General features: G+C 68.1%; 106 protein-coding genes (2 of these 106 cut by a window edge). 69 read left to right on the top strand and 37 right to left on the bottom strand.

The features are described from left to right. The 7 genes from bioF to aceK form a co-directional block, all read right to left on the bottom strand. On the bottom strand, nt 1-296 hold the 5' portion of the coding sequence (gene bioF / locus DIE11_RS19550; RefSeq protein ID WP_124626427.1) for an 8-amino-7-oxononanoate synthase. The gene continues 937 nt to the left of window position 1, outside the view; the window shows 296 of its 1,233 coding nt (coding positions 1-296); its start codon is at nt 294-296; the stop codon falls past the left edge of the window. A gap of 23 nt (nt 297-319) precedes the next feature. Next, the gene (gene bioA, locus DIE11_RS19545) at nt 320-1,666 is read right to left on the bottom strand and encodes an adenosylmethionine--8-amino-7-oxononanoate transaminase (RefSeq protein WP_124626424.1); all 1,347 of its coding nucleotides are present in this window, start codon (nt 1,664-1,666) and stop codon (nt 320-322) included. 549 nt (nt 1,667-2,215) lie between these two features. Beyond that, entirely contained in the window at nt 2,216-3,469 is a 1,254-nt protein-coding gene (locus DIE11_RS19540) for a dienelactone hydrolase family protein (protein ID WP_124626423.1), read from the bottom strand. Between the two features lie 107 nt (nt 3,470-3,576). Further along, on the bottom strand, nt 3,577-4,014 hold the full coding sequence (locus DIE11_RS19535) for a YchJ family protein (RefSeq protein WP_059691402.1): 438 nt from the start codon (nt 4,012-4,014) through the stop codon (nt 3,577-3,579). A 39-nt stretch (nt 4,015-4,053) separates the two neighbouring features. Then, nucleotides 4,054-4,731: an SDR family oxidoreductase gene (locus DIE11_RS19530; protein ID WP_059600010.1), complete on the bottom strand. Its 678-nt coding sequence runs from the start codon at nt 4,729-4,731 to the stop codon at nt 4,054-4,056. Between the two features lie 134 nt (nt 4,732-4,865). Beyond that, on the bottom strand, nt 4,866-5,633 hold the full coding sequence (can, locus tag DIE11_RS19525; protein WP_124626421.1) for a carbonate dehydratase: 768 nt from the start codon (nt 5,631-5,633) through the stop codon (nt 4,866-4,868). Nucleotides 5,634-5,700: 67 nt separating this feature from the next. After that, entirely contained in the window at nt 5,701-7,530 is a 1,830-nt protein-coding gene (aceK, locus tag DIE11_RS19520) for a bifunctional isocitrate dehydrogenase kinase/phosphatase (protein ID WP_059600011.1), read from the bottom strand. 326 nt (nt 7,531-7,856) lie between these two features. On the opposite strand from aceK, the gene DIE11_RS19510 reads away from it, so the two are divergent. Next, nucleotides 7,857-8,936: an MBL fold metallo-hydrolase gene (locus tag DIE11_RS19510; RefSeq protein WP_124626419.1), complete on the top strand. Its 1,080-nt coding sequence runs from the start codon at nt 7,857-7,859 to the stop codon at nt 8,934-8,936. A gap of 16 nt (nt 8,937-8,952) precedes the next feature. Here the strand turns inward: DIE11_RS19510 and DIE11_RS19505 are convergent, their stop codons facing one another. From DIE11_RS19505 to argS, 6 genes are all read right to left on the bottom strand, one after another. Beyond that, nucleotides 8,953-10,593 carry an ABC-F family ATP-binding cassette domain-containing protein gene (locus tag DIE11_RS19505; RefSeq protein ID WP_124626417.1) on the bottom strand — a complete coding sequence of 547 codons (1,641 nt, stop codon included), beginning with the start codon at nt 10,591-10,593 and terminating at the stop codon, nt 8,953-8,955. Nucleotides 10,594-10,783: 190 nt separating this feature from the next. Further along, nucleotides 10,784-12,379, bottom strand: coding sequence for an ABC transporter substrate-binding protein (locus DIE11_RS19500; RefSeq protein ID WP_124626415.1), 1,596 nt, complete (start codon nt 12,377-12,379; stop codon nt 10,784-10,786). Between the two features lie 568 nt (nt 12,380-12,947). Further along, entirely contained in the window at nt 12,948-13,721 is a 774-nt protein-coding gene (locus DIE11_RS19490) for an SDR family oxidoreductase (RefSeq protein WP_044846187.1), read from the bottom strand. 19 nt (nt 13,722-13,740) lie between these two features. Then, complete coding sequence (locus DIE11_RS19485) at nt 13,741-14,382, bottom strand: thiol:disulfide interchange protein DsbA/DsbL (RefSeq protein ID WP_059523964.1); 642 nt, start codon at nt 14,380-14,382, stop codon at nt 13,741-13,743. 69 nt (nt 14,383-14,451) lie between these two features. Next, nucleotides 14,452-15,351: an SPOR domain-containing protein gene (locus tag DIE11_RS19480; protein ID WP_124626413.1), complete on the bottom strand. Its 900-nt coding sequence runs from the start codon at nt 15,349-15,351 to the stop codon at nt 14,452-14,454. A gap of 89 nt (nt 15,352-15,440) precedes the next feature. Continuing rightward, nucleotides 15,441-17,222, bottom strand: coding sequence for an arginine--tRNA ligase (gene argS, locus DIE11_RS19475; protein ID WP_124626411.1), 1,782 nt, complete (start codon nt 17,220-17,222; stop codon nt 15,441-15,443). A 201-nt stretch (nt 17,223-17,423) separates the two neighbouring features. On the opposite strand from argS, the gene DIE11_RS19470 reads away from it, so the two are divergent. Further along, nucleotides 17,424-17,747 carry a DUF1840 domain-containing protein gene (locus DIE11_RS19470; RefSeq protein ID WP_044846191.1) on the top strand — a complete coding sequence of 108 codons (324 nt, stop codon included), beginning with the start codon at nt 17,424-17,426 and terminating at the stop codon, nt 17,745-17,747. 117 nt (nt 17,748-17,864) lie between these two features. Here the strand turns inward: DIE11_RS19470 and metH are convergent, their stop codons facing one another. From metH to DIE11_RS19440, 5 genes are all read right to left on the bottom strand, one after another. Next, a complete protein-coding gene (metH, locus tag DIE11_RS19465) occupies nt 17,865-20,582 on the bottom strand; it encodes a methionine synthase (RefSeq protein ID WP_185633788.1) in 2,718 nt (905 codons plus the stop codon). A 46-nt stretch (nt 20,583-20,628) separates the two neighbouring features. Continuing rightward, the gene (locus DIE11_RS19460) at nt 20,629-21,696 is read right to left on the bottom strand and encodes a homocysteine S-methyltransferase family protein (protein ID WP_059600019.1); all 1,068 of its coding nucleotides are present in this window, start codon (nt 21,694-21,696) and stop codon (nt 20,629-20,631) included. 177 nt (nt 21,697-21,873) lie between these two features. Next, complete coding sequence (locus tag DIE11_RS19455) at nt 21,874-22,131, bottom strand: DUF3567 domain-containing protein (RefSeq protein WP_006477667.1); 258 nt, start codon at nt 22,129-22,131, stop codon at nt 21,874-21,876. Between the two features lie 245 nt (nt 22,132-22,376). Beyond that, nucleotides 22,377-23,681: a DUF3108 domain-containing protein gene (locus DIE11_RS19445; protein WP_124626409.1), complete on the bottom strand. Its 1,305-nt coding sequence runs from the start codon at nt 23,679-23,681 to the stop codon at nt 22,377-22,379. 117 nt (nt 23,682-23,798) lie between these two features. Beyond that, nucleotides 23,799-24,680: an IclR family transcriptional regulator gene (locus DIE11_RS19440; RefSeq protein WP_185633787.1), complete on the bottom strand. Its 882-nt coding sequence runs from the start codon at nt 24,678-24,680 to the stop codon at nt 23,799-23,801. Between the two features lie 126 nt (nt 24,681-24,806). Between DIE11_RS19440 and DIE11_RS19435 the strand changes: the two genes are divergently transcribed. From DIE11_RS19435 to rfaE2, 6 genes are all read left to right on the top strand, one after another. Further along, the gene (locus DIE11_RS19435) at nt 24,807-25,799 is read left to right on the top strand and encodes a fumarylacetoacetate hydrolase family protein (RefSeq protein ID WP_059681568.1); all 993 of its coding nucleotides are present in this window, start codon (nt 24,807-24,809) and stop codon (nt 25,797-25,799) included. A 118-nt stretch (nt 25,800-25,917) separates the two neighbouring features. Then, the gene (locus tag DIE11_RS19430) at nt 25,918-26,745 is read left to right on the top strand and encodes an enoyl-CoA hydratase/isomerase family protein (protein ID WP_059600022.1); all 828 of its coding nucleotides are present in this window, start codon (nt 25,918-25,920) and stop codon (nt 26,743-26,745) included. Between the two features lie 79 nt (nt 26,746-26,824). Further along, entirely contained in the window at nt 26,825-27,589 is a 765-nt protein-coding gene (locus DIE11_RS19425; RefSeq protein WP_059600023.1) for a PhaM family polyhydroxyalkanoate granule multifunctional regulatory protein, read from the top strand. 24 nt (nt 27,590-27,613) lie between these two features. Then, nucleotides 27,614-28,840 carry a patatin-like phospholipase family protein gene (locus tag DIE11_RS19420; RefSeq protein ID WP_124626406.1) on the top strand — a complete coding sequence of 409 codons (1,227 nt, stop codon included), beginning with the start codon at nt 27,614-27,616 and terminating at the stop codon, nt 28,838-28,840. A 485-nt stretch (nt 28,841-29,325) separates the two neighbouring features. Next, nucleotides 29,326-30,204 carry a ferritin gene (locus DIE11_RS19410; protein ID WP_059451551.1) on the top strand — a complete coding sequence of 293 codons (879 nt, stop codon included), beginning with the start codon at nt 29,326-29,328 and terminating at the stop codon, nt 30,202-30,204. A 162-nt stretch (nt 30,205-30,366) separates the two neighbouring features. After that, nucleotides 30,367-30,852 carry a D-glycero-beta-D-manno-heptose 1-phosphate adenylyltransferase gene (rfaE2, locus tag DIE11_RS19405; RefSeq protein WP_059600025.1) on the top strand — a complete coding sequence of 162 codons (486 nt, stop codon included), beginning with the start codon at nt 30,367-30,369 and terminating at the stop codon, nt 30,850-30,852. 16 nt (nt 30,853-30,868) lie between these two features. Here the strand turns inward: rfaE2 and DIE11_RS19400 are convergent, their stop codons facing one another. From DIE11_RS19400 to DIE11_RS19380, 5 genes are all read right to left on the bottom strand, one after another. Beyond that, the gene (locus DIE11_RS19400) at nt 30,869-31,111 is read right to left on the bottom strand and encodes a hypothetical protein (protein ID WP_059600026.1); all 243 of its coding nucleotides are present in this window, start codon (nt 31,109-31,111) and stop codon (nt 30,869-30,871) included. Nucleotides 31,112-31,340: 229 nt separating this feature from the next. After that, entirely contained in the window at nt 31,341-32,129 is a 789-nt protein-coding gene (locus tag DIE11_RS19395) for a type III pantothenate kinase (RefSeq protein WP_124626405.1), read from the bottom strand. Continuing rightward, nucleotides 32,126-33,046 (bottom strand): biotin--[acetyl-CoA-carboxylase] ligase, encoded by a 921-nt coding sequence (locus DIE11_RS19390; protein WP_124626403.1) that lies wholly within the window; start codon nt 33,044-33,046, stop codon nt 32,126-32,128. Before DIE11_RS19390 ends, DIE11_RS19395 begins: the two co-directional genes overlap by 4 nt. 103 nt (nt 33,047-33,149) lie before the next feature. Beyond that, on the bottom strand, nt 33,150-33,995 hold the full coding sequence (locus DIE11_RS19385; RefSeq protein WP_124626401.1) for a tetratricopeptide repeat protein: 846 nt from the start codon (nt 33,993-33,995) through the stop codon (nt 33,150-33,152). A 14-nt stretch (nt 33,996-34,009) separates the two neighbouring features. Further along, nucleotides 34,010-36,073, bottom strand: a complete 2,064-nt coding sequence (locus tag DIE11_RS19380; protein WP_124626399.1) for a bifunctional 2',3'-cyclic-nucleotide 2'-phosphodiesterase/3'-nucleotidase — start codon at nt 36,071-36,073, stop codon at nt 34,010-34,012. 319 nt (nt 36,074-36,392) lie between these two features. On the opposite strand from DIE11_RS19380, the gene DIE11_RS19375 reads away from it, so the two are divergent. The 10 genes from DIE11_RS19375 (at nt 36,393) to DIE11_RS19330 (ending at nt 45,528) form a co-directional block, all read left to right on the top strand. Then, nucleotides 36,393-37,517, top strand: coding sequence for an ABC transporter permease (locus tag DIE11_RS19375; protein ID WP_124626397.1), 1,125 nt, complete (start codon nt 36,393-36,395; stop codon nt 37,515-37,517). Next, nucleotides 37,514-38,458, top strand: coding sequence for an ABC transporter ATP-binding protein (locus DIE11_RS19370; protein WP_124626395.1), 945 nt, complete (start codon nt 37,514-37,516; stop codon nt 38,456-38,458). Before DIE11_RS19375 ends, DIE11_RS19370 begins: the two co-directional genes overlap by 4 nt. Nucleotides 38,459-38,485: 27 nt before the next feature. Beyond that, nucleotides 38,486-39,421, top strand: coding sequence for an MlaD family protein (locus tag DIE11_RS19365; protein WP_124626394.1), 936 nt, complete (start codon nt 38,486-38,488; stop codon nt 39,419-39,421). A gap of 95 nt (nt 39,422-39,516) precedes the next feature. Continuing rightward, nucleotides 39,517-40,140, top strand: a complete 624-nt coding sequence (locus DIE11_RS19360) for an ABC-type transport auxiliary lipoprotein family protein (RefSeq protein WP_059681695.1) — start codon at nt 39,517-39,519, stop codon at nt 40,138-40,140. A gap of 19 nt (nt 40,141-40,159) precedes the next feature. After that, complete coding sequence (locus tag DIE11_RS19355) at nt 40,160-41,311, top strand: VanZ family protein (protein ID WP_124626392.1); 1,152 nt, start codon at nt 40,160-40,162, stop codon at nt 41,309-41,311. 159 nt (nt 41,312-41,470) lie between these two features. Further along, a complete protein-coding gene (locus DIE11_RS19350) occupies nt 41,471-41,788 on the top strand; it encodes a ferredoxin (RefSeq protein WP_011694422.1) in 318 nt (105 codons plus the stop codon). Between the two features lie 13 nt (nt 41,789-41,801). Then, a complete protein-coding gene (locus DIE11_RS19345) occupies nt 41,802-42,446 on the top strand; it encodes an alpha/beta hydrolase (protein ID WP_059524004.1) in 645 nt (214 codons plus the stop codon). Between the two features lie 482 nt (nt 42,447-42,928). After that, nucleotides 42,929-44,245: a D-alanyl-D-alanine carboxypeptidase family protein gene (locus tag DIE11_RS19340; protein ID WP_124626390.1), complete on the top strand. Its 1,317-nt coding sequence runs from the start codon at nt 42,929-42,931 to the stop codon at nt 44,243-44,245. A gap of 48 nt (nt 44,246-44,293) precedes the next feature. Then, nucleotides 44,294-45,220 (top strand): D-amino acid aminotransferase, encoded by a 927-nt coding sequence (locus DIE11_RS19335; protein WP_124626387.1) that lies wholly within the window; start codon nt 44,294-44,296, stop codon nt 45,218-45,220. After that, nucleotides 45,220-45,528, top strand: coding sequence for a YbeD family protein (locus DIE11_RS19330; RefSeq protein ID WP_057928637.1), 309 nt, complete (start codon nt 45,220-45,222; stop codon nt 45,526-45,528). The genes DIE11_RS19335 and DIE11_RS19330 overlap by 1 nt, the downstream gene beginning before the upstream one ends. On the opposite strand, the gene DIE11_RS19325 is transcribed toward DIE11_RS19330, so the two are convergent. Then, on the bottom strand, nt 45,512-46,501 hold the full coding sequence (locus tag DIE11_RS19325) for a transcriptional regulator GcvA (RefSeq protein WP_059600038.1): 990 nt from the start codon (nt 46,499-46,501) through the stop codon (nt 45,512-45,514). The genes DIE11_RS19330 and DIE11_RS19325 overlap by 17 nt on opposite strands. Nucleotides 46,502-46,603: 102 nt before the next feature. Between DIE11_RS19325 and DIE11_RS19320 the strand changes: the two genes are divergently transcribed. The 6 genes from DIE11_RS19320 (at nt 46,604) to DIE11_RS19295 (ending at nt 51,824) form a co-directional block, all read left to right on the top strand. After that, nucleotides 46,604-46,930: a DUF2917 domain-containing protein gene (locus DIE11_RS19320; protein WP_124626386.1), complete on the top strand. Its 327-nt coding sequence runs from the start codon at nt 46,604-46,606 to the stop codon at nt 46,928-46,930. Between the two features lie 83 nt (nt 46,931-47,013). After that, nucleotides 47,014-47,769, top strand: a complete 756-nt coding sequence (lipB, locus tag DIE11_RS19315) for a lipoyl(octanoyl) transferase LipB (RefSeq protein WP_057928547.1) — start codon at nt 47,014-47,016, stop codon at nt 47,767-47,769. After that, entirely contained in the window at nt 47,762-48,754 is a 993-nt protein-coding gene (lipA, locus tag DIE11_RS19310; protein ID WP_059600040.1) for a lipoyl synthase, read from the top strand. Before lipB ends, lipA begins: the two co-directional genes overlap by 8 nt. A gap of 254 nt (nt 48,755-49,008) precedes the next feature. Then, nucleotides 49,009-50,025: a taurine ABC transporter substrate-binding protein gene (tauA, locus tag DIE11_RS19305; RefSeq protein WP_124626384.1), complete on the top strand. Its 1,017-nt coding sequence runs from the start codon at nt 49,009-49,011 to the stop codon at nt 50,023-50,025. A gap of 48 nt (nt 50,026-50,073) precedes the next feature. Next, complete coding sequence (locus tag DIE11_RS19300) at nt 50,074-50,871, top strand: taurine ABC transporter ATP-binding protein (RefSeq protein WP_124626382.1); 798 nt, start codon at nt 50,074-50,076, stop codon at nt 50,869-50,871. Next, entirely contained in the window at nt 50,871-51,824 is a 954-nt protein-coding gene (locus DIE11_RS19295; RefSeq protein ID WP_124626474.1) for an ABC transporter permease subunit, read from the top strand. Before DIE11_RS19300 ends, DIE11_RS19295 begins: the two co-directional genes overlap by 1 nt. A gap of 43 nt (nt 51,825-51,867) precedes the next feature. On the opposite strand, the gene ggt is transcribed toward DIE11_RS19295, so the two are convergent. Next, complete coding sequence (gene ggt / locus DIE11_RS19290; RefSeq protein ID WP_124626380.1) at nt 51,868-53,760, bottom strand: gamma-glutamyltransferase; 1,893 nt, start codon at nt 53,758-53,760, stop codon at nt 51,868-51,870. Nucleotides 53,761-53,830: 70 nt separating this feature from the next. Next, nucleotides 53,831-54,793 (bottom strand): LysR family transcriptional regulator, encoded by a 963-nt coding sequence (locus DIE11_RS19285; protein ID WP_124626378.1) that lies wholly within the window; start codon nt 54,791-54,793, stop codon nt 53,831-53,833. 240 nt (nt 54,794-55,033) lie between these two features. On the opposite strand from DIE11_RS19285, the gene DIE11_RS19280 reads away from it, so the two are divergent. The 9 genes from DIE11_RS19280 to DIE11_RS19240 all read left to right on the top strand — a co-directional run bounded on the left by DIE11_RS19280 (nt 55,034) and on the right by DIE11_RS19240 (nt 68,015). Beyond that, nucleotides 55,034-57,169 carry a 3-hydroxyacyl-CoA dehydrogenase NAD-binding domain-containing protein gene (locus DIE11_RS19280; protein ID WP_124626376.1) on the top strand — a complete coding sequence of 712 codons (2,136 nt, stop codon included), beginning with the start codon at nt 55,034-55,036 and terminating at the stop codon, nt 57,167-57,169. Nucleotides 57,170-57,198: 29 nt separating this feature from the next. Then, entirely contained in the window at nt 57,199-58,395 is a 1,197-nt protein-coding gene (locus DIE11_RS19275) for an acyl-CoA dehydrogenase family protein (protein ID WP_124626374.1), read from the top strand. Nucleotides 58,396-58,409: 14 nt separating this feature from the next. Continuing rightward, nucleotides 58,410-59,555, top strand: a complete 1,146-nt coding sequence (locus DIE11_RS19270; RefSeq protein WP_124626372.1) for an acyl-CoA dehydrogenase family protein — start codon at nt 58,410-58,412, stop codon at nt 59,553-59,555. 30 nt (nt 59,556-59,585) lie between these two features. Continuing rightward, nucleotides 59,586-60,791, top strand: coding sequence for a CaiB/BaiF CoA-transferase family protein (locus tag DIE11_RS19265; RefSeq protein ID WP_124626370.1), 1,206 nt, complete (start codon nt 59,586-59,588; stop codon nt 60,789-60,791). Between the two features lie 102 nt (nt 60,792-60,893). After that, complete coding sequence (locus DIE11_RS19260) at nt 60,894-61,199, top strand: DUF485 domain-containing protein (protein WP_059599844.1); 306 nt, start codon at nt 60,894-60,896, stop codon at nt 61,197-61,199. 11 nt (nt 61,200-61,210) lie between these two features. Next, nucleotides 61,211-62,902 (top strand): cation acetate symporter, encoded by a 1,692-nt coding sequence (locus DIE11_RS19255; protein WP_124626368.1) that lies wholly within the window; start codon nt 61,211-61,213, stop codon nt 62,900-62,902. 353 nt (nt 62,903-63,255) lie between these two features. Continuing rightward, a complete protein-coding gene (locus DIE11_RS19250; protein ID WP_124626366.1) occupies nt 63,256-64,545 on the top strand; it encodes a dicarboxylate/amino acid:cation symporter in 1,290 nt (429 codons plus the stop codon). Between the two features lie 4 nt (nt 64,546-64,549). Further along, a complete protein-coding gene (locus tag DIE11_RS19245; protein WP_124626364.1) occupies nt 64,550-66,568 on the top strand; it encodes an ATP-binding protein in 2,019 nt (672 codons plus the stop codon). 91 nt (nt 66,569-66,659) lie between these two features. Continuing rightward, nucleotides 66,660-68,015: a sigma-54 dependent transcriptional regulator gene (locus DIE11_RS19240; RefSeq protein ID WP_059599848.1), complete on the top strand. Its 1,356-nt coding sequence runs from the start codon at nt 66,660-66,662 to the stop codon at nt 68,013-68,015. A gap of 97 nt (nt 68,016-68,112) precedes the next feature. Here the strand turns inward: DIE11_RS19240 and DIE11_RS19235 are convergent, their stop codons facing one another. After that, nucleotides 68,113-68,649 (bottom strand): peroxiredoxin, encoded by a 537-nt coding sequence (locus DIE11_RS19235; protein WP_059599849.1) that lies wholly within the window; start codon nt 68,647-68,649, stop codon nt 68,113-68,115. Nucleotides 68,650-68,811: 162 nt separating this feature from the next. Between DIE11_RS19235 and DIE11_RS19230 the strand changes: the two genes are divergently transcribed. Then, nucleotides 68,812-69,384, top strand: a complete 573-nt coding sequence (locus tag DIE11_RS19230; RefSeq protein WP_124626362.1) for a hypothetical protein — start codon at nt 68,812-68,814, stop codon at nt 69,382-69,384. Nucleotides 69,385-69,717: 333 nt separating this feature from the next. On the opposite strand, the gene DIE11_RS19220 is transcribed toward DIE11_RS19230, so the two are convergent. Beyond that, nucleotides 69,718-71,352 (bottom strand): YifB family Mg chelatase-like AAA ATPase, encoded by a 1,635-nt coding sequence (locus DIE11_RS19220; RefSeq protein ID WP_124626358.1) that lies wholly within the window; start codon nt 71,350-71,352, stop codon nt 69,718-69,720. 240 nt (nt 71,353-71,592) lie between these two features. Next, nucleotides 71,593-71,844: an accessory factor UbiK family protein gene (locus DIE11_RS19215; protein ID WP_059526259.1), complete on the bottom strand. Its 252-nt coding sequence runs from the start codon at nt 71,842-71,844 to the stop codon at nt 71,593-71,595. A gap of 355 nt (nt 71,845-72,199) precedes the next feature. Between DIE11_RS19215 and DIE11_RS19210 the strand changes: the two genes are divergently transcribed. From DIE11_RS19210 to ptsP, 7 genes are all read left to right on the top strand, one after another. Beyond that, the gene (locus DIE11_RS19210; protein ID WP_006398175.1) at nt 72,200-72,538 is read left to right on the top strand and encodes a P-II family nitrogen regulator; all 339 of its coding nucleotides are present in this window, start codon (nt 72,200-72,202) and stop codon (nt 72,536-72,538) included. Nucleotides 72,539-72,571: 33 nt separating this feature from the next. After that, complete coding sequence (locus tag DIE11_RS19205; RefSeq protein ID WP_124626356.1) at nt 72,572-74,083, top strand: ammonium transporter; 1,512 nt, start codon at nt 72,572-72,574, stop codon at nt 74,081-74,083. Between the two features lie 243 nt (nt 74,084-74,326). Then, nucleotides 74,327-75,616, top strand: a complete 1,290-nt coding sequence (gshA, locus tag DIE11_RS19200) for a glutamate--cysteine ligase (protein WP_124626354.1) — start codon at nt 74,327-74,329, stop codon at nt 75,614-75,616. Nucleotides 75,617-75,641: 25 nt separating this feature from the next. Next, nucleotides 75,642-76,598, top strand: coding sequence for a glutathione synthase (gshB, locus tag DIE11_RS19195; protein ID WP_059599855.1), 957 nt, complete (start codon nt 75,642-75,644; stop codon nt 76,596-76,598). 232 nt (nt 76,599-76,830) lie between these two features. After that, complete coding sequence (locus DIE11_RS19190; RefSeq protein ID WP_059526247.1) at nt 76,831-77,301, top strand: PTS sugar transporter subunit IIA; 471 nt, start codon at nt 76,831-76,833, stop codon at nt 77,299-77,301. A gap of 74 nt (nt 77,302-77,375) precedes the next feature. Continuing rightward, the gene (locus DIE11_RS19185) at nt 77,376-77,645 is read left to right on the top strand and encodes an HPr family phosphocarrier protein (RefSeq protein ID WP_059599857.1); all 270 of its coding nucleotides are present in this window, start codon (nt 77,376-77,378) and stop codon (nt 77,643-77,645) included. A gap of 201 nt (nt 77,646-77,846) precedes the next feature. After that, on the top strand, nt 77,847-79,619 hold the full coding sequence (gene ptsP, locus DIE11_RS19180) for a phosphoenolpyruvate--protein phosphotransferase (protein WP_124626352.1): 1,773 nt from the start codon (nt 77,847-77,849) through the stop codon (nt 79,617-79,619). 83 nt (nt 79,620-79,702) lie between these two features. Here the strand turns inward: ptsP and DIE11_RS19175 are convergent, their stop codons facing one another. The 3 genes from DIE11_RS19175 to gpmA all read right to left on the bottom strand — a co-directional run bounded on the left by DIE11_RS19175 (nt 79,703) and on the right by gpmA (nt 83,106). After that, nucleotides 79,703-80,455, bottom strand: a complete 753-nt coding sequence (locus DIE11_RS19175; RefSeq protein ID WP_124626350.1) for a HesA/MoeB/ThiF family protein — start codon at nt 80,453-80,455, stop codon at nt 79,703-79,705. 112 nt (nt 80,456-80,567) lie between these two features. Beyond that, complete coding sequence (locus DIE11_RS19170; RefSeq protein ID WP_124626348.1) at nt 80,568-82,109, bottom strand: S41 family peptidase; 1,542 nt, start codon at nt 82,107-82,109, stop codon at nt 80,568-80,570. Nucleotides 82,110-82,359: 250 nt separating this feature from the next. Next, entirely contained in the window at nt 82,360-83,106 is a 747-nt protein-coding gene (gene gpmA, locus DIE11_RS19165) for a 2,3-diphosphoglycerate-dependent phosphoglycerate mutase (protein WP_059599860.1), read from the bottom strand. Nucleotides 83,107-83,241: 135 nt separating this feature from the next. Between gpmA and DIE11_RS19160 the strand changes: the two genes are divergently transcribed. The 5 genes from DIE11_RS19160 (at nt 83,242) to DIE11_RS19140 (ending at nt 86,166) form a co-directional block, all read left to right on the top strand. Further along, complete coding sequence (locus DIE11_RS19160; RefSeq protein ID WP_059599861.1) at nt 83,242-83,664, top strand: rhodanese-like domain-containing protein; 423 nt, start codon at nt 83,242-83,244, stop codon at nt 83,662-83,664. After that, nucleotides 83,661-83,921, top strand: a complete 261-nt coding sequence (gene grxC, locus DIE11_RS19155; RefSeq protein ID WP_012364773.1) for a glutaredoxin 3 — start codon at nt 83,661-83,663, stop codon at nt 83,919-83,921. Before DIE11_RS19160 ends, grxC begins: the two co-directional genes overlap by 4 nt. A gap of 107 nt (nt 83,922-84,028) precedes the next feature. Further along, complete coding sequence (gene secB, locus DIE11_RS19150) at nt 84,029-84,511, top strand: protein-export chaperone SecB (protein WP_014895954.1); 483 nt, start codon at nt 84,029-84,031, stop codon at nt 84,509-84,511. A gap of 26 nt (nt 84,512-84,537) precedes the next feature. Next, nucleotides 84,538-85,536 carry an NAD(P)H-dependent glycerol-3-phosphate dehydrogenase gene (locus DIE11_RS19145; RefSeq protein ID WP_059526231.1) on the top strand — a complete coding sequence of 333 codons (999 nt, stop codon included), beginning with the start codon at nt 84,538-84,540 and terminating at the stop codon, nt 85,534-85,536. 105 nt (nt 85,537-85,641) lie between these two features. Beyond that, nucleotides 85,642-86,166, top strand: coding sequence for an O-acetyl-ADP-ribose deacetylase (locus tag DIE11_RS19140; RefSeq protein ID WP_124626346.1), 525 nt, complete (start codon nt 85,642-85,644; stop codon nt 86,164-86,166). A gap of 40 nt (nt 86,167-86,206) precedes the next feature. On the opposite strand, the gene trmL is transcribed toward DIE11_RS19140, so the two are convergent. Next, nucleotides 86,207-86,677: a tRNA (uridine(34)/cytosine(34)/5-carboxymethylaminomethyluridine(34)-2'-O)-methyltransferase TrmL gene (gene trmL, locus DIE11_RS19135; protein ID WP_059599864.1), complete on the bottom strand. Its 471-nt coding sequence runs from the start codon at nt 86,675-86,677 to the stop codon at nt 86,207-86,209. Between the two features lie 107 nt (nt 86,678-86,784). After that, nucleotides 86,785-87,597 carry a ComF family protein gene (locus DIE11_RS19130; protein ID WP_124626344.1) on the bottom strand — a complete coding sequence of 271 codons (813 nt, stop codon included), beginning with the start codon at nt 87,595-87,597 and terminating at the stop codon, nt 86,785-86,787. Nucleotides 87,598-87,681: 84 nt separating this feature from the next. On the opposite strand from DIE11_RS19130, the gene DIE11_RS19125 reads away from it, so the two are divergent. The 8 genes from DIE11_RS19125 to DIE11_RS19095 all read left to right on the top strand — a co-directional run bounded on the left by DIE11_RS19125 (nt 87,682) and on the right by DIE11_RS19095 (nt 94,739). Beyond that, the gene (locus DIE11_RS19125; protein WP_124626343.1) at nt 87,682-88,647 is read left to right on the top strand and encodes a methyltransferase domain-containing protein; all 966 of its coding nucleotides are present in this window, start codon (nt 87,682-87,684) and stop codon (nt 88,645-88,647) included. 195 nt (nt 88,648-88,842) lie between these two features. Continuing rightward, on the top strand, nt 88,843-89,367 hold the full coding sequence (locus tag DIE11_RS19120; protein WP_059599867.1) for a DUF2244 domain-containing protein: 525 nt from the start codon (nt 88,843-88,845) through the stop codon (nt 89,365-89,367). Nucleotides 89,368-89,424: 57 nt separating this feature from the next. Next, nucleotides 89,425-91,008 (top strand): cytochrome c oxidase subunit II, encoded by a 1,584-nt coding sequence (gene coxB, locus DIE11_RS19115; protein WP_124626341.1) that lies wholly within the window; start codon nt 89,425-89,427, stop codon nt 91,006-91,008. Nucleotides 91,009-91,051: 43 nt separating this feature from the next. Next, on the top strand, nt 91,052-92,659 hold the full coding sequence (gene ctaD / locus DIE11_RS19110; RefSeq protein WP_059599869.1) for a cytochrome c oxidase subunit I: 1,608 nt from the start codon (nt 91,052-91,054) through the stop codon (nt 92,657-92,659). A gap of 80 nt (nt 92,660-92,739) precedes the next feature. Then, nucleotides 92,740-92,880: a cytochrome oxidase small assembly protein gene (locus tag DIE11_RS36410; RefSeq protein WP_006760728.1), complete on the top strand. Its 141-nt coding sequence runs from the start codon at nt 92,740-92,742 to the stop codon at nt 92,878-92,880. A gap of 35 nt (nt 92,881-92,915) precedes the next feature. After that, entirely contained in the window at nt 92,916-93,524 is a 609-nt protein-coding gene (locus tag DIE11_RS19105) for a cytochrome c oxidase assembly protein (protein WP_124626339.1), read from the top strand. 16 nt (nt 93,525-93,540) lie between these two features. Beyond that, nucleotides 93,541-93,741, top strand: a complete 201-nt coding sequence (locus DIE11_RS19100) for a DUF2970 domain-containing protein (protein ID WP_059599870.1) — start codon at nt 93,541-93,543, stop codon at nt 93,739-93,741. Nucleotides 93,742-93,881: 140 nt separating this feature from the next. After that, nucleotides 93,882-94,739 carry a cytochrome c oxidase subunit 3 gene (locus DIE11_RS19095; RefSeq protein WP_059464449.1) on the top strand — a complete coding sequence of 286 codons (858 nt, stop codon included), beginning with the start codon at nt 93,882-93,884 and terminating at the stop codon, nt 94,737-94,739. A gap of 195 nt (nt 94,740-94,934) precedes the next feature. On the opposite strand, the gene DIE11_RS19090 is transcribed toward DIE11_RS19095, so the two are convergent. Further along, nucleotides 94,935-95,144, bottom strand: a complete 210-nt coding sequence (locus DIE11_RS19090) for a twin transmembrane helix small protein (RefSeq protein WP_059599872.1) — start codon at nt 95,142-95,144, stop codon at nt 94,935-94,937. Nucleotides 95,145-95,228: 84 nt separating this feature from the next. Here DIE11_RS19090 and DIE11_RS19085 point away from each other — a divergent pair, with 84 nt between their 5' ends. From DIE11_RS19085 to DIE11_RS19065, 5 genes are read left to right on the top strand one after another with little or no spacing between them, the layout of a single operon-like run. Then, the gene (locus DIE11_RS19085) at nt 95,229-95,939 is read left to right on the top strand and encodes an SURF1 family protein (protein ID WP_059599899.1); all 711 of its coding nucleotides are present in this window, start codon (nt 95,229-95,231) and stop codon (nt 95,937-95,939) included. 60 nt (nt 95,940-95,999) lie between these two features. Next, nucleotides 96,000-96,626, top strand: a complete 627-nt coding sequence (locus DIE11_RS19080) for a cytochrome C oxidase subunit I (protein WP_124626337.1) — start codon at nt 96,000-96,002, stop codon at nt 96,624-96,626. A 25-nt stretch (nt 96,627-96,651) separates the two neighbouring features. Beyond that, entirely contained in the window at nt 96,652-97,764 is a 1,113-nt protein-coding gene (locus DIE11_RS19075) for a heme A synthase (RefSeq protein WP_124626335.1), read from the top strand. Nucleotides 97,765-97,772: 8 nt separating this feature from the next. Then, nucleotides 97,773-98,675: a heme o synthase gene (gene cyoE / locus DIE11_RS19070; protein WP_006477738.1), complete on the top strand. Its 903-nt coding sequence runs from the start codon at nt 97,773-97,775 to the stop codon at nt 98,673-98,675. 18 nt (nt 98,676-98,693) lie between these two features. After that, nucleotides 98,694-99,311 carry an SCO family protein gene (locus DIE11_RS19065; protein ID WP_124626333.1) on the top strand — a complete coding sequence of 206 codons (618 nt, stop codon included), beginning with the start codon at nt 98,694-98,696 and terminating at the stop codon, nt 99,309-99,311. 149 nt (nt 99,312-99,460) lie between these two features. On the opposite strand, the gene DIE11_RS19060 is transcribed toward DIE11_RS19065, so the two are convergent. After that, nucleotides 99,461-99,751 carry a YciI family protein gene (locus tag DIE11_RS19060; protein ID WP_044848209.1) on the bottom strand — a complete coding sequence of 97 codons (291 nt, stop codon included), beginning with the start codon at nt 99,749-99,751 and terminating at the stop codon, nt 99,461-99,463. Between the two features lie 200 nt (nt 99,752-99,951). On the opposite strand from DIE11_RS19060, the gene DIE11_RS19055 reads away from it, so the two are divergent. Together DIE11_RS19055 and DIE11_RS19050 are read left to right on the top strand one after the other, a co-directional pair. After that, on the top strand, nt 99,952-101,520 hold the full coding sequence (locus tag DIE11_RS19055; protein WP_124626332.1) for a methyl-accepting chemotaxis protein: 1,569 nt from the start codon (nt 99,952-99,954) through the stop codon (nt 101,518-101,520). Nucleotides 101,521-101,716: 196 nt separating this feature from the next. After that, entirely contained in the window at nt 101,717-102,532 is an 816-nt protein-coding gene (locus DIE11_RS19050; RefSeq protein WP_059599877.1) for a MetQ/NlpA family ABC transporter substrate-binding protein, read from the top strand. Nucleotides 102,533-102,641: 109 nt separating this feature from the next. On the opposite strand, the gene DIE11_RS19045 is transcribed toward DIE11_RS19050, so the two are convergent. Then, nucleotides 102,642-102,950 carry a VF_A0006 family four-cysteine protein gene (locus DIE11_RS19045; protein ID WP_059599878.1) on the bottom strand — a complete coding sequence of 103 codons (309 nt, stop codon included), beginning with the start codon at nt 102,948-102,950 and terminating at the stop codon, nt 102,642-102,644. Between the two features lie 347 nt (nt 102,951-103,297). Between DIE11_RS19045 and DIE11_RS19040 the strand changes: the two genes are divergently transcribed. From DIE11_RS19040 to nagA, 8 genes are all read left to right on the top strand, one after another. Then, nucleotides 103,298-104,263, top strand: coding sequence for an ABC transporter substrate-binding protein (locus DIE11_RS19040; RefSeq protein ID WP_059464458.1), 966 nt, complete (start codon nt 103,298-103,300; stop codon nt 104,261-104,263). A 139-nt stretch (nt 104,264-104,402) separates the two neighbouring features. Beyond that, nucleotides 104,403-105,299 (top strand): ABC transporter permease, encoded by an 897-nt coding sequence (locus DIE11_RS19035; protein WP_059599879.1) that lies wholly within the window; start codon nt 104,403-104,405, stop codon nt 105,297-105,299. A 1-nt stretch (nt 105,300) separates the two neighbouring features. Next, the gene (locus DIE11_RS19030) at nt 105,301-106,095 is read left to right on the top strand and encodes an ABC transporter ATP-binding protein (protein WP_059599880.1); all 795 of its coding nucleotides are present in this window, start codon (nt 105,301-105,303) and stop codon (nt 106,093-106,095) included. 295 nt (nt 106,096-106,390) lie between these two features. Further along, entirely contained in the window at nt 106,391-107,098 is a 708-nt protein-coding gene (gene imuA, locus DIE11_RS19025) for a translesion DNA synthesis-associated protein ImuA (protein ID WP_124626330.1), read from the top strand. Beyond that, entirely contained in the window at nt 107,031-108,518 is a 1,488-nt protein-coding gene (locus DIE11_RS19020) for a DNA polymerase Y family protein (protein ID WP_124626328.1), read from the top strand. Before imuA ends, DIE11_RS19020 begins: the two co-directional genes overlap by 68 nt. 6 nt (nt 108,519-108,524) lie before the next feature. After that, nucleotides 108,525-111,743, top strand: coding sequence for an error-prone DNA polymerase (locus DIE11_RS19015; RefSeq protein ID WP_124626326.1), 3,219 nt, complete (start codon nt 108,525-108,527; stop codon nt 111,741-111,743). A 320-nt stretch (nt 111,744-112,063) separates the two neighbouring features. Next, nucleotides 112,064-112,798, top strand: a complete 735-nt coding sequence (locus tag DIE11_RS19010; protein WP_059599884.1) for a GntR family transcriptional regulator — start codon at nt 112,064-112,066, stop codon at nt 112,796-112,798. A 107-nt stretch (nt 112,799-112,905) separates the two neighbouring features. Further along, nucleotides 112,906-113,095, top strand: the beginning of a protein-coding gene (gene nagA / locus DIE11_RS19005) for an N-acetylglucosamine-6-phosphate deacetylase (protein ID WP_059691447.1). Its footprint extends 914 nt past the window's final position; only the first 190 of its 1,104 coding nucleotides appear in the window; it begins with the start codon at nt 112,906-112,908; its stop codon lies beyond the right edge, outside the window.

The following is a 113,095-nucleotide window of genomic DNA, read 5'->3' as shown; positions in this document are numbered from 1 at the left end:
CCGCCCGCGAAGCCGGCGAGTTCGTCCTCGAGCGTCGCGTGCGCGCGCGAATGGCCGCCGAGCAGATGCGAGCCGCCGCTGCCGGAGCCGTAGCGCTGCGCGCCTTCGGCGAACGCGGCGACGAGCGCGGGATGCGCGGCGAGGCCGAGGTAATCGTTGCTCGCGAAGCCGACGATGTCGCGGCCGTCGACGCGCATGTGCGCGTCGCACGCGGTGTCGGCGGTGCGGCGCACGCGTCGCAGGCCCTGCGCATCGAGTTCGGCGAGGCCGCGCTGCAGCGTGTCGAGCAGGGGCATGGTCGTTTCCCGTGAGGATTGCTTCATCGCGCCACCTCCGCGAGCGTCACGTCGAGCGTGTCGCGCGTGCGTTGCGCGAGCCACGCGATGTCGTCGTCGCTCATCACGTACGGCGGCATCAGGTACACGGTCGTGCCGATCGGGCGCAGCAGCAGCTCGCGTTCCAGCGCGCGTTCGAAGAAGCGCCGCGAGAAGCCGCGTGCCGCGTCGCCGTCGAGCGCGACGTCGAAGGCGAACAGCGTGCCGCGCTCGCGCAGGTGACGCACCTGCGGGTGCGCGTCGAGCGGCGCGAGCGCCGCGCGCATCGCGGCCGACTTGCGCGCGTTGCTCGCGAGCACGTCGTCGCGCGCGAACAGGTCGAGCGTCGCGACCGCCGCGCGGCACGCGAGCGGGTTGCCGGTGTACGAATGCGAATGCAGGAAGCCGCGCGTCGTGTCGTCGTCGTAGAAGGCCGCGAACACGTCGTCGCGCGTCAGCACGAGCGACAGCGGCAGGTACCCGCCGCTGATGCCCTTCGACAGGCACAGGAAATCGGGCCACACGCCTGCCTGCTCGCATGCGAAGAAGGTGCCGGTGCGGCCGCAGCCGACCGCGATCTCGTCGGCGATCAGGTGCACGCCGAATTCGTCGCACAGCGCACGCAGCCCGCGCACGTACGACGGATCGTGCATAGCCATGCCGGCCGCGCATTGCACGAGCGGCTCGACGATCAACGCGGCGATCCGGTCGGCGCGTTCGGTGAACAGGCGCCGCACGTCGTCGAGCGCGCGGCCCGCGACGTCGGCGGCCGTCTCGCCCGGCTGCGCGCCGCGAGCGTCGGGCGACGCGACCACGTGCGCGTGGCGGATCAGCGGGTCGTACGCATCCTTGAACAGCGCGACGTCGGTCACGCCGAGCGCGCCGATGGTCTCGCCGTGATAGCTGTTTGCAACGCACACGAATTCGCGCTTGTCCGCGCGGCCGCGGTTGCGCCACGCATGGAAGCTCATCTTCAGCGCGATCTCGACCGCCGACGCGCCGTCCGACGCGAAGAACGCATGGCCGAGCGTGCGCGCGGTGAGCGCATGCAGCCGCTCGGCGAGCTCGATCGCCGGCTCGTGCGTGCAGCCGGCGAGCATCGCGTGCTCGAGCGTGTCGAGCTGGTCCTTCAGCGCCGCGTTGATGTCCGGGTTCGCATGGCCGAACAGGTTCACCCACCACGAGCTGATCGCGTCGAAGTAGCGGCGCCCGTCGCGGTCGTACAGCCACAGGCCCGCGCCGCGCGCGACGGGAATGAGCGGCATGCGCTCGTGGTGCTTCATCTGGGTGCAGGGATGCCAGACCGCGCGCAGGCTGCGCGCGACCCAGTCGTCGGTGGCTGGCGTACTCAAGGCAACTCCGGGGGTAAAACGGCGGCGGGCATCGAACGGGATGCCGCGCGGCGACAGACGGAAAACGCGGTGAGATTAGCGTGTTCCGCCGCACGTTGCACTACCGGTTACAAACACCGCAAAGCCTTGCCGGACGGGAGTTCGGCGCAGATACGGGGTGCTCGGGACGGTACGCGCCAGATGCCCAGAAATGACCGCAGATGACGACGTTCGAGTGACACCCCCCGACAGAAAAAATCGCGGCGCAGGCGGTTGCCGACGGGCGAAAAATCGGGGCGCGAATAAAAAGGGGCGGAAGCGCGATGCGATGTGCGTGGTCGTAGGCGAATGGCGTGCGGACTCGGGCGCGACCGCGGTTCAGGAAAGGCCGGAAAGCGACCCCGGAGGGCGTGGCGGGCGGGGCGCTCTTCGGCGGCTCATGCGGCCACGTGAACGGGCGTGGGAACGGGCGTGCGAACGCCGCCACGGGCCGCGCGAGCGTTCACGAAACGGAGAAGGGAGAAGGGCAGACGCAGGCCGCGCCCGCCCCGGAGCGCCGCGGCTCGCGCGTCAGCGCGAAGCGAGTGCGCGCGAGTTGGCGTTGCCGTCGTCGGCCGTCTGCGTCGCGTTCGCGTTCCACACGACGCGGTCGTTGACCGCATACAGCCGGCATGCGCCCGCACCCTGCTTCGAGCAGTTGTCGAGCGCGAGCGCCATCGGATCGTCGCCGCCTTCGGCCCACGACCACGCGCCTTCTGCGGACACCGCGAAGGCACGGCTCGGATGCTGGTTCAGGAAGCGGCGATAGCCTTCGCGGCCGGCCTCGTCGAGGAACGGCACCGCGTCGATCGCATCGATCGACGCATAGCCGGTCGCCTTCGGTTCGTGCGGGTTGGCGACCGCGTAGCGCACCGAGGTCGGCAGGTTCAGTTCCGCGAGGAACGCATTGACGGCCGGCCACCACACGGGCACGCCGTCGCGATCGACGATCAGCCGGTGCGCGTCGTCCTTGTAGCGGCCGAAATCGATGAACTGCGCCTGCGTGCCGTGCGACACGTACGCGTCGTGCATCCGCGCGACGAGCGCGGGGGTCCACACCGAATCGTTGTCGCCGTACAGCCACAGCGAACGTACGGCCGTATGCGCGCCGTACTGGTCGAACGCATCGACGAGATTGCGCTGCCAGCCGTCGCAAAGATCCTGGCGCAGCCCGCCGGAGAAGTTGATGATGCCCCGCACGCCGGGCGCCGCTTCGGTGCCGTACGCGACCGACACGAGGCCGCCGTGCGACGTGCCCGCGACGACGATGCGCGACGCATCGATGTACGACTGACGCGACATGTAGCGGACCGTCGCGTCGACGTCGGCGGCCTGCGTGAGCCCGTTCTTGCCGACGTTGCAGCCTTCCTGCTGGTACGAGCCGCCCGACCCGGCGAAGCCCTGGCGGTTCGGCGCGATCACCGCATAGCCGCGGCGCACGAATTCGCGCGCGAACGCGAGCGGCCGGCTGCGCGGCTGCTGATGGAGGTCACCGGTGTTCTTGCCGTGGTTGAAGACGACGAGCGGGAAGGGGCCGGGGCCGTTCGGCTTGAACAGCGTGGCCTCGAGCATCACGGAACCCGAGGCATCGGCCGGAATGCTGACGATTTGTTCGTTGAGGTTCGCGGCGACTTGCGGGAGGCCCGAATCGCCGTAATCGAAGCGCTCGGCGTGGGCGAGCGAGCCGCTTGCCGTGGCCGCGCCGACGTTCGGCAGCGCACCGGCCTGAGCGGCCGACAGCGCACAGGCCGCCATCCATCCCACCAATACCTTGCTGAACGCCATTCGTAAGCCCTGCCATGCAACATGACCAATCTGAGGGCCATCCTAGCCCGACAAATTCAGGTTGTGCAATGCGGGAATTACCCGGCGTCTGACACAGCAACTATTTGTCAGCGTTCACTTACTTCACCGTCGACATAGCGCCAGAACCCGTGCTCGTCGCGGGTGAACCGGCTCGTCTCGTGGAGCCGGTAAGCACGCCCGCCGACCTTGTAGCGGGCCACGAATTCGACCTCCGCGTGCCGTTCGTCGAGCGGCGCATGGCGCTTGATCGCGAGGCCGAGCCAGCGCGGCGCGTCGGGCGCATCCGGGTCCGCATCGAGATCGGCCGGGCAGGTGCGCGCGTCCCAGGTCGCGCGCAGGTAGTCGGTCGCGCCGAGCACGTACGCGCTGTACCGCGAGCGCATCAACTCGAGCGCGGTCGGCGCGGCTTCGCCGCCGTCGATGAAGCGGCCGCAGCAGGCCGCATAGCGCGGCGCCGGGGCTTTGCCGGCAGGCGCGGGGGACGCGCCGCCGCACGGGCACGCGTCAGGTCGGTTCAAAATCATGCGAATCGTGAATTAACGACGCCGGGTTGTGATGTCGGCTCACCAGCTGAGCTCGACGCCGTCGTACTGGAAGAAACGGCCGTTGGACCGCGACACGTCCGCGCCGGCTTCCGCGATCACGCGGCGCATGCCGGTCACGCTGGTTTCCGGATCGATCGCGGCCTGCGCGCCGCCCATGTCGGTGCGCACCCAGCCGGGATGGAGCGAAATGCATGCGGCGTGGCGCGTCTGCAGCGACGCGATGCGCAGCACGTCGTTCAACGCGGCCTTGCTCGCGCGGTACAGCCAGCCGGTCGTGCCGGTCGCCTCGGCGATGCTGCCCATCCGGCTCGAGACGACGGCGAGCACGCCGCGCGCGTCCTCGACGAGCGGCAGCAGGATCGGCAGCAACTGCATCGGCCCGCGCACGTTCGTATGCATCACCGCGTCGAAATCCTCGGCGCCGATCGTTTCGACGCCTTCGGTGCGCGGCCCGTATACGCCCGACACGAGCACCGCGGCGTCGAGCCGTTCGCCGTCGAGCTTCCAGCCGAGCGCCGCGATCTGTTCGGGCCGCGCGATGTCGAGCGCGTGCGCGTGCGCGCCGAGTTCGCGCAGCGCGGCGAGCGACGCGTCGTCGCGCGCGGTCGCAATCACGTTCCAGCCGTCGCGCCGGTATTGCCGGACGAATTCGCGTCCGAGGCCGCGCGATGCGCCGACGATCAATACGGTTTTCATGTTCGCCGCTCCTTCTCAGTGCACCGCCGTCGCGGCAGTGTCGGTGTCAGATCAGTGCGATGCCCGTCGCGGCCAGGCGCGTGATGCGTCTTCGGCCGGGTGCCGCGCGGCGCGTGCGCGCCGCGCGGCGGACGTTACTTCGCGTCGCCGCAGGGCTTCAGCGTGTCGGCGACCGCCTGCGCGACGTCGTCGAGCCGCGCGGCATCCGCCGCGACCATGTCGTTGTCGGGCGCGTGCTGGCCACGCGCGGTCAGCGCCGCGACGCAGCGCTTGTAGGTCGCATCGAGCGCGTCGAAGTTCGACACGGACATCCCGAGGTTGCGCATCCGCCCGTCGTGCACGCCATACACGAGCCCGTGCACGGTGAGCGACTGGCCGCGCGCCCACGCGTCGTTGACGATCGTCGTGCGGCACACGTTGACGACCTGCTCGATCGAGTTCAGCTCGATCAGGCGGCGATAGCGCGCCTCGCCGACCGGCCATTCGTCGAGCAGCGCCGCGTGGCGCTCGCGCACGTCCTGCACGTGATGCAGCCAGTTGTCGGCGAGGCCGACGCGGCGGTTGTGGAGCGCCGCGTTTACGCCCGAGCAGCCGTAGTGGCCGACGACCATGATGTGCTTTACGCGCAGGATGTCGACCGCGAACTGGATGACCGACAGGCAGTTCAGGTCGCTATGGACGACGACGTTCGCGATGTTGCGGTGCACGAACACTTCGCCCGGCGGCAGGCCGATGATCTGGTTCGCGGGCACGCGCGAATCCGAGCAGCCGATCCACAGATATTCCGGCGCCTGCTGGTCGGCGAGACGCGCGAAGAAGTCGGGATCTTCGGCGAGCTGGCGCTTGACCCAGGCATCGTTGTTGTCGAACAGATGTGAAAGCGGATTGTCTTGGGTATTCATCGGTGTGGATTCCGTTGGCGGAAAGCGGGTCGATAACGGGTTCGATTCGATCGGATCCGGTCGCGCGTCAGGCGGCGCGCTGCGCGTCGCCTGCATCGTCACCGGCGTCATCGGCGCCCGGCGTCGCGTCGAAGCGCGCGGGGTAGCGCACGCTGAAGCGCAGCGACGCGTCGTACGGGAAAAAATCGGGCAACTCGCCCTGCAGCAGCTTGTCCTTGCTGGACTGCCACAGCGCAGGGTCGAAAAAGTCCGCGTGATGCTTCATGAAGACCGTCCGCACGCGCGGGTCGCCGAGCAGGAACGGTCCGTAGGTTTCCGGAAAGATGTCGTGCGGGCCGACGGTATACCACGGCTCGCCGGACAGTTCGTCTTCCTCGTTGCGCGGCGGCGGCACGCGCCGCACGTTGCAGTCGGTCAGGTACTCGATCTCGTCGTAGTCGTAGAACACGACGCGGCCGTGGCGCGTGACGCCGAAGTTCTTGTACAGCATGTCGCCCGGGAAGATGTTGGCCTTCATCAGCTCTTTCACCGCGTTGCCGTATTCCTTCACGCCGTGTTCGATGTCCGCGTCGGTGCCGTTCTGCAGGTACAGGTTGAGCGGCGTCATCCGGCGCTCGATGTACAGGTGCTTGATCACGAGATTGTCGTCCTCGTATTCGAGCAGCGACGGCACTTCCTTCTCCAGCTCGCGCACGAGCGCATGGTCGAGCCGCGACAGCGGCAGCGCGACGCTCGAATACTCGAGCGTGTCGGCCATCCGCCCGAGACGGTCGTGGCGCTTCACGAGCTGGTACTTCTCCATGATCTGCGCGCGCGTCGTTTCCTTCGGCGGCGGGAAGTGATCCTTGATGATCTTGAACACGTACGGGAACGACGGCAGCGTGAACACGAGCATCACGAGGCCCTTGATGCCGGGCGCGATGATGAAGCGGTCGCTCGAATGCGACAGATGGTGCAGCAGGTCGCGGTAGAACAGGTTCTTGCCCTGCTTCTGCAAGCCGACCGACGTGTAGATCTCGGCCTTCGGCTTGCCCGGCATGATCGTGCAGAGGAAGTCCACGTACGCGGACGGCACGCCCATGTCGACGAGGAAATACGAATGCGAGAAGCTGAAGATGATCTGCAGCTGCTCGCGGCGCAGCAGCACGGTGTCGAGCGCGAGCAGGCCCGGGCGCACGTGGCGGATCGGCACCGCGAACGGCAGCACGCGATCGGCGTTGATGATGCGGCCGACGATGTACGCGCTCTTGTTGCGGAAGAAGAGCGACGACAGCACGTGGATCTGGAAATTCGGCGCGGCGTCGAACTCGCCGAATTCGTCGGTGATCGACTGCATCACGCAGCCGATGTCGCGCGTGAGATCCTCGAACGGCGGCTCGAGCTGGAAGTTCGTGACGATGCGCTCGAGCGTGGCCGCGAGCCCGTCGGTGCCCGGGTAGTACGCGCGATAGGTCGGCTTCGCGGCCGGCTCGTCGTTCTCGAGGTATTCGGTCGAGATCGCGGGCCGCACGAAGATGAAATCGTTGCTGAAATACGAGCGGTGCAGGATCTTGCAGCACACCGAATTGAAGAACGTCTCCGCGCACTCGGGCTGGCGGTGCGACGTGAGCAGGCCGATGTAGTGCAGCTTGATCTGCTGCCACACCTCGTCGTCGATGTTCTCCGCGTCGTATTCGTCCTCCAGCACCTCGACGCATTCCTGCACGCGATCGTCGTACGACGTGATCCGCTCGCGCGCCAGCCGCTGCAGGCCGTGCCAGTCGGTGCGCTCGTATAGCGTCTTCGCCTCGACGGCGGCTTCCCGGAAGATCCGGTAGTGGCGGTCGAAGTATTCGAGCATCGTCTGTGCGACGTCGAAACCGATCTGCGACGACAGCAGTTTGGGGAAGTGATTCATCGCGTGCAGGCTCGTTCGAGAGGGACTGTAAGCACTCGCCATTTTAGCGCCCAAGTCGGCGTTTCATTGACTTTCGGGGCCGGCGCCCAAGCGCCGTCAATGCGCGGGTTGTGCGCCGTTACATGCCGTTCGGTGCATCTTCGCGTAAAGATACGGGTACGGAATTGATTCTGGCACGAACTTTTTTTGCCCGTCCGGCGCCGGCGCGGGCGCGCGTTTCGCGCGAGGGCGATAGAATCGACGCGATCCCCGCGCGGCCTGCAGCCCGCGCGCGCCTGCCCCGCATTCGCACTTGCCTGCCCTGATAACGACGAGACGCCCCACCGATGAACGCACTGGAACACCAACTCGACTATCCCTTCGCCGACACGCTGCCCGCCGCGGGCGACACGTTCGAGGTCGCGCCCGGCGTGCGCTGGCTGCGCATGCCGCTGCCGTTTTCGCTGGATCACATCAACCTCTGGCTGCTGCGCGACGAGATCGACGGACAGGCCGGCTGGACGATCGTCGACTGCGGGATCTCGTCGGACGCGATCCGTACGCACTGGGAACAGATTTTCGACACGCATCTCGACGGGCTGCCGGTGCTGCGCGTGCTCGTCACGCATTGCCATCCCGATCACTTCGGCCTCGCGAACTGGCTCTGCGAAGGCGGCGACAAGGGCCGCTGGAACGTGCGGCTGTGGATGACGCTCGGCGAATACATGTTCGGCTGCCTGATGGCGGCCGGCAACGGTTCGAACGCTGGCGGCGCGGCCGCGGCCGATCATTTCGCGCGCCACGGCCTGACCGACCCGGTCGCGCTCGAGAAGCTGCGCAGCCGCCGCAGCTACTACTCGGACCTCGTGCCGGCCGTGCCGCCGCGCTACCGGCGCCTGCGCGAAGGCGACGCGGTGAAGATCGGCGCGCGCACGTGGCGCGTCGTCACCGGCTACGGTCATTCGCCTGAACATTGCGCGCTCCACAGTGAAGCGGACGGCGTGCTGATTTCCGGCGACATGGTGCTGCCGCGCATCTCGACCAACGTGTCCGTGTTCGATCTCGAACCGGAAGCGAACCCGCTCGCGCTGTACCTGGAATCGCTCGGCCGCTACGAGACGATGGCGCCCGACACGCTCGTGCTGCCGTCGCACGGCAAGCCGTTTCGCGGCGTGCGCACGCGCATCGCGCAACTGCGCGCGCACCACGACGCGCGGCTCGACGAAGTGCGCGTCGCCTGCGCGGAGACGCCGGCGAGCGCGGCCGACATCGTGCCGATCATGTTCCGCCGCCGCGAGCTCGACATCCACCAGATGACGTTCGCGCTCGGCGAGGCGCTCGCCCACCTGAACCTGCTGTGGCTCGCGGGCGAACTCGTGCGCGAGCAGGGTGACGACGGCGTGCTGCGTTTCCGTACCGCGCGCTGAGCGCGCATCGTCACCGTCACGCGACGGGTTCGTAACGCCACCCGTCGCGCTGCCATTGCATCGTGTGCGTCGGTGCGAGCGCCGCGAGAAACGCGGCGTCGTGCGACGCGACCACGATCGCGCCGGGGAAGCCGGCCAGCGCGGCTTCGATCGCGCGCACCGATTCCAGATCGAGGTGATTGGTCGGCTCGTCGAGCAGCAACAGCTGCGCGGGCGTGCCGCGCCACAGCGCGCATGCGAGCGCGGCCTTCAGCCGTTCGCCGCCGCTCAGGCGGTGCACCGGCTGCGTCGCGCGCGTGGCATCGAGCTGCAGCAGCGCGAGCCGGCTGCGCAGTTCGCCTTCGGTGAGCGGTGTATCGAGGAATCCCAACTGCTCGACGATCGAGCGTTCAGGATCGAGCAGCGCGAGCCGCTGGTCCAGATACGCAGCGCTCACGTGCGTCGTGCACGTACCGGCGCGCGGAGCGAGTTCGCCGGCGAGCATGCGCAGCAGCGTCGATTTTCCGCAGCCGTTCGGGCCCGTCAGCGCGATGCGCACGGGGCCGCTGGCCGACCAGGTGATCGCGTCCGTGCGGCCCGCGGTGCGCCACGGCAATTGCGCGCGCTCGAACGCGAACAGATGGCGGCGCGCGCTCACCTCGGTGCCCGGCAGCGATACGAGCACCGGCGCGTCGGCTTCGACGCGCGCGGCTGCTTCCTGCACGCGCGCATCGAGCGTCGCCTTGAATTCGCTCTGGTGACGGCGGACCGTCCCCATGATGCTGCGTGCCGCTCCCTTGCGGCTCTGTTTTGCCATCGACGACAGGTTGGCCGTCTTCGCATCGCGCAGTGAGCCGGCCGCATGACGCTGGATCGTGTCGTGTTCCTGTTCGAGCCGACGCCGCGCGCGTCCGCGCTCGGTGCGCGCATGCTCGAGCGCGGCCTGCGTGGCATCGTGCTCCGCGTCGCGCTGCGCGCGGTACAGCGCGTAGTTGCCGCCATACGTGCGCACGCCGTGCGGCGTCAGTTCGACGATGCGCTGCACGTGCGCGAGCAACGCGCGGTCATGGCTGACGACGACGACTCCGCCGCGCCAGCCGTCGAGCGCCGCGCGCAGCCACGCACGGCCCGGCGCATCGAGGTGGTTGGTCGGTTCGTCGAGCACCAGCAGCCCGGCTTCCGACAGCAGGGCGCCGATCAGCGCGACGCGCGCGAGCTGGCCACCGCTCAGCGCGTGCGCCGGTGTGTCGGCGCGCACGTCGTGCAGGCCGGCTGCGTCGAGCGCCGCGCGCAGCCGCTCGGCGAGGTCCCAGCGATCGCCGATCAGGTCGAAGTCGTGCGCGTGCGTGCGGCCGTCCGCGAGGCGCGCCAGGGCTGCGAGCGGCGCATCCAGCGCGGCGATTTGCGCGACGGTCCGCGTGCCGGCCGGCGCGTCGTCGTGCTGCTGCGCGACGTAGACGACCGGCGTCTGCCGGTCGATCGTGCCCGCGCTCGGCGCGCGCCGGCCCGCGATCAGTTGCGCGAGCAGGCTCTTGCCGGCGCCGTTGCGGCCGACGATGCCCGTCGGCGTGCGATCGATGGACAGGTCGAGCGAGTCGAACAGCGTGACGCCGTCGTCGAAGCGGAAGGAAACGTGATGAAGCGCGACGAGCGCGCCGGTCGGCGTGGCAGCAGCCATAAGCACCTCCGAAAATGCGTGAAACCCTTCGCGCGGCGTGCGTGGCACGGCGGCGAAAACATTTTTGGGAAGGCTTAGTTGTTCACTTCGGCTGGCGTCCGGTATGAGGAATGAGCGCGCAGTGTAGCAAGCGCGGCGCGCGCGCCGCAAGCGACGGGCGAGCATGCCGTCGCTTGCGTGCCACGGGCGGTTACTGCACCGTGACCGCAGCGAAGTTCTGGCGGCCGAACGGGCTGACGCGATAGCCGCTCACGTTCGCGCGCGTGAGCGCGGCCGCGGTCGGGTAGCCGAGCGGAATCCACAGCGCCTGGTCGTGGATGATCTTCTGCGCGGATTCGTACAGCTTCGCGCGCTTGGCCTGATCGGCGGTCGACTTGCCGTCGGCGATCAGCTTGTCGAGCTGCGCGTCGCAAAAGCGTGCGAAGTTGATGCCCGACTTCACCGCGTTGCAACTGAACAGCGGCGACAGGTAGTTGTCCGGATCGCCGTTGTCGCCGGCCCAGCCCATGAACAGCATGTCATGCTGGCCGAGCTTCGCCTGCTTGATCAGCTCGCCCCATTCGATCACCTTGACTTCGGCCTTCACACCGATCTTCGCGAGGTCGGCCTGCAGCAGTTCCGCGCCGGCCTTCGGGTTCGGGTTCAGCACGCTGCCCGTCGGGCGCGTCCAGATCGTCGTCGAAAAGCCGTTCGGGAAACCGGCCTGCGCGAGCAGCTGCTTCGCCTTCGCGGGATCGTACGCATACGGCGCGATGTCCTTCGCGTAGCTCCACGTGTTCGGCGGATACGGGTTGTTCGCGGCCGTCGCGGTGTTGTCGAACACCACCTTCAGATAGGTCGCGCGATCGAACGCGAGGTTCAGCGCCTCGCGCACCTTGTCGTTGTCGAGCGGCTTCTTCTGCGTGTTCAGCGCGACGAACGCGGTCATGAACGCGGGCGTCTGCACGACCTTCAGCGCGCTTTCGCCCTTCGCCGCGAGCACGTCCTGCGGCTTCGGCGACAGCGCGATCTGGCATTCGCCGGCCTTCACCTTCTGCATGCGCACCGACGCGTCGGGCGTGATCGCGTAGATCAGCCGGTCGACCTTCGGCTTCGTGCCCCAGTAGGCCGGGTTCACGTCGTAGCGGATCAGCGCATCCTTCGTGTAGCTCTTGAGCACGAACGGGCCGGTGCCGACCGGCTTCGCATTCAGGTCGGCCTGCTTGCCGGCCTTCAGCAGCTGGTCCGCGTATTCGGCCGAGTAGATCGACGCGAAGCCCATCGTCAGGATCGGCACGAACGTCGCATTCGGCTCGTTCAGCACGAACTTCACCGTGCTGTCGTCGACCTTCGTGACCGACTTCACGAGTTTCACGAGGCCCATCGACTGCGCGTGCGGGAAGCCGCTCGCGCCGGCCACCTTGTGCCACGGATTCGTATCGTCGAGCATCCGCGAGAACGTGAACACGACGTCGTCCGCATTGAGCGTGCGGCCCGGCTTGAAGTAGTCGGTGGTCTGGAACGCGACGTTGGGGCGCAGGTGGAACGTGTACGTCAGGCCGTCGGCGCTCGCTTCCCATTTGTCGGCGAGCGCGGGTACGACCTTCTTCGCGGCTTCGTCGTACGACACGAGCGTGTTGAAGATCACGTCGGCCGATGCGTTGGTCGTGACGAGCGAGTTGTACTGCACGACGTCGAAGCCGTCCGGGCTCGACTCCGTGCAGACGGTGAGCGGCTTGGCGGCGGCGAGGCCGGGGGCGGTGAGGGCGGCGGCGAGCGTGGCCGCGGCGAACAGCTTGACCTGCATAGGATCTCCCACGTGACTTGTGATTTTTTGCCGGGTGTCGGAATGCGGGCGCGGCCCGGAAGCGGGCAGGGCCGGCGCGGCTGGCGGATAGCATACCGTCAAAGCGTGCCGCGCGTGAAAAAAGGCGCCGGAACGCGGTGAGTTGAGCGAAAAACGGCTGCGTTGGCGACGGAATGCGTGTTGGGGCGGCGCAGCGGCGGGGGAGGCAAGGCAGGTGCGGCGGCGAACGGCGGGCGGGCGAGACTGTTGTGGGGAGGCCGCGAATCGAAGCGGGTCGGCGCGAATCTGTTGGAGCGACGGAGGCGAGGGAAGCGGAGGAAGCGGAGGAAGCGGAGGAAGCGGAGGAAGCGGAGGAAGCGGAGGGGGCGGAAGAAGCGGAAGAAGCGGAAGAAGCGGAAGAAGCGGAAGAAGCGGAAGAAGCGGAGGAAGCTCGGTACCGGCGTGCGACGCGTGGTACGGCCGACAGGAGGAAGCGGCGCGCGCTGCGTTGGCACCGAACCGTGGCGCTGCGCCGGTCCGGCATGAACGGCGCGCCAGACGCGCCGGACGCCCGATGCCCCCGATGCGCTCAGTGCGCGCCGGCCTTCGGCTTGCGCGGCGCCTTTTCGAACAGACGGTCGTAGAGCCAGCGCGGCAGCACGTGCAGCACCTTCGCGACGACGCCCATCTGCCATGGAATCACGCGGAACGCGTGCTGCCGAGCGATCGCGCGTGCGGCGCGGGCCGCGAAGCGGTCGGCGTCCATCAGGAACGGCATCCGGTACGGGTTGTGCGCGGTCATCGGCGTGCGGATGTAGCCGGGCGCGATCGTCACGACGCCGACGCCGGCCGGGCGCAGCTCGACGCGCAGCGCCTCGAGATACTTGATCGCGGCCGATTTGGACGCGCTGTACGCGCCGGAACCGGGCAGGCCGCGCACGCCGGCGACGCTCGCGACGCCCACCAGCGTGCCGTGGCGCGCGGCCGTCATCGGGCCGACGAACGGCTCGAACGTCGCGACCATCCCGTAGTAATTGATGTCCATGACGTTGCGGAACGTGGCGAGATCGCCTTGTCCGGTGACGGCGCCCTGGCTGATGCCCGCGTTCGCGATCACGACGTCGGGGCAGCCGTGCGCGGCGATGAACGACGCGGCGGCCGTGGCGAGCGCATCGGCGTCGCGCACGTCGGCGGAATAGACGGAGACGGACAGCTTGGGAAAGCGTCGCGCGAACGCATCGAGGGCATCGGTGCGGCGCGCGACGAGTGCGAGCGTGGCGCCCTGGCGGGCGTATTCCTCGGCCATCGCGAGGCCGAGGCCGCTCGACGCGCCGGTGATGAAGACCTTCAGCGGAGTAGTCATGCCGGCGCGCGGGCGGGGATCAGAGTTTCTTGTCCTGAACCTGCTTCACGAGGTAATCGAGCACCTGCGCGGTGCCCGGGATGCTGTTCGTGTAAGCCGGGCCCGTCTTGTACTTGCCCTGGACGATGACCGTCGGCACGCCGTCGATCGCGTAGTTCTTCAGCAGCTCGGCCGACTGCTTCACCTGGCCCTGCACGCTGAACGAGTTGTACGCGTCCATGAACTGCTTCTTGTCGACGCCTTGCGTCGCCAGGAAGTCGGCTTGCGCCTGCGGCGTGAGCAGGTAGTTCTTCTGCTTGTGGATCGCGTTGAAGATCGCCGGCGTGACCTTCTCCGAGATGCCGAGCGCCGACACCGCGTAGAACAGCTTCGAGTGCGGGACGAAATCGTCGCGGAAGGCGACCGGCACGCGCTTGAAGTCGATGTTGTTGCCCTGCTTCTTCACCCAGGCCTCGATCGTCGGCTCGAATTCGTAGCAGTGCGGGCAGCCGTACCAGAAGAACTCGATGACCTCGACCTTGCCGGCCGGCGCGGACACCGGCTGCGGCGACTTCATCACCTCGAAGTCCTTGCCGGACACCGGTGCGGCAGGCGTTGCCTGGGCGAAGCCTGCAGCGGCGAGGCCCAGGGACAGAAGGAGCGTGCTAAGCAGTTTTTTCATGTTGTAGACGTCGAATCAGTTGCTCGGGTTACGAAACGTAACGGGTTCTGCGTGGGCGCGGCCGGTTGCTTACTGCTTCGTGAAACGGATCACCGCCGTGTCGACACCTGCATCGGACAGGCGCTGACGGGCCGAGTTCATATCCTCGAATTTCGAGAACGGGCCGACGCGCACGCGGAAATAGGTCACGCCGCTGACATCGCGCTTCGACACCTTCGACTCGAAGCCCTGGAAGCCCAGGCGCGCGCGCTGCTGCTCGGCGTCGCCTTCCGTCTTGTACGCGCCGACCTGCAGGAAGTAGCCGGTGTTCGCGTCGTTCGCGGTCGGCGGCTTCGCTGGCGCGGCGGCCGTGGCCGACGAGGTCGGCTTCGGCGTGTTCGCGGCCAGTTGCTGTTGCTGCTGCTTTTGCGCGGCGGCTTGCTGCGCCTGCTTCTGCGCGGCGAAGCGCGCGAGATCGTCCTCGCCGCCTTGCTGCTGTTGTGGGTGTTGCTGCGCCTGCTGCGTCTTCTTCGGCGGCGGCGTGTTGTCGGCCGGCTTCGGCGCGACGGCGACGCCGTTGCCCGAAGACGCATTGTTCGACGCGGTGGTGTTGCTCGAGCCGGTCGTGCCGTTCGTGTCGCCCGACGGCGGCACTTCGACGATCTGCGGCTCGGGCAGCAGGCCGCCCTGGGTCTGGTTCGCGGCCTGGCCGGGTGCGGTATTGGGCGGCGCGGACTGCGCGGCCTGCGGCACCGGCTGGCCGGGCGTCTTGCCCTGCAGCGCGCGGTTCGGGTCGAACTGCTGCGGCTGGCTCGCGCCGTTGTCGGCGGGCGGCGGCGCGACCTTCGACACGAACGGCGACGGCGAACGCGTGATGTAGAGCGCCACCACCACCGCGATCGCGAGGCCGACGATCAGGCCCAGCACGATTCCAAGAAATGTCCCTCCGGCTTGTTTCGATTGCTTCGAAGTTCGGCGTGGTTGTGCCATTGCTTGAGTCACCTGCAAAAAGAATCGTGAAAAGGTCGCGGCGGGCGCTGCCGCGGCCATTCGCTGCCCGGTTCGGGCCGCTTGCATCGTTACATCTTGGCGGGCGCAGACACGCCGAGTACCGCCAGACCATTCTCGAGCACCTGCCGGGTCGCGGCGAGGAGCGCGGCGCGCGCGTTGCGCGGCGCTTCGTCGTCGACCAGCACGCGCTCCGCATTGTAGAACGAGTGGAATTCACCAGCGAGATCGCGCAGGTAGAACGCGACCGCGTGCGGCGCCAGTTCGTTCGCCGCGTGCGTGAGCATGTCCGGATACTCGGCGAGCTTCTGCATCAGCGACACGGCCTGCGGGCTCGTGAGCTGCGACAGGTCGGCGCCCGGCAGCTGCGCCGCCTCGACGCTGTAGCGCGACTTCAGTTCGTTGAGCACCGAGCAGATCCGCGCATGCGCGTACTGGACGTAATAGACCGGGTTCTCGTCGTTCTGTTTCAGCGCGAGGTCGATGTCGAACACGAATTCGGTGTCGGCCTTGCGGGAGATCAGGAAGAAACGGACCGCGTCGCGACCGCGCGTGATGGTCGCCTCGTCGATCAGGTCGGGTGCCGCTTCCTGGCCCGGCGCTGCGCCGCCTGACCATTCGATCAGGTCACGGACCGTCACGTAGCTGCCCGCGCGCTTCGACAGCTTCACTTCCTGGCCGTCGCGCATCACGGTGACCATCTTGTGCAGCACGTAGTCGGGGTAGCCCTTCGGGATGCCGACATGCAGGCCTTGCAGGCCCGCGCGCACGCGCGCGATCGTGCCGTGGTGGTCGGAGCCCTGGATGTTGATCACCTTCGTGAAGCCGCGCTCCCATTTCGTCACGTGGTACGCGACGTCCGGCACGAAGTACGTGTACGTGCCGTCCGACTTGCGCATCACGCGGTCCTTGTCGTCGCCTTCGTCGGTCGTGCGCAGCCACAGCGCGCCGTCCTGCTCGTAGGTCATGCCGGCCTTGACCAGCGCGTCGACCGTCTTCTCGACCCGGCCTTCGCTGTACAGCGACGACTCGAGGTAGTACTGGTCGAATTTCACGCCGAACGCCTGCAGGTCCATGTCCTGCTCGTGACGCAGGTACGCGACCGCGAACTTGCGGATCGCGTCGAGATCGTCGATGTCGCCGGCGCCGGTGACCGGCTCGCCGTCCTTCGCGGCCACCGTCTCGCGGTTCAGGTAGTCGCGTGCGATGTCGGCGATGTATTCGCCGTTGTACGCGGCTTCCGGCCAGCCCGCGTCGCCCGGCTTCAGGCCGCGCGCGCGCGCCTGCGTCGAGATCGCGAGGTTGCCGATCTGCACGCCGGCGTCGTTGTAGTAGAACTCGCGGTGCACCGCGTAGCCCTGGCTCGCGATCACGTTCGCGAGCACGTCGCCGAGCGCTGCCTGGCGGCCGTGGCCGACGTGCAGCGGGCCGGTCGGGTTGGCCGACACGAACTCGAGCAGCACCTGCTTGCCCTTTTCGCGATCCGACGTGCCGAACGCGCGGCCCTGGTCGAACACGGCGGCGATCACCGCCTGTTTCGCGGCGGCCGTCAGGCGCAGGTTGATGAAGCCGGGGCCGGCGATTTCGGCTGCGTCGACGAGCCCTTGCGCGGCCGGCTGGGCCGTGAGGGCGGCGACGATCTTCTCGGCGAGCTGGCGCGGGTTCGTGCCGAGCGGCTTGGCGAGCTGCATGGCGACGTTGCACGCGACGTCGCCGTGCGCGGCGACCTTCGGGCGCTCCAGCGTGATGGCCGGGGTGACGAATGCCGCGTCGGCGCCTTTCAGCGCGTGTGCGACCTGCGTGACGCTATCCGCGAGCAGGGCTTCGAGGGTCTGTTTGTGTGCTGGCAGCATGCTGGTAGAAGGCTTCGTTGGTGGCGGCCGGAAACGCCGGCCGGCCGGCGCGCTTTTTAAGCGCGCGTTTCAGGGATCGCAGAATTTTAACAGGTGCTAATATGCCGCTCAGGCGCCCCGCGTCCGCGAGGCCGGACGCCGGTCTGCCGGCGTCCCCCCAACTGCGCCGCGCAGGCACAACAAGATGAAAAGGGAATTGTCATGATTACGTTCAAGAGCAAGGCGGCACAGGATCTCGACGTGCTGAAGGATTTCGCCGTGTACGTGCTGGGCCTCGTCGGCAAGCAGCTGGGCGAACGCGGTGTCATTACGCACGACGAACTGGACCACGCGATTGCGAAGCTGGAAGGCGCGGTCGCGCAGGCGAAGCAGGAGCGCGCCGAGCACGCCGGCCATTTCCACGAGGACGAAGACGACCACGCGCACCACGAAGTGCCGCCGAGCCTGGCGCAGCGCGTGGCACCGTTCCTCACGATGCTGCGCGAAGCGAAGGCCGGCCAGGCCGACGTGCACTGGGGCTTCTGAGCCTCGTTGCCCGGCGACGCCGGCCGCAAGATGGGTCCGGCAAGAAAAAGCCCGCTCGATGCGGGCTTTTTATTTGTCTGATCAAAATGCGGCGAGGCCGCCCCGGTCGCGCATCGATCAGAGCTGCGGCGCGAGCGCCCGGCGCGCATCGTCGAGCGACAGCGCCATGCGTCGCGCGTAGTCCTCGAGCTGATCCTGACCGATTTTCCCGACCGAGAAATACGTGCTGTCGGGGTGCGCGAGGTAGAAACCCGACACGCTGGCCGCCGGCAGCATCGCCAGCGAATCGGTCACGCTCATGCCGATCTCGTTCGCCTGCAGCGCGTCGAACATGTCGCGCTTCACGAGGTGGTCGGGGCAGGCCGGGTAGCCGGGCGCCGGGCGGATGCCCGCGTACTTTTCGGCGATCAGCGCATCGTTGTCGAGCGTCTCGCCGCTCGCGTAGCCCCACAGCTCGCGGCGCACGCGCGCGTGCATCGCTTCGGCGAACGCTTCCGCGAAGCGGTCCGCGAGCGCCTTCAGCATGATCGCGCTGTAGTCGTCGTGGTCGGCTTCGAACTGCTTTTCCTTCACGTCGACACCGAGCCCGGCCGTCACCGCGAACATCCCGATGTAGTCGGCGACACCCGATTCCTTCGGCGCGATGAAGTCGGCGAGCGAGCGGTTCGGGCGCATCACGCCGTCGACCACCGGACGCACGCTCTGCTGGCGCAGGTTGCGCCACGTCATCAGCACTTCCGAGCGCGAGTCGTCGGTGTAGATCTCGATGTCGTCGTCGTTGACCGTGTTCGCGGGCAGCAGCGAGATCACGCCGTTCGCGGTCAGCCAGCGGCCCTGGATCAGGCGCGCGAGCATCGACTTCGCGTCGGAGAACACGCGCCGCGCCGATTCGCCGACGATCTCGTCGTTCAGGATCGCCGGGTACGGGCCCGCGAGATCCCAGGTCTGGAAGAACGGGCCCCAGTCGATGTAGTTCGCGAGCTCGTTCAGGTCGTAGTTCTTGAACACGCGCCGGCCGATGAATTTCGGCTTCACGGGCCGGTAGCCTGCCCAGTCGACCTTCGTCTTGTTCGCGCGCGCCTCGGCGAGCGTGACCATCGGCTGCGCCTTGCGGTTCGCGTGCTGGTCGCGGATCCGTTCGTAATCGGATTTCAGCTCGTCGAGGTACTTCGCCGCGCCTTCGTCCGACAGCAGATTCGACGCGACCGACACCGAGCGCGAGGCGTCCGGCACGTAGACGACCGGGCCTTCGTAGTGTGGCGCGATCTTCACGGCCGTGTGCACGCGCGAGGTCGTCGCGCCGCCGATCAGGAGCGGAATCTTCTTCACGCGGAAGTAGTCGTCGCGCTGCATTTCGGACGCGACGTACGCCATTTCCTCGAGGCTCGGCGTGATGAGGCCCGACAGCCCGATGATGTCCGCGCCCTCGACCTTCGCCTTCGCGAGGATCTCGTTGCACGGGACCATCACGCCCATGTTGACCACTTCGAAGTTGTTGCACTGGAGCACGACCGACACGATGTTCTTGCCGATGTCGTGCACATCGCCCTTCACGGTCGCGATGACGATCTTGCCCTTCGCGCGCACGTCGCCGCCCGCTTCCGCGAGCAGGCGCTTTTCTTCCTCGATGAACGGGATCAGGTGCGCGACGGCCTGCTTCATCACGCGCGCCGACTTCACGACCTGCGGCAGGAACATCTTGCCCTGGCCGAACAGGTCGCCGACGATGTTCATCCCGTCCATCAGCGGGCCTTCGATCACGTTGATCGGGCGACCGCCCGCCGCGTCGATCTTCGCGCGCACTTCCTCGGTATCCTCGACGATGAAGGTCGTGATGCCGTGCACGAGTGCATGCGAGAGCCGTTTCTCGACCGGCTGGTTGCGCCACTCGAGGTTCTCTTCCTTCTTCGCGCCGCCGGCCTTGAACTTGTCGGCGATCTCGAGCAGGCGGTCGGTGGAATCCGCGCGGCGGTTCAGGATCACGTCCTCGACGCGTTCGCGCAGCTCCGGGTCGAGATCGGCGTACACGCCGAGCTGGCCCGCGTTCACGATGCCCATGTCCATGCCCGCCTGGATCGCGTGGTACAGGAACACGGTGTGGATCGCCTCGCGCACCGGGTCGTTGCCGCGGAACGAGAACGACACGTTCGACACGCCGCCGCTCACCTTCGCGTACGGCAGGTTCTGCTTGATCCAGCGGGTCGCCTCGATGAAGTCGACCGCGTAGTTGTTGTGCTCCTCGATGCCGGTCGCGACCGCGAAGATGTTCGGGTCGAAGATGATGTCTTCCGGCGGGAAGCCGACTTCGTTCACGAGGAAGTCGTACGAGCGCTTGCAGATCTCGGTCTTGCGCTCGTACGTATCGGCCTGGCCCTTCTCGTCGAACGCCATCACGACCGCGGCCGCACCGTAGCGGCGGATCAGGTTCGCGTGGTGACGGAACGCTTCCTCGCCTTCCTTCAGCGAGATCGAGTTCACGATCGCCTTGCCCTGCACGCACTTGAGGCCCGCTTCGATGACTTCCCACTTCGACGAGTCGATCATGATCGGCACGCGCGCGATGTCCGGCTCGGATGCGATCAGGTTCAGGAAGCGCACCATCGCCGCCTTCGAATCGAGCATCGCCTCGTCCATGTTGATGTCGATCACCTGCGCGCCGTTCTCGACCTGCTGGCGCGCGACGGCGAGCGCCTCGTCGAACTGGCCGTTGAGGATCATCCGCGCGAATGCCTTCGAGCCGGTGACGTTGGTGCGTTCACCGACGTTGATGAAGAGTGTCCCGGACGTGACGTTGAACGGCTCGAGGCCGGCAAGGCGCATCATGTGATCGGTCATGGCGGTGCGAATTCGTGTGATGTAGGGCGGGCGTTGGGGCGGTCGGTCAGGCGGCGTCGCTGTACTGGCTCGGCCAGCGGCGCGGTTTCACGTCGGCGAGCGCCTTCGCGATCTCGGCGATGTGCTCGGGCGTCGTGCCGCAGCAGCCGCCCGCGAGGTTCACGAGCCCGGCCTGCGCGAATTCCTTCAGGAGGCCCGACGTCACGTCCGGCGTTTCGTCGAAGCCGGTGTCGCTCATCGGGTTCGGCAGGCCCGCGTTCGGGTAGCACGACACGTAGGTGTCGCACAGCTTCGCGAGCTCGGCGATGTACGGGCGCATCAGCGCCGCGCCGAGCGCGCAGTTCAGGCCGAACGTGAGCGGCTTTGCGTGACGCAGCGAATTCCAGAATGCCTCGACCGTCTGGCCCGACAGGATGCGGCCCGACGCGTCGGTCACGGTGCCCGAGATCATGATCGGCAGGCGCTCGCCGGTGTTCTCGAACAGTTCGTCGAGCGCGAAGAGCGCGGCCTTTGCGTTCAGCGTGTCGAAGATCGTCTCGACGAGGAACAGGTCGACGCCGCCGTCGAGCAGCGCCTTCGCCTGCTGGTAATACGCGTCGCGCAGCTCGTCGAACGTGACGTTGCGCGCGCCCGGGTCGTTGACGTCCGGCGAGATGCTCGCCGTCTTCGGCGTCGGCCCGATCGCGCCGGCAACGAAGCGCGGCTTGTCGGGCGTGGCGTAGCGGGCGGCGGATTCGCGCGCGAGCCGCGCCGATTCGACATTCATCTCGACGACGAGGTCTTCCATCCCGTAGTCGGCCTGCGCGACCGTCGTCGCGCCGAACGTGTTGGTTTCGACGATGTCCGCGCCGGCCGCGAAATACTGGTCGTGGATCTCGCTGATGATCTGCGGCTGCGTGAGCGACAGCAGTTCGTTGTTGCCCTTGATGTCGCGCGGGAAATCCTTGAAACGCTCGCCGCGATACGCGGCCTCGTCGAGCTTGTAGCGCTGGATCATCGTGCCCATTGCGCCGTCGAGGATCAGGATGCGCGATTTCAGCAGCGCGGGCAGGTCGGCGCCGCGCGTGTAGGGCGCGTCGAGCGGGGCGGAAGCGGCGAGAGGGGTCGCGGACATGGCGGAAGAGCGGCGAAGACGGGAAAACCGTCATTGTAGCCGGTGCGCCAGGGCGCCGCCCGGCCCGCACCAAACGAAAACCCCCGCCCGGCGAACCGGACGGGGGCTTGGATCGGAGTGCTCGCGGCGCCGCCCGAAAGCGGCGAATGGCCCGGCGATGCGCCGGGCCGCGGGTCGTCAGTGCAGGACGACGGGCATCATCATCAGACTGTCGAACTGTCCGAGGAATTCGTCCACTTCGTCGAGCGACGGTTCATCCTCGATCAGTTGCTTCACGTGTGCGCGGAATCGCTCGGCGAGCTCGCCGTCGATGAAGATCTCGCGCTGCGCGTTCTTGTCGACGATTTCGTATCCGCCGGCATTCATCAGATGGTGGCCGGCCTGCGGCGCAAATTCGACGACGCAGTAGTTGGGGCTGTTGTAGATCATTTGCATGGCGGCACTCCTCTTCGCAGTGGCATCTGGCCTTGTTGTCCCGTAGGTGGGGCAGACCTTGCCGGTTTCAAGGGGCTTGCGCTGCACACCCCGTTCTCCCGTTTGCGTGGGGTGTATCGGGTTAGAAGCCGATATCTATCAAACGTTTCTTATTGTGATCCGGAATACCGAAATAGTTGTTAAAGAGTGTCATCGGCCATTTTGGCGAGAGCTTTAATCGGTCGAAATTGCCGATTGGTCGATCGTTACGGCGCGGGCTGCGACGCTGCCGGCGGCGCAGCCGCTGGCGCGGGCGCCTGCTCCGCGGGCGGCGCTGCGGGCTGTGCCGGCTCCATGGCCGGTGCGGCGGAGGCCGGCACGCTGGCGGGCGCGTTCGTTGCGTCTTCGTTCGGTGCGCCTCGCGTCGCGCCATCGGCGGGCGCACCGGGCGGGGCGAGCCGGCCGTGCCACAGCAGCTCGATCTGCGAGCCGTTCGGCTCCGATTGTACGAGCCGCGCGGGCAGCCAGTCGAGCGACGGCGCGAGCCACATGTCGATGCGGCGTGTGTCGCCGTCGCGGCGCGGCAGCCGCATGAAGTGGCGTGCGCGGACGATGCCGGCCTGCGTCTGCACGTCCTCGTCGCCGATCACCGTGATCGGCCAGGTCTCGCCGTTGTTGTTGTCGATCACGAAGAACTGCTGCGTGACGCCCGGCTGGTAGGCGGACGGATTGCCGCGCACGAGCCCCGACAGCTGCATCAGCATGCTGAAGCGATCCTGCACGCCGTCTGGCAGCGGCGCGTTGTTCGGCGTGCGCGTGAAGACCACCTGGCGGATTTCGCGGTTGAAGATCGCGATGTCCTCGGGCCGCTTGCCGCGTTTCTCGACATAGCGGTCGGGCGCGACGCCGAATGCGTCGATGCGGCCTTCGCTGCGGTAGGTGAACGGGCCGACGAACGGCACGGGCATGGACACCGACAGGTCGTAGGTGCGGCCGTCGGTGCGCCAGTGGATCGTGCCGATCATGTTCTGCATCCCGTTGTAGAACGTGTCGTACTGCAGGTCGCCGGGCGGCGGCGCCGCGAACTTCACGCCGCTCGTCGCGGGGCCCGGCGTCGCGGCACTGCCGGCATCGCCGGCCGATGCCGGCTGCGTGCCGGATGCGCCTGCCGCGCCGCTCGCGGCTGAGGCGGCTGAGGCGGCTGAGGCGGCGGCCGGCGGCTCGCCTTGCTCGGCCGTCTGCGTCGACGTGAGGACCGGCTCGGGCGACGGCGCGGGCTTCGGTGCAGATTTCGGTGCAGATTTCGGTGCGGCGGGGGCCGGCTTCGCCTGCGCTGGCTCGGCCGGTCGTTCTGCCGGCTTCGGCGCGGGCTGGCGCTCGATCGGCCGCGGCTTGAGCAGCTCGATCTGCACCGGTATCTCGGCGGGCGCGGGCGGCGTGAACGCGTCGCGGCTGCGCGCCAGCCACAACGCCGCGAGCGCGTGCAGCACCAGCACGACGACGAGCGCGACGCCCACGCGCAGCCAGTGGCGGGGCAGGGCGTGACGAGGACGGGTGTCGGCAGGCGGCATCGGCGAAACAGAACAGGGTTGGGGCGGTCGCGGCGCGCATCGCGCGTCACAGCCATCGGACCGCCGGGTGCGCCGCGCGTTCGCGGGACATCGCGCGGGTGTCACACGCCCCGCGTGTCAGGCGTCGCGCGCGTCCGGACTATAGCCGAGTTCGTAAGACAGTTTCTGCGCGCATGCACGCAGCGCGGTGTCCATCTCGCCGCCCCACGCGATGTCGAACATGCCTTCCTGGCCGAGCGCGACGATCGCGAGCGCGAGTTCGCCGACCGCGTCGAACACCGGCATGCAGAATGCATGGATCGTTGGCAGCAGCATCCCTTCGACGCGCGCTGCCTGATGCGCGCGCACGTCGGCGAGCACCGCCTCGACCTCGTCGAGCGTGCGCGGGCCACCGTGATGCGGCGAGCGGCGCGTGTCGGCGAGCTCGCGTTCGAGCATCGCCGCGGTCTTGCTGCGCGGCAAGTACGCGGCGAACAGCAGGCCCGTCGCGGAGCCGAGCAGCGGCATCACGTCGCCGAGCTTCAGCGACGCCTTCGCGGGATGGCTCGATTCCATCCAGTGCACGATCGTCGGCCCCTGGTTGCCCCACACCGCGATGCCGACCGTCTGGTCGACGCGGTCGCGCAACTCGGTCAGCGCGATCCGCGCGAGCTTCACACCGTCGACGCGCGCGAGCCGCGCGAGCCCCATCTGCAGCGCGAAGCCGCCGAGTTCGTAGCGGCCCGACACGGGATCCTGCGACACGACGCCGAGCCGCGAGAAGCTGACCAGATAGCGGTGTGCCTTCGCCGGGCTCATGCCCGCGCGCTGCGCGAGATCGCGCAGCATCATCGCGCGCGGCTCGCTCGTCAGCACGTCGAGCAGGCGGAAGCCGACCTCGATCGACTGGATGCCGGAGCGGACCTTCTCGCCGCCTTCACCATGCTCGCCGGAGCCGGAGCCGGTGTCGTCGGTGTCGGAATCGGCGAGATCGTCGTCGGGAAGCGGGCTGGCGGGCATGGGCAACGGGGCGCGACAAGGCGGCAAGGGTCGGGACGAAAACGGCGTGCACGATGGTGGCGCGCCGCGCGGATTCACCATCGTAAAATAGATTCCCTCCATCGTCACTACAACGGCAGATACCCCATGAAACTTGCATCGCTGAAGGACGGCACGCGCGACGGCCAGCTGATCGTCGTGTCGCGCGACCTGCACACCGCGGCGATCGCCGATGCGATCGCGCCGACGCTGCAGCGCGTCCTCGACGACTGGGCGTTCTACGCGCCGCAGCTGCGCGACCTGTACGACGCGCTGAACCACGGCCGCGCGCGCAACGCGTTCGCGTTCGACCCGGCGAACTGCATGGCGCCGCTGCCGCGCGCGTTCCAGTGGGCCGACGGCTCCGCGTACGTGAACCACGTCGAGCTCGTGCGCCGCGCGCGCGGCGCCGAGATGCCGCCGGAGTTCTGGACCGATCCGCTGATGTACCAGGGCGGCAGCGACGATTTCCTCGGCGCGCGCGACGACATCGTGTGCCCGTCCGAGGCGTGGGGCATCGACTTCGAGGCCGAGGTCGCGGTGATCACCGGCGACGTGCCGATGAGCGCATCGCCCGACGACGCCCTGAAGGCCGTGCGGCTGGTCACGCTCGTGAACGACGTGTCGCTGCGCAACCTGATTCCGGCCGAACTCGCGAAGGGCTTCGGTTTCTTCCAGAGCAAGCCGGCCACCGCATTCGCACCGGTCGCTGTGACGCCCGACGAACTCGGCGACGAATGGCGCGAAGGCCGCGTGCACCGGCCGATGATCGTTCACTGGAACGGCAGGAAGGTCGGCCAGCCCGACGCGGGCACCGACATGGTGTTCCACTTCGGCCAGCTGATCGCGCATGCGGCGAAGACGCGCAACCTGCGTGCCGGCTCGATCGTCGGCTCGGGCACGGTGTCGAACAAGGACGCGAAGCGCGGCTACTGCTGCATCGCCGAGAAGCGCTGCCTCGAGACGATCGAGCACGGCGCGCCGCAGACCGAATTCATGCGCTACGGCGACACCGTGCGCATCGAAATGTTCGACGCGGCCGGCAAGTCGATCTTCGGTGCGATCGAGCAGGCGGTCGCCCCGCCCGACGGCGCGGCCTGACGTCCGCGCGAAACCCGGTCCCGGCCCGCGCGCCGGGTTTCGCCTGATGTTTGCCCGCGCGGGCTTGGCTACACTCGATTCAGGCGTTTCAAGCATTTCACGAACCCGGGAGCTGCGCATGGCCGATCTCGCCGCATACGGCGGTTACGAAGCATTGAAGGTGACGCGCCGCGATCATGGCGTGCTCGACATCGTGATGAGCGGCGAGGGCGCCAACCGCAGCGGCCTCGCGACCGCGAACGAGCGCATGCATCGCGAGCTCGCCGACATCTGGCGCGACGTCGACCGCGATCCCGACACGCGCGTCGCGGTGATCCGCGGCGAGGGCAAGGGTTTTTCGGCGGGCGGCGATCTCGCGCTCGTCGAGGCGATGGCGAACGACTTCGACGTGCGCGCCCGCGTGTGGCGCGAGGCGCGCGACCTCGTCTACAACGTGATCAACTGCAGCAAGCCGATCGTGTCCGCGATGCACGGCCCTGCCGTCGGCGCGGGGCTCGTCGCCGGGCTGCTCGCCGACATCTCGATCGCCGCGAAGGATGCGCGCATCATCGACGGCCATACGCGGCTCGGCGTCGCGGCCGGCGATCACGCGGCGATCGTGTGGCCGCTGTTGTGCGGGATGGCGAAGGCGAAGTATTACCTGCTGCTGTGCGAACCGGTGAGCGGCGAGGAGGCCGAGCGGATCGGCCTCGTGTCGCTCGCGGTCGAGCCGGCTGACCTGCTGCCGAAGGCGTACGAGGTCGCGGAGCGGCTCGCGCACGGATCCCAGTCGGCGATCCGCTGGACCAAGTACGCGCTGAACAACTGGCTGCGCAGCGCCGGGCCGACCTTCGATACGTCGCTCGCGCTCGAATTCATGGGCTTCTCGGGGCCCGACGTTCAGGAGGGCATCCGCTCGCTGCGCGAGCGGCGCCCGCCAGACTTCCCCGGCGACGCACCGTTCTGACGCGCGTTATGATCGGACCAAGGGCGGCCGCACGACTCGTGCCGACCGCTTCGCCCACCCAGCCAACCAGGATGCCCGTATGACGACCGATGCCCCCGGCTCCAATCCTTTTGCCGGCTTTGCCGGTTTCAAGCCTGCCGACATGCTCGACCGGATGTGGGACATGATGCGGATGTCGCCGTTCGGCGGGATGGCGTCGTTTCCCGGCGCCGCGTCGGGGCTGCCGCCGTCGCTGTCGAGCATGTCCGACATGATGGCGCCGCTCACGAGCGTCGAGGAGCTCGACAAGCGAATCACCGATCTGCGCGCGGTCGAGCAGTGGCTCAAGCTCAATCTCGGCATGCTGCAGTCCGCGATCCAGGCGCTCGAGGTGCAGCGCGCGACGCTCGCGACGCTGCGTGCGTTCGGCGCGTTCGCGCAAAGCTCGATGTCGGCGGCCGAGGAAGCGGCGGTCGCGGCCGCGCAAGCGGCGTCCGCGCCGCGCGCCGATGCGCCGCAAGCGCCGGATGCCGCTGGCGCGGCTGACGCACCGCCGGCAGGCGACGCCGCGCAGCAGGCGTTCGATCCGGCCGGCTGGTGGAACCTGCTGCAGGCGCAGTTCAACCAGCTCGCGAGCCTCGCGATGACGCAGCCGGGCGCGCAGCCCGCGGAGCCGGGCGCCGCGCCGTCCGGGCAGACCGCATCGACGGCGCGGGCGGAGCAGCCCGCACCGGCCGCGGCTGCGGCCGCCGCCGCCGCGCCGCGCAAGCCGGCCGCGAAGCGTGCGAAGCCGGCAGGATCGGCCGCGGCGCGCGCGGCGGCCGCCTCGTCGCCCGAAACGCGTCCGCCGAAGCGCTCGACGTGACGCGAACCGGATAGCAGGTCGATCATGCGGCTCGCGCTCGTGCTGATGGGGGGCGGTGCACGTGCCGCCTACCAGGTCGGCGTGCTGAAGGCGCTGGCCGAGATCGCGCGCGAGGCCGATCCGAATCGGCACACGGTGCCGTTCACGGTTGTCTGCGGCTCGTCGGCCGGCGCGATCAATGCGACGTCGATCGCGAGCCACGCGGACGACTTTTCGCACGGCGTGCGGCGTCTGCTCGAATTCTGGGAGCCGCTGCGCGCGGACTACGTCTATCGCACCGACTGGCTCGGTATCGCGGCGGCGGGCGCACGCTGGCTCGCGACGATGTCATTCGGCTGGGCGGCGCGCCGCTCGCCGCGCGGGCTGCTCGATAACGCTCCGCTCGCGCACCTGCTGCAGCGCGAGCTGAGCTTTCACCGGATCGAGCAGATGCTCGAGAGCAGGCTGCTGCACGCGCTCTCGGTGACGGCGCTCAGCTATTCGAGCGGCCGGCACCTGACGTTCTACCAGGCCGCCGAGCCGATCCAGGCATGGCGGCGCGCGCAGCGCACCGCGCGGCTCGTCGATCTGTCGGCATCGCACCTGCTCGCGTCGTCGGCCATTCCGTTCGTGTTTCCGGCCGTGCCGCTCGTGCTCGACGGCCAGATCGAATATTTCGGTGACGGCTCGATCCGGCAGGTCGCGCCGCTGTCGCCGGCGATCCACTTCGGCGCGCACCGGATCGTCGTCGTCGGCGCGGCCGATCCGCGGCCGGAGATTCCGGCCGCGAACGGCTCGGGACGGGTGCGCGGCTACCCGACGCTCGCGCAGATCGGCCAGCAGGTGCTCGCGAGCGTGTTTCTCGACTCGATCGGCTCGGACATCGAGCGGATCGAGCACATCAACCGGATGATCGAGCACCTGCCGCACCAGGTCGAAGTGGACAGCGGCTGGCGGCACGTCGACGTGCTCGCGATCGCGCCGTCCGAGCGCATCGAGCTGATCGCCGCGAAACACCTGAAGCAGATGCCGGCGACGATGCGCGGGCTGCTCGGCGCGATCGGCGGCAGCCAGCCGGCCGGCGCGTCGTTCGCGAGCTACCTGCTGTTCGAGGAAGCCTTCACGCGCGAGCTGATCGAGCTCGGCTATCGCGACGGGCGCGCGCAGCGCGACACGCTGGCGAACTGGATCGCGGGGGCCGACGGCGGCAGCGCGCCGGCATCCGGCATGCCGCCGGAGAGCGGCCGCGCGATCGGCGAAATACGGGTCTGACGCGAGCAGAGCGGGGCCGAAACGGATGAAACTTACATATCGGTTGCGTTTTCGCGACGGCCGCCCGCGACCGATCGCCGCACCGCAGGTGGCGGCGCGCGACCGGTTCCGCGTCTCGGAACCGTCATGCGCGCGTGCTATCATGGCCGCCGCCGTATACACCATATCGAGCAGCCCGCCGGTCCGGCGGTCGCACGGGAGCCCGTCCGGGAACCGCGTGGCGCCGGGCGGGCTCGCCACCGAGCCGGCCTGCGCCGGCCCCCACATCAGGCACGCGCGGCCGGTTCCGTTCGAGCGGAGCGGGGTCGCGGCGTGCTTCAAGGCGGCGACGCGGCCGCCCGGCTGCCGGAGGCGGAAACTGCGTCCCGGGGGCTGGATACACGCGTAAAATTACAGTCTTGGCTGCGAAAGGCGCGCTTGCGCGCCGACGCGGCAACAGTCACGTTTAGAGAAGTCGCATTGCGCAGAACAGGGGTGGGACCATCATGAACACCATGCTTTATCCGGAACTTTACAGGTCGCTCGAAGCTGTCCGCTGGGACATGGAGAAGGACATTCCGTGGGACAAGTTCGACGCTTCGCTGCTCACCGACGAGCAGGCGAAGACGATCAAGATGAACGCGATCACCGAATGGTCGGCGCTGCCCGCGACGGAAATGTTCCTGCGCGACAACCAGCACGACAGCGACTTTTCCGCGTTCATGAGCGTGTGGTTCTTCGAGGAGCAGAAGCATTCGCTCGTGCTGATGGAATACCTGCGCCGCTTCCGGCCGGAAATGGTGCCGACCGAAGAGGAATTGCACGCGGTGCGCTTCGAGTTCGATCCGGCGCCGCCGCTCGAGACGCTGATGCTGCATTTCTGCGGCGAGATCCGCCTGAACCACTGGTATCGCTGCGCGGCAGACTGGCACACCGAGCCGGTCATCAAGCACATCTACGAAACGATTTCGCGCGATGAAGCGCGCCATGGCGGCGCCTACCTGCGCTACATGAAGAAGGCGCTGAACAATTGCGGCGACGTCGCGCGCGCGGCGTTCGCGAAGATCGGCGTGCTGATGGCGTCGGCGCGTCGCACCGAGAAGCCGCTGCACCCGACCAACCTGCACGTGAACCAGGCGCTGTTCCCGCGCGACACCGTGCAGTCGCGCCTGCCCGATCCGGAATGGCTCGAGCGTTGGCTCGACGAGCAAATCCGCTTCGACGGCGAATGGGAAAAGAAGGTCGTCGAACGGATCCTGCACAACCTGTCGATCCTGTTCGAGCGCACGTTCGCGACCGCCCAGGAGCTGAACCGCTACCGCAAGGAAGTCACCGGCCGCCTGCAGTCCGAAAGTGGCCCGTCGTCGGCCGCGCAACCGGCTTGAGGCCGCGCGGCATCGCAGCCGGCGTGAAGCGCCGCCGGTCGCGATCGCCGCAGTGTAGTCCCGCATGAAGCCCGCCCGGCCATCCGGCGGGCTTTTTATCTGGCGCCGCCGTGTTCCGTCGCGACGTGCACCGCGCGCCGCTCTCGCCAACCGAAATTCATCATGTCCGCTACCTTCGAACGCAAGCTGATCACCCGCGACGCCCTGGTTGCCCTGCGCGCTTCGCTGCCTTCGCCCGTCGTGTTCACGAACGGCGTGTTCGACATCCTGCACCGTGGCCACGTCACGTATCTCGCCGATGCGAAGGCGCTCGGCGCATGCCTGATCGTCGGCGTGAACAGCGATGCGTCGGTGCGCATGCTCGGCAAGGGCGACGACCGTCCGATCAATCGCGAGGAAGACCGGATGGCGTTGCTCGCGGCGCTGGAAAGCGTCGACTGGGTCGTGAAATTCGAGGAAAAGACGCCGGTGTCGCTGATCGAGGCCGTCCGTCCGGACATTCTCGTGAAGGGCGGCGACTACGACATGGACGCGCTGCCGGAATCGGCCATCGTGCGCAGCTGGGGCGGGCGTGCGCTCGCGATTCCGTTCGAGCACGACCGCTCGACCACCGCGCTGCTGAAGAAGGTGCGCGCGCAGCAGTCCTGATGCGGGTGCCGCGCCGTCAGGGCGCGGAAGCCGCGAGCGGCTCGGCCGTCACGGCCGGCGGGCCGATCGGACCGCCGATCACGGGCTGATCGCTCGCCTGCGCGAGCGGCATCGCATGCAACGCATCGGGCCGAACTTGCCGGGACAGCACGCCCGGTTCGCGCGGGCCTGCCGCCGGCAGCGGCCCGAACACGCCGCGCACGGCGACGAACGCAAGCAGGTTCGCGAGAATGAGAACAGCGATCAGCCAGCGCAGCATCGTCGACACTCCTCGTCGTTGTTCAGTCGTTCAACCGTTCGGTCGGGCCGGCCGCACGGCACGCGCAGTGATTGCCGCCGGCGATCGCACGCGTCGGCCGGGCCGCATGCATGTGCGGCCGGCTGTCTGCATGGGCGCCCGCACCGGCGCCCGCTTTCCATCCTCACCGTGACGAAGCCCGCAGTCGGGCCTGCATCAACGCGGCCGGCGCGATGCCGACCGGTTTCCGTCAATTCTGCGCCGCCGCTTCCGCGGCGATCAACGCAAGCCCCGACAGGATCAGCGCGTCGTGCCGCGTATGCGGCAGCGTCAGCGCGCGCGCGACATCGTCCGCCGCGCCGCCTGCCAGCACGAGCCGCACGGGTGCCTGCCACGCAGCGGCGAGATCGCGCCATGCGCGCTCGATCAGCCCCGCCTGCGCATACAGGCAGCCCGCCGATAGCGAGCGCGGCGTATCGACCTGGAACGGCTCGGCCTGCGCGCCCGCGAGCAGCCCGCTCGCGATGTCGGTGGTCAGCGTCGGCAACTGCGCGGTGTGCGTGCCGAGCGCGCGCATCATCAGGGCCCAGCCCGGCGCGATCAGCCCGCCGGTGAAACGGCCGTCCGCGCGCAGCGCTTCGAGCGTCGTCGCCGTGCCGAACGTCGCGATCAGCAGATGCTCGCCCGGAAACGCCGCCCGTGCACCGATCAGGCCGGCCCAGCGATCGCTGCCAAGCTGCTCGGGCGTCGTATAGCCGTTCGTCACGCCGCATTGCGCAGGCCGCGAGCGGATCGTCGTGCGCGCCAGGCCCGGCCAGCGGGCGTCGAGCAGCGCGTCGAGCCGCGCGGCCACGTCGGCGCCCGCGACGTTCGAGATCCATGCGCCATGCGGACGCGGCAGGGCCGACCAGTCGGGATCGGCACCGCCGTCGCGCGTATGGCCGAATGCGCCGGTCTCGACGAGCGTGCGTTGCGCGTCGGCGAGCGCCCACTTGATCCGGCTGTTGCCGGCGTCGATCAGCAGATGCGGTTCGTTCATTGCGCTTCGCGCAGCGATATGTCGCCGGCCGCGATCGCCTTGATGCCGTCGGGCGTGTCGAGCAGCAGCTGGCCGGTCGCGTCGATGCCCGTCGCGATGCCGCGCACGCGTTCGACGCCCTGTTCGAGCAGCACGACTTCGCGTCCCGCGTACGCGTGCAGCGCGTGCCAGCGCGGCAAGAACGGCGCGAGCCCGTCGGTGCCGAACTGCGCGAGTGCGGGCGTGAGCGCGTTCAGCGCCGCGGCGAGCGTATCGGTGAGGTTCGCCGATGCGCATGCGGCCGACAACGCGGCCGGCGGCAGCCCGCTCGCGAGCGCCGCTTCGCGCGCACGCAGCGCATCGACCTGCGCGGCGACGGCCTCCGCGCCGCGCACGTTGATACCGAAGCCGATCACGACGGCGGTCGCGTCGGCGGTGGTCCAGACGGTTTCGATCAGGATCCCGGCAAGCTTGCCGACGATGCGCGACGTGCCGTCGTCGGTGGTCGTCAGCAGCAGGTCGTTCGGCCACTTGAGCGCGACGCGCGAGTGGGCGTCGAGCGGCAGCGTGGCGAGCCCTTCCGCGAGCGCGACGCCGATCGCGATGCTGAGGCCGCCGAGCGCATCGACGGGGCGCGGCACGATGCAGCCGACCGAGCACAGCAGTGCGTTGCCGGGCTGCGCGAACCAGGGACGGCCTTGCCGGCCGCGGCCCGCCGTCTGCTCGAACGCGACGCGCACGAGCGGCGCGGGCAGCGCGTTCGCGGTGCGCGGCAGCGCCTTGAGGCGCGTCGCGACGTCGGCGTTGGTCGAGCCGGTGGCGGCGACGATGTCGAGCGGCCACGCGCGCGGCGCGGCGTCCAGGTGCGCCTCGAGCCGGTTGCGCGCGATGTGCGCGTCGCCGGAATCGGGCGTGTCGGAGGAGGTGGGGGCGTTCATGGCGCCTATTGTAGCGACAGGGGGCAGTGCGTGACGGGCGGCGCGCCAGGTCGTGCCCGTCGCGCCGCCGCCGCGCGTTCGTGCCCGCGCCGCCGACGCAACGTTACGGCGCGACGACCGGATGCTTCAACGCATGCGCGGTCTCGATCCACTGCGCGTGGAACGCGTCCGCGTCGGGTCGCAGCCCCAGCTCGCCGTTGCGATACGCCATCGCGAGCGTCTGCACGGCTTCCGGCAGCTCGTGCTCGGCCGCACGGCGATACAGCGCGAGCGCGCGCGCCTCGTCGCGCGGCACGCCGCTGCCTTCGCGGTACGCGTTCGCAAGCATGAAATCCGCAGCCGGGATGTCCGCGCGCGACGCGATCTCGAACCAGTGCGCGGCCTGCACCGGATCGGCTGCGACGCCATAGCCGCTGCGATAGATCAGCCCGAGGTAATACGCGGCGGCCGGATCGCCTTGGCCGGCCGCTTCGCCGAGCAGCGTGCGGGCGCGTGCGTAGTCCTTCGGGATGTCGCCGCTGCCGAGCAGCAGCGCCTTGCCGAGTGCCAGCTGCGCACGCCGCGCGGCCGGCGTGTCGGCTTTCGTGTCCGCCTGCGCGGCGGTTTCGAGCCAGCCGCGTCCCTCGTCGCGCAGCCCCGGCTCGCGCGCATCGACGAGCGCGATGCCGAGCGCCGCCTGCGCGTCGCCCGAGCCGCGCCGCGCGAGGGTGCGCAACTGCGCGAGCGCGTGCGGCTCGACGGCCTGCGCGACCATCGCCTGCCATTCGTCGAGCTGCGCGGCGCTCGGCGCGGGGCCGGCGGCGCGCCAGCCGGTCGCAGCGACCACGGCCGCAACGGTGATGGCCGCCGCCGCGAGCAACGCGGCCGGCGGGAGTTTCGCGCGCAGCAGGCGCCGCGCGGCGGTGGTGAAGCCGGCTTCGGCAGGCCGCATCGTCCGGATCGGTTGCATCGCGGGTCTCGTGGTCATTGCGTGAGGTCGATCTCGTAGATGGCGAGGTTCTTGCCCGAGCCGTCGTCGGCCGCGACCTGCGTAAGGCCGGTCAGGCCGGCTGCCGCCGCGTCGCCGAGCCGGTTCGGCGCGGACGTGAACTGCACGTGCGCGACCGAGCTCGCCAGCTTCGTGAAGCGCCAGCTGCGCTGCGCGCCGTCCGCCGCGCGCGTGATCGCGCCGCGCTTCTTGATGAACGCGATCAGCACGTCGCGGTTCGCGTCGGGCGATGCGAAGATCGTCTTGCTGCCGTCGAGGCCCGGGAAGTTGCCGCCACCGCTCGCGCGGTAGTTGTTGGTCGCGACGATGAACTGCGCGTTCGGGTCGATCGGCGCGCCCTTGTACGTCAGGTTCCTGATCCGGCTGCCGACCGGCTGCGTGACGTCGATCTCGTAAGCGAGATCCGCGGACGTGAACATGTCGAAGTTGTAGCCGGGGAAGCTGCTGACGAGCGGCTGCACCGTCGCCTTGGTCGGATCGATCGTGTTGAAGCGCTTCGCGGCCGTCTCGAGCCAGTTCTTCACGTCGCTGCCGCTCACCTTCACCGCGTACACGGTGTTCGGATACAGATACAGGTCGGCCGCGTTGTTGATCGCAAGTGCGCCGGGCGCGACGTCGGTGTAGTCGCTGCCGCCGCCGAAGCCGCTCTTGAACGGCGCGCTGACCGACAGCACCGGCAGCGATGCGTATTGCGGCAGGTTCGCCTGCACGTAGGTCTTCACGTAATCGGCCTGCGCCTCGTTGACGATCTGGATCGCGCCCGGATCGCCGACGTCCGCGAAGTACGAGTTCATCCGGTAGTCGGTCGAGCCGATCGGCGTCTTCACGTAGTCGATCGTCGCCTGGTGTTCGGCGGCGATCGCGGCGGACACCGACGGATCGGCGGCGACGTAGCTCTTGTCCGCGTTCTGGATCGGCCGCGCCTCGACGGTCGTCTGCGACTTGTCGACGCTCCACGTCTTGCCGTCGAACGTCAGGCCGAGCTTGATCACGCCGAGATGCTTGCCCCAGTAGTTGGCCATCACGGTCGGCACGCCGTTGACGGTGCCCTTCGCCTTGTCGACGCCCGGCAGGTTGAACTGCGCCACGGTGCTGTTCGCGTCCGGGAACACCTGGTGCGAGTGGCCGATCAGCATCGCGTCGATGCCGGGCACCTTCGACAGCCACCAGCTGCCGTTCTCCATGGTCGGCGAATACGCGGTGTTGTCGAGGCCGCCGTGCGAGATCGCGACGACGAGATCGGCGCCCTTCGCGCGCATCTCCGGGATGTACTTCTCGGCCGCTTCCTTCAGGCCGGTCGTGTAGACCTTGCCGTCGAGCCAGCGCTTGTCCCAGCTCATGATCGCGGGCGGCGTGAAGCCGATGATGCCGATCTTCACCGGCGCGCTGACCGTCTTGCCGTCGGGCGCGACGGCCGTCACCGTGCGGGTCAGGATCGTGTACGGCGTGAACAGCGGCGCGTTGGTCTTCGCGCTGATCACGTTCGCGAGCACCTGCGGGAAGTTCGGGCCCGCGCACTTCTTCTGCTGCGCGGGGGCCGGCAGCCCGTCGACGTCGAACGTGTTGCCGGTCACCTGCGACAGGTACGGCAGCCCGTAGTTGAACTCGTGGTTGCCGATCCCGCCGCCGTCGAACTTCGCCGCGTTCATCACCTTGTAGATCGCGAGCGTCTGGTCGCAGCCGATCGGGTTCACGAGCGCCTGGTAGTCCGACAGCGCGGTGCCCTGGATCGTGTCGCCGTTGTCGAGCAGCAGCGTGTTCGGGTACTGCGCGCGCGCCTGCGCGATCAGCGTCGACACGCGCTCGAAGCCGAGCGACTTGTCGGCGGCGAGCTTGAAATAGTCGTACGACAGCACGTTGGTGTGCAGGTCGGTCGTTTCGAGCAGCGCGAGCGTGGCCGTCGTGCCGGCGGGCGCCTGCGTCTGCGACGACGGCGGGGCGGTGACGTCGTCGCCGCCGCAACCGGCGAGGGCGAAGGCGAGGCTGGCGAGCGCGGCGGCGGCGGTCACGCGGCGGCGGGAAAGCGGGGGGAGACGCATCGATTGTCCTGTTCTGTGTTCTGTTCTATGAATCGCGAGGAGCGCAGCGAAATGGCGGCGCGGGCGCCGACGGCCTGACGTGCGGCGCGTGAGAGTATCGAAAGGAAACGTGACGGAAGAATGAAAGGTCGCGTGCCCGGCACGCCGTTCCGGCGGCGAACCCCGTGCCGTGGCGGGGCGGGCATCCGCAAAGAGGCGCCTCTCGCCCGGCATTTCCGCCGGACGCCGCCGGCTGCGCGCCCCGACGGAAATCCTCACGTCGCGGCGCCGGACGGTTCGCTACAATGGCCGCTGTCATCCTTTTGCAAACAACCCGCCCTTGGACTTCGAGACACCTCCCGGCCTGTTGGTCGACGCCGGCGGCCAGGGCCAGACGGTGCGCCTGACCGGCCAGTGGACCGCGCTCGCGCTCGCACGCAATCGCGGCGAGGTCGCGCGCCGCATCGCGGGCATCGCGTCCGGACGCGTGAACGAATGGGATCTGTCCGGCATCGAGCGGCTCGACCACGTCGGCGGCCAGGCGCTGTGGCGCGTATGGGGCCGCAAGCTGCCGGCGGGCGTCGAGCTGACCGACACGCAGCGCACGATCTTCGAGCGGATCGAACGTCTCGACAGCCAGCGCGAGGCACCCGAGCGCGTCGTGCGCTTCGATCCCGTCACGCGCCTCGGCCAGGCGATCTTCGCGTTCGGCGAACACCTGCAGGGCGGCATCGCGATGTTCGGCCTCGTGATCCTCGACGCGCTGTCGGTGCTGCGCCGTCCGCAGACGATGCCGTGGAAGGAAACCTCGGCGAACATCTACAGCGCCGGCGCGCAGGCGCTGCCGATCACCGCGCTGGTCGCATTCCTGATCGGCATCGTGCTCAGCTATCTGTCCGCGCAGCAGCTGCAGATGTTCGGCGCGAACCGCTACATCGTGAACATCCTCGGGCTGTCGGTGATTCGCGAACTCGGGCCCGTGCTTTCGGCGATCCTCGTCGCGGGCCGCTCGGGCTCGGCGATCACCGCGCAGATCGGCGTGATGCGCGTGACCGAGGAGCTCGACGCGATGCGCGTGATGGGCATTCCGCACGGGCTGCGGCTGATCCTGCCGCGCGTGCTCGCGCTCGGCGTCGCGATGCCGCTGCTCGTGATGTGGACCAACATCGTCGCGCTGACGGGCGGCGCGCTTGCCGCGAAGTTCGTGCTCGGGATCGACGTCAACTATTTCGTGCGCTCGCTGCCGGGCGTCGTGCCGATCGCGAACCTGTACATCGGCCTCGGCAAGGGCGTCGTGTTCGGCATGCTGATCGCGCTGGTCGCATGTCATTTCGGTTTCCGGATCAAGGCGAACTCGCAAAGCCTCGGCGAAGGCACGACGACGTCGGTCGTGTCGTCGATCACGGTCGTGATCCTCGCCGACGCGGTGTTCGCGATCCTGTTCCAGAACGTGGGGCTCGGATGAACGCGTCGAATGAATCGCCGGCCGGTGCCGCGCCGGCCGATGGCGCCAGCGCACATGCCACGGCAGTCGGCGCGGGCACGGTCGGCATGCCGCCGGCGGCGGCCGCGCATGGCGGCGACTTCGTGATCGAGGTGCGCAACCTGACCAAGCGCTACGGGCGCAACATCATTCACCAGAAGCTCGATTTCGACGTGCGGCGCGGCGAGATCGTCGCGATCGTCGGCGGCTCGGGCTCGGGCAAGACGACGCTCGTGCGGCAGATCCTCGGCCTCGAGCGGCCGACGTCGGGCACGATCAAGGTGTTCGGCGAAGACACGTCGAAGATCGACGACGCGACCGCGCGGCTGATGCGCACGCGTTCGGGGATGCTGTTCCAGCAGGGCGCGCTGTTTTCGTCGATGACGGTGTTCGACAACGTCGCGCAGCCGCTGCGCGAGCTCGGCCGCGTGCCGTCGGACCTGCTGCACGACATCGTGATGCTGAAGCTCGAGATGGTCGGGCTGCCGTGCAAGCACGCGTCGAAGATGCCGGCCGCGCTGTCGGGCGGGATGGTGAAGCGGGTCGGCATCGCGCGCGCGATCGCGCTCGAGCCCGAGCTGCTGTTCCTCGACGAGCCGACCGCTGGCCTCGACCCGCAGGCGTCCGACGAATTCGTCGAGCTGATCGCGACGCTGCATCGCACGCTCGGGCTGACCGTCGTGATGGTGACGCACGATCTCGACACGATGGTCGCGCTGTCGACGCGCGTCGCGGTACTGGCCGATCGCAAGGTGCTGGTCGCGGCGCCGGTCGAGGAGGCCGCGAACGTCGACCATCCGTTCATCCACGAATATTTCCTGGGGCTGCGCGGGCGCCGCGCACTGCAGGCGCTGCCGCCCGAGCGGCGCGCGAAGCTGCCGAAGGCGGCCCTCGAGCCGGCGCTGTCGAGCGTCGAATTGTAGGAAAGGCAAGAAGCAAGGAACCCGCGAATGGAAAACAAATCACATGCGTTCTGGGCCGGCCTGTTCACGATCGCGCTGACGCTGGCGATCGCGGGCACCGTGTTCTGGTTCAACGTCGACCGGACCGTGCGCGTGCCGTACGACCTGCTCGCGCGCACCAACGTGACGGGCCTGTTCCCGGACGCGGCCGTGCGCTTTCGCGGCCTCGACGTCGGCAAGGTGCAGTCGATCGGCTTCGACCGCACGCACCCGGGCCAGATCCGGATCCGGATTCTCGTCGACCACGATGCGCCGATCACGCAGTCGACCTACGGCAGCCTCGGCTTCCAGGGCGTGACGGGCATCGCGTTCGTGCAGCTCGAGGATACGGGCCGCGACCTGGCGCCGCTGCCGTCGTCGCCGAAGGCGATCGCGCAGATCCCGATGCGGCCGAGCCTGTTCGACCAGATCCAGGAGCGCGGTGACGTGCTGCTGCGGCAGCTCGAACTGGCCGCGAAAAGCGCGAACGCGCTGATGTCGCCCGAGATGCGCGAGCAGTTGCGCGCGACGGCCGAAAGCCTGCAGCACGCGGCCGATGGCGCGACGACGCTGTCGAAGCAGCTCGCGCCGGCGGTGGCCGCGCTGCCGGAAACGATGCACCAGGTCGATCGCGCGATGGCGTCGGCGAACACGCTGCTGCAGCCGAACGGGCCGCTCGTGTCGAACCTGAACAAGGCCGGCTCGGCTGCCGAGCAGGTCGGCGTCGCGCTGAACGACCTGAACGCGCGGGTCCAGTACGACACGCTGCCGCGTTTCAACGCGCTGGCCGGCAGCGTCGGCGATGCGTCGCGGCAATTGAAGGACGTCGCCGGTGAACTCGGCCGCAATCCGAGCAGTCTGTTGTTCGGTTCGCCCGGCTCCGCGCCCGGCCCCGGCGAGGCGGGCTTCGTCTGGCCGGGGGCAGGGAGCGCGGCCGGGAAATGAAGCCGATCGTCAGCCCATCGACGTTGATCGGCCGGCCCGGCGCGAGACCGGACCACGACGCCATCGAAACCGGAAACATCATGCAGGAACATGCCATGCCACGAATCCCTGATCGCGGGCTGCGTCCCGCCGCGACCGCGCTCGCGATGCTGACGCTCGTGTTCGCCGCCGGCTGCGCCGGCAACAGTGCCGCGCTGTCGAACGTCCGCTACGACCTCGGGCCGGCCGCATCGGCCGTCACGGCCGGCACGGGCCCCGCGCTGAAGGTGCTCGACGTCGCCGCGCCCGACGCGCTCGACACGGACAAGTTCGTCTACCGGCTCGCGTATGCGGATGCGCAGCGCATGGCCGTCTATCGCGACAGCCGCTGGATCGCGCCGCCCGCGCAACTGCTCACGCAGCGGCTGCGCGGCGCGTTGTCGTCGCGCGGCGCGGTGCTCGAGGGTTCCGACGGCGTGCGCGCGCCGACGCTCAAGGTCGACCTGAACGAATTCGAGCAGGTGTTCGACGGGGAGTCGAAGAGCCACGGCGCGGTCACCGCGCGCGCGACGCTGGTGCAGGGCGGCAAGGTGCTCGGCCAGCGCACGTTCGTCGCGCGTGCGCCGTCGAGCACGCCCGATGCGGCTGGCGGCGCGCGGGCGCTCGCGGCCGCGAGCGACGAGCTCGTGTCGCAGATCGCCGCGTGGGTCGGCGTGCAGGCGTACGCGGGCAACCCGTGACGCCGCACGCGCAGCCGCGATGAGCGCGCCGGGCACGTCGCGCGCGTCGTCGCTGGCGCGGCAGGCGTTCGCCGCGTATGCGGCGCTCATCGTCTATGCATCGCTGTATCCGTTCGGCGGCTGGGTATCGCTCGGCATCGGGCCGTTCGATTATTTGTTCGCTCCGATGCAGCGTTATGTGACCGCGTTCGACGTGGTCACCAACGTGCTCGGCTACATGCCGTTCGGCGCACTCGGCGTGCTCGCGCTGCATCCGCGCTGGCGCGGCGTGGCCGCGACGCTGATCGTGGGCGGCCTCGGCGTGCTGCTGTCGGGATCGATGGAGGCGGTGCAGACCTACCTGCCGACGCGCGTCGCGTCGAATCTCGACCTCGCGGCCAATGCACTCGGCGCGCTGCTCGGCGCGGCGCTCGCGGCACCGGCCACCGGCGCGCTGCTCGACCGCGGCGCGTTGCGCCGGCTGCGCTTCGCGTGGTTCGAGACCGACGGCGCGACGCCGCTGCTGCTCGCCGCGCTGTGGCCGTTCGCGATCCTGTTTCCGTCGCCGTTCCTGTTCGGCATCGGCGACTGGCCGGCCGCGCTGTGGGAGCGCGCCGACGGCTCGATGCAGGACGCGCTGCTCGCATGGCTGCCGGCCGCGTGGCGCGTGAGCGAATGGCCCGAGCGCGTCGACGGCTGGCTGTCCGACTCCGCGTGGGAAGCCGCGCTCGGCGGGTTGATGCTGTTCGCCGCGCTGGCGATCGCGTCGCTCGCGATGCGTGCCGGCGCGCCGCGCGTGCGGCTCCTGATCGCGTTCGTCGGCGCGACGCTCGCGCTGAAGGCGGCCGCGACCTTCATGCAGTCGAGCACCGGCCTCGTCGTCGTGTGGGCGACGCCCGGCGCGCGGCTCGGCATCGAGCTCGGCTTCGCGGCGGCGCTGCTCGCGTTGCGCGTGCCGGCCGCGTGGCGCGCGCTGCTCGCGGCGCTCGCGCTGCTGGCCGGTGTGGTGCTCGTCAACCTGCTGCCCGTCAACCCGTTCTTCGATTTCACGCTGTCGGGCTGGCGGCAGGGCCGCTACGTGCACTTCAACAGCATCGCGCGCTGGCTTGCGTGGATCTGGCCCTACGCGGCGCTGATCTGGCTCGGTCAGCGGGTCGAGCATGCGTGGCTGCCGGCCGCGCGGCGGCGCTGACGCCGCAGGAGCGGCAACGGGGCCGCGCGGCCGCGCCTCGCGGCGATCGCGGGCAGCCACGCGCGCCGGTCGCTATAATCGACCGCACATCCGTTGCCGCGCGCAACGGCAATCGCCCTTCTTTCCGCCCGGCACCGCACCGGGCCGCTCGTCACCATCATGGATTCCTACTACCAGCACCACGTCTTCTTCTGCCTGAACCAGCGCGAACCGGGCGCCGAGCGTCCGAGCTGCGCGCAATGCGATGCGCAGACCATGCAGGAGTACGCGAAAAAGCGCGTGAAGGAACTCGGCCTCGCGGGGCCCGGCAAGGTGCGCATCAACAAGGCCGGCTGCCTCGACCGCTGCGAGGAAGGGCCGGTGATGGTCGTGTATCCGGAAGGCACGTGGTACACGTACGTCGATCAGGCCGACATCGACGAGATCGTCGAATCGCACCTGCGCGACGGCAAGGTCGTCGACCGCCTGAAGATCTGAGCGGGCCGGCCGAATGAACGTTCATACGCAGAAGTCGCTGATCCCCGGCCCGGTCGGGCAGATCGAAATCGCGGTCGACCTGCCCGACGCCGTGCGCGAAGGCGGCGCCGCGCCGCGCGGCATCGCGCTCGTCGCGCATCCGCATCCGCTGTTCGGCGGCACGATGGACAACAAGGTCGCGCAAACGCTCGCGCGCACGCTGGTCCAGCTCGACTACGTGGTGTACCGGTCGAATTTCCGCGGCGTCGGCGCGACCGAGGGCGTGCACGACAACGGCATCGGCGAGGCCGACGACCTGCTCGCCGTGCTCGCGCACATGCGCGCGCAGCCGGCCTATGCGGACCTGCCGCTCGTGCTCGCGGGCTTCTCGTTCGGCACTTTCGTGCTGTCGCACGTCGCGAAGCGGTTGCGCGACGCGGGCGAGACGATCGAGCGGATGGTGTTCGTCGGCACGGCCGCGAGCCGCTGGCAGGTCGCCGACGTGCCGGAGAACACGCTCGTGATCCACGGCGAAACCGATGACACGGTGCCGATCGGATCGGTCTACGACTGGGCGCGGCCGCAGGAACTGCCGGTCGTCGTGATCCCCGGCGCCGAGCATTTCCTGCATCGCAAGCTGCACGTGCTGAAGCGCATCATCGTCGACGCGTGGCGTTGATCCGCTGAACCCGGCGTGCGGCGCCGCCGCCGCACGACCGCGATGCCGCCGCGCGCGACATCGCGCCGCGCCGTGTCACGACACGATCGCACATGCCCGCTCCAGCGCGGCGCAACCTGGCTTGCACGGCGCCTGCGCACGCCTTTCGCGTGGCTTCGCGCACGATTCTCGGCAGCGAAGCCGCGCTATCCTCCCGAAGCCTCGGTGTGGCCACCTGAGCCCTGGTTCGCGAAAACGCCGTTCGCGGCCACGTATAATGGCCGCATTTCGCGTCGCCCGCGGCCCGGCCGGGCCCATGCGGCGCTCGTTTCGCCGCCTGTCCGCCCGCTCGCGACGGCCGCGAACCGAACGCGTCCGCATGAGTCCAACCGGCGCGTTTCGTGCCGTCCGACGCAGTCGGACGAACGCCGGAACGCTCGCCGCCTTGCCGTTCAACCCTGCGCGTTTCGCACCGCACTTTCTGCCATCAGCCTGAATCGATCATGCGTCTGTCTCCCCAAGGCCTCAAGTCCCTCGCTTCTTCCATCGCCTTCGGCACCGCCGCGCGCAACGTCGCGCTGGGCGTGATGCTGCCCGTCGCACTCGCGTCGACGATCGTCGTCGCCGAGGCGAAGCCGGCCGCCAAGGCAAAGGCCGCGCATGCCGCGCCGGCCGCCGCCACCGAGCAGTTCACCGGCGCGCCCGCGACGTTCATGCCGGGTGCGGTGCCGCCGCCGGGCGTGAACGCGCGCTCGTGGGTGCTCGTCGATGCGACGAGCAACACCGTGCTCGCATCGGGCAACGCCGACGAACGCGTCGAGCCCGCGTCGCTGACGAAGCTGATGACGGCCTACCTGGTGTTCGAGGCGCTCGACAAGAAGAAGATCTCGATGGAGCAGATCGTCACGCCGAGCGAAGCGGTGCGCCGCGTCGGCCGCGACGAGTCGCGCATGTTCATCGAGGCGAACAAGCCCGTGTCGGTGCACGATCTCGTATACGGGATGATCATCCAGTCGGGCAACGACGCCGCGATCGCGCTGGCCGAACTGGTCGGCGGCAGCGAAGGGCAGTTCGTCACGATGATGAACGACGAGGCGGCGCGCCTCGGCATGAAGGGCACGCACTTCGCCGACGTGAACGGCATGCCCGACCCGAACCACTACACGACGGCCGGCGACCTCGCGAAGCTGTCCGCGCACCTGATCCGCGATTTTCCGCAGTACTACAGCATCTTCTCGGAGAAGGAATTCAAGTACAACAACATCCGCCAGGGCAACCGCAACCGCCTGCTGTGGCTGGATCCGACGGTCGACGGCCTGAAGACGGGCCATACGCAAGCGGCCGGCTATTGCCTGATCGCGTCGGCCAAGCGCGCGATCCCGGGTGTCGACAGCCAGCGCCGTCTCGTGTCGGTGATGATGGGCGAGCAGAAGGAAGGCGAGCGCACGCAGGACAGCATGAAGATGCTGAACTACGGCTATAGCGCGTTCGACGCGGTGCGCCTGTTCAAGGGCGGCCAGGCGATGTCGACGCCGCGCATCTACAAGGGCAAGGAAAACACCGTGCAGGTCGGCGTGAAGGGCGACCAGTGGGTGACCGTGCCGCGCGGCCTGGGTGACAAGGTCAAGCCGGAAGTCGAGGTCAACGCGCCGCTGATCGCGCCGCTCGCGGAAGGCCAGCAGGTCGGTACCGTGAAGATCGTCGCCGACGGCAAGACGCTGTCGGAGTTCCCGGTCGTCGCGCTGCAGGCGGTGCCGGAAGCGGGTATCTTCGGTCGTATCTGGGACTCGATCCTGCTGATGTTCAGCAAGAAGAAGTAAGCACGACGGGCCTTTGTTTTCACGACTTCATCCCCATCTGTCATAGCCATGAGCCAAGCCGAATTCGAACCGATCGTCTACCTCAGCGTGTCGTCGCAGGAGGAGCTGATGCCGCTGTCGCAAGCCCGGGTGCCGGTGCTCGACCGCGGGTTCATCTTCGGCGATGGCGTGTATGAAGTCGTCCCCGTTTATGCGCACGACGGCGCGCACGTGCCGTTCCGGATCGAACAGCATCTGGAGCGGCTCGCGCGCAGCCTGAAGAAGATCGGCATCGACGATCCGCATGACGCGGCCGGCTGGCGCGCGTTGATCGAGCGCGTGGTCGCCGCGAACGCGGAAGGCCTCGGCGACGGCCATGCGCTCGTCTACCTGCAGGTGACGCGCGGTGTCGCGAAGCGCGGCCATGCGTTCCCGGCGAACGCGGTGCCGACGGTGTTCGTCATGACGAGCCCGCTGCGGCTGCCGTCGGAAGAGGAACGCGCGCGGGGCGTGCGCTGCGTGACGGCGGAGGATCGCCGTTGGCTGCATTGCGACATCAAGTCGATTTCTCTGCTCGGCAACGTGCTGATGGCGCAGCATGCGGCCGAACGCGACGCGTTCGAGACGATCCAGCTGCGCGACGACAACGTGACCGAAGGTTCGTCGTCGAACGTATGGATCGTGAAGAACGGCGAGCTGATGGCGCCGCCGCGCAGCAACAGGATCCTTGAAGGGATCCGCTACGCGCTGGTCGAGCAGCTGGCCGAGGAGTGCGGCATTCGGTTCGTCGCGCGCGAGATCAGCGAGGTCGAGTTGCGTTCGGCGGACGAGATCATGATCACGTCGGCCACGAAGGAAATTTTGCCCGTCACGTCGCTCGACGATCTGCCCGTGCAGGGCGGCAAACCGGGCCCCGTGTTCGCGGCGTTGTACGACGCATACCAGCGTGCGAAGGCACGCGAGTTTGAACAGTTTGACCTAACCCGGAGAAAATGATGAGCGAACCGACCAAAACCATCGAGGTCACCGGCGCGATCGATACCCGGAAGGAGTCGCTGCTGGAGTTTCCGTGCGATTTCCCGATCAAGATCATGGGCAAGGCGCACCCGGAATTCAAGGACACGATCTTCAAGGTCGTGGCCGTCCACGACAACGAGATCGACGTCGAGAAAATCGAGGAGCGTGCATCGAGCGGCGGCAACTACACCGGCCTCACGATCACCGTGCGCGCGACCAGCCAGCAACAGCTCGACGACATCTACCGCGCACTGACCGGCCATCCGATGGTCAAGGTCGTGCTCTGAGCGCCGCTTTCCACCCGCCTTCCTGCGCGCACTCGGCGGGGGTTTTCCCCGCCGCGCGCCGCGCGTCCAGCTCGTCGCACAGCAGCTTGTATTCGGCGACTTCCTGAAGCAGCCAGGTCCTGAACGCCTGCACGCGCGGCGTGTTCAGGAGCGGCGGCGGACACACGAAAAAATAGTGCCACGGGCTCTGCCCGTCGATGTCGAACAGGCGCACGAGGCGCCCGTCCAGCAGGTCGTGCACCGCGAGCGAGCGGCGCACCAGCGCGATGCCCTGGCCGTCGATCGCGGCCAGCAACAGGTTCGACGAATCCTGGTACAGAATCCCCCGTTTCGGCTCGGTCAGCGTATCGAGCCCGGCCGCGTCGAACCACGGCCGCCACAGCTCGTCGTCCGAGCGCAGCAGCTTGTAGTGCACGAGATCGGCGGGCGTCTGCGGCAGCTTGCCGCCGTTCAGCGTCGGCGAGCACGCCGGAAAGAACACCTCCTCGAACAGCGGCTCGACATGCAGCCCCGGATAGCTGCCCGAGCCGAACCGGATCGCGAGGTCGACGTCGTCGCGCGCGAAATCGGTGAGCGAGTTGGTCGACTGCAGTTCGACGTCGATTTCCGGATGCCGCTCGATGAACGTGCCGATGCGCGGCGTGATGAAGCGTGCGGCGAACGACGACAGCATCGACACCACCAGCCGTCGGCTGCGGTCGCTTGCGCGCACCTCGCGCGTCGCATCGGCGATCACCATCAGCGCGCTACGGACCTGCTGCGCGTAGCGCATGCCGGCGTCGGTCAGGCACAGCCGCTTGCCGTTGCGCGTGAACAGCTGCACGCCGAGCTCCTCCTCGAGCGCGCGAACCTGGTGACTGACCGCGCCGTGCGTGACATACAGCTCGTCGGCGGCGCGGGAGAAATTCTCGTGGCGGGCGGCGGCTTCGAACGCGCGAATCGCGTTCAGCGCAGGCAGCTGGCGGAGGTCCATTTGCTAATTTTCCTCACATCGACGTGAAAATTGGTCGTTTGGTCGAGTGCCTTCAAATGACTACGATTGTAGCCATCGAAGCATTTATTGGCGGAGTCGATCATGCAAGAAATTTCTTCAAGCATCACCTTCGAAATTCCCGCGGGCGAAACCGTGCCGATGAAGGTGCAGCGCAGCACCCGCCTGACGGTGCAGTGCGGGCCGGTATGGGCGACGCGCAGCAATGACGTCGAAGACTACTTCCTGGTCGACGGCGAGACGCTCCGGCTGCATCGCGGCGAGCGGCTGTGGCTCAGTGCGGAAGGCCGGCAGGGCGCGCATGTCGCGTTCTCGGTGTCGCGGCCGGCAGGGGAAGTCGCGCGCGGCGCGCTCGCGCGGCTGCGCAATCGCGTGAATGCGCTGCTCCACGACGGCTGGCGCACCGTCTGACGGGACTTTCCTCCGACGGATACTCGCGATCCGTCCCCTTCCAGAGCCGGCGAGACGCATGGGTTTTCGGTAAACTACCGGCCATGTCCGTCTCGCCGGTTGCCATCGTGTCCACGCCTGTCGCTGTTTCCGAATCGCCCGCCGGGTCTCCGGTTCAGCCCGTCGCGCCGGTCACCGTGCGCTGGCGGGGCAGCGAGGCCTACGAGACGAGCTTCGACGCGATGCGCGCGTTCACCGACACGCGCACGGCCGACACCGGCGACGAAATCTGGGTCGTCGAGCATCCGCCCGTCTACACGCTCGGCCAGGCCGGCGACCCGGCCCACCTGCTGGTGGCCGACAGCGGCGTGCCGCTCGTGAAGGTCGACCGCGGCGGGCAAATCACCTACCACGGCCCCGGCCAGATCGTCGTCTACCTGCTGCTGGACCTGCGCCGGCGCAAGCTGATGGTGCGCACGCTCGTGACGAAGATCGAGGAGGCCGTGATCGAAACCCTCGCGGCGTATAATCTCGCTTCGGTCCGCAAGGCGGGCGCGCCGGGAATCTACGTGGCATCCGGCGTGCACGAGGGCGCGAAGATCGCGGCCCTCGGCCTGAAGATCCGCAACGGCTGCAGCTATCACGGCCTGAGCCTGAACGTGAAGATGGATCTGCGCCCGTTTCTCGCGATCAACCCGTGCGGCTATGCCGGACTGGAAACCGTCGACATGGCGAGCCTCGAGGTTGCCGCCGACTGGAACGACGTCGCCCACACGCTGGTGGGGCGTCTGATCGCCAACCTCGACGGCGAATCCGCGGCCGCCGACAAGCCGCAGGCACTGGAACATTCGAATGACTGACGTTACCGCTTCCCCCGCACCGGCCGATTCGGCCGCGACCCCTGCCTACGATCCGACCGCCAAGCAGAAGGCGCAGGCGAAGACGGCGCGCATCCCGATCAAGGTCATTCCGATCGAGAAGCTGAAGAAGCCGGAATGGATCCGCGTGAAGGCGGCCACCGGCAGTTCGCGCTTCAACGAGATCAAGACGATCCTGCGCGAGCACAACCTGCACACCGTGTGCGAGGAAGCGAGCTGCCCGAACATCGGCGAATGCTTCGGCAAGGGCACCGCGACGTTCATGATCATGGGCGACAAGTGCACGCGCCGCTGCCCGTTCTGCGACGTCGGCCACGGCCGTCCCGATCCGCTCGACGCGGATGAACCGAAGAACCTGGCCCGCACGATCGCCGCGCTGAAGCTCAAATACGTGGTGATCACGAGCGTCGACCGCGACGACCTGCGCGACGGCGGCGCCGCCCACTTCGTCGAGTGCATCCGCGAAACGCGCGCGCAGTCGCCGGAAACGCGCATCGAGATCCTGACGCCGGACTTCCGCGGCCGTCTCGACCGCGCGATCTCGATCCTGAACGCGGCACCGCCCGACGTGATGAACCACAACCTCGAGACGGTGCCGCGCCTGTACAAGGAAGCGCGCCCGGGTTCGGACTACGCGCACTCGCTGAAGCTCCTGAAGGACTTCAAGGCGCAGCATCCGGACGTCGCGACGAAGTCGGGCCTGATGGTCGGCCTCGGCGAGACCGAAGAGGAAATCCTGCAGGTGATGCGCGATCTGCGCGCGCACGACGTCGACATGCTGACGATCGGCCAGTACCTGCAGCCGTCCGAGCACCACCTGCCGGTGCGTGCGTATGTGCATCCCGACACGTTCAAGATGTACGAGGAAGAGGCGTACAAGATGGGCTTCACGCACGCGGCCGTCGGCGCGATGGTGCGGTCGAGCTATCACGCCGATCTGCAGGCGCACGGGGCAGGGGTGGTCTGAGCGCCATTGGCCTGTTCCGCAGAAGTCATGCAGTCGAAAAAAGCCCGCAGCGATGCGGGCTTTTTCGTTGGTGCGGCTGCCGCCCGCGCGTTCGCACGACAATCGCCACCCGACCGGATGCCCGATCCGGTCGAACGTGGAAAGCAAAGCTGAAACGGCATCGATAGCTTCGCAGGATAAGTTCGCTCCCGCCGCGCGCAAAGCTCGTAAAGTCGGCTCTCCCGCAGCAATGCCCGCATTCGAAGGAGAGCCGCATGTCCCGTTTCAGCTTCATCCGCCGCGCCGCCGTCGCGCTGACCGCCTTTGCCGCGCTGGGCGCGGCGCACGCCGAATCGCGCGAAGTCGTGATCGCGTACCAGGACATGGTCGTGCCGTGGCGCTACGCGCAGGCAAGCGGTGAAGTCGAAAAGGCGACCGGCTACAAGGTCACGTTCCGCAAGCTCGACAGCGGCGCCGACGTGATCCGCGCGCTCGCGTCGGGCTCCGTGCAGCTCGGCGAGGCCGGGTCGAGCCCGATCGCAGCCGGCCTGTCGCAGGGGCTCGATATCTCGCTGTTCTGGGTGCTCGACAACATCAACGACGCCGAGGCGCTCGTCGCGCGCAACGGCTCGGGCGTCACGCGCATCGCGGCGCTGAAGGGCAAGAAGATCGGCGTGCCGTTCGTGTCGACGTCGCATTTCCATACGCTCGTCGCGCTGCAGGCCGCCGGCGTGAATCCGAACGACGTGAAGATCGTCAACCTGCGTCCGCCCGAAGTCGCGGCCGCGTGGGCGCGCGGCGACATCGACGCGACCTATATCTGGGATCCCGTGCTCGCGAAGGTCAAGCAGTCGGGCACCGTGCTGACGACGTCCGGTCAGGTTGCGAAAGAAAGTGGCAAGGCGACGTTCGACGGCTTCGTCGTGAGCCGCAAGTTCGCGCGCGAGAACCCCGAGTTCGTCACGCGCTTCGTGAAGGTGCTCGCGTCCGCCGACGCCGATTACCGCGCGCACGCGGCCGCGTGGAAGGCCGGTTCGCCGCAGGTCGCGGCGGTCGCGAAGGTGTCGGGCGCGAACGTGCAGGACGTGCCCGCGAGCCTCGCGCTCTACGCGTTCCCGACGCCGGCCGAGCAGGCGTCGCCGACCTGGCTCGGCGGCGGTGCGCAGTCGGGCGCCGCGAAGTCGCTCGCGGCTACCGCCACCTTCCTCAAATCGCAAGGCACGATCCAGACGGTGCTCGCCGACTACTCGGTCGGCGTCGATCCGCAGTTCGTGCAGAAGGCCGCGCGCTGAGCGCGGCGCATCAGGCGACTCAGGCCACTCATCGCGGAGCCCTCGATCATGAGCACGCTGGAAGTCCGTCAAGTATCGGTCGCCTATCCGGGCGAACGCGGTCGGACGACGACGCAGGCGCTCGCGCGCGTCGACCTGCGCATCGATTCCGGTGAATTCGTCGTCGCGCTCGGCGCGTCGGGGTGCGGGAAGACGACGCTGCTGAACTGCATGGCCGGCTTCGTCGTGCCGACGACGGGCGACGTGCGCGTCGACGGCGTACCGGTCGCGGGCCCCGGCGCCGATCGCGGCGTCGTATTCCAGAAATACGCGTTGCTGCCATGGCTCGACGTGCTCGACAACGTCGCGCTCGGGCTGCGCTTCGCACGCGTGTCGAAGGCCGAACGCCAAGCGCGTGCGACGGAGATGCTCGCGCTCGTCGGCCTCGAGCGCCATGCGCATGCGCGCGTGTACGAACTGTCGGGCGGGATGCAGCAGCGCGTCGGCATCGCGCGTGCGCTCGCGAGCGATCCGCGCGTGCTGCTGATGGACGAGCCGATGGGCGCGCTCGACGCGATGACGCGCGGCACGATGCAGGCGCTCGTCCTCGACGTATGGGCGCGCACGGGCAAGACGGTGTTCTTCATCACGCACGACGTCGAGGAGGCGCTGTTCCTCGCGACGCGTCTCGTCGTGATGACGCCCGGCCCCGGCCGCATCGCGGAAACCTTCGAGCTGCCGTTCGCGCGGCGCTACGTCGAATCGCGCGATGCGCGCGCGGTGAAGTCGTCGCCGGAATTCATCGCATGGCGCGAGCGGCTGATCGCGTATCTGCATCGCGACGAGGCGGTCGGGGAGACCGCGTGATGCACGAGTTCGCGCGGCAGGGCGCGTCCGTCGGGCGCGGCCGGATCAGTACTTTGCACAGGCAGGACGACATGAGCACGCAGGATTCCTGGGTGGCCGATCGAGCGGCCGGGAGGTTCGAGCAGGACGAGCGCACGACGCGGCGCAAGGCGGCGCGGCCGTCGCGCCGCTACCGGTTGCCGGGCCAGGGAAAAACCGCAGGGCTCAGCGCGGCGACGGTCGCGGCGCTGGCCGTGCTGTGGTGGGTCGCGACGCATTGGCAGTGGTTGCCGCCGCTGTTCCTGCCCGCGCCGGAAGCGGTGTGGGCGGCATTCGTCGACGCGTGGCACGGCCGCATCCAGGGCGGCCTGCCGCTGTCCGAGCATCTGCTGTGGAGTGCCGCGCGCGTGTTCGGGGCGTTCCTGCTCGCCACCGTGGCCGGCGTGCCGGCCGGCGTCCTGATGGGCGTGAGCCGCGTTGCGCGCGGCGTGCTCGATCCGCTGCTGGAGTTCTACCGGCCGCTGCCGCCGCTCGCGTACCTGCCGCTCGTCGTGATCTGGTTCGGCATCGACGAGACGGCGAAGCTGGTCGTGATCTTCCTCGCGTGCTTCGCGCCGATCGCGATGGCCGCCCGTGCGGGCGTGCGTGCGGCGACGGTCGAGCAGATCAACGCCGCATATTCGCTCGGCGGCAGCTTCGCGCAGGTCGTGCGCCACGTCGTGCTGCCGGCCGCGCTGCCGGAAATCCTCACCGGCCTGCGGATCGCCATCGGGTTCGGCTGGACGACGCTCGTCGCAGCCGAGATGGTCGCCGCGACGGCCGGACTCGGGCAGATGGTGCTCAATGCGTCGAGCTTCCTGCGCACGGATATCGTCGTGATGGGCATCCTGATCATCGGCGCGATCGCGTGGCTGTTCGATCTCGCGATGCGATGGGTCGAGCGGCGGATCGTGCCGTGGAAAGGGCGCGGATGACACGCAGCAGGCGGCGCATGTGCGCCGCCTCTGCCGGCTGCCTTCAATCCCCCATCGCGATCCCTTCGCGCCGCGGGTCGGCGCCGCCGAACCACACCGTCTGCCCCTGCACGTTCAGCCGCTGGATCCCCTGCAGTCCCGAATTCATCTCGACGACCTGCACGTCGTGCCCGCGCCCCTTCAGCCCGTCGACGAGCGCGTCCGACACGCGGCCGCGCTCGAGCTGCGTCGGCCCGTTCATCGACCCGACGTTCGGCAGCGCGATCGCCTGCTGCATCGTCATCCCCCAGTCCATCACGCCGATCAGCGTCTTCGCGACGTGGTTGATGATCGCGGGGCCGCCGGCCGAACCGACGATCATGGTCACCTGCTTCGTCTTCTTGTCGAACACGAGTTCCGGCGACATCGACGAGCGCGGCCGCTTGCCCGGCTGCACGCGGTTCGCGACGGGCCGGCCGTTCTCGCTCGCCACGAACGAGAAATCGGTGAGCTGGTTGTTCAGCATGAAACCGCGCACCATCAGCCGCGAGCCGAATGCGTCCTCGACGCTGGTCGTCATCGACAGCGCCTGGCCGTAGCGGTCGACGATGGCGATGTCGGACGTCGACGGCATGTCGGGGCTGCGGTCGTCGGCCAGCGCGAGCGTCGCGCCCTGCGGCGTGCCGGCCTGCGCGATGCCCATGCTCGTGTCGCCGATCAGGCGCGCGCGCTGCGCGAGATAGGTCTTGTCGGTGAGGCTTGCCCAGTTGCCGCCCGGCAGCGGCACGAAATCGGGATCGGCGACATAGCGCGCGCGGTCCGCATACGCGAGGCGTCCGGCCTCGCTGAACAGATGCGCGGCAAACGGCGTCGGCTCGTAGCCCAGCTCGGTCCGCACCGGCTTCTGCGCGCCGATCTGCTGCCAGTCGGGCATCGCCTCGAGGATGCCCAGCATCTGCGCGACCGCGAGGCCGCCCGACGACGGCGGCGGCATCCCGCACACCACCGAGCGCCGGTAGTCGGCGCACAGCGGCGCGCGCACCTTCGCCTTGTAGTGCGCGAGATCCTGCAGCGACAGCAGGCCCGGGTTGGTCGGGTGCTTGCGCACCTTCGCGACGATGTCGCGCGCGATCGCGCCGGAGTAGAACGCGTTCGCGCCGCGCTCGGCGATCTGGCGCAGCACGGTCGCGAGCGCGGGGTTCTTCAGCACCGTGCCGGCCGTCTTCGGCGTGCCGTCCTTGTTGTAGAAGTACGCACGCGCGGCCGGGTCGTTCTTCAGGTACCGGTCGTTCGCGATCAGCATCGCCAGGCGCGGGCTGATCGTGAAGCCGTGCTCGGCGAGCCGGATCGCGGGCTGGAACAGCCGGCGCCACGGCAGCTTGCCGTGCGCACGGTGCGCGGTGTCGAGCATGCGCAGCACGCCCGGAGTGCCGACCGAGCGACCGCCGACGACGCCTTCGTAGAAACCCATCGGCTGGCCGGTCGGCCCGTAGAACAGGCGGTCGGTCGCGGCGGCCGGCGCGGTTTCGCGGCCGTCGTACGCCTGCGTCGCACGGCCGTCGAAGTACAGCATGAACGCGCCGCCGCCGATCCCCGACGATTGCGGCTCGACGAGCGCGAGCACCATCTGCGTCGCGATCGCGGCGTCGATCGCGGTGCCGCCGGCCTTCAGCATCTCGTAGCCGGCCTGCGTCGCGAGCGGGTTCGCGGCCGCGATCATGAAGTGCTGCGAGGTCCAGCCCGGCTTGTCGGTCCAGCCGGACGACTGTTCCGGCGCGTGCACGCCGGGCAGCGGCACCGCGGCGCCCGACGCGGCGGCGACCGGGACGACGGCGCCCGACGGCGCGGACGGGGACGTGCAGCCGGCGCTGAACGTGACGAGCGCGGCGAGCGTGACGTGCGCGAGCGCGGCAACGGGCGTCCAGGGACGCGAATGCGGACGAATCCGGTCGAACATTGAACCCTCGGCAACAGTGAATTCGAAGGAGGCGGCGTGTGCGCGGCACGCGCTCCGCACGGGCGGCGCGCTATTGTCGCCGCGCGGCCGGCGGGTTGTCACCCGACAGGAAACCCTGACGCATCCCGTCCGGCCCGCCCCGGCCGGTCTTTCCGGCCTGTTCGAGGATGAACTCTATGAACGTCGCGGTCGCGCGCGTGTGGTGCCGGTTCGGCATGTAGAGCATGTACATGTGCGTGCCGAAGATGCTGAGCCGGTACGCGTCGAGCGACGTGACGACGATGCCGCGCCGCATGTCGTCCTGCATCACGTAGTCGGGCACGATGCCGACGCCGATCCCGGCGAGGATCGCCTGGCGCAGGAACAGGAAGTTCTCCGAAATCAGTGTGGGTTCGAGCAGCACCTCGTGGCGCTCGTCGCCGAGATACGCGGCGATCCGCAGCTGCCGCCCCAGCACCGTCGCGGTGACGACCGGCGCGGCGGCCAGCGCCTCGAGGCTCGCGGGCATCCCGTGCGCGGCCGCGAACGCGGGCGACGCGCACGCGACGTAGCGCACCGCGCCCATGTCGCGCGCGACGAGGTTCTGAGGCGGCTCGGACATCACGCGGATCGCGATGTCGACTTCGTCGCGCATCAGGTCCTCCACGCGATTCTCGAACACCACGTCGAGCACGATGCCCGGATGCAGGCGCTTGAACGCGAGCAACCACTCCGACATCACCATCTGCCCGTAGCCGCTCGGCACCGACAGCCGCACGCGGCCCTGCAGGTCCTGGCCGAGCGTCGTCACCGATTCCTGCGCGGCGAGCAGTTCGTTGCGGATGCGCCGGCCGTGCTCGTACAGCTTCAGCCCGATCTCGGTCGGCTCGATGCGGCGCGTCGTGCGACGCACGAGCTGCTGGCCGATCGAGCGTTCGAGCTGGTTCAGCCGGTAGCTGACGTTCGCGCGGCTCATCTTGAGCCGCTGCGCGGCCTTGCTCAGATTGCCCGCGTCGAGGATCTCGACGAGCAGCGTCAGCGCGTTCAGGTCCATGCCCGGTGTCTCCCGATCCGGCCCGTTTAACGGTCCGAAAACATTCAATGTCAAGTCAGACTTGACAGCTTGTAAAGGCGCGCGGGAATTGTCAATAAATCTCGATCAATCGAGAATCGAGTCATGCCCGGCAAACACGCCGGATCGTTTGCCGCCGCGCGGCACCCGGCTCGGGAGCCGGCACCGCTCGCCGGCCCGACGACCGGTTCCGCCCGCGCGGCGCACCGCACTGGAGACACGATGAATTCACCCGCTTCCACCGAACCATCCCGAGCCGGCACCGTCACGCGCGAACGGCGCGACAAGGTGCTCGTCGTCACGATCGACCATCCGCCCGTCAACGCGCTGTCCGCCGACGTGCGGCGCGGTCTCGCCGACGCGCTCGACGCCGCGCAGGCCGACGACGCGATCCGTGCGGTGCTGATCGTCGGCGCCGGCCGCAACTTCATCGCGGGCGCCGACATCCGCGAGTTCGGCAAGCCGCCGGTGCCGCCGTCGCTGCCGGACGTGTGCGAGCGGATCGAGTCGAGCGCGAAGCCGGTCGTGGTGGCGCTGCACGGCGCGACGCTCGGCGGCGGCCTCGAGGTCGCGCTCGCCGCGCATTACCGGCTGGCGGTGCCCGGCGCGAAGCTCGGCCTTCCCGAAGTCACGCTCGGCCTGCTGCCCGGCGCGGGCGGCACGCAGCGCACGCCGCGCCTGATCGGCGCGAAGGCCGCGCTCGACCTGATGCTGACGGGGCGTCACGCAAGCGCCGACGAAGCGCTCGCGCTCGGCCTCGTCGATCGCGTCGCGCACAGCGACGACACGCTCGCCGAAGGTCTCGCCTATGCGCAGGAGCTCGTGTCGCTCGGCGCGCCGGCGCGGCGCACGCGCGATGCGCAGGGGCTTGCCGATCGCGCGGCCGCGCAGGCCGCGATCGACGCGGCGCGCGCCGACCTGCCGAAGAAGTCGCGCGGCCTGTTCTCGCCGGCGAAGATCGTCGATGCGGTCGAGGCCGCGCTCACGCTGTCGTTCGACGCGGGGATGAAGCTCGAACGCGGCCTGTTCCTGCAATGCGTCGACAGCCCGCAGCGCGCGGGCCTCGTGCATGCATTCTTCGCGGAACGCGAGGCGGCCAAGGCACCCGAGGCGCGCCGCGCGAGCGCGCGTGCGGTCGAGCGGATCGGCGTGGTCGGTGGCGGCACGATGGGCGCGGGCATCGCGGTCGCGGCGCTCGATGCCGGGCTGCCCGTGACGATGATCGAGCGCGACGAAGCGTCGCTCGCGCGCGGCCGCGCGCATGTCGAGAAGGTGTACGACGGCCTCGTCGCGAAGGGGCGGATGACGCCGGCCGCGCACGCGGCGCGGCTCGCGCGCTTCAAGGGCAGCACGTCGTATGACGCGCTCGCGCAGGCCGACGTGGTCATCGAAGCCGTGTTCGAGGACATGGACGTGAAGAAGGCGGTGTTCGCGGAACTTTCGCGCGTGTGCAAGCCGGGCGCGGTGCTCGCGACCAACACGTCGTATCTCGACATCGACGAGCTGGCCGCCAGCATCGACCGCCCGTCCGACGTGATCGGCCTGCATTTCTTCTCGCCGGCCAACGTGATGAAGCTGCTCGAGATCGTCGTGCCGGCGCGCGTGAGTGCGGATGTCGTCGCGACCGCGTTCGCACTGGCCAAACAGCTGAAGAAGACGCCGGTGCGCGCCGGCGTGTGCGACGGCTTCATCGGCAACCGGATCCTCGCGGTCTATCGCACGGCGGCCGATTATCTGATGGAAGATGGCGCGTCGCCGTATCAGATCGATCGCGCGGTGCGTGAATTCGGCTTCCCGATGGGGCCGTTCCAGGTCGTCGACCTCGCGGGCGGCGACATCGGCTGGGCGACCCGCAAGCGCCGCGCGGCGACGCGCGACCCGCGCGCGCGCTACGTGGAGATTTCCGACCGGCTGTGCGAGTGCGGCTGGTTCGGGCAGAAGACCGCGCGCGGCTACTACCTGTATCCGGACGGCGCGCGCGTCGGCACGCCGGACCCGGAAGTCGAGGCGATCGTCGCCGACGAGCGCGCGAAGAAGGGCATCGCGCCGCGCACGTTCACCGACGACGAGATCATGCGCCGCTACCTCGCCGCGATGATCAACGAAGGTGCGAACGTCGTGCACGAGAAGATCGCGCTGCGCCCGCTCGACGTCGACGCCGTGTTCCTGTACGGCTACGGCTTCCCGCGCTATCGCGGCGGCCCGATGCACTACGCGGACACGGTCGGCCTCGCGAACGTGCTCGCCGACATCCGCGCGTTCGCGAAGGAGGATCCGCTGTTCTGGAAGCCTTCGCCGTTGATCGTCGAGCTGGTCGAGCGCGGCGCGGATTTCGCGAGCCTGAACCGTATCGACTGAACGCCCACCGCATTCGCAACGGACTCACGATGGACCTCAATTTCACTCCCGAAGAGGAAGCGTTCCGCACCGAAGTGCAGCGCTTTCTCGCCGCCGAACTGCCCGCGCGCACCGCGCGCAAGGTGAAGGGCGGCCTGCATCTGACGCGCGACGACATGCGCGAATGGCACGCAATCCTGAATGCCCGCGGCTGGCTCGCGAGCCACTGGCCGCGCGAGTACGGCGGCCCCGGCTGGAGCGTCGCGCAGAAATTTCTGTTCGACAACGAATGCGCGCTCGCCGGCGCGCCTCGCATCGTCCCGTTCGGCGTCAACATGCTCGGGCCCGTGCTGATCAAGTACGGCGACGAAGCGCAGAAGCGCCACTGGCTGCCGCGCATTCTCGACGGCACCGACTGGTGGTGCCAGGGCTATTCGGAGCCGGGCGCCGGTTCCGATCTCGCGTCGGTGAAGACGAGCGCGGTGCGCGACGGCAACCACTACGTCGTGAACGGCCAGAAGACGTGGACCACGCTCGGCCACTACGCGAACATGATCTTCTGCCTCGTGCGCACCGCGACCGACGTGCGCAAGCAGGAGGGCATCAGCTTCCTGCTGATCGACATGAACACGCCGGGTGTCGAAGTGCGCCCGATCATCACGCTCGACGGCGAGCACGAGGTGAACGAAGTGTTCTTCACCGACGTGCGCGTGCCTGTGGAGAACCTCGTCGGCGAAGAGAACCGCGGCTGGACCTACGCGAAATACCTGCTCACGTACGAGCGCACCAACATCGCCGGAATCGGCTTCTCGACGGCCGCGCTCGACCGCCTGCGCGCGGTCGCCGCGAAGGTCACGAAGAACGGCCGGCCGCTCGCGGACGATCCGTTCTTCGCGGCGCGCGTCGCGCGCGTCGAGATCGAGCTCGAGAACATGCGCACGACCAACCTGCGCGTGCTGGCCGCGGTCGCGGGCGGCGGCGTGCCGGGCGCGGAAAGCTCGATGCTGAAGATCCGCGGCACGCAGATCCGCCAGGAGATCACGTCGCTGATGCGCCGCGCGATGGGGCCATACGCGCAGCCGTTCGTCGAGGAGGCGCTCGACGCCGATCACGACGGCGAGCCGGTCGGCCCGGACGGCGCCGCGAGCGCCGCGCAGCAGTACTTCAACAACCGCAAGCTGTCGATCTTCGGCGGCTCGAACGAGATCCAGAAGAACATCATCGCGAAGATGATGCTCGGGCTGTAACGAGGGACGCGACGATGGATTTCCAGCACACAGAAGACCGCCGGATGCTGGCGGACACGTTGAACCGCTTCATCGCCGAACAGTATGCGTTCCCGGTGCGCGACCGCATCGCGCAGTCGACCGACGGATTCGATCGCGCGATGTGGCAGCGCTTCGCCGAACTCGGCGCGGTCGGCGCGCTGTTTCCCGAAGCCGACGGCGGCTTTGGCGGCGCGGGCTTCGACATCGCCGTGGTGTTCGAATGCCTCGGGCGCGGGCTCGTCGTCGAGCCGTTCCTCGGCGCGCTGCTCGCGGGCCGCGCGTTGTCGCTCGCCGGCGGCCACGCGCATCGTGAACGGCTTGCCGCGCTGATCGACGGCCGCGCGAGCGCCGCGTTCGCGCACGACGAGCCGGGCTCGCACTACGAACTGACGACCGTGCGCACGCGCGCCGATCGTGCCGGCGACGGCTGGGTGCTGACGGGCGCGAAGGGCGTCGTCGACCAGGCCGCGCAGGCGGCGTTCTTCGTCGTCAGCGCGCGCGTGTCGGGACGCGACGACGACGCGGCGGGCATCGGCCTGTTCGTCGTGCCGGCCGACGCGCCGGGCGTGTCGCTGCGCGACTACCGGAAGATCGACGGCGGCCGCGCGGCCGAAGTGCGCTTCGAGCGTGTCGCGCTGCCGGCCGATGCCGCGCTCGGCGCGCCGGATGCGCTCGACGGCGAAACGGGCGCGGCACTACTCGAACGCGTGCTCGGCTACGGGCTGCTCGCGCTGTCGGCGGAGGCGCTCGGCGCGATGGACGTCGCGAAGGACGCGACGCTCGACTACCTGCGCACGCGCAAGCAGTTCGGGCTGCCGATCGGCAGCTTCCAGGCGCTGCAGCACCGGATGGCCGATCTGCTGCTCGAAGTCGAGCAGGCGCGCTCGGCGGTGATCAATGCGGCCGCGCAGCTGGATGCGCCGCGCGTGGTGCGCGAGCGCGCGCTCGCGGCGGCGAAATACAGCATCGGCCGGATCGGCACGCTGGTCGCCGAGGAAAGCATTCAGCTGCACGGCGGGATCGGGATGACGTGGGAGCTGCCGCTGTCGCATTACGCGAAGCGGCTCGTGATGATCGATCACCAGCTCGGCGACGAGGATCACCATCTCGCGCGCTACATCGCGCTGTCGAAACAGTAAAGGCATACGACGCGAATGGAGGAGACAAGGATGACGAACGACCCGCGCGCATTGCCGCTGGCCGGCGTGAAGGTGCTCGATTTCTCGCGCGTGCTCGCGGGCCCGTGGAGCGCGATGGTGCTCGCCGATTTCGGCGCGGACGTGATCAAGGTCGAGCATCCGGTGCGCGGCGACGACACGCGCGACTGGGGGCTGCGGATCGGCGAGACCGAGACGACCTACTTCAACAGCGTGAACCGGAGCAAGCGGTCGATCTGCGTCGACCTGCAGACCGAAGAAGGGCAGCGCATCGCGCGCGAGCTGGCCGCGCAGGCCGACGTGCTGATCCACAACTTCAAGTTCGGCGGCGCGGAGAAGCTCGGCCTCGGCTACGACGCGCTGGCCGAATTGAATCCGCGGCTCGTGCATTGCGCGATTTCCGGCTACGACCGCTCGGGCCCGGAGGCCGCGCGGCCCGGCTACGACCTCGTCGTGCAGGGCGAGGCGGGGCTGATGGCGCTGAACGGCGAGGCCGGCCAGCCGCCGCTGAAATTCGGCGTCGCGGCGGTCGACCTGTTCACCGGCATGTATTCGGCGCAGGCGATCCTCGCCGCGCTGTACGAGCGCCATGCGACGGGGCGCGGGCGGCGCATCGAGATGGCGCTGTTCGACTGCGGGCTGATGATCACCGCGTACTACGGACTCGATGCGCTGCTGATGGGCGAGGATCCGCCGCGCTACGGCAACGCGCATCCGTCGATCGTGCCGTACGGCGTGTTCGACGCGGCCGACGGTCCGCTCGTGATCACGGTCGGCAACAACACGCAGTTCGCGCGTTTTTGCGACGCGATCGAGCGGCCCGACCTCGCCGCGGACGACCGCTACAGGACCAACCTCGGCCGCTCGGAGAACCGCGCCGCGCTGCTGCCGGAGATTCGCGGCGAGCTCGCGCGGCGGCCGCGCGCGATGCTGCTCGCGGCACTCGCCGATGCGGGCATTCCGTGCGGCGAGGTGCTCGGGCTGCACGACGCGCTGACGTCGGAGCGCGCGACCCGCGCGGGGCTCGTCACGCGGCAGCCGCATCCGGTCGCGGGCGGCGTCGACGTGCTCGCGCCGCCGTATCGCTTCGACGGCGCGCGCCTGCCGGTGCGCGGTGCGCCGCCCGTGCTCGGCGCCGATACGGACGACGTGCTCGGCAGCTGGCTCGGGCTGTCGCCGGACGACCTGGCGCGGCTGCGTGCGGATCGCGTCGTGTAGCGCGTTTCATGTATTGCCGCCGCGGCGCGGGCGGAGCAGTCGACGCGCGCCGACCATCCATAAGACACGCCTCGCGAACGACGAGGGGACATTGGAGACACCATGCAGCATTCCTTCATCGAATCGGTCACGGCGCGCCGTGACTACCAGCAGCTCGTGCGTGCGCGACGCCGCTTCAGCTTCACGCTGACGGCGCTGATGATCGCCACCTACTACGGCTTCATCCTGCTCGTCGCGCTCGCGCCGCACGTGCTGGCCGCGCCGCTGTACCGCGGCGCGACGACCACGGTCGGGATCGTCGCGGGCGTCGCGATCATCCTGGTCGCGATCGGCCTGACCGCGTGCTACGTGCTGCGCGCGAACCGTGCGTTCGACCGCCGCGTCGACGCGATCCTGCAACGTTCGTGACGGAGGCCGACATGCGACGCATCTCGAGCGCGCTCGGCGCGCTGGCCGTTCTCGTTTTCTCCCCCTGCACCGTGCACGCGAGCGCCGTCGCGGGGCCGATGCCCGACAAGGTCGAGCTGAACCCGGTCGCGATCGCGATGTTCTTCGCGTTCGTGTTCGCGACGCTCGCGCTCACGCGCTGGGCCGCGCGCCGCACGCGCTCGACGCGCGACTTCTACACGGCCGGCGGCGGCATCACCGGGCTGCAGAACGGGCTCGCGATCGCGGGCGACTACATGTCGGCCGCGTCGTTCCTCGGGCTGTCGGGGATGGTGTTCATGTTCGGCTTCGACGGACTGATCTACTCGATCGGCTTCCTGGTCGGCTGGCCGTTCGTGATGTTCCTGATCGCCGAGCCGCTGCGCAACCTCGGCAAGTTCACGTTCGTCGACGTCGTCGCGTACCGCTTCGCGCAGCGGCCGATCCGGCTACTGACGTCCGCGAACGCACTGACGATCGTCGTGCTGTACCTGGTCGTGCAGATGGTCGGCGCGGGCAAGCTGATCCAGTTGCTGTTCGGGCTGTCGTACGGCACGGCCGAGCTGATCGTCGGCGTGTTGATGGTGGTCTATGTGTTCTTCGGCGGGATGACCGCGACCACCTGGGTGCAGGTGATCAAGGCCGTGCTGCTGCTGTGCGGTGCGACGCTGCTCGTATTGCTCGCGCTCGCCGAATTCGGCTTCAGCATCGACGAGATGTTCCGCCGCGCGGTGGCCGTGCATCCGGGCGCGCTCGGCATCATGGGGCCCGGCAAGCTGATCCGCGATCCGGCCAATGCGCTGTCGCTCGGCATCGCGCTGATGTTCGGCACGGCCGGCTTCCCGCACATCCTGATGCGCTTCTTCACGGTGCCGAACGCGAAGGAGGCGCGCAAGTCGGTGCTCTACGCGACCGGCTTCATCGGCTACTTCTACCTGCTCACGTTCGTGATCGGCTTCTCGGCGATCGTGCTGCTCGCGCAGCATCCCGAGTTCTTCAAGCTCGGCGCGAACGGCACCTTCAACCTGACGCACGACCTGCTCGGCGGCTCCAACATGGTCGCGGTGAAGCTCGCGCAGGCGGTCGGCGGCAACTGGTTCTACGGCTTCATCGCGGCCGTCACGTTCGCGACGATCCTCGCGGTGGTCGCCGGGCTGACGCTCGCCGGCGCGACCACGATCTCGCATGACCTGTACGCGCAGATGTGGGCGCGCGGCAAGCCCGACGAGCGGCTGGAAATGCGCATCTCGCGCGCGGCGACGATCGGGCTGTCCGCGGTCGCGATCGCGCTGTCGATCCTCTTCGAGCACGTGAACGTCGCGTTCATGGTCGGCCTCGTCGCCGCGGTGGCCGCCAGCGCCAATTTCCCGGTGCTCGCGATGTCGATCTTCTGGCGCGGGATGACGACGCGCGGCGCGGTGCTCGGCGGCAGCCTGGGCCTCGCGTCGGCAGTGGCGCTCACGGTGCTGTCGAAGTCGGTGTGGGTCGACGTGCTGCACCACGCGCATGCGCCGGTGTTCCTCGACAACCCGGCGCTCGTGTCGGTGCCGCTCGCGTTCGTCGGGATCATCGTCGGCTCGCTCGCGGACCGCGGCGAGCGCGCGCGGCGCGAGCGCGAGGCCTTCGCGCGGCAGGAGTTCTACGCGCAGACGGGCGTGCTGGCCGGTGAAGCCGTGCAGCACTGATTCGTCCGATGAAACGCCCCATCCGTCCGGATCGCCGGACGGATGTTTTCCGGAAATCCGGAATCCCGGATTTACTTGCCTGCCGCATTATGAGAAATACAATGAAAACAACGGCTTGAGGGGTTCCGGACACCTGGCATCGACCTTGCAATATGAAAAGCACGGCCATCCCCCCCGGCCGACTATTAAACCAAGGAGACAATCGATGACCACTGCCTTCCACTCCCTCCGGACGTCCTGAGGCATCGCTTGTTGCGGCACGGCAGCCGCGCGGGCGAATGGCTCTTCCCCTGACATTCGTCCGCGCGCGTGACGCCGTTTCCACCGGCTCATCTACTTCAGCAGGAACCATCGTGAAGAAGAAACCCTTCTACAAAGTGCTCTACGTGCAGGTGATCTTCGCCATCATCGTCGGCGTGATCCTCGGCCACTTCTACCCGGCGCTCGCCACCGACATGAAACCGCTCGGCGACGGCTTCATCAAGCTGATCAAGATGGTGATCGGACCGATCATCTTCTGTACGGTCGTCACCGGCATCGCCGGCATGGAGGACATGAAGAAGGTCGGCCGCGTCGGCGGCAAGGCGCTGCTGTACTTCGAGATCGTGTCGACTTTCGCGCTGCTGCTCGGCCTCGCGGCCACGCACATCCTGCGTCCGGGCGTCGGCTTCAACATCGATCCGGCGACGCTGAACGGCAAGGAAGTCGCGTCGTACGCGGCGAAGGCGCACGGGCAGTCGACGGTCGACTTCCTGATGCACATCATCCCGAACACGATGGTCGATGCGTTCGCGCAGGGCGAAATCCTGCAGATCCTGCTGATCGCGCTGCTGTTCGGCAGCGTGCTCGCGCACCTCGGCGAGCGCGGCAAGGTCGTGACCGACTTCATCGACGGCCTCACGCGCGTGCTGTTCGGCATCGTGCACATCGTCACGAAGCTGGCGCCGATCGGCGCGTTCGGTGCGATGGCGTTCACGATCGGCAAGTACGGCGTCGGCTCGCTGGTGCCGCTGCTCAAGCTGATCGGCACGTTCTACCTGACCTCGGTCGTGTTCGTGCTGGTCGTGCTCGGCGCGATCGCACGCGCCACGGGCTTCTCGATCATCCGCTTCGTGTCGTACATCAAGGAAGAGCTGCTGATCGTGCTCGGCACGAGCTCGTCGGAAGCCGCGCTGCCGCAGCTGATGGAAAAGCTGGAGAAGGCCGGCTGCTCGCGCTCGGTGGTTGGCCTCGTCGTGCCGACCGGCTACTCGTTCAACCTCGACGGCACCAACATCTACATGACGATGGCCGTGCTGTTTATCGCGCAGGCGACCAACATCGAGCTGACGTGGATGCAGCAGCTCACGCTGCTCGCGGTCGCGATGCTGACGTCGAAGGGCGCGAGCGGTGTCACGGGCGCGGGCTTCATCACGCTCGCCGCGACGCTCGCCGTCGTGCCGACGATCCCGCTGTCGGGCATGGTGCTGATCCTCGGCATCGATCGCTTCATGAGCGAATGCCGCGCGCTGACCAACATCGTCGGCAACGGCGTGGCGACGGTCGTCGTGTCGGCCTGGGAAAAGGAGCTCGACCGCAACAAGCTGCGCCAGGCGCTGAAGGGCGGCGGCGAGGTCACGACGACCGAGACGGCCGGCGTCTGACGTCATGAAGGAGCAGGCGGCGGCACCGCCCGCGGGCGGTGCGCCGCGCGGCGGCCCGGGCGGCCCGGGCGGCGATATGGAGCCCTATGACACAATAGGCGATCCGCATCGCCAGGAAGTCACGTCCGTGAAGCGCCGCCTGCTCATCCTCGTCATGCTTGCCGCCGCGCTCGCGGCGGCGTGCGTGCTGACGTGGACCATCACGTGGCGGCGCGGCGTCGCCGAGCTGCAGCGCAACGCCGCGGTGCGGGTCGACCGCACCACCAACGCGCTCAAGAGCACGCTCGACCGTTACGAGTCGCTGCCTTATCTGCTCGGCAGCCACCCGTACGTCCTGGACCTGCTCGCCGAGCCGAAGCGCGCCGATTTCACCGCGCGCGCGAACCGCTATCTCGAAGACCTCAACGAACACGCGCACGCGACCGTCACCTACGTGATCGGCGCGGACGGCCTGTGCGTCGCCGCCAGCAACTGGCGCGCGCCCGACAGCTTCGTCGGGACCGGATACCAGTTTCGTCCGTATTTCATCGATGCGATGGGCGGCCAGGTCGGCCGCTTCTTCGGGATCGGCACGATCTCGCGCGATCCCGGCTACTACATCTCGCAGCCGGTGTGGCGCGACGGCAGGATCGCGGGCGTCGTCGTCGTGAAGCTCAATCTCGAATGGTTCCAGGGCGCCGACGCGTCCGAGCCGCTCGTCGTCGCGGACGATCACGGCGTCGTGTTCCTGTCGTCCGTGCCCGCCTGGAAATACCACACGCTGCATCCGTTGACGGGGCCCGTCGCCGCGTCGATCTACGAGACGCGCCAGTACGCGCAGCAACCCGTCACGCCGCTGCCGCTGCGCGTCGAGCAGGTGCTCGACGCCGACGCGGAGATCGTGCGTCTCGGTCCCGGCCTGCGCGCGCCGCGCTTCCTCGCCAGCAAGCGGCGGATCGGCGAACCCGACTGGCTGCTGGTGACGCTCGCGCCGATCGCGCCCATCGACGCCGACGCGCGCAACGCGACGATCGTCACCGGCTTCGGCTTCGTGTCGGTCGCCTTGCTCGCGTTCTACTGGCGCATGCGCCGCGCACGCGTGCGCGAGATGATCCGTGGCCGCGCACTGCTGCAGCAGGCGTATGCAGAGCTGAACCGGCGCGTCGAGGAGCGCACGGCCGACCTGTCGGAGGCGAACGAGCAATTGCAGAAGGAAGTCGGCGACCGGATCCGCGCGGAACAGGAATTGCGCGCCGCGCACGACGAATTGATCCAGGCGAGCAAGCTCGCCGCGCTCGGCCAGATGGCGGCCGGCATCACGCATGAACTGAACCAGCCGCTCGCGGCGCTGCGCAGCTTCTCGGACAATACGCGCGTGCTGCTCGATCGAGGCGAGCAGGCGGCCGCGCGCGAAAACCTCGAGGCGATCGCCGCGCTGACCGAGCGGATGGGCAAGATCACCAACCAGCTGAAGCTGTTCGTCGGCCGCGCGAAGCCGCGCAACGAACGGGCGCTCGTCGTGCGCGCGCTGCGCAGCGTGCTGTCGCTGCTCGGCGACCGGCTGCGCGGCGTCGCGCTCACGCTGACGCTGCAGGATGCGACCGTATCGCCCGCGCAGGATGCGCCGCTCGACCTCGCGTGCGACTATCCGGAACTCGTCGCCCGCTGCGAGGACTTGCGTCTCGAACAGGTGCTGATCAACCTGCTCGGCAACGCGCTCGACGCGGTCGCGGGCGTCGCGGCACCGGCAATCGAAGTGACGATCGCGGTGTCGGTCGCGACGCTCGCGATCGAGGTGCGCGACAACGGCTCCGGCATCGCGCCCGACTTGCTGCCACGCTTGTTCGAGCCGTTCTTCACGACCAAGGAAATGGGGCGCGGGCTCGGGCTGGGCCTGGCGATCTCGTCGTCGATCGCGAGCGACGCGGGCGGCGCACTGACCGCGCGCAATGCACCGTCCGGCGGCGCGCAGTTCGTCTTGACGCTGCGGCGCGCGCGCACGCATCATCCGGACTCGGTGTCCGAGCCGGCGGGCTCGCACTAGGACTCGCCGCAAACCCGTTCGCCGCACGACCGGCATCAACGAGAGCCGCGCGCACCTGCGCCGCGCGGCCTGTCAGGAGCAAGTGACCAAGATGGCCAACCGGCTGCAAGTGATCTATATCGAAGACGATGCGCTCGTTCGCCGGGCGAGCGTGCAGAGCCTCCAGCTCGCGGGGTTCGACGTCGTCGGGTTCGAATCGGCCGAGGCGGCCGACAAGGCGATCGTCGCGGAAACCGCCGGCGCGATCGTCAGCGACATCCGGCTGCCCGGCGCGAGCGGGCTCGACCTGCTCGCGCAGTGCCGCGAGCGCGTGCCCGACGTGCCGGTGATCCTCGTCACAGGCCACGGTGACATCTCGATGGCCGTGCAGGCGATGCGCGACGGCGCGTACGACTTCATCGAGAAGCCGTTCGCGGCCGAGCGGCTGATCGAGACCGTGCGCCGTGCGCTCGAGCGGCGCGAGCTCGTGCTCGAGAACCATGCGCTGCGGCGCGAGCTGGCCGGGCAGAACATCGTCGCGCCGCGCATCATCGGCCGCAGCCCGGCGATCGAACAAGTGCGCAAGCTGATCGCGAACGTCGCGCCGACCGACGCATCGGTGTTGATCAACGGCGACACGGGCGCCGGCAAGGAGCTGATCGCGCGCAGCCTGCACGAGCTGTCGCCGCGTCGCGACAAGCCGTTCATCGCGGTGAACTGCGGCGCGCTGCCCGAGCCGATGTTCGAGTCGGAGATGTTCGGCTACGAGCCCGGCGCGTTCACCGGCGCCGCGAAACGCCGCGTCGGCAAGCTCGAATACGCATCCGGCGGCACGCTGTTCCTCGACGAAATCGAAAGCATGCCGCTCGCGCTGCAGGTGAAGCTCTTGCGCGTGCTGCAGGACGGCGTGCTGGAGCGGCTCGGCTCGAACCAGCCGATCCGCGTGAACTGCCGCGTCGTCGCGGCCGCGAAAGGCGACATGAGCGAGCTCGTCGCGGCGGGCACGTTCCGGCGCGACCTGCTGTACCGGCTCAACGTCGTGACGATCGCGCTGCCGCCGCTCGCCGAGCGCCGCGAGGACATCGTGCCGCTGTTCGAGCACTTCATGCTCGACGCGGCCGTGCGCTACGGGCGGCCGGCCCCCGTGCTGACCGACCGGCAGCGCGCGAGCCTGATGCAGCGCGACTGGCCGGGCAACGTACGCGAGCTGCGCAACGCGGCCGACCGCTTCGTGCTCGGCGTCGCCGACATGCCGCAGGAAGCCGGCGCGGGCGACGACGATGCGCAGAGCGACCAGACGCTGAAGGAGCGCATCGAGCAGTTCGAGCGCGCGGTGATCGCCGAGGCGCTGAACCAGACGGGCGGCGCGGTCGCGGCGACGGCCGACCGGCTGCATGTCGGCAAGGCGACGCTGTACGAGAAGATGAAGCGCTACGGGCTGTCGGCGAAAGGCGAAACCGAGCGCTGAAAAAGAGACGGACCGCGGAACCGGGCTGGCCGGTCGGGCGGTCCGTGGTGCGGAGCAGGGCGCAGTGGACGCCCCCGCGAGTCCTGTCGTGCGGCGCTCAGGCCGCGTTGCCGTCGAGCGCCTTCTTGAGCAGCGCGTCGAGTTCCGCGAATTGCGGGGCGCCGACGTAGCGCTTCAGGATCTTGCCGTCCTTGTCGACGACGAAGGTCGTTGGCGTGAGCTGCACGTTGCCGAACTGCTTCGCGACGCTGCCGTCGTCGAGCGCGACCTTGAACGGCAGCTGGCGCGTCTGCGCGTAGTTCGCGACGTACATCGGCGGATCGTAGTTCATCGCGACCGCGACGAATTCCAGCCCCTGGCCCTTGAAGCGATTGTAGGTATCGACCATCTGCGGCATTTCCTGCATGCAGGTCGCGCAGCTCGTCGCCCAGAAATTCACGAGGTAGACCTTGCCTTTCAGGTCGCCGGCCGTCGACACCTTCTGGCCCGACAGCAGCGTGAACGTGGCGTCCGGCACGGTGGACTTGCCGTTGAACGCGAAGAAGCCGGCAATGGCGATGGCCGCGACGACGACGGCCGCGACGATATAGCGGGCGGGGCCGGTGCGGCGCTGGGCGGGAGGCGTGGTGTTCATCTGCGGTGCTCTCGGAGTCGGTCGATGACGCGGATCGATGCAAAGGACGTCGAAATTCGGCGCTCATTTTAGCGCGAATGCGGCGCATGCACCGGCGGCCGCCACGCATACCGGGCGTCGGCTTCGGCGGATAATGGCGTTTTGCCTGTCCCCATCACTGCCATGCCGAAGGAAGTTCTCCATTCGTTGCGCCCCCTTTTTCGCCCCCTGCGACACTTCGCCGCGCTCGCGTGCGTGAGCGCGGCGCTGGCCGCGTGCTCGCCGTCATATGACTGGCGTACGCTGCACAACGACGCCGGCTACACGATCGACCTGCCGGCGAAGCCGACCGTCGAGGATCAGCCGGTGGCCGTCGGCGGTGCGTCGATGCCGATGCGGATGCAGGCCGCGCATGTCGACGGCGCGGTGTTCGCGGTCGGCACGCTGACGCTGCCCGACGATCGCGACGATACGCGCCGCGCGGCGCTCGAGTTCCTGCGGGCCGGGTTGTCGCGCAATCTCGAAGGCGTGCCAGAGACGGCCTCGGTGCCGGTGCCGCTCGCGGCCGGCGGTGCGGTGAACGGGCTCGAACTGCGCGTCGCGGGCGCGGCCAGCGGCGGCGACCATTCCCACAAGACAATCGTGGCGCGGCTCGTGGCGCGGGGCCGGCACGCGTACCAGGCCGTCGCGATCGCCGACCGGCCGCTCGCGCAGGAACAGCTCGACCAGTTTTTCGGCTCGTTCAAACTCGACTGACAGCGGCCGGCGAGGGCGCCTCCGACTCCCGTGGCAATTGAAAGTTCATTCGCAGCTTTCGACGCTAATCGCCGGATTTTGCGGGGATTTTTCGGCTATCCACAGCGCATGTGGATAACTTTGTTGAAAAGTTGACCGGATCTCCCGCAAAGCCGCGCCGGACGGCCCTCCGGCGCATTTGACAGCTCACGCTCTCCTTGGGAAAAATCAATAAAAACAACGGGATATGAATTTCTCGATGAAAGGGCGGCCGTGCAGGGTGATCTGGGGCCGGGTTCGTGAAATTGTGCATAAGTCAAGTCTTGACAGCCGTATTTTGTCCTCCGAAGGCGCTCACAGCGCGGTGAGCGCACGCCGGTAGCGGATCGCTTCGGCGATCTGCGCGGCCGTCGGCAACGGGTCGCCGGCCAGGTCGGCGATCGTGCGTGCGACCTTCAGCACGCGGAAATACGCGCGCGCCGACCAGCCGAAGCGCTCGCCGGCCTCGCGCAGCAGCCGCTCGCCGTCGTCGGTCGGCCGGCACAGGTCGTCGGTCTCGCGGCCGCTCAGCATGTGATTGGTCTTGCCCTGCCGCTCGAGCTGCAACGCACGCGCCTGGGCGACCCGCGCGGCGACCGCCGCGCTCGGCTCGCCCGGTGCCGTCGCGCGCGACGCGAGTTCGGCCGGCGACAGCGCTGGCAGGTCGATCTGGATGTCGATCCGGTCGAGCAACGGGCCCGACAGCTTGCGCAGGTAGCGCGTGGCGACATCCGGCGTGCAGCGGCAGCGCCCGGACGGATCGCCGTGCCACCCGCACGGGCACGGATTCATCGCGGCGATCAGCTGGCATGCGGCGGGGAAGTCGGCCTGCTGGGCCGCCCGCGAGATCGTGATGCGGCCCGCTTCCAGCGGTTCGCGCAGCATTTCCAGCACATGCCGGTCGAATTCGGGCAGCTCGTCGAGAAACAGCACGCCGAGGTGCGCGAGCGTGATCTCGCCCGGCTGAGGCGGGTTGCGGCCGCCGACCAGCGCGGCGGCGCTCGAGGAATGGTGCGGCGAGCGGAACGGGCGCCGCCGCCATTGCGGGGGCGAGAAGCCGATGCGACTCGCGGAAAGGAGCGCGGCCGACGTCAGCGCCTCGTCGTCGGTCAGCGGCGGCAGGAGGCCGGGCAGCCGCGCGGCGAGCATCGACTTGCCGGCGCCGGGCGGCCCGATCATCAGCATGTGGTGCCCGCCAGCGGCGGCGACTTCGAGCGCGCGCCGGGCGCCGCGTTGGCCGACGACGTCCGCGAGATCGGGCGCGGCCGGCGCCGGCACGCCATCGAGGCAGGGCGCCGCGACCGGCGCGAGCCGGGCATCCGGCGCACCGGCCAGGTGCGCGCACAGCGCGGGGAGGTCGGGCGCGCCGAACACGGTGACGCCCGGCACCAGCGCGGCCTCGGCCGCGCTGTCGAGCGGCAGGTACAGCTCGGGCGGGCGCGACGGGGCTGTCTCGCCGGATATCGCGGCGCAATCGACGCCGGCATGGCCGCTGGAATCGAAACTGAAACGGGCGCCGGAATCGAGTTGCGCTTCGGCATGACCCGCGCGCCAGTCGCGCGCGGCGCCGCACGCCATCGCGAACGCGCCGCGCATCGGCCGCAGCGCGCCGGTCAGCGACAGTTCGCCCGCGAATTCGCGGCCGGCCAGCGCGTCGGCCGGGAGCTGGCCGTTCGCGGCGAGGATGCCGAGCGCGATCGGCAGGTCGAAGCGGCCCGACTCCTTCGGCAAGTCGGCCGGCGCGAGATTGACGGTGATACGCCTGACGGGGAAGTCGAATCCGCAGTTCTGCAGCGCGGCGCGCACGCGCTCGCGGCTTTCGCGGACTTCGAGATCAGGCAGGCCGACGATCGAGAACGACGGCAACCCGTTGGCAAGATGAACTTCGACGGTGACGTCCGGCGCGCGGCCGGCCGCCGGCGCGCGACTGCGCACCACGGCGAGCGACATGGCGAGGCTCCTGTAGATGAATCGGACGGGCGACGGCCGTTCAGGGCCGCATGCCGCGGGAATCGGAGGAATCGTTGCGCGCTGCCGGCGTGGCGCGGATAAGAACGAGGAACGACGAACTGCGAAGAGCGAGGAACAGCGAAGAACGACGGAACGGCTTGCCGACTGGCTGATTTCCGGGTGGCAGGCGCGGGCCGCGCGAGGCAGCCCGCGCCCGGACCAGTCGGTCGGGTGGGGGCGTCAGGCCTGGGACGCTGCGAGCTTCTGCTCGAGTTCCGCGACGCGCTTCTCGAGTTCCTCGAGACGCACGCGAGTGCGGGCGAGCACATGTGCCTGCGTGTCGAACTCCTCGCGCGTGACGAGATCGAGCTTCGAGAAGCCTTGCGACAACATGGCCTTCACGTTGCGCTCGACATCCTTGGCCGGCGAGTTTTTTAGCAGGTCGCTGACGCGCGACTGCAGGTCGTTGAAAACATCGCTGGGTTGCTTCATGAGATTTCCCTTCCTTGCACAAAAAATGTGCATCTTCAGTTGCATACGTGCCCATGATGCACGCATGACCGGAAATGGTGCGCCCGTGGCGCGATTTCCGGGCATGGCGCCCGCATGGGTGAATGGCCCGGTAAGCCGGGACGTGCGTGCACTCTAGCAACGATCCTTTCGGCGCGCCAGCGAACCGGGCCATGTTGGCCATTCGGCCGGGCTTTCGCACCTTTCAGCATCGGATACGACCCTGTTTAAGAGCCGTTCGAGGCGGTGTTCGCACGAACATGGCATGCGAGTTGCTGAGGAGAGACCGTTACACCATTCCAACCAATTCGACGGGACCACCCAGCGAGAGGACTTCATGAAACTCATTACCGCAATCATCAAGCCGTTCAAGCTCGATGAGACGCGCGAAGCGCTCTCAGCGCTCGGCGTCTCCGGCATCACGGTCACGGAGGTGAAAGGGTTCGGGCGCCAGAAGGGGCACACGGAGCTGTACCGGGGCGCCGAATACGTGGTCGACTTCCTGCCGAAGATGAAGATCGAGGCGGCCGTGTCCGACGATCTGGTCGACCAGGCGGTCGAGGCGATCGAGCGGGCCGCCCGCACCGGCAAGATCGGCGACGGGAAGATCTTCGTCACGCCGATCGAGCAAGTGATCCGGATCCGGACCGGGGAGACCGGCGCAGACGCGCTGTAACAGACAAAGACAAGCGACAAGAGGAAATCCAAGATGCGCAAACTTCTGATGTCCCTGCTGATGGCCGGCTCGCTGATCGCGGCCGGTGTCGGCCCCGCGCTCGCCGACGACGCGGCGTCCGCCGCGGCTGCGTCCGCGCCCGCCGCAACGGCTTCCGACGCATCGGCTGCCGCGGCACCCGCCGCGACGGCGAGCGCCGCGCCTGACGCGTCCGCCGCTGCCGCCGCACCCGCTTCGGGCGCCGCCTCCGACGCATCGGCTGCCGCCGCCGCGTCCGCGCCGGCCGCACCCGCCGCGCCGACCGAGCCGTTCTCCGTCGATTCGTCGAAGATCAACTCGGGCGACACCGCGTGGATGCTGACGTCCACCGCGCTCGTGCTGTTCATGACGGTCCCCGGCCTCGCGCTGTTCTACGCGGGCATGGTCCGCAAGAAGAACGTGCTCGCGACCGTGATGCAGAGCTTCGCGATCACCGCGCTGATCACGGTGCTGTGGACGGTGGTCGGCTACAGCCTCGCGTTCACGCCGGGCAACGGCTTCATCGGCGGCCTGTCGCGCGCGTTCCTGCACGGGATGACCTACGTGAAGGGCGACAAGGCGACCACGCTGACCGTCAGCCACCTGGCGACGACGATTCCGGAATCGGTCTACTTCGTCTACCAGATGACGTTCGCGATCATCACGCCGGCACTGATCTGCGGCGCGTTCGCCGACCGGATGAAGTTCTCGGCGATGCTCGTGTTCATGACGCTCTGGTCGCTGATCGTCTATGTGCCGATCGCGCACATGGTGTGGGAGCCGACCGGCTGGCTGTCGGCCGACGGCGTGCTCGACTTCGCGGGCGGCACGGTGGTGCACATCAACGCCGGTATCGCGGGCCTGATGTCGTGCCTCGTGCTCGGCAAGCGCGTCGGCTACGGCCGCGAATCGATGGCGCCGCACAACCTCGTGCTGACGATGATCGGCGGCTCGATGCTGTGGGTCGGCTGGTTCGGTTTCAACGCGGGTTCGGCGGTCGCGGCTGACGGCCGTGCCGGCTTCGCGATGCTGACCACGCAAGTGGCGACGGCCTGCGCGGCGCTCGGCTGGATGTTTGCCGAGTGGGTCGCGAAGGGCAAGCCGTCGGTGCTCGGCATCGTGTCGGGCGCGGTCGCGGGTCTCGTGGCGATCACCCCGGCTGCCGGCTTCGTCGGCGTGGCGGGTGCGCTCGTGATCGGCATCGCGGCGGGCGTGGTCTGCTTCTGGTCGGCGACGTGGCTCAAGTCGAAGCTCGGCTACGACGATTCGCTCGATGCGTTCGGCGTGCACGGCGTGGGCGGGATTCTCGGCGCGCTGCTGACGGGCGTGTTCGCGGTCAAGGACATCGGCGGCGCCGACGGCAGCCTGCTGCTGCAGGCGAAGGGCGTGCTGATCACGCTGGTCTACAGCGGCGTGCTGAGCTTCGTGCTGCTCAAGCTGATCGACCTGACGATTGGTTTGCGCGTGTCCGAAGAGGAAGAGCGCGAAGGCCTCGACGTGATCCTGCACGGCGAGCACGTCGAATAAGTCGTACGGATGACGGCGGGCCGCCGCGCAGACGGCACCCGCCACGAATGAGCGCAGCGACTTCGGCCCGCCCGCACGGCGGGCTTTTTTTTCTCCTGCCGCGTGCTGCCGTAGCGCATAACCCTTCACGCTATCGGGTCAATAGCCGAAAACTTCCTCCAAACCCTTGCGAAGCCGGGAACAATCCCCAAATGGACAGGGCAATTGCTCTACAATCTTCATTCTCCCGCTCGCGAGTGATTCATGGTTCCCCACCTCGTTACCGCGTTGAACGGTCCGCTGCTCGAGCTCGAGCAGAAGATCCTCGACGCGACGCCTGCGATCGAACGCTGGTTCAGGCTCGAATGGCAGGAACACACCCCGCCGTTCTATTGTTCGGTGGACCTGCGCAACGCCGGTTTCAAGCTGGCGCCCGTCGACGCGAACCTGTTCCCCGGCGCGTTCAATAATCTGCCGTCCGAAGTGCTGCCGCTCGCCGTCCAGGCCGCGATGGCCGCGATCGAGAAGATCTGCCCGGACGCGAAGAACCTGCTCGTGATTCCCGAGCTGCCGACCCGCAACGCGTTCTACCTGGAAAACGTCGCGCGGCTCGCGACGATCATGCGCCAGGCCGGCCTGAACGTGCGCTTCGGCTCGCTCGACCCGAGCATCACCGACATGACACCGATCACGCTGGCCGACGGCCAGAAGATCGTGCTCGAACCGCTCGAGCGTTCGCAGCGCCGCCTCGGCCTGAAGAATTTCGATCCGTGCTCGATCCTGCTGAACAACGACCTGTCGGCCGGCATTCCCGCCGTGCTGGAAAACCTGCACGAGCAGTACCTCCTGCCGCCGCTGCACGCGGGCTGGGCCGTGCGCAGCAAGTCGACGCACTTCTCGTGCTACGACGACGTCGCGAAGAAGTTCGCGAAGATGGTCGGCGTCGATCCGTGGATGGTGAATCCGTATTTCGCACACGTCGAAGGCGTCGACTGGCAGGGCCATGAAGGCGAGCAGGCGCTCGCCGACGCGATCGACGGCGTGCTGAAGAAGATCGCGCGCAAGTATCGCGAATACGGGATCAGCGAAAAGCCGTACGTCGTCGTGAAGGCCGACGCGGGCACCGCCGGGCGCGGCGTGATGACCGTGCACGACGCGGCCGAGATCGGCCGCATGTCGAAGGCCGAGCGCGCGCAGATGGCCGAGTCGAAGGCCGGCGTCGCGGTGCGCGACGTGATCGTGCAGGAAGGCGTCTATACGTTCGAGCGCGTCGGCGACGAAGTCGCGGAGCCGGTCGTGTACATGATCGACCGCTACGTGGTCGGCGGTTTCTACCGCACGCACGGCGGCCGCGAGCGCGACCAGAACCTGAACGCGCCCGGCATGCACTACGTGCCGCTCGGCTTCGAGCACACCGCGCTGCCGGATGCCGGCGCGAAGCCGGGCGCCGCGCCGCCGAACCGTTTCTACATGTACGGCGTCGTCGCGCGGCTGTCGCTGATCGCGTCGTCGATCGAACTGGAAAAGACCGATCCCGAAGCCATCCAGGTGTAACGGCTTCGCTACGTACAGGACCCGCATGGACATTCTCTTTATCGCCGACCCGCTCGAGCGCTTCAAGATCTACAAGGATTCGACCTACGCGATGATGGCGGAGGCCGCGCGGCGCGGGCACGCGATCTACACGTGTGAGCCGCACCAGCTTGCGTGGACGGGGTCGGGCGTCGAGGCGGACGTGCAGCGCGTGACGATCGTCGGCGACACGGCCGACCTGCATCGCCATCCGTGGTACGAGGCGGCCGCGCATCAATCGCGTCTGCTGACGTCGTTCGGCGCGGTGCTGATGCGCAAGGATCCGCCGTTCGACATGGAGTACGTGACGGCCACGTGGATGCTCGAACTCGCCGAGCGCGCGGGCGCGCGCGTGTTCAACAAGCCGCAGTCGATCCGCGACCATTCGGAGAAGCTGGCGATCGGCGAGTTTCCGCAATTCGTCGCGCCGACGCTGGTCACGCGCGATGCCGCACGATTGCGCGCGTTCCATGCCGAGCACGGCGACGTGATCGTGAAGCCGCTCGACGGCATGGGCGGGATGGGCGTGTTCCGCGTGAAGGCCGACGGGATGAATCTCGGCGCAATCATCGAGATGCTCGGCCACGACGGCACGCGCTCGCTGATGATCCAGAAATTCATCCCCGAGATCACGGCGGGCGACAAACGCATTCTGCTGATCGCGGGCGAGCCGGTGCCGTATTCGCTCGCGCGCATTCCGCAGGGCAGCGAAGTGCGCGGCAATCTCGCCGCGGGCGGGCTCGGCGTCGCACAGCCGCTGACTGCCCGCGATCGCGAGATCGCGGAGACGCTCGGGCCGGTGCTCGCGTCGCGCGGGCTGCTGCTGGTCGGGCTCGACGCGATCGGCGACTGGCTGACCGAGGTGAACGTGACGAGCCCGACGTGCTTCCGCGAGATCATGGAGCAGACGGGCTTCGACGTCGCCGCGATGTTCATCGACGCGCTGGAGCGTGCGGCCGCGTAGGCCGTCTTCCCGTGCAACCCCGGCGGCGGCCGCGCAGGTCCCCCGTCGCCGGAGCAGCTTGACTGGCCTGCTACAATGCCCGCTTGCCCGGTGCCGCGACCAGCGCGCCGAAGGCCCGGCGGTCGGGCCGAAACCGTTGCAAGGCTGAACATGAAACGATTCCCTCTTTCGCTATGCTCGTTGCCCCGCTGCGGGGCGTCGGCCCGCCAGGGGCGGCCGGGGGCAGTCTGACATGGCCGGGATTCTGATCATCGCGCACGCACCGCTCGCCACTGCGCTGCGGGACTGCATCGCGCACATCTACGGCGGCGTGCCCGCGCGCATCGGCTGCATCGACGTGCTGGCCGACAGCGATCCCACCCAGGTGATGGCGTTCGCGCACGCGGAGCTCGCGCGGCTCAGGGAAGAAAATGGCGTCGTCGTGCTGACCGACATGTACGGCGCGACGCCCGCGAACATCGCGGGCCAGCTCGCGAAGCTCGACAACGTGCGCGTGTTGGCCGGCGTGAACCTGCCGATGCTGGTGCGGGCCGTCTGCTACCGTACCGTGCCGCTCGACAAGCTCGTCGACAAGGCGCTGTCCGGCGGCGCGAAGGGCGTCCACGAAGTGGCGGCCGGTACACCGCCGCCGCCGACCGAAGTCGGCTGCGGCCAGTGCGCGCCGATTCCGCCCGAGCCGCAACCGCGCACCGAATCGCACTGACCGTCCCGTTTTTCGTTTTAGACCGACCCGCCGACGCACGTCGCCGGCGGCCGCGACCGACCCGACCGAGAATCATGCTTCAACAAGAAACCACCATCGTCAACAAATTGGGGCTCCATGCGCGCGCATCGGCCAAGCTTACGCAACTGGCCGGCAACTTCCAGTCCGAAGTCTGGATGACGCGTAACGGACGCAAGATCAACGCGAAAAGCATCATGGGCGTGATGATGCTCGCGGCGGGCATCGGCAGCACCGTGTCGATCGAGACCGACGGTCCCGACGAACGCGAGGCGATGGATGCACTGCTCAAGCTGATCGCGGACAAGTTCGGCGAAGGTCAGTGATCCCCGCGCGGGATCGTTGTCGTTTCGAAGCAGAATGCCGCGTTTGCCGCGGCATTTTTTTCGTCCGCGGCGTTGATGCGGAAATGGTAATGCTGCGCTGCACGCAGTCAGCATGGAGGTACGGAATTTATAATCACTAACCGGGGTCATAAGCGCATCGCAGCAGTGTGCCGCGGCTTTACATGTACAGAGGAGGTGCGCGTGTCCTTCACGCTGCATGGCATTCCCGTCTCACGTGGTATCGCGATCGGGCGAGCGTATCTGATCGCGCCGGCGGCGCTCGACGTCGCCCATTACCTGGTCGAGGCGAACCAGATCGACGCCGAGGTCGAGCGTTTCCGCACGGCGCTTGAAGTCGTGCATCGCGAACTCGACGCGTTGCGCGCCGACCTGACCGACGACACCCCGAGCGAAGTGGGCGCATTCATTGACGTCCACATGATGATCCTGAGCGACGCGATGCTCGTGCAGGAAACCATCGACCTGATCCGCACGCGCCGCTACAACGTCGAGTGGGCGCTGACCGAGCAGCTCGAATTGCTCACGCGCCACTTCGACGACATCGAGGACGAATACTTGCGCGAGCGCAAGGCCGACATCGAACAGGTGGTCGAGCGCGTGCTGAAGGCACTCGCCGGTGCGCCGTCCGCGTCGCAGGCGCTCGACCGCGCGGCCGCGAACGGCACGAACGAGATGATCGTCGTCGCGCACGACATCGCGCCGGCCGACATGATGCAGTTCAAGTCGCAGTCGTTCCAGGCGTTCGTCACCGATCTCGGCGGCCGCACGTCGCACACGGCGATCGTCGCGCGCAGCCTCGGCATTCCCGCCGCGGTCGGCGTCCAGCATGCGAGCGCGCTGATCCGGCAGGACGACCTGATCATCGTCGACGGCGACCAGGGGATCGTGATCGTCGATCCCGCGCCGATCGTCCTCGAGGAATATTCGTACCGCCAGTCCGAGAAGCTGCTCGAGCAACGCAAGCTGCAGCGCCTGAAGTTCTCGCCGACGCAAACGCTGTGCGGCACGAAGATCGAGCTGTACGCGAACATCGAGCTGCCCGACGACGCGAAGGCCGCGGTCGAGGCTGGCGCGGTCGGCGTCGGGCTGTTCCGCTCCGAGTTCCTGTTCATGCATCAGAAGGAGATGCCCGAGGAGGAGGAGCAGTTCGCCGCGTACAAGCGCGCGGTCGAGTGGATGAAGGGCATGCCGGTGACGATCCGCACGATCGACGTCGGCGCGGACAAGCCGCTCGAGGCGCTCGACGAGGGCTACGAGACGGCGCCGAACCCGGCGCTCGGCCTGCGTGCGATCCGCTGGAGCCTGTCCGAGCCGCAGATGTTCCTCACGCAGTTGCGCGCGATCCTGCGCGCGTCCGCGTTCGGGCAGGTGAAGATCCTGATCCCGATGCTCGCGCACGCGCAGGAGATCGACCAGACGCTGGACCTGATCCGCGAGGCGAAGCGCCAGCTCGACGATGCGGGGCTCGCGTACGATCCGAACGTGCGCATCGGCGCGATGATCGAGATTCCGGCCGCGGCGATCGCGCTGCCGCTGTTCCTGAAGCGGTTCGATTTCCTGTCGATCGGCACGAACGACCTGATCCAGTACACGCTCGCGATCGACCGCGCGGACAACGCGGTCGCGCACCTGTACGACCCGCTGCATCCGGCCGTGCTGCACCTGATCTCCTATACGCTGCGCGAAGCGAAGCGGGCGGGCGTGTCGGTGTCGGTGTGCGGGGAGATGGCGGGCGATCCGGCGCTCACGCGCCTGTTGCTCGGGATGGGGCTCACCGAGTTCTCGATGCACCCGAGCCAGTTGCTGGTCGTGAAGCAGGAGATCCTGCGCGCGCACCTGAAGGCGCTCGAGAAGCCCACGGCCGATGTGCTGGCCGCATTCGAACCGGAAGAAGTGCAGGCGGCGCTCAAGCGCCTGTCGGTCGCGGAACCGCGCGCGGACGCGGCCGCCTAGGCGGCACGCGCCGCGCCGCGGAACCGTCGCGAAGGTTGCGAAACGTCACGCATGCGCCGCCCGGCGCATGCATCCCGCGCGCGTCAGTGCCGGCCCTGGCACACGGGGCAGTCGGCCTGGCGCGCGATCTTCATCGTCGTCCATTCCATCCGCAGCGAATCGAGCATCATCAGCCGGCCGTTGAGCGTCGTGCCGATATCGCCGATCACGCGCAGCGCCTCGGCGGCCTGCATCGCACCGATGATGCCGACCGTCGGCGCGAACACGCCCATCGTCGCGCACGCGACTTCCTCGAACGGCTGGTCTTCCGGAAATACGCACGCGTAGCAGGGCGCACTCGGGTCGCGGAAGTCGAACGTGCTGATCTGGCCGTCGAAGCGCAGCGCGGCGCCCGACACGAGCGGCACGCCGTGCGCGACGCACGCGCGGTTGATCGCATGGCGCGTCGCGAAGTTGTCGGTGCAGTCGAGCACGACGGTTGCCCGCGGCACGTATTCGTCGAGCCACGCATCGTCGACGCGCGCCGCGACCGCATGCACGGTCACTTCCGGGTTCAGCTGCGCGAGCGCGTCGCGCCCCGATTCGACCTTGCTGCGGCCGACCGATGCGGTCACGTGGAGGATCTGCCGCTGCAGGTTCGTGAGGTCGACCGTGTCGGCATCGACGAGCGTGATCGTACCGACCCCGGACGCCGCGAGATACATCGCGGCCGGCGAGCCGAGACCGCCGGCGCCGACGACGATCGCATGCGCGTCGAGAAAGCGCTGCTGCGCCTCGATGCCGATTTCGTCGACGAGGATGTGGCGGGAGTAGCGGAGGAGTTGATCGTCGTTCATGGGACAGTCGTGAGCGGGGCGGAAGCGCCGGCGTATCGATTCATTCTAGGCGTACATGAAAAACGGGCCATCGCGGTCTTCCCGCGATGGCCCGTCGGATGCCGGCCGGCGCTTACTGCGGTGCCGACGCGGGCTTCGGTGCGGCCGCCTTCGCGCCCGACGCCTTCGTGGTGGACGCGGCCTTGCCGGCCGGGCTCTTCGCCGTGCTCTCGGCGAGCAGCGACTTCGATTCCTGCACCGGCTTGCCCTCCAGCTTGTTGAGCGCCTGCTGCATCATGAAGTCGTCGGTGCTGCCGAACTCGATCGGCTTGCGATCGCGGTCCTTCTGGCGCTGCTCCGGCGTCTTCTTGTCGTTCTGCTCCTCGAGGACGCGCAGCTGGTCCATTCGGCGCTGCTCGCGTTCTTCCTGTTCCTTCTTCTCGTTCGGATCCTGCGTGTTCGCGAGGTGGTTCGTGTAGTCGACCTCGCGCGTCACGAGCACGTCGTCCGGATCGCCGTCCGCGTACTGATCGACCGGCACGTCGGGCGTGATGCCCTTGTTCTGGATCGAACGGCCGCTCGGCGTGTAATAGTAGGCCGTCGTCAGGCGCAGCGCGGTGTCGGCCGTCATCGGACGGACCGTCTGCACCGAGCCCTTGCCGAACGTCGTCTTGCCCATGATCTGCGCGCGCTTCGAATCCTGCAGCGCGCCGGCGACGATTTCCGACGCGGACGCCGAATACGCGTTTGTCAGCACGACCATCGGCACGGTCTTGAAGACCGGCGGCAGGCTCTTCAGCGGATCGCCGTCGAAGGACGGCAGGCGATAGTTGTCGTAGGTATCGCGGTAGACCTGCTTCGAATCCGGAATCTGGCCGTTGGTCGACACGACGACGGAGTCGGGCGGCAGGAACGCGCCGGCGACGCCGACCGCGCTTTGCAGCAGGCCGCCGCCGTTGTTGCGCAGGTCGAGGATCAGGCCCTTCAGATTCGGCTGCTGGCGTGCGATGTCCTGCAGCTTCGCGGCGAGATCGGGCGTCGTGCGCTCCTGGAAGCTCGTGATCCGGATGTATGCGTAGCCCGGGTCGAGCAGCTTCATCTTCACGCTCTGGACCCGGATGATCGCGCGCGTGACCGTGATCGGGAACGTGCGGTCGTCGCTCTTGCGGAAGATCGTCAGCGTGACCTTGGTGCCCGGCTCGCCGCGCATCTGCTTGACGGCCTTGTCGAGCGTCATGCCGCGCACGGGCTTGTCGTTGATGCGGGTGATCAGGTCGCCCGGACGGATGCCGGCGCGGAACGCGGGGGTATCTTCGATCGGGGAGATCACCTTGACGAGGCCGTCTTCCTGCGAGATCTCGATGCCGAGACCCGCGAAGCGACCCTTGGTCTGCTCCTGCAGTTCGTCATAGTCGGTCTTGTCGAGGAACGACGAATGCGGGTCGAGGCTCGACACCATGCCCTTGATCGCCGCCGTCAGCAGCTTCTTGTCGTCGACCGGTTCGACGTACTCGCGCTTGATCTGGCCGAACACTTCCGCGAACAGGCGGAGCTGGTCGAGGGGAAGCGGCGCCGTGGCGGTCTGCTCGGCCGACGCCGAAACCTGCAGCGTGGCGAATACGCCCGTGGCGAGGCCCGCGGCAATCAGGCCGATGTTCTTCAATTTCATTCGCATAGAGAGTCTGGTGCGGTCGGGAAGCGCGTGGCGGTAGCGGGGATGTAGCGGACAAGTATAACTGTTCGTCCGATTGCTCAGTGCAACGGTGCGAAATGGCCCCGGAGCCCTGGTTCCCGGCGGGGTGCCGCCCCACGCGCAGCGGATTCGAAAGCGGATTCGACAGCACCGGGGCCGCGAAGGTTCGCGCCGCACGCCGGGGTGCGCCAGGCAGGCCGCGCGCGCGGCGGCATGCCCGGCATCGCGGGTATCAGCCCGCCTTGCCCTGCTTCGCGACGGCGGCCTGAGCCTTCGCGATCGCGTCCTGGTCGCCCAGGTAGTAGTGCTGGATCGGCTTCAGGTTCTCGTCGAGTTCATACACGAGCGGCACGCCGTTCGGGATGTTCAGGCCGACGATATCGCTGTCCGAGATGCCGTCGAGGTACTTGATCAGCGCGCGCAGCGAGTTGCCGTGCGCGGCGATCAGCACCTGCTTGCCCGCACGGACGGCCGGCGCGATCGATTCGTTCCACAGCGGCAGCACGCGCGCGACCGTGTCCTTCAGGCACTCGGTGAGCGGCAGCTGCTCGCGCGGCACCTTCGCGTAGCGCGGGTCGTCGAACGGCGCGCGCTCGTCGGTCGGCTCGAGCGCCGGCGGCGGCGTGTCGTAGCTGCGGCGCCACACGAGCACCTGGTCGTCGCCGAACTTGGCGGCCGTTTCCGCCTTGTTCAGGCCCGACAGCGCGCCGTAGTGGCGCTCGTTCAGGCGCCACGAGTGAACGACCGGCAGATACATCAGGTCCATCTTGTCCTGCACGTGCCACAGCGTGCGGATCGCGCGCTTGAGCACCGACGTGTACGCGATGTCGAACGTGTAGCCGGCCTCCTTGAGCAATTCGCCGGCCTGGTAGGCCTCGTTGCGACCCTGTTCGGTCAGGTCGACGTCGACCCAGCCGGTGAAGCGGTTTTCCTTGTTCCACGTCGATTCGCCGTGGCGGATGAGAACGAGTTTGTACATGGATCTTGCGGTCGGTAGTGAAGGAAGCGGGGCGCGTCGCGCGGTACCCGGTCCCGGGTCCGCCATCGCGCAAGACGGTTATTTTATAATGGCAAGATTGTCCTTTTCCGATTTCTCTTTTTCCGGCGGCATTCCGTGACGTTCTTTACCAATTACACGAACCTGGCCCTTATCGCGATCCTGGTGGTTTCCGGCGGCCTGCTCGCATGGCCGGCCCTGCGCCGCGGCCGCGGCGGCCTGTCGGCCGCGGAGGCGACGCAGCTCATCAATCGCCGCAACGCGGTCGTGATCGACCTGCGTACCGCGTCCGACTTCGCCGCCGGCCATCTGCCGTCGGCGCGCCAGGTCGCCGCCGGCGAGATCGGCGCGAAGATCGCGCAGGTCGCGAAAAACAAGAGCACCCCCGTGCTGCTCGTCTGCCAGAACGGCCAGCAGTCGCAGAAGGCGGCGCGCGAGGTCGAGGCGGCGGGCTATGCCGAGGTGCACGTGCTCGAGGGCGGCGTCGCCGCCTGGCAGCAGGCCGGGATGCCGGTCGTCAAACAAGGAGTGGCGAAGTGAGCAAGGTTTTGATGTACAGCACGCAGGTGTGTCCGTATTGCATTCAGGCCGAGCGCCTGCTGAAGCTGCGCGGCGTCGAGCAGATCGAGAAGGTGCTGATCGACCGTGACCCGGCCCGCCGTGAGGAAATGATGACGCGCACGGGCCGTCGCACGGTGCCGCAGATCTACATCGGCGACACGCATGTCGGCGGTTACGACGATCTGTCGAAGCTCGACCGCGAAGGCGGGCTCTTGCCGCTTCTGCAAGCGGCCTGATTAGGGCAGAATGGCCGCCGGTCGCGCCGCGGCTCGTGCGCGCAGGATTCAACCGAGGCGGCCGGCGTGAAGCCGGGCCGCCCCGTCACCACTTTTAGGGAAACACCATGTCCGACGTCGAAAACCAACCGTTCTTCAACATCCAGCGCGTCTACCTGAAGGATATGTCGCTCGAGCAGCCGAATTCGCCGGCGATCTTCCTCGAGCAGGACATGCCGTCGGTTGAAGTCGAAGTCGACGTCAAGGCCGAACGCCTCGCGGAAAGCGTGTTCGAGGTCGTCGTGTCGGGTACCGTCACCGCGAAGGTGAAGGACAAGGTCGCGTTCCTGATCGAAGCGAAGCAGGCCGGCATTTTCGACATTCGCAACATTCCGGACGAACAGCTCGACCCGCTCGTCGGCATCGCGTGCCCGACGATCCTGTTCCCGTACCTGCGCTCGAACATCGCCGACGCGATCACGCGTGCGGGCTTCCCGCCGATCCACCTGGCGGAAATCAACTTCCAGGCGCTGTACGAGCAGCGTCTCGCGCAGCTTCAGCAGCAGCAGGCCGGTGCGGCAGGCGCGCCGAACGGCACGACGCTGAACTGACGTTTCACTCCGGACCGGTGCTGGGTATGAAAGTAGCCGTTCTCGGCGCCGGTGCCTGGGGCACCGCGCTCGCGGGCCATCTGGCCGCGCGGCACGATACGCTTCTCTGGGCGCGCGACGCTGCGCTGATCGCCGGGCTGCAGGCCCGGCACGAAAATTCCCGCTATCTGGACGGCATCGCGCTGCCCGATGCGCTGCGCTACGACGCCGATCTCGGTGCCGCGCTCGCACACGGCGCCGCGGACGACGCGCTGTGCGTGATCGCCGCGCCCGTGGCCGGGCTGCGCACGCTGTTCGGCGCGATGCGCGACGCAGGCTGCGTGCCTGCGCACATCGTGTGGGTCTGCAAGGGCTTCGAGGCCGACACGCACCTGCTGCCGCATCAGGTGATCGCGGCCGAGCTGCCGGAGCAGCACAGCAACGGCGTGCTGTCGGGGCCGAGCTTCGCCCGCGAGGTCGGGCTCGCGCTGCCCGTCGCGCTGACGGTCGCAAGCACCTCCGCCGAATGCCGCGAGCGCACGCTCGCCGCGTTTCATCACGGCGCGATGCGGATCTACACGGGTGACGACGTGGTCGGCGTCGAGGTTGGCGGCGCGGTGAAGAACGTGCTGGCGATCGCGACCGGCATCTCCGACGGCCTCGGGCTCGGGCTGAACGCGCGCGCCGCGCTGGTCACGCGCGGCCTCGCCGAAATGTCGCGGCTCGGCGTCGCGCTCGGCGGCCGCGCGGAAACCTTCACGGGCCTCACGGGCCTCGGCGACCTGATCCTCACCGCGACGGGCGACCTGTCGCGCAATCGCACGGTCGGCCTGCAACTGGCGGCTGGCCGCTCGCTGAACGACATCCTCGGCGCGCTCGGCCATGTGGCCGAAGGCGTGCGCTGCGCGCAGGCCGTGCTCGCGCTCGCGCGCGCGCAAGCGATCGAAATGCCGATCACCGAAGCCGTGTGTGGCGTGCTGTTCGACGGCGTCGCACCGCGCGATGCGGTCAGCGGCCTGCTGCGGCGCGACGCGCGCGCCGAATAGCACGGACGAATCGCACCGATTATTGCGGCCGGGCGCGCTCGCGCAAAGCGGGCCGCGCCAAAGCGCACTACGCTTGAATAGTCTCCGGCGTTTCGGGAGGGTGTCATGCTGCAGATCGGTTCCACCACGTTCGACGCGCAACTCGTCGACATCACGACGCTCGACGTCGACGCGATCGTCAACGCCGCGAACGGTTCGCTGCTCGGCGGTGGCGGGGTCGACGGCGCGATCCATCGCGCGGCCGGCCCGGGCCTCCTGGCCGAGTGCCGCACGCTCGGCGGCTGTGAGACCGGCGACGCGAAGCTCACGCGTGGCCACGGGTTGCCGGCGAAATATGTGATTCATGCAGTCGGCCCGGTGTGGCACGGCGGCGGGCGCGGCGAGCCCGAGCTGCTCGCGGCATGCTACCGGCGCGTGATAGAGCTGGCCGAGGAGGTGGCGGCGACCTCGATCGCCTTCCCGGCGATCAGCTGCGGCGTGTACCGCTATCCGGCCGAGGAGGCCGTCGAGATCGCCGTCGGCACGGTCGCCGAAATGCTGCCGCAGGCGCCGAACCTCGCACGCGTGATATTCGCGTGTTTTTCATCCGACATCTACGACCTGTATCGCGCGCGGCTCGCGCGCAGCTAGCGCTGCCCGGCCGCGCGGTGCGGTTCGGGCCGGGCGCGCGTCAGGCGCCGCCTTCGAAACCGGCCTGACGCCACGCCTCGAACACGACCACGGCCACCGTGTTCGACAGGTTCAGGCTGCGGTTGCCCGGCCGCATTGGCAGGCGTACGCGCTGTTCGTTCGGGAAGCGTTCGAGCAATTCGGCCGGCAGGCCGCGCGTCTCCGAGCCGAACACGAACCAGTCGCCGGGCACGAACGCATGGTCGTGGAAGCGGCCCGAGCCGCGCGTCGTGAACGCGAACATTCGCGCGGTATCGGGCGCTTCGGTGGCGACGAACGCGTCCCAGTCGCGGTGCACGCGCATTTCCGCGTACTCGTGATAGTCGAGGCCCGCGCGACGCATCTTCGCGTCGTCGAGCGGAAAGCCGAGCGGCTCGATCAGATGCAGACGCGCGCCGGTATTGGCGCACAGGCGGATCACGTTGCCGGTGTTCGGCGGAATTTCGGGGGCGACGAGGACGACGTTGAACATGGTTGGGTCTGGCTGGGCCGGCCGGGGCGGAGCAGCGTGCATTCCGTCCCGGCTGGCCGGTTCGTGACGACCGTCGCCGCATGCGGGCGGCCGGCCTTTCTAACTAATTAATCCCTGGCGGTGCGCAGCGCAACCAGATTCGTCACGCGCGCGGCACCCGCCGCCTTCAATGCATTCGCGGCTGCCGCGAGCGTCGCACCGGACGTCATCACGTCGTCGACGAGCGCCACGTGGCAGCCGGTGAGGTCGCCCGCCGCTGCGAACGCTGCCTGCACGTTGTCGCGCCGCGCACGCCGGTCGAGCCGCGACTGCGGCGCGGTTTCGGTCACGCGTGCAAGCAGCGCCGCGTCGGCACGCACGCCGAGCCGGCGCGCGAGCGGCCGCGCGATCGCCCACGCCTGGTTGTAGCCGCGCGCGACGAGCCGTCCGCGCGACAGGGGCACCGGTGCGATCACGTCGAAGCCGCCGGCGGCGCGCATCGCGTCCGTGTCTTCGATCCGCTCCGCGAGCCGGGCCGCGAATTCCGCACCCAGCGCGAGTCGCGCATGAAACTTCAGGCCGCGCGCGAGCCCGTTGAGCGGCGCGCGGTAATCGGCGAGCGCGAGCGTCGCATCGAACGGCGGCGGCGTCGCGCAGCATGCGTCGCACCGGTACGCGGATGCGGAAGCGGCACCACCGTGCCGGCCGCGCGCTTCGCGCAGCCGCGGTTGCCCGACGCCCAGCGGCACCGCGCAGACGTCGCAGCGCAGCCGCGCTTCGTTCCAGTACGCTGCGTCGCAGGCGCTGCAAATCACCGTATGTGACAAATTGCCGCACAGTGCGCACCGATTCGGCAACGCGAGCGCGACGACGCGCACGGCTAGCGCACGAACCTGCGACAAAACGACGCGCATCGGGCGCGGGGCGAAACGGCGATCCATTGCGAACACTCCTGGCGGCCCCCGTCTCGCTGAAGGCCGCGAGGCGAGCGAGTATACTTCGGGCTCTTCGCCAGTGTGCCTGACATGTCCCCAGCTTCGACTTCAACCGGCCGTCCGGCCAATGACGCCCGGCGTTTGCGGCGGATCTTCGATCGCCGCGCCGCCGCGTTCGACGCGGTCGCGTTCCTGCCGCGCGAGATCGCGCAGCGGATGAACGAGCGTCTCGAATACATCAAGGTGAGCCCCGCGGCCGTGCTCGACGCGGGCTGCGGTCCGGGCGACGACCTGCCGGCACTGCGCGCGCGCTTTCCCGAAGCGCCGGTGTTCGGTGTCGACCTGTCCGGCGCGATGCTCGCGCGGGCGGGCCAACGCGAGGTCGAGCAGACGAGCTGGCGTCGCTGGCTGCCCGCGTCGCTCGGCCGGGCGCTGGGCCAGCGCGGCCCGCGCGTCGCGCAGGCCGACTTCTCGATGCTGCCGTTCGCGGCCGGCGCGTTCGACCTGATCTGGTCGAATCTCGCGCTGCACTGGCATTCGCGTCCCGATGCGGTATTTCCTGAATGGCAGCGCGTGCTGCGGGTGAACGGCCTGCTGATGTTCAGCACGCTCGGCCCCGACACGCTGCGCGAACTGCGCGCGGCCTGCGCGGACGCCGAAGCGGCGCTCGGCATCGCGCCGCCCGCCGCGCGCGTCGTCGATTTCGTCGACATGCACGACCTCGGCGACATGCTCGTCGAAAGCGGCTTCGAGATTCCGGTGATGGACCAGGAAGTGCTGACCGTGACTTACAAGACGCCCGATTCCCTGCTGGCCGACGTGCGCCGCTGGGGCGCCTATCCGTTCGACCGCGCGGTGCCGCAGCGCGCGGCGCGGCGCTTTCGCGCGGCGCTCGGCGATGCGCTGGAAGCGCGCCGGCGCGCGGACGGCACGATTGCCCTGACGTTCGAAGTGATTTACGGCCACGCGTGGAAGGCCGTGCCGCGCACGACCGCCGAGGGGCACGGGATCGTGCGCATCGAAGATATCGGAAAGGGGCGTCCGAAGAATCGGTAAAGCGGTAAAGAGGGGTTTTGTTATGCCCGAAATTAGCGGCGCAAAGCGGGGTCGAATTGACGTGAAAAACGGCCGGGAAGCTTGTGGCGCTTGGCTCGCGGGCCGATAGCCGCTTGCTTGTGGATGCCATTGAACCCGCCTATAATGCGTCAGCTTGTCGTCCCGGGGTCCCCGCAATACGGGCCGACGAGTCCGATGCAGGCATGCATCGCATGCCATTCGCGTGAGGCGGCGATGGAAGCAGCGAGGGTTTTGGCGGAGACGACGAACGGTGAGCCGGTCCTCGAAGACTGGCTCATGAAACGTAACTGTTCGGTGTCGCCGCGCCAGTTCGTGCTGTTTTACGCGTCGCTCGCGGGCTTCTCGCTGGTGATCGCGGCATTGCTGATGTGGCGGGGGGCCTGGCTCGTCATGCCCTTCACCGGAATCGAATTGCTGGCGGTAGGCGTCGCGTTTGCGGTCTACGCCCGTCATGCGGTCGATTACGAGCGCATCAGGCTGTTTCCGCACCGGCTCGTGATCGAGCGGATGGATGCGGAGCGGTTCACGCAGATCGAATTCAACCCGCGCTGGGTGCGGGTCGAGCCGGGGGCGACGCCACGCGATCCGATTCGACTCGTATCGCGCGGGCAGACCGTCGTAATTGGGCAGCATCTCGCGCAGCACAAGCGGGCGCAGTTCGCCGACGAACTGCGCGTGTCGCTCAGGCGCTGCGGCTGACGAGGCGCGGGCATCGGCCGGAACGGGCCGGCGGCTTGCGACGGGGGAGGGGTTTGAATGGAAATTTTGGGTAAGGATGCTATGAAAACAATCAAGCGAGCCCTCACGGGCGTGCTGGCATGCAGCGGATTGCTCTTTGCCGGCGCTGCTCTGGCGGTCGGTGATAGCCCGGGCGGCCCCCGCGTCAACGAAATCAATTTTCAGCCGCCTGTCACGAAGATCGCCGAGGAGCTCTACGATCTCCACACGATGATGCTGATCCTGTGTACGGTGATCTTCGTCGGCGTGTTCGGCGTGATGTTCTATTCGATCTTCGCGCATCGCAAATCCAAAGGCCACAAGGCCGCCAATTTCCATGAAAGCACGACCGTCGAAATCATCTGGACGATCGTGCCGTTCATCATCGTCGTGCTGATGGCGCTGCCGGCCACGAAGGCCGTCGTCGCGATGAAGGACACGACCAACGCCGATCTCACGATCAAGGTCACCGGCTACCAGTGGAAGTGGGGCTACGACTACGTGAAGGGCCCGGGCGAGGGCATCAGCTTCCTGTCGACGCTCAGCACCCCGCGTGACGAAGTGATGGGCAAGAAGCCGATCACCGAGACGTACCTGCAGGAAGTCGACAACCCGCTCGTCGTGCCGGTCAACAAGAAGATCCGCATCATCACGACCGCGAACGACGTCGTTCACTCGTGGTACGTGCCCGCGTTCGGCGTGAAGCAGGATGCGATCCCCGGCTTCGTGCGCGACACGTGGTTCAAGGCCGACAAGGTCGGCACGTTCCGCGGCTTCTGTACCGAACTGTGCGGCAAGGAACACGCGTTCATGCCGGTCGTGGTCGTGGTGCTGTCGGACGACGACTACGCGAAGTGGGTGACCGCGCAGAAGGCCAAGCTGGCCAGTGCTTCGGTCGATCCGAACAAGGTCTACACGATGGCCGAACTCGTCGCGCACGGCGAGGAAGTCTACAAGGCGAACTGCGCGGCCTGCCACCAGGTGAACGGCAAGGGCCTCGGCGCCTTCCCGGCGATGGACGGCAGCCAGATCGTGAACGGCCCGATCGCAGGTCACGTCGAGCGCGTGCTGCACGGCAAGGGTGCAATGCCGTCGTGGGCATCGCTGTCGGACCTCGACATCGCATCGGTCATCACGTACGAGCGCAATTCGTGGGGCAACCACAAGAACGACCTGCTGCAGCCGAAGCAAGTGGCTGACGCGCGCAACGGCAAGATGCCGGAAGACGCGGCAGGCGCGGCGGCCCCGGCCGAAGCGGCCTCGGCACCGGCGCAAGCCGCGTCGGGCGCGGAGGCAGCGTCGGCATCGGCTGCGCTGTCGACGATCTACTTCGAGACGGGCAAGAGCGTGCTGCCGGCCGACGCGAAAGCGGCGATCGCTGCAGCGGCCGACTATGCGAAGGCACATCCGGACGCGAAGCTCGCGCTGTCGGGTTTCACCGACAAGACGGGCTCGGCCGACGCGAATGCCGAACTCGCCAAGCATCGTGCACAGGCCGTGCGCGACGCGCTGAAGGCAGCAGGCGTGGCGGAAGACCACATTATTCTCAAAAAGCCGGAAACGATCACGGGCGGGGCTGACGCCAAGGAAGCCCGGCGTGTCGAGATCGGGCCGGCGGCTTGACGTGTCGCTGAGTTAGTCGACGTATTCGCATTAGGAGATTCTCATGTCTAGCATCGGGCACGACGTAGCCGCGGACCACGCACACGACGACCACGCGCACGAAGCCCCGCACGGCTGGCGGCGCTGGCTGTTCGCCACCAACCACAAGGACATCGGTACGCTGTACCTGCTGTTCTCGTTCATCATGTTCCTGTCGGGCGGCGTGATGGCGCTCGCCATCCGTGCCGAGCTGTTCGAGCCGGGCCTGCAGATCATGCGTCCGGAGTTCTTCAACGAACTCACGACGATGCACGGCCTGATCATGGTGTTCGGCGCGATCATGCCGGCGTTCGTCGGCTTCGCGAACTGGATGATTCCGCTGCAGATCGGCGCATCCGACATGGCGTTCGCGCGGATGAACAACTTCAGCTTCTGGCTGCTGCCGGTCGCGGCCGTGCTGCTGGTCGGTTCGTTCTTCGCGCCGGGCGGCGCGACGGCCGCCGGCTGGACGCTGTACGCACCGCTGTCGACGCAGATGGGCCCGGGCATGGACTTCGCGATCTTCGCGGTCCACATCATGGGTGCTTCGTCGATCATGGGCGGGATCAACATCGTCGTGACGATCCTGAACATGCGCGCACCGGGCATGACGCTGATGAAGATGCCGATGTTCGCATGGACCTGGCTGATCACCGCGTACCTGCTGATCGCCGTGATGCCGGTTCTGGCAGGCGCGATCACGATGGTGCTGTTCGACCGCCACTTCGGCACGTCGTTCTTCAACGCGGCAGGCGGCGGCGACCCGGTGATGTACCAGCACATCTTCTGGTTCTTCGGCCACCCCGAGGTGTACATCATGATTCTGCCGGCGTTCGGGATCGTGTCGCAGGTGATCCCGGCGTTCGCACGCAAGACGCTGTTCGGCTATAGCTCGATGGTGTACGCGACGGCTTCGATCGCGATCCTGTCGTTCATGGTCTGGGCGCACCACATGTTCGCAACGGGCATGCCGGTCACCGGCCAGCTGTTCTTCATGTACGCGACGATGCTGATCGCCGTGCCGACGGGTGTGAAGGTGTTCAACTGGCTCGCGACGATGTGGCGCGGCTCGATGACGTTCGAAACCCCGATGCTGTTCGCGATCGGCTTCCTGTTCGTGTTCACGTTCGGCGGTCTGACGGGCCTGATGCTGGCGATGGCGCCGCTCGACATCCAGTATCACGGCACCTACTTCGTGGTGGCGCACTTCCACTACGTGCTGGTGGCCGGTTCGCTGTTCGCGCTGTTCGCGGGTTGGTACTACTGGGCGCCGAAGTGGACGGGCTGGATGTACAACGAGACGCGCGGCAAGATCCACTTCTGGGCGTCGATGATCTTCTTCAACCTGACGTTCTTCCCGATGCACTTCGTCGGTCTCGCGGGCATGCCGCGCCGCTATGCGGACTACCCGGCGCAGTTCACGGACTTCAACCAGGTGGCGACGATCGGTGCATTCGGCTTCGGCCTCGCGCAGGTGTACTTCCTGTTCGCGGTCGCGCTGCCGGCCTACCGTGGCGGCGGCGAGCTGGAAAAGGCGTCGGACAAGCCGTGGGATGGCGCGACGGGCCTCGAGTGGACGGTGCCGAGCCCGGCTCCCTTCCACACGTTCGAGCAACCGCCGCACGTCGAATAAGTTTCACTTGGCGTTCCGTCGCTGCCTGCCGTGCAGGCAGGCGCGGCGGGCGCCGAATCGAAGTTTCAGCGAAGTTTCAGATGAACCGGAATCCACAAGAAAGACGAACGCCCGAGCAGATTCGCGCGGGCAACAAGCGGCTCGGCCTCATCCTGCTCGTCATCGCCGCCGTTTTTTTTGTGGGTGTCGTGATCAAGCAGTGGTGGCTGTCCACTCACTGATGCAGCAACTGACGCAGTAGCGAGGAAGTAGTCGTATGTCGAAGCCGGAAGAGGGCGCCGTCGATCGCGCGTTCAATCGTTCGATGCTGATGAAGCTCTTCGTCGTGGCCGGACTGATGTTCGGCTTCGGCTTCGCGCTGATTCCGATGTATCGCGCGATTTGCCAGATCACCGGCATCAACAACCTGGTGCAGCGCGATGTCAGCGAACGCGAGGCGAAGAACTCGCAGGTCGACTACAGCCGCACGGTGTCGGTCGAGTTCGATGCGAATGCGCGCGGCCCGCTCGGGTTCAAGCCGGAGCACAACAGCCTCGACGTGCATCCGGGCGAGCTGACGACGATCGTGTACGACGTCACCAACGGGCAGGGCCGGCCGATGGTGGCGCAGGCGATTCCGAGCTACGCGCCGAAGCAGGCAACGGAATTCTTCAAGAAGATCGAATGTTTTTGCTTCACGCAACAGACGCTGGCCGCGAACGAGTCGCGCAAGATGCCGGTGGTGTTCGTGATCGATCCGAAGCTGCCGAAGGACGTGAAGACGATCACGCTGTCGTACACGTTCTTCGAGCTGAACACGCCGGCCACGCCGGCGCCGGCACCGCGCAAGACGGCGGCGCAGGGCGCGGCGAAGCCGGACGCATGACGACGGAGACGGGGCGGTGACAGAGACCAAGCGGAGCGGGTCGTTCGGCCAGGCGGTGAAAGCGGTGCTGTGGTCGTTCTTCGGGGTGCGCAAGCGGCGCGACCTGGAGGCCGACGCGACGCAGCTCAATCCGCTGCACGTGCTGATCGTCGCGTTGATCGCGGCCGGTGTGTTCATCGGCGTGCTGATCCTGATCGTGCGCGCGGTCGTGGGTTGATGCCCGCGGCCACGAAAGAATGCAGTGCGCGGCGCCCCGGGCGCTGCGTGCGGGAAAGAGCGGCGGCGGCACGCGCCGTGCAAGAAATAAAGCCGGAGCGGTTTCCGGTACACAAATTGGACTGAAGTGGAGAATCAAGCATGAGCGGTCAAAACCAGACCCCGTACTATTTCGTGCCGCATCCGTCGCAGCATCCGATCAGCGCGGCCATCGGCCTGCTGGTCATGCTCGCGTCGGTGGCGCTGTGGATCAACGGTCACGACTGGGCTCCGTACACGGCGCTGCTTGGCCTGCTGTGGTTGCTCTTCACGCTGTATCACTGGTTCGGCGACGCGATCGCCGAGTCGGAAGGCGGTCATTACGGCAAGAATGTCGACAAGTCGTACCGCTGGAGCATGAGCTGGTTCATCTTCTCCGAAGTCATGTTCTTCGGCGCATTCTTCGGCGCGCTGTTCTATGCGCGTGAAATCGCGCTGCACCAGCTCGGCAGCCTCGACTACAAGCTGATCTGGCCGGACTTCTCCGCCGTGTGGCCGAACGAAGGCCCGGCCGCGCTTGCCGGTCACTTCAAGACGATGGGCCCGTGGCCGGTCCCGACGCTGAACACCGCATTCCTGCTGGCGTCGGGTGCGACGCTGACGGTGTCGCACCACGCGCTGCGCGACGATCACCGCAACAAGGCGATCGCCTGGCTGGCCGCGACGCTCGTGCTCGGTGTCTGCTTCCTGTTCATGCAGGGCTTCGAGTACTACCACGCGTACAACGAACTGAACCTGACGCTGAACTCGGGCGTGTACGGCTCGACGTTCTTCCTGCTGACGGGCTTCCACGGCTTCCACGTGTTCCTCGGCGGCACGATGCTCGCGGTGGTGCTGGTGCGGATGATCCGCGGCCACTTCAAGCCCGATCACCACTTCGCATTCGAAGGCGCCGCGTGGTACTGGCACTTCGTCGACGTCGTCTGGCTCGGCCTGTACGTCGTCGTCTACTGGCTGTAAATGCAGGAACGGCCCGCGCAGCGATGCGCGGGCCGTTTTCATTGGCGGGGACGGGGCAGCGGCTGGTTGCCTGCGCTCAACGCCAAACCGGCGCCGCCGCGACTTCGTCAGGCGGCGCTTTTGCTTGGTGGCGCCGTTGTGCGGCGAAATGTCACAGCGGTCGCGGCGGTCACGGTGACCTCCGGCACGAATGCATCAACGCCCGATCGGCAGGCCGGTCGAATGGATCCAGCCCATCCAGTTCGCGAACAGGATGAACAGGAACAGCGAGACCGACAGCCCGACGCGGGTGGCAAGCGACCACACCATGCGTTTCGTGTGGCCGCGGTCTTGCATCATGAAGTAGAGCGCCGAGCCCATGCTGGCGACGATGAGGACGAAGGCGATGGGAACGAGGATGTGCATGACGCGAACCGGACGACGGCAATTCGAAAGGAAGAGGATAATTATCGCACTTCGCTTTCGCGAATGCGTCTCGCGGGTGGCCCGATGAGGATCCGCTGGCTGCCTGCGCTGCTGATACTCGCCATCGTCGCGGTCACGATTCGCCTCGGGTTCTGGCAGCGCGACCGTGCGCATCAGAAGGAGGCGCTGCAGGCGAGCATCGTGCGCTACGAGCACGCGGTGCCCGTCGACGTCGGTGCGCAGCCGATTCCGCTCGCGTCGATCGAGTTCCATCGCGTGCGGGCCAGGGGGCGCTTCCTGCCGGAGCAAGCGGTGTTCCTCGACAATCGGCCGTATAACGACCAGCCGGGTTTTTACGTCGTGATGCCGTTTAAACTCTCGGGCGGCGGCGTCGTGCTGGTGAACCGCGGCTGGCTGCCGCGCAACATCGCCGATCGCACGGCGATCGAGCCGTTTTCGACGCCGGACGGCGACATCGAGATCGAAGGCATCGCGCGCGCCGATGCGTCGCGCGCGTTCGAGCTTGGCGAAGGCGGCTCGGCGGCGCACCAGAAGATCCGGCAGAACCTGGACGTCGCCGCGTATGCGAAGGAAACGGGGCTGCCGCTGCAGCCGTTCGTGATCCAGCAGACGAGCGACGACGGCGACAAGCTCGTGCGCGACTGGCCGGCGGCGACGACCGGCGTCGAGCGCAATTACGGTTACATGTTTCAGTGGTGGGCCATGGCGGCTGCCGCGCTCGGTTTCGGCCTGTACGCCGCACGGCGTGCGGCGAAGAAATCGGCCGGCGCGTGAGCGCCATGCCAGGACGCGGCGCACGCGCCGCGGGTTCGTTTCGAGAGGTCTGATTTGTCCATGCAATCTTCCCGTCGGGGTCCGGCCGCAGCGCCGATTTCGCCCGCGGCCCGCAAGCGCGGCCGCTGGATGCTCGTGCTGCTGGGTCTCGTGTGCGCAGCACCGATCATCGCGTCGTACTTCACCTATTACGTGATCAAGCCGAAGGGCGGCTCGACCAACTACGGCACGCTGATCGAGCCGCAGCGGCCGATCCCGGCCGACCTGCAGGTGACCGACGAAACCGGCAAGACGGTGCCGCTGTCGTCGCTGCGCGGCGTGTGGCTGTTCGTGATGACCGACCGCAGCGCGTGCGATGACGCCTGCGCGCAAAAGCTCTACTTCATGCGCCAGGTCCGCGTCACGCAGGCGGGCGAGCGGCACCGGATCACGATGGTATGGCTGCGCAGCGATGCGGGCGCGGTACCGCCGAAGGTGCTGGAGGCCTATCCGGACACGCGCCGGCTGGTCGCCGATCCGGCCGCGGTCGCCGCGTGGCTGCCGGCAGACGCCGGCACCAAGGACAGCGACCACATCTACATGGTCGATCCGAACGGCAACCTGATGATGCGTTTCCCGAAGGACCCGAACCCCAGCAAGATCAAGGCGGACGTCACGAAGTTGCTGAAGTGGTCGAGCATCGGCTAAGGCGAGACGACGAGGCAACCATTCAATGTCGTATCTACTGCAACTCGGCCTGATCGGCCTCTGCATCGCGCTGCTGCCGCTGTCGTACGTGTGGGTCAAGGCCGACGACGACAAGTTCCGCAAGCTGGTGTGGATCACCACGTTCCTGACCCTCGATCTCGTGATGTTCGGCGGCTTCACGCGGCTGACCGATTCGGGCCTCGGCTGCCCGGACTGGCCCGGCTGCTACGGCACGTCGTCGCCGTTCATCGCGCACGCCGCGATCACGGCCGCGCACCAGGCGATGCCGACCGGCCCCGTCAGCATGACGAAGGCGTGGATCGAGATGATCCACCGTTATTTCGCGATGGCGATCGGCGTGCTGATCATCGCGCAGGTCGTGATTGCGTGGTCCGCGCGGTTGCGCCGCCGCGCGCTGCACGTGTCGCCGTGGTGGCCGACGAGCCTCTTGCTGCTGATCGTCGTGCAGGGCGTGTTCGGCGCGTGGACGGTCACGATGAAGCTGCAGCCGGTGATCGTCACGACGCACCTGCTGCTCGGCCTCACGCTGCTCGGCACGCTCGGCTGGCTCGCGGCGCGGCAGACGCCGCTGCCGTCGCATGACCCGGAGGCCGGCCGCTACCGCGCGGCCGCGCTCGCGGCGCTGGTGCTGCTGGTCGTGCAGATCGCGCTCGGCGGCTGGGTGAGCACCAACTACGCGGTGCTCGCGTGTACCGACTTCCCCACCTGCAACGGTCAGTGGATTCCGCCGATGAATTTCGAGCAGGGCTTCCATCTGTGGCGCGCGCTCGGCATGACGAAGGATGGCGACGCGATCACGCAGGACGCGCTGGTCGCGATCCACTGGACGCACCGCACGTTCGCGTTCGTCGTGGTCGCGTTCCTGGTCGCATTCGCGCTGAAGATGCGCCGCTTCGAGTCGCTGCGCCGGCCCGCGAACGGCGTGCTGCTGGTGGTCCTGCTGCAGTTCCTGACGGGCCTGACCAACATCGTGCTGCAGTGGCCGCTGCCGGTCGCCGTCGCGCACAACGGCGGCGCCGCGATCCTGCTGCTGCTCGTCGTCATGTTAAACTTTCGCATCCTTTCAAGCCGCCCCGGCCGTGTCGCGCAGCCCGCGCGCGACGCCGCCCCGGCGTGACCGCCCCCATGCAAAGCACCCTTTCCCAATCGCCCGGTAGCCGGTTTTCTCAGTACATGGCGCTGACGAAGCCGCGTGTCACGCAGCTTGCGGTGTTCTGTGCGGTGATCGGCATGTTTCTCGCGACGCCGGGCATGGTGCCGTGGCATGTGCTGATCGGCGGCACCGTCGGCATCTGGCTGCTGGCCGGCGCGGCGTTCGCGATCAACTGCCTCGTCGAACAGAAGATCGACGCGATGATGCGGCGCACCGCATGGCGTCCGTCCGCGCGCGGCGAGATCACGACCCCGCAGATCCTGCTGTTCTCGGCCGTGCTCGGCAGTGTCGGCGCATGGACGCTCTATACGTTCACGAACCCGCTGACGATGTGGCTGACGATCGCCACCTTCGTCGGCTACGCGGTGATCTACACGCTGTTGCTCAAGCCGATGACGCCGCAGAACATCGTGATCGGCGGCGCATCGGGCGCGATGCCGCCGGCGCTCGGCTGGGCCGCGGTCACCGGCGCGGTGCCCGGCGATGCTTGGATCCTCGTGCTGATCATCTTCGTGTGGACGCCGCCGCATTTCTGGGTGCTCGCGCTGTATCGCCGCAAGGATTATGAAAACGCGGGCCTGCCGATGCTGCCCGTCACGCACGGCGAGAAATTCACGCGGCTGCACATCCTGCTGTACACGGTGATCCTGTTCGCGGTCACGCTGATGCCGTTCATCTCGGGGATGAGCGGGGCCGTCTACCTGACGAGCGCGGTGCTGCTCGGCGCGGTGTTCCTCGCGTATGCCTGGAAGATCCACCGCGACTATTCGGATGAACTCGCCCGCAAGGCTTTCCGCTACTCGATCGTCTATCTGTCGCTGCTGTTCGCCGCGCTGCTCGTCGATCACTATGCACGCCCGCTGCTCGGCGTGTAACCGCACGGTTTGAACGCAATGCTCCATTCATGGTTCGGGCGCCGCGCGCGCCAAGGCTGGATGCTCGCGTGCGCATTCGCGGCAGCCACGCTGCTCGCCGGCTGCGACAACGCGCCGAAGTTCCAGAATCTCGACATCACCGGCAACACGCAGTTCGGCAGCGATTTCTCGCTGCCCGACACGACGGGCAAGGTACGCACGCTCGCCGACTTCAAGGGCCATGCGGTCGTGATGTTCTTCGGCTATACGCACTGCCCGGACGTGTGCCCGACGACGATGGCCGAACTGTCTGAAGCGCTGAAGCAGCTCGGGCCCGACGCCGCGAAGCGCGTGCAGGTGCTGTTCGTCACCGTCGATCCGGAGCGCGACACGCCGGCGCTGCTCGGCCAGTACGTGCCCGCGTTCGATCCGTCGTTCATCGGCCTGCGGCCGGCCGACGAAGCGGCGCTCAAGAAGGTCACGAAGGATTTCCGCGTGTACTACGCGAAGGTGCCCGGCAAGACGCCCGGCAGCTACACGATGGATCACACCGCCGCGAGCTACGTGTTCGACCGCGACGGCAAGCTGCGCCTGTTCGTGCGCGACGGCCAGGGCCCCGGCCCGTGGGTTCACGACCTGAAGCTGCTGGTCGACTGAGCGGCGCGCGCCGCATGTTCGCCCGGGCGTTCCCCCGGCGAAACGCGTGACGGCCGCGATGCGCCGTCACGCATTCTTCCTGTTTCCCCTCGATCTGCATGCGCCGCCTCGCGAGGCGGCGTGCGTGCGCACATTCGCGCGCCGGCGCGTTACGGCAGTGCCGGCACGTTGAAGCCCTGCGCGGCACGCGTGATCCGGAATTCCGTCACGCGATACGTCGCGAGCCCTTCGGTCACGAACGGATCGGTCTCGAGGATCGCGTCCAGTTCGTCGCGGTCGATGCGGGCCGCGAGGATCACGCCGCCTTCGCGCGGCACCTTCGGCCCCGCTGCGATGAAGATGCCGCGCTCGAACAGCGGCTGCAGATACGCACGATGGCGTTCGAGCGCATCGTCGATGCGCTCGAGCGACGCGTTGTAGTGGATGTCGATGACGTACATGGATGGCCCTGGAATGTCGCCGGCGCGTCGTGTGCCGGTCAGCCGGTCTTTTTAGCACAGCGGCCGTCCCGTGTCGTGCCGGCCGTCGTGCGTGTATTCAAGTTGTAAGTCTCGTTGCCGTAAATACGGAGGCAACCGTTTGCGCGCGACCGGCCGTTCGCGCGTATCGCGGGCATCGACTTCGACAACAAGGCACGCAGATGAGCAGAATGAGTTTGAATCGCAAGCTGTGGCTCGCGCTTGCGCTGGTATGGATCGGCTTGCTCGGCGTCGGCGCATGGAGCGCATACGAGACGCGCGCGACGATGCTCGCCGAACGCAAGGCAGGCATCGCCAACCTGGTCGACTCGGCGGCCGGCATCGTCAGCGCATATCACGCGCTCGCGCAGAGCGGCACGCTGTCCGAGGCCGACGCGAAGCGCGACGCGCTCGCGAGCGTGGCCGCGATGCGCTACGGCGAGTCGGGCTATGTGTTCGTGATGGATTCGAAACCCGTCGTGCTGATGCACCCGACGCTGCCGAAACTTGTCGGCACGCAGGTCGGCGACTATCTCGACCCGGACGGCAAGCCGCTGTTCGTCACGATCCTGAACGCCGCGAAGGCGACCGGCAGCGGCTTCGCCGAGTATCGCGGGCGGCTGCCGCACAGCGAGACCGCGGTGCCGAAGATCAGCTACGTCACGCGCTTCGCGCCGTGGGACTGGAACATCTCGAGCGGCGTGTTCCTCAAGGACATCGATACCGTCTACTACCGGACGCTATTCGGCCACCTCGCGGTCGTGCTCGCGATCGGCTTCGCGATCAGCGCGGCGATGCTCGTGATCATCCGCAACGTGCGCGGCAGCCTTGGCGGCGAGCCGGACGAAGCGGCCGCGCTGGCGACCCGCATCGCGCAGGGCGACCTCACGCGGCCGGTGCCTGTGCGCGCAGGCGACGACACGAGCATGATGGCGGCGATGCGCGACATGCAGGCGCGCCTGCAGGCGACGATCGGCGGAATCCGCCAGTCGGCCGAGTCGATTGCGTCGGCGAGCCGCGAGATCGCGGCCGGCAACGACGACCTGTCGCAGCGCACGGAGGAGCAGGCCGCGTCGCTCGAGGAAACGGCCGCGAGCATGGAGCAGCTGACCGCGACGGTGAAGCAGAACGCCGACAACGCGCGGCAGGCGAGCGGGCTCGCGAATAACGCATCGGAGATCGCGCGGGCGGGCAACGACGTCGTCGGGCGCGTGATCGGAACGATGGGCGAGATCGACGACAGCTCGCGCAAGATCGCCGACATCATCGGCGTGATCGAGGGCATTGCGTTCCAGACCAACATCCTCGCGCTGAACGCGGCGGTCGAGGCAGCGCGGGCCGGCGAGCAGGGGCGCGGCTTCGCGGTGGTCGCGGGCGAGGTGCGTTCGCTCGCGCAGCGCAGCGCGACGGCCGCGAAGGAGATCCGCGAACTGATCGTCGATTCGGTCGAGCGCGTGCGTAACGGCTCGACGCTGGTCGGCCAGGCCGGCACGACGATGGGCGAGATCCTGCAGGCGGTCGCGCGCGTGACCGACATCATGGGCGAGATCGCGGCGGCGTCCGAAGAGCAGGCGAGCGGCATCACGCAGGTTGGGCGCGCGGTCACACAGATGGATCAGGTCACGCAGCAGAACGCGGCGCTCGTCGAGGAGGCCAGCGCGGCCGCGGCGTCGCTGCAGGAGCAGGCCGGCCGGCTGCGCGACGCGATCAGCGCGTTCCGGGTCGCCGATGCCGGTGGCCGCGTGCATTGAACGCAACTAACGGCCTGATGGCGGCGTGGTAGCGGCCTGGTCGCGCATCGTTCGCCAGCACCGCTGCGGTGCATACCCATATGAGCGGGATGTATTTCACTTCCGGCCGATCCTGTGACACCATTTGCCCCTTCCTGCGAGTTCGGGGATACCCGTATCGCGCCCCATTTTCAGTTAGCAAGAAAGCGAGAAACAGATGAAGCGTCGCAGTCTCCTGAAGGTATTTTCCGTGCTGGCCACCGGTGCCGCGCTGACGCTGTCGGCGGGCGCGCACGCCGAAGACAAGGTCATCAAGGTCGGCACGGTCGCCGGCCCGGATGCGGAAGTGTGGCAGGTCGTGCAGAAGGTCGCGAAGGAGAAGGAAGGCCTGAACGTGAAGGTCATCGAGTTCAACGACTACGTGCAGCCGAACGCGGCGCTCGATGCGGGCGACCTCGACGCGAACAGCTTCCAGCACCAGCCCTACCTCGACAGCCAGGTGAAGCAGCGCGGCTACAAGATCGTCAGCGCGGGTCTGACCTACATCTCGCCGATCGGCGTGTACTCGAAGAAGTTCAAGGCGCTGAAGGACCTGCCGCAAGGCGCGAAGCTCGCGGTGCCGAACGATCCGTCGAACGAGAACCGCGCGCTGCTGCTGCTGCAGACGCAAGGCGTGATCAAGCTGAAGGCCGGCGCCGGCACGGGCGGCAACAACGCGACGGTGCTCGACATCGCCGAGAATCCGAAGAAGCTGAAGATCTCCGAGCTCGACGCCGCGCAACTGCCGCGCGTGCTGTCGGATGTCGACGCCGCCGTGATCAACACGAATTACGCGCTCGCCGCGAACCTGCAGCCGACCAAGGACGCGATCGCGCTCGAATCGCTGACGAGCCCGTATGCGAACCTGATCGCCGTGCGCGCGAAGGACAAGGATCAGCCGTGGGTGAAGAAGCTGGTCAAGGCGTACCAGTCGCCGGAAGTGCGGGAATTCATCAAGAAGCAGTTCAAGGGCTCGATGGTCGCGTCGTTCTGAACGCCGCACACCGGTCGGACTGCTGAAACGAAAGGGCCTGCCTCGCGCAGGCCCTTTTTCATTGGCGCGGCCGCAGATCATTGCGCGGCGCCCGGCGTTCAGCGCTGGCTCACATCTCGCCGCGCCGCGAGCAGATCGCCATGATCTGCTGGATCGCGTAGTTGTCGCGCACGCCCGGCAGCGACTGCACGACACACTCGTGAAAGCGCCGCTCGCGCGGCAGCAGCATCGCGTTGTTGCGGTACAGCGCGTCGCACGAGCGCTGGATCAGTTGCGCGGCCGCGCCGTTGCGGCTCTCGCGCAGCGCACCCAGCATGCAGTCGTCGTATTGCGCATAGCCGTCGGTCAGCGCGAATGCCGCACCCGGCAGCGCCAGCGCGACGACCGCGCACGCGATCGCACGGATTCCCCGTTTCATGCACGCTCCGTTGGTGTGGATTGGGTCCGCGGACAGCATAACGTAAAGCTGTGAACGCGGCTGACGTGTTGCGCCGGGGCCGGCGCCAAGCGCCGCCGGCCGGGCTTCGCGAGCGTTTCGCAGCGGCTCGGCGGCCGCGTGTGCCGGCAGGACGCCCGAAAGCGCGAAGTCAGGTGGTGGTCTGCGGAAATGGTATCCTCGTGCGTTCGCCGCCGCGCGCCTTCCCGGGGCCCGCGCGGGGCCGCTGCCGCCCACATCGTCACCCGGTTGCGCGTGCATCGGCACCTGCATGACGGCGGCGGGAATCCATCATCCAGAACCGACACAAATACGGGGGAGACTCACCCATGAAGCGTTTCAAGATTTTCGCGATCCGTTCGATCACGGCCGGCGTCGCCGCATTCGCGCTCGCGGGCGCCGCGCACGCACAGACGGTCAAGGTGCTGTCGATCGTCGACCACCCGGCACTCGATGCGATCCGCGACGGCGTGCGCGCCGAACTGAAGGCGCAAGGCTACGGCGATGACAAGCTCAAGTGGGAATACCAGAGCGCGCAGGGCAACACGGGCACGGCCGCGCAGATCGCGCGCAAGTTCGTCGGCGACCAGCCCGACGTGATCGTCGCGATCGCGACGCCGGCCGCGCAGGCGGTGGTTGCATCGACGAAGAGCGTGCCGGTCGTCTATTCGGGGGTGACCGATCCGGTCGCAGCCCAGCTCGTGAAGGGCTGGGGCCCGTCGGGCACCAACGTGACGGGCGTCTCCGACAAGCTGCCGCTCGACCGTCAGGTCGCGCTGATCAAGCGCGTCGTGCCGAAGGCGAAGACGGTCGGCATGGTCTACAACCCGGGCGAGGCGAACTCGGTCGTGGTCGTGAAGGAGCTCAAGGAGATCCTCGCGAAGCAGGGGATGACGTTGAAGGAAGCGGCCGCGCCGCGCACCGTCGACATCGGCCCGGCTGCGAAGAGCCTGATCGGCAAGGTCGACGTGATCTATACGAACACCGACAACAACGTCGTGTCCGCATACGAAGCGCTCGTGAAGGTCGCGAACGAAGCGAAGATCCCGCTCGTCGCCGGCGACACCGACAGCGTGAAGCGCGGCGGCATCGCGGCGCTTGGCATCAACTACGGCGACCTCGGCCGGCAGACCGGCAAGGTCGTCGCGCGCATCCTGAAGGGCGAGAAGCCGGGCGCGATCGCGTCGGAAACGAGCAGCAACCTCGAGCTGTTCGCGAACACGGGCGCGGCCGCGAAGCAGGGCGTGACACTGTCGCCGGATCTGCTCAAGGAAGCGAAGACGGTCATCAAGTAAGCCGCGGCCCGACCGCCGCGCTTGCGGGCCCGATCCGGGCCCGAACGACATCGCCGGACGGGCGGCTCCCACCCGGGGCCGCCCATCCGCTTCGCCCGGCCGTATACGTGAGGCCGGGAAGCAACAGGATTTCCCCATCATGTCTCTGTTCTCGTTTCTGGGCGCGCTGGAGATCGGCCTGATCTTCAGTCTCGTCGCCCTCGGGGTGCTGATCTCGTTTCGCATCCTCAACTTCCCCGACCTGACCGTCGACGGCAGCTTTCCGCTCGGCGGCGCCGTCGCCGCGACGCTGATCTCCGCCGGCCACGACCCGTTCACGTCGACGGTGCTCGCGATCGTCGCGGGCGCGCTGGCCGGCTTCGTCACGGGCTGGCTCAACGTGCGCCTGAAGATCATGGACCTGCTCGCCAGCATCCTGATGATGATCGCGCTCTATTCGGTGAACCTGCGGATCATGGGCCGGCCGAACGTACCGCTCATCACCGAGCCGACGATCTTCACCGTGCTGCAGCCCGACTGGATGCCCGACTACGTGCTGCGCCCGGCGCTGCTCGCGATCGTCGTCGTGGTCGCGAAGCTCGGCCTCGACTGGTTCTTCTCGTCGCAGCTCGGCCTCGCGATGCGCGCGACCGGCGCGAACCCGCGGATGGCGCGCGCGCAGGGCATCGCGACGGGCCGCGCGACGCTCGCCGGGATGGCGCTGTCGAACGCGCTCGTCGCGCTCGCCGGTGCGCTGTTCGCGCAGACGCAGGGCGGCGCCGACATCTCGATGGGGATCGGCACGATCGTGATCGGGCTGGCCGCGGTGATCATCGGCGAGACGCTGCTGCCCGCGCGCCGGCTCGTGCTGACGACGCTCGCGGTCGTGCTCGGTGCGATCGTCTATCGCTTCTTCATCGCGCTCGCGCTGAACAGCGAATTCATCGGCCTGAAAGCGCAGGACCTGAACCTCGTGACGGCTGCGCTCGTCACGATCGCGCTGGTGCTGCCGGCGACGCGCAAGAAGCTGTTCGCGCGCAAGAACGGAGGGGCCTGACATGTTGTCCGCACAAGACCTGAAACTCACGTTCAATCCCGGCACGCCGATCGAGACGCGTGCGCTGCGCGGGCTGTCGCTCGAGATTCCCGACGGCCAGTTCGTCGCGGTGATCGGCTCGAACGGCGCCGGCAAGTCGACCTTCCTCAATGCGGTCAGCGGCGACCAGCGCGTCGATTCGGGACGCATCGCGATCGACGGCACGGATGTCACGCGCCAGCCCGCGTGGGACCGCGCGCACCTCGTCGCGCGCGTGTTCCAGGATCCAATGGCCGGCACCTGCGAGGCGCTGACGATCGAGGAGAACATGGCGCTCGCGACGGCGCGCGGCGTGCGGCGCGGCTTCCGGGCCGCGCTCGACCGTCCGTCGCGCGAGCTGTTCCGCGACAAGCTGCGTCTGCTGAACCTCGGTCTCGAGAACCGGCTGACCGACCGGATCGGGCTGCTGTCGGGCGGCCAGCGGCAGGCGGTGAGCCTGTTGATGGCGTCGCTGCGGCCGTCGCGGATCCTGCTGCTCGACGAGCACACGGCCGCGCTCGACCCGAAGACGGCCGCGTTCGTGCTGGAACTGACCGCGCGCATCGTCGCCGAAAGCAAGCTGACGACGATGATGGTCACGCACAGCATGCGGCAGGCGCTCGACTACGGCGACCGCACGGTGATGCTGCACCAGGGGCAGGTCGTGCTCGACGTGTCGGGCGACCAGCGCCGCGGGCTCGACGTGCCGGACCTGCTGCAGATGTTCGAGAAGGTGCGGCACGAGCAGCTCGACGACGACGCGTTGCTGCTCGGCTGACGCGCGGCGGGCGGGCCGGCGCGGTGCGAGGTGCTGCATCGTGCCGGTTTGCGTGAGGGTTGGCATGCCGATCCGGCCGGGCGATTCGGCGCGCGTGCGCCGCATCGGGCCGGATGGTTGGGGCGGGCGTTCGGGCGGCGCGATCCGGCCACGCCCGATCCGGCGCGCCGTAGCATGACGGGGCGCGCCGGCTTTCTCCCCGTTTTTCCTCCGACAAAAGCCGGTTTCGCACCGGCGCTGTGCGATGCGAGCGCATTGCCATATACTGTATATCCATACAGTTGTGGGTGGCGTCATGCTCGCATCCTCCATTTCTCCCGAATCCCTTCATCCATCGCTCTGGCGTGGCTCGCAGCTCGCGCGCGGCGGTCTGCGCACGATCGACACCGGCTTCGCGCAGCTGTCCGCCGAGCTGCCGGGCGGCGGCTGGCCGGTCGGCGGGCTCGTCGAGTTGCTGGCCGCGCAGCCGAGCTGCGGCGAGATGCGGCTGCTTGCACCCGCGCTCGCGCGCACCGTCAGCGCGCGGCGTCCGCTCGCGCTCGTCGCGCCGCCGCAAGCGCCGCATGCGACCGCGCTCGCCAGTCTCGGCGTGCCGGCCGACGCGTTGCTGTGGCTGCGCGCCGGCAGCCGCGCGGATGCGTTGTGGGCCGCCGAACAGGCGCTCAAGACCGGCTGTTGCGGCGCGCTGTTGCTCTGGCAGGACGCGCGGCCCGATGCACTGCGGCGCCTGCATCTCGCGGCCGCGCGCACGGGCGACACGCTGTTCGTGATGCTGCGCCCGCTGTCGGCCGTGCGGCAGCCGTCGCCGGCCGTGCTGCGCGTCGCGCTGTATCCCGTGCCGGGCGGCGTATCGCTCGACATCGTCAAGCGTCGCGGGCCTGCGAGCGGCGAGCCGCTCGTGCTCGACCTGCCGTCGCCCATCGTGGAGAGCCGCTATGCGCGTCTTGCTCGGCATCCATCTGCCGCGCCTGCCGCTCGACGTGTGCGCCCCGCAGCCGTCTGACGCAGCGGCCGGCGGCGCCGGCTGCGCGGTGCTCGAGCAAGGCGTCGTGTTGATCGCCGATGCAGCCGCGCGCCGGCAAGGCGTGCGCGCGGGCATGAAGCGCGGCGGCGTGCTGACGCTCGCGCCCGAGACGCAACTCGTCGAACGCGATCCCGCGCGCGAGGCCGATGCGCTGCGCGCGGTCGCGCTCGCATTGCTGCGCTTCTCGCCGTGCGTCGCGCTCGACGACGAAGCGACGCTGATCGTCGACGTCGGTCCGAGCCTGCGCCTGTTCGGCGGCTTGCCGTCGCTGTGCCGCCAGGTGCGCGCGACGCTCGCGGCGCTCGGTTATGCGGCGCGCCTGTCCGCCGCGCCGACCGGGCGCGGTGCGTGGCTGCTTGCGCGTGTCTCGGCCCGCGCGCGGATCCGGCGCCGGTTGGCCGCCCCTGCGTCGCTGGTTCGCGCGCTCGATGGGCTGCCGTGCGCGCTGCTGCCCGACGCGCGCCCGTATGCGGGCTGGTTCGACGGCCTCGGTTGCCGCACGCTCGCCGATCTGCGCGGCTTGCCGCGCGCGGGGTTGCAGCGCCGCTGCGGCCCCGCGCTGCTCGCCGCACTCGATCGCGCGTACGGCGATGCGATCGAGCCGCTTGCGTGGATGGCGGTGCCGCCCGTGTTCGACGTGCGGCTCGAATTGCCGGAGCGCGTCGAATACGCGGAAGCCGTGCTGTTCGCTGCGCGGCGACTCGTCGTGCAGCTCTGCGGATGGCTGGCCGCGCGGCAGCTGTCGCTGGCCGCGATGACGTTCGATCTCGAGCACGAGCGCGGCCGTCAGGCCGTGCCGCCGACACCGCTCGAACTCGCGTTCGCTGCGCCCGTGCGCGACGAGACGCACTTCATGCGGCTGCTCGGCGAGCGGCTCGCGCGCGTCGAATTGCCGTCCGCGGTGATCGCGGTGCGGCTGAAGGCCACGCGCGTCGAATCGGTCGCGCCGCCGGCCGACGATCTCTTTCCCGAGCCGGGCGGCACGCGCGAGACGCGCGCGCGGCTGTTCGAACTGCTGATCGCACGGCTCGGCGCGGAGAACGTGCTGCGCGCGGCACCCGTCGCCGATCACCGTCCGGAGGCCGCGAACCGCTGGCTGCCGCTCGATGCGCAAGCAGGCAAGCCGGCCGCTGGTCCGCCGGCCGTGCCGCCGCGCCCCGCATGGCTGCTGGCCGAGCCGCAGCCGCTCCTGATGCGCGAGAACCGGCCGGTGTTCCATACGCCGCTCAGGATGATGTCGTCGGCCGAGCGGATCGAAGCCGGGTGGTTCGACGGGCAACTGGCTGCACGCGATTACTACGTCGCGCAAGACGAGGTCGGTGCGTGCTACTGGGTATTCAAGGAACGGGCGGGGAGCGAGTCCGAGCCGCGCTGGTTCCTGCACGGCCTGTTCGGGTGAGCCGTCATGATTGCAGAATTCAGCTGGCTGCCCGATTACGCGGAGTTGTTCTGCCGATCGAACTTTTCGTTCCTGCATGGCGCGTCGCATGCGGACGAGCTGGTCGAGCGCGCGGCCGAACTCGGCTATCGCGGGATCGCGATCACCGACGAATGCTCGCTCGCAGGTGCGCCGCGCATGCATGTCGCGGCGAAGGCGAAAGGGCTGCCGCTCGTCATCGGTTCGTATTTCGAAGTCACGCCGGATGAAGTCGCGCCCGGCCACGATCCGGGCCCCGGCGCGTTCGGGCTCGTGTTGCTTGCGCAGAATCGCGAGGGTTACGGCAATCTTTCCGAGCTGATCTCGTGGCGGCGGATGGCATCGCCGAAGGGCACTTACAAGCTGACGTCGCGGATGCTGTCGGCGCCGCCTGCCGAGTTTGCCCACTTGCGCGGCATGCCCGACTGCTTCGCGATTCTCGTGCCCACGTATCCGGTGCGTGCTGATGTACTCGATGCGCAGATCGCGTGGTTTCGCGCGACGTTCGGCGAACGGGCGCGGCTCGGGCTCGTGCAGTTGCAGCGCGCGCTGGACGGTGCGCAGCGCGAGGAGATTCGTGCGGCCGGCGCGCGGCGCGGCGTGCGTATCGTCGCGCTTGGCGATGTGACGATGCACCGGCGTTCATGCAAGCCGCTGCAGGACGTGATGACGGCGATCCGCGTCGGGATGCCGGTTTCAGAGTGCGGCTATGCGCTCGCGCCGAATGCGGAACAGCATCTGCGTTCGCGACAGCGGATCGGGCAACTGTACTCGCCGGAGGAGATCGCGGAGACGTGCGCGATTCTCGATGCTTGTCTTTTCGAACTCGATTCGCTGCGCTACGAGTATCCCGACGAGATCGTGCCGAAGGGGCTGACGCCGACGCGCTATCTGGAACAGGAAACCTTCGCGGGGGCAGCGGGGCGTTATCCGCAAGGCATTCCGGAGAAGGTCGAGCAGCAGATCCGCCATGAACTCGACCTGATCGCGAGGTTGAGCTACGAACCGTTCTTCCTGACCGTTTACGACATCGTCAAATACGCGCGCAGCCAGAACATCCTGTGCCAGGGCCGGGGCTCGGCGGCAAACTCGGTCGTCTGCTACTGCCTCGGCATCACCGAGGTCGATCCCGACCAGAGCACGATGCTGTTCGAGCGCTTCATCAGCGAGGAGCGCGGCGAGCCGCCGGATATCGACGTCGACTTCGAGCATCAGCGCCGGGAAGAGGTCATTCAGCATATCTACGAAAAATACGGCAAGGATCGCGCAGCACTCGCGGCGGCGGTCTCGACGTATCGCCCGCGCGGCGTGCTGCGCGAAACCGGCAAGGCGCTCGGTGTCGATCCGATGCTGATCGATCGCGTCGCGAAAGGGCATCGCTGGTTCGACGGCAGTCGCGACCTGCTGCAGCAATTCGCGACGACCGGGCTCGACCCGGCCACGCCGATCATTCGCGCATGGGCCGAACTCGCGGGGCGCTTGCTCAACTTTCCGCGCCACCTGTCGCAGCATTCGGGCGGCTTCGTGATCAGCCGCGGCAAGCTCACGCGGCTCGTGCCGGTCGAGAACGCAGCGATGGACGGGCGGCGCGTGATTCAATGGGACAAGGACGATCTCGAGGCGCTCGGGCTGATGAAGGTCGACGTGCTCGCGCTCGGCATGCTGTCGGCGCTGCATCGCGCCTTCGACATGCGCACGGCGTGGCGCGGGCCGCCGGAACCGGAGGGGGAGCCGTTCACGCTGAAGCACATTCCGCAGGATGACGAACCAACCTACGACATGATCTGCCGCGCCGATACGGTCGGCGTGTTCCAGATCGAATCGCGTGCGCAGATGTCGATGCTGCCGCGGTTGAGGCCGCGCAACTACTACGATCTCGTCGTCCAGGTGTCGATCGTGCGGCCCGGTCCGATTCAGGGCGGCGCGGTGCATCCGTATCTGAAGCGGCGCAGGATCATGGCCGGCGAAGAGGAGGGTGAGGTCACGTATCCGAGCGATGCGCTCAAGGAAGTGCTCGAACGCACGCTCGGCGTGCCGATTTTCCAGGAACAGGTGATGCAGATCGCGATCGTCGCGGCAGGCTTCACGCCTGGCGAGGCCGACGAGTTGCGCCGGGCAATGGCTGCCTGGAAACGCAAGGGCAACCTCGAGAAGTATTACGACAAGATCGTCGACGGGATGCTCGAACGCAATTACACACGCGAATTCGCCGAGCAGATCTTCGAGCAGATCAAGGGCTTCGGCGAATACGGTTTCCCCGAGAGCCATGCGGCCAGTTTCGCGAAACTCGCCTATGCGAGCAGTTGGCTCAAATGCCACGAACCGGCGATCTTCCTCGCCGCGCTGCTGAACAGCCAGCCGATGGGTTTCTATCCGCCGTCGCAACTCGTGCAGGACGCGAAGCGTCATCGCGTGAAGGTGCTGCCGATCGACGTGACGCAAAGCAACTGGGAAGCCTCGCTCGAAGCGCTGCCCGGCCAGCCGCCGCCGCATGGTCAGCCCGCGGTGCGGCTCGGCCTGTCGCTCGTGCGCGGCCTCGGCGAGGCTGCCGCGCGGCGCATCGAGGCCGCGCGCGCGGCCGGCCCGTTCGAGAACGTCGACGCGCTCGCGCGCCGCGCGCAGCTCGAACGACGCGATCTCGAAGCGCTCGCCGCCGCGAACGCGCTCGCGACGCTCGCCGGCCATCGCCGCGATGCACTGTGGCAGGCCGTCGCCGCAGCACCGGAGCGCGACCTGCTCGCCGCCGCGCCGATCGACGAAACGGAGCAGCCCGTGCTCGGCGCGCCTTCGGAAGCCGACGACATCCTTGCCGACTATCACACCACCGGCCTCACGCTGAACCGCCACCCGGTCGCGCTGCTGCGGCCCGCGTTGCGCGCGCAGCGGCTGTCGTCCGCGGCCGAGTTGCGCGACCGTCCCGATGGCCGGCTCGCGCGCGCGTGCGGGCTCGTGACCGCACGGCAGATGCCGGGCACCGCGAAGGGCGTGATGTTCATGACGCTCGAGGACGAAACTGGCTGCGTGAACGTGATCGTGCGGCCCGAGCTGCTCGCGCGGCAGCGCCGCGAAACGCTCGATTCGCGACTGCTCGCGGCATCGGGCGTGTGGCAGGTCGTCAGCGACGTGAGGCACCTCGTCGCGCAGCATTTCGAGGATCTGACGCCGCTGCTCGGCGGCCTGCGCACGTCGAGCCGCGAGTTCCACTGACACGGCGCGCCGGCACGCCGCCCGCGCGCCGCCGCCGCATGCATACCAGTCGGCCCAACTGGTTCTATTCCGGTATCGTTCCCAGCTTCCCAAGCCTGTGAAATCCGGCCCGGGAACTGTCCCCTTGCATACCAATCCGGGTAAATCCCTATCCTGCATCGCTTTGTAAACAAAGGCTTTCTGGCAACTAAAACGCTTGCCGGGCAAGGCTTTCGGCGATTTTCGCGTCACTAATACCAGTTCGTTGACTGGTATTATGGTGGTTATATAATGCGTTCACTTTCGACGGCCCGAGGTCGTCGTCCGACACCCGGAGGCACATGGAAACCGGCTGGTCCGAACTGGCGCCCGATCCCCTCGACGACACGCCGCTGTATCTGCAGCTCGCCCGCAACCTGGCGAGCGCGATTCACGCCGGCGCGTGGCGGGCCGGCGAGGCGCTGCCGTCGGAGCGGCTGCTGTCGGGAACGGTCGGCGTGTCGCGGATCACGGCCCGCCGTGCGCTCGCGCTGCTGGTCGAGCAGGGGCTGATCAAGCGGGCGCGCGGGGCGGGCAGCTTCATCACGCCGCGCGTTGCCGATCCGCTGTCGCGTCTCGTCGGCTTCACCGCGAAGATGCGGCAGCGCGGTTTCGTGCCCGATTCGGTGTGGCTGTCGCGAACGCTGCGCACCGCGAGCCGCGACGAGATCACGCGTCTCGGCCTCGCGCCGGGCGCGACGGTCGCGCGGCTCGAGCGGCTGCGCCGCGCGGACGGCATCGTGATGGCCGTCGAGCATTCGACGCTGCCGGCCGCGGTGGTGCCGGATCCTCAGGCGCTTGGCGCGTCGCTGTACGAATACCTCGACGCGCGCGGGATGACCGTCGTGCGCGCGCTGCAGCACTTTCGCGCGGCGAACGCGACGCACGAGATCGCGAAGTGGATGTCAGTGAAGCCGGGCTCGGCCCTGCTCGTGATCACGCGCATCGGCTACGGTGCCGACCAGCGCGCGATCGAAGTATCCGAAACGTATTGCCGCGACGACTATTACGACTTCGTCGCCGAACTGAAACGCTGACGCGCGAGACCGCCCGCGCGCCACGCGCGGCGCAGCGCAACGAAGCACAACGGATTTGCAAATCGCGACGCGGATGTCCGCGTCACCAGATCATCAAGAGAAACGTCATGCTGACTGGCAACATCCTTACCCCCGACGGCTGGATTCTCGGCTCGCTCGACAGCGAGAACGGCCGCATCACCACGCTCGACGGCACGCCCGCCGATCCCGCGAAGAACGATGCGCCGTACATCCTGCCCGGCTTCATCGACCTGCACGTGCACGGCGGCGGCGGCGCCGACGTGATGGAAGGCGGCG

The sequence above is a fragment of the Burkholderia sp. Bp9012 genome, assembly GCF_003853825.1.
GTDB lineage: Bacteria > Pseudomonadota > Gammaproteobacteria > Burkholderiales > Burkholderiaceae > Burkholderia > Burkholderia diffusa.
The sequence above is the reverse complement of the archived record's forward strand: the minus strand, read 5'-3'. Positions and strand labels throughout refer to the sequence as shown.

Excerpts from the sequence above, each read along its gene's own strand:
- DIE11_RS19540 (WP_124626423.1), bottom strand. The coding sequence starts at position 3,469 with ATGGCGTTCAGCAAGGTATTGGTGGGATGGATGGCGGCCTGTGCGCTG.
- DIE11_RS19535 (WP_059691402.1), bottom strand. The coding sequence starts at position 4,014 with ATGATTTTGAACCGACCTGACGCGTGCCCGTGCGGCGGCGCGTCCCCC.
- DIE11_RS19530 (WP_059600010.1), bottom strand. The coding sequence starts at position 4,731 with ATGAAAACCGTATTGATCGTCGGCGCATCGCGCGGCCTCGGACGCGAA.
- can (WP_124626421.1), bottom strand. The coding sequence starts at position 5,633 with ATGAATACCCAAGACAATCCGCTTTCACATCTGTTCGACAACAACGAT.
- aceK (WP_059600011.1), bottom strand. The coding sequence starts at position 7,530 with ATGAATCACTTCCCCAAACTGCTGTCGTCGCAGATCGGTTTCGACGTC.
- DIE11_RS19510 (WP_124626419.1), top strand. The coding sequence starts at position 7,857 with ATGAACGCACTGGAACACCAACTCGACTATCCCTTCGCCGACACGCTG.
- DIE11_RS19505 (WP_124626417.1), bottom strand. The coding sequence starts at position 10,593 with ATGGCTGCTGCCACGCCGACCGGCGCGCTCGTCGCGCTTCATCACGTT.
- DIE11_RS19500 (WP_124626415.1), bottom strand. The coding sequence starts at position 12,379 with ATGCAGGTCAAGCTGTTCGCCGCGGCCACGCTCGCCGCCGCCCTCACC.
- DIE11_RS19490 (WP_044846187.1), bottom strand. The coding sequence starts at position 13,721 with ATGACTACTCCGCTGAAGGTCTTCATCACCGGCGCGTCGAGCGGCCTC.
- DIE11_RS19485 (WP_059523964.1), bottom strand. The coding sequence starts at position 14,382 with ATGAAAAAACTGCTTAGCACGCTCCTTCTGTCCCTGGGCCTCGCCGCT.
- DIE11_RS19480 (WP_124626413.1), bottom strand. The coding sequence starts at position 15,351 with ATGGCACAACCACGCCGAACTTCGAAGCAATCGAAACAAGCCGGAGGG.
- argS (WP_124626411.1), bottom strand. The coding sequence starts at position 17,222 with ATGCTGCCAGCACACAAACAGACCCTCGAAGCCCTGCTCGCGGATAGC.
- DIE11_RS19470 (WP_044846191.1), top strand. The coding sequence starts at position 17,424 with ATGATTACGTTCAAGAGCAAGGCGGCACAGGATCTCGACGTGCTGAAG.
- metH (WP_185633788.1), bottom strand. The coding sequence starts at position 20,582 with ATGACCGATCACATGATGCGCCTTGCCGGCCTCGAGCCGTTCAACGTC.
- DIE11_RS19460 (WP_059600019.1), bottom strand. The coding sequence starts at position 21,696 with ATGTCCGCGACCCCTCTCGCCGCTTCCGCCCCGCTCGACGCGCCCTAC.
- DIE11_RS19455 (WP_006477667.1), bottom strand. The coding sequence starts at position 22,131 with ATGCAAATGATCTACAACAGCCCCAACTACTGCGTCGTCGAATTTGCG.
- DIE11_RS19445 (WP_124626409.1), bottom strand. The coding sequence starts at position 23,681 with ATGCCGCCTGCCGACACCCGTCCTCGTCACGCCCTGCCCCGCCACTGG.
- DIE11_RS19440 (WP_185633787.1), bottom strand. The coding sequence starts at position 24,680 with ATGCCCGCCAGCCCGCTTCCCGACGACGATCTCGCCGATTCCGACACC.
- DIE11_RS19435 (WP_059681568.1), top strand. The coding sequence starts at position 24,807 with ATGAAACTTGCATCGCTGAAGGACGGCACGCGCGACGGCCAGCTGATC.
- DIE11_RS19430 (WP_059600022.1), top strand. The coding sequence starts at position 25,918 with ATGGCCGATCTCGCCGCATACGGCGGTTACGAAGCATTGAAGGTGACG.
- DIE11_RS19425 (WP_059600023.1), top strand. The coding sequence starts at position 26,825 with ATGACGACCGATGCCCCCGGCTCCAATCCTTTTGCCGGCTTTGCCGGT.
- DIE11_RS19420 (WP_124626406.1), top strand. The coding sequence starts at position 27,614 with ATGCGGCTCGCGCTCGTGCTGATGGGGGGCGGTGCACGTGCCGCCTAC.
- DIE11_RS19410 (WP_059451551.1), top strand. The coding sequence starts at position 29,326 with ATGAACACCATGCTTTATCCGGAACTTTACAGGTCGCTCGAAGCTGTC.
- rfaE2 (WP_059600025.1), top strand. The coding sequence starts at position 30,367 with ATGTCCGCTACCTTCGAACGCAAGCTGATCACCCGCGACGCCCTGGTT.
- DIE11_RS19400 (WP_059600026.1), bottom strand. The coding sequence starts at position 31,111 with ATGCTGCGCTGGCTGATCGCTGTTCTCATTCTCGCGAACCTGCTTGCG.
- DIE11_RS19395 (WP_124626405.1), bottom strand. The coding sequence starts at position 32,129 with ATGAACGAACCGCATCTGCTGATCGACGCCGGCAACAGCCGGATCAAG.
- DIE11_RS19390 (WP_124626403.1), bottom strand. The coding sequence starts at position 33,046 with ATGAACGCCCCCACCTCCTCCGACACGCCCGATTCCGGCGACGCGCAC.
- DIE11_RS19385 (WP_124626401.1), bottom strand. The coding sequence starts at position 33,995 with ATGCAACCGATCCGGACGATGCGGCCTGCCGAAGCCGGCTTCACCACC.
- DIE11_RS19380 (WP_124626399.1), bottom strand. The coding sequence starts at position 36,073 with ATGCGTCTCCCCCCGCTTTCCCGCCGCCGCGTGACCGCCGCCGCCGCG.
- DIE11_RS19370 (WP_124626395.1), top strand. The coding sequence starts at position 37,514 with ATGAACGCGTCGAATGAATCGCCGGCCGGTGCCGCGCCGGCCGATGGC.
- DIE11_RS19365 (WP_124626394.1), top strand. The coding sequence starts at position 38,486 with ATGGAAAACAAATCACATGCGTTCTGGGCCGGCCTGTTCACGATCGCG.
- DIE11_RS19360 (WP_059681695.1), top strand. The coding sequence starts at position 39,517 with ATGCCACGAATCCCTGATCGCGGGCTGCGTCCCGCCGCGACCGCGCTC.
- DIE11_RS19355 (WP_124626392.1), top strand. The coding sequence starts at position 40,160 with ATGAGCGCGCCGGGCACGTCGCGCGCGTCGTCGCTGGCGCGGCAGGCG.
- DIE11_RS19350 (WP_011694422.1), top strand. The coding sequence starts at position 41,471 with ATGGATTCCTACTACCAGCACCACGTCTTCTTCTGCCTGAACCAGCGC.
- DIE11_RS19345 (WP_059524004.1), top strand. The coding sequence starts at position 41,802 with ATGAACGTTCATACGCAGAAGTCGCTGATCCCCGGCCCGGTCGGGCAG.
- DIE11_RS19340 (WP_124626390.1), top strand. The coding sequence starts at position 42,929 with ATGCGTCTGTCTCCCCAAGGCCTCAAGTCCCTCGCTTCTTCCATCGCC.
- DIE11_RS19335 (WP_124626387.1), top strand. The coding sequence starts at position 44,294 with ATGAGCCAAGCCGAATTCGAACCGATCGTCTACCTCAGCGTGTCGTCG.
- DIE11_RS19330 (WP_057928637.1), top strand. The coding sequence starts at position 45,220 with ATGAGCGAACCGACCAAAACCATCGAGGTCACCGGCGCGATCGATACC.
- DIE11_RS19325 (WP_059600038.1), bottom strand. The coding sequence starts at position 46,501 with ATGGACCTCCGCCAGCTGCCTGCGCTGAACGCGATTCGCGCGTTCGAA.
- DIE11_RS19320 (WP_124626386.1), top strand. The coding sequence starts at position 46,604 with ATGCAAGAAATTTCTTCAAGCATCACCTTCGAAATTCCCGCGGGCGAA.
- lipB (WP_057928547.1), top strand. The coding sequence starts at position 47,014 with ATGTCCGTCTCGCCGGTTGCCATCGTGTCCACGCCTGTCGCTGTTTCC.
- lipA (WP_059600040.1), top strand. The coding sequence starts at position 47,762 with ATGACTGACGTTACCGCTTCCCCCGCACCGGCCGATTCGGCCGCGACC.
- tauA (WP_124626384.1), top strand. The coding sequence starts at position 49,009 with ATGTCCCGTTTCAGCTTCATCCGCCGCGCCGCCGTCGCGCTGACCGCC.
- DIE11_RS19300 (WP_124626382.1), top strand. The coding sequence starts at position 50,074 with ATGAGCACGCTGGAAGTCCGTCAAGTATCGGTCGCCTATCCGGGCGAA.
- DIE11_RS19295 (WP_124626474.1), top strand. The coding sequence starts at position 50,871 with ATGCACGAGTTCGCGCGGCAGGGCGCGTCCGTCGGGCGCGGCCGGATC.
- ggt (WP_124626380.1), bottom strand. The coding sequence starts at position 53,760 with ATGTTCGACCGGATTCGTCCGCATTCGCGTCCCTGGACGCCCGTTGCC.
- DIE11_RS19285 (WP_124626378.1), bottom strand. The coding sequence starts at position 54,793 with ATGGACCTGAACGCGCTGACGCTGCTCGTCGAGATCCTCGACGCGGGC.
- DIE11_RS19280 (WP_124626376.1), top strand. The coding sequence starts at position 55,034 with ATGAATTCACCCGCTTCCACCGAACCATCCCGAGCCGGCACCGTCACG.
- DIE11_RS19275 (WP_124626374.1), top strand. The coding sequence starts at position 57,199 with ATGGACCTCAATTTCACTCCCGAAGAGGAAGCGTTCCGCACCGAAGTG.
- DIE11_RS19270 (WP_124626372.1), top strand. The coding sequence starts at position 58,410 with ATGGATTTCCAGCACACAGAAGACCGCCGGATGCTGGCGGACACGTTG.
- DIE11_RS19265 (WP_124626370.1), top strand. The coding sequence starts at position 59,586 with ATGACGAACGACCCGCGCGCATTGCCGCTGGCCGGCGTGAAGGTGCTC.
- DIE11_RS19260 (WP_059599844.1), top strand. The coding sequence starts at position 60,894 with ATGCAGCATTCCTTCATCGAATCGGTCACGGCGCGCCGTGACTACCAG.
- DIE11_RS19255 (WP_124626368.1), top strand. The coding sequence starts at position 61,211 with ATGCGACGCATCTCGAGCGCGCTCGGCGCGCTGGCCGTTCTCGTTTTC.
- DIE11_RS19245 (WP_124626364.1), top strand. The coding sequence starts at position 64,550 with ATGAAGGAGCAGGCGGCGGCACCGCCCGCGGGCGGTGCGCCGCGCGGC.
- DIE11_RS19240 (WP_059599848.1), top strand. The coding sequence starts at position 66,660 with ATGGCCAACCGGCTGCAAGTGATCTATATCGAAGACGATGCGCTCGTT.
- DIE11_RS19235 (WP_059599849.1), bottom strand. The coding sequence starts at position 68,649 with ATGAACACCACGCCTCCCGCCCAGCGCCGCACCGGCCCCGCCCGCTAT.
- DIE11_RS19230 (WP_124626362.1), top strand. The coding sequence starts at position 68,812 with ATGCCGAAGGAAGTTCTCCATTCGTTGCGCCCCCTTTTTCGCCCCCTG.
- DIE11_RS19220 (WP_124626358.1), bottom strand. The coding sequence starts at position 71,352 with ATGTCGCTCGCCGTGGTGCGCAGTCGCGCGCCGGCGGCCGGCCGCGCG.
- DIE11_RS19215 (WP_059526259.1), bottom strand. The coding sequence starts at position 71,844 with ATGAAGCAACCCAGCGATGTTTTCAACGACCTGCAGTCGCGCGTCAGC.
- DIE11_RS19210 (WP_006398175.1), top strand. The coding sequence starts at position 72,200 with ATGAAACTCATTACCGCAATCATCAAGCCGTTCAAGCTCGATGAGACG.
- DIE11_RS19205 (WP_124626356.1), top strand. The coding sequence starts at position 72,572 with ATGCGCAAACTTCTGATGTCCCTGCTGATGGCCGGCTCGCTGATCGCG.
- gshA (WP_124626354.1), top strand. The coding sequence starts at position 74,327 with ATGGTTCCCCACCTCGTTACCGCGTTGAACGGTCCGCTGCTCGAGCTC.
- gshB (WP_059599855.1), top strand. The coding sequence starts at position 75,642 with ATGGACATTCTCTTTATCGCCGACCCGCTCGAGCGCTTCAAGATCTAC.
- DIE11_RS19190 (WP_059526247.1), top strand. The coding sequence starts at position 76,831 with ATGGCCGGGATTCTGATCATCGCGCACGCACCGCTCGCCACTGCGCTG.
- DIE11_RS19185 (WP_059599857.1), top strand. The coding sequence starts at position 77,376 with ATGCTTCAACAAGAAACCACCATCGTCAACAAATTGGGGCTCCATGCG.
- DIE11_RS19175 (WP_124626350.1), bottom strand. The coding sequence starts at position 80,455 with ATGAACGACGATCAACTCCTCCGCTACTCCCGCCACATCCTCGTCGAC.
- DIE11_RS19170 (WP_124626348.1), bottom strand. The coding sequence starts at position 82,109 with ATGCGAATGAAATTGAAGAACATCGGCCTGATTGCCGCGGGCCTCGCC.
- gpmA (WP_059599860.1), bottom strand. The coding sequence starts at position 83,106 with ATGTACAAACTCGTTCTCATCCGCCACGGCGAATCGACGTGGAACAAG.
- secB (WP_014895954.1), top strand. The coding sequence starts at position 84,029 with ATGTCCGACGTCGAAAACCAACCGTTCTTCAACATCCAGCGCGTCTAC.
- DIE11_RS19145 (WP_059526231.1), top strand. The coding sequence starts at position 84,538 with ATGAAAGTAGCCGTTCTCGGCGCCGGTGCCTGGGGCACCGCGCTCGCG.
- DIE11_RS19140 (WP_124626346.1), top strand. The coding sequence starts at position 85,642 with ATGCTGCAGATCGGTTCCACCACGTTCGACGCGCAACTCGTCGACATC.
- trmL (WP_059599864.1), bottom strand. The coding sequence starts at position 86,677 with ATGTTCAACGTCGTCCTCGTCGCCCCCGAAATTCCGCCGAACACCGGC.
- DIE11_RS19130 (WP_124626344.1), bottom strand. The coding sequence starts at position 87,597 with ATGGATCGCCGTTTCGCCCCGCGCCCGATGCGCGTCGTTTTGTCGCAG.
- DIE11_RS19125 (WP_124626343.1), top strand. The coding sequence starts at position 87,682 with ATGTCCCCAGCTTCGACTTCAACCGGCCGTCCGGCCAATGACGCCCGG.
- DIE11_RS19120 (WP_059599867.1), top strand. The coding sequence starts at position 88,843 with ATGCAGGCATGCATCGCATGCCATTCGCGTGAGGCGGCGATGGAAGCA.
- coxB (WP_124626341.1), top strand. The coding sequence starts at position 89,425 with ATGGAAATTTTGGGTAAGGATGCTATGAAAACAATCAAGCGAGCCCTC.
- ctaD (WP_059599869.1), top strand. The coding sequence starts at position 91,052 with ATGTCTAGCATCGGGCACGACGTAGCCGCGGACCACGCACACGACGAC.
- DIE11_RS36410 (WP_006760728.1), top strand. The coding sequence starts at position 92,740 with ATGAACCGGAATCCACAAGAAAGACGAACGCCCGAGCAGATTCGCGCG.
- DIE11_RS19105 (WP_124626339.1), top strand. The coding sequence starts at position 92,916 with ATGTCGAAGCCGGAAGAGGGCGCCGTCGATCGCGCGTTCAATCGTTCG.
- DIE11_RS19095 (WP_059464449.1), top strand. The coding sequence starts at position 93,882 with ATGAGCGGTCAAAACCAGACCCCGTACTATTTCGTGCCGCATCCGTCG.
- DIE11_RS19090 (WP_059599872.1), bottom strand. The coding sequence starts at position 95,144 with ATGCACATCCTCGTTCCCATCGCCTTCGTCCTCATCGTCGCCAGCATG.
- DIE11_RS19085 (WP_059599899.1), top strand. The coding sequence starts at position 95,229 with ATGAGGATCCGCTGGCTGCCTGCGCTGCTGATACTCGCCATCGTCGCG.
- DIE11_RS19080 (WP_124626337.1), top strand. The coding sequence starts at position 96,000 with ATGCAATCTTCCCGTCGGGGTCCGGCCGCAGCGCCGATTTCGCCCGCG.
- DIE11_RS19075 (WP_124626335.1), top strand. The coding sequence starts at position 96,652 with ATGTCGTATCTACTGCAACTCGGCCTGATCGGCCTCTGCATCGCGCTG.
- cyoE (WP_006477738.1), top strand. The coding sequence starts at position 97,773 with ATGCAAAGCACCCTTTCCCAATCGCCCGGTAGCCGGTTTTCTCAGTAC.
- DIE11_RS19065 (WP_124626333.1), top strand. The coding sequence starts at position 98,694 with ATGCTCCATTCATGGTTCGGGCGCCGCGCGCGCCAAGGCTGGATGCTC.
- DIE11_RS19060 (WP_044848209.1), bottom strand. The coding sequence starts at position 99,751 with ATGTACGTCATCGACATCCACTACAACGCGTCGCTCGAGCGCATCGAC.
- DIE11_RS19055 (WP_124626332.1), top strand. The coding sequence starts at position 99,952 with ATGAGCAGAATGAGTTTGAATCGCAAGCTGTGGCTCGCGCTTGCGCTG.
- DIE11_RS19050 (WP_059599877.1), top strand. The coding sequence starts at position 101,717 with ATGAAGCGTCGCAGTCTCCTGAAGGTATTTTCCGTGCTGGCCACCGGT.
- DIE11_RS19045 (WP_059599878.1), bottom strand. The coding sequence starts at position 102,950 with ATGAAACGGGGAATCCGTGCGATCGCGTGCGCGGTCGTCGCGCTGGCG.
- DIE11_RS19040 (WP_059464458.1), top strand. The coding sequence starts at position 103,298 with ATGAAGCGTTTCAAGATTTTCGCGATCCGTTCGATCACGGCCGGCGTC.
- DIE11_RS19035 (WP_059599879.1), top strand. The coding sequence starts at position 104,403 with ATGTCTCTGTTCTCGTTTCTGGGCGCGCTGGAGATCGGCCTGATCTTC.
- DIE11_RS19030 (WP_059599880.1), top strand. The coding sequence starts at position 105,301 with ATGTTGTCCGCACAAGACCTGAAACTCACGTTCAATCCCGGCACGCCG.
- imuA (WP_124626330.1), top strand. The coding sequence starts at position 106,391 with ATGCTCGCATCCTCCATTTCTCCCGAATCCCTTCATCCATCGCTCTGG.
- DIE11_RS19020 (WP_124626328.1), top strand. The coding sequence starts at position 107,031 with ATGCGCGTCTTGCTCGGCATCCATCTGCCGCGCCTGCCGCTCGACGTG.
- DIE11_RS19015 (WP_124626326.1), top strand. The coding sequence starts at position 108,525 with ATGATTGCAGAATTCAGCTGGCTGCCCGATTACGCGGAGTTGTTCTGC.
- DIE11_RS19010 (WP_059599884.1), top strand. The coding sequence starts at position 112,064 with ATGGAAACCGGCTGGTCCGAACTGGCGCCCGATCCCCTCGACGACACG.